The 115,343-nt window shown below is 38.3% G+C and carries 100 protein-coding genes and 9 tRNA genes (2 of these 109 cut by a window edge); 32 read left to right on the forward strand and 77 right to left on the reverse strand.

Annotation, left to right across the window (positions count from 1 at the left end; translation table 11 throughout):
- The 3 genes from rimM to ffh all read right to left on the reverse strand — a co-directional run.
- Positions 1 to 91 carry the 5' end (the start) of a ribosome maturation factor RimM gene (gene rimM, locus MT390_RS08635; protein ID WP_166372562.1) on the reverse strand. It extends 437 nt beyond the left edge of the window, so only the first 91 of its 528 coding nucleotides appear in the window; it begins with the start codon at positions 89 to 91; its stop codon lies off the left edge, out of view.
- A 26-nt stretch (positions 92 to 117) separates the two neighbouring features.
- The gene (gene rpsP, locus MT390_RS08640) at positions 118 to 366 is read right to left on the reverse strand and encodes a 30S ribosomal protein S16 (protein WP_028869134.1); all 249 of its coding nucleotides are present in this window, start codon (positions 364 to 366) and stop codon (positions 118 to 120) included.
- Between the two features lie 211 nt (positions 367 to 577).
- Complete coding sequence (gene ffh, locus MT390_RS08645) at positions 578 to 1,999, reverse strand: signal recognition particle protein (RefSeq protein WP_166372561.1); 1,422 nt, start codon at positions 1,997 to 1,999, stop codon at positions 578 to 580.
- A gap of 147 nt (positions 2,000 to 2,146) precedes the next feature.
- Here ffh and MT390_RS08650 point away from each other — a divergent pair, with 147 nt between their 5' ends.
- On the forward strand, positions 2,147 to 2,935 hold the full coding sequence (locus MT390_RS08650) for a cytochrome C assembly family protein (RefSeq protein ID WP_166372560.1): 789 nt from the start codon (positions 2,147 to 2,149) through the stop codon (positions 2,933 to 2,935).
- Positions 2,936 to 3,210: 275 nt separating this feature from the next.
- On the opposite strand, the gene MT390_RS08655 is transcribed toward MT390_RS08650, so the two are convergent.
- A complete protein-coding gene (locus tag MT390_RS08655) occupies positions 3,211 to 3,957 on the reverse strand; it encodes an endonuclease (protein WP_499440664.1) in 747 nt (248 codons plus the stop codon).
- 341 nt (positions 3,958 to 4,298) lie between these two features.
- On the opposite strand from MT390_RS08655, the gene MT390_RS08660 reads away from it, so the two are divergent.
- Together MT390_RS08660 and focA are read left to right on the forward strand one after the other, a co-directional pair.
- Positions 4,299 to 5,573 (forward strand): HlyC/CorC family transporter, encoded by a 1,275-nt coding sequence (locus tag MT390_RS08660; protein ID WP_166372558.1) that lies wholly within the window; start codon positions 4,299 to 4,301, stop codon positions 5,571 to 5,573.
- 496 nt (positions 5,574 to 6,069) lie between these two features.
- Positions 6,070 to 7,614 (forward strand): formate transporter FocA, encoded by a 1,545-nt coding sequence (focA, locus tag MT390_RS08665; protein WP_499440768.1) that lies wholly within the window; start codon positions 6,070 to 6,072, stop codon positions 7,612 to 7,614.
- 91 nt (positions 7,615 to 7,705) lie between these two features.
- On the opposite strand, the gene MT390_RS08670 is transcribed toward focA, so the two are convergent.
- From MT390_RS08670 to MT390_RS08745, 16 genes are all read right to left on the reverse strand, one after another.
- Positions 7,706 to 8,629 carry a LysR substrate-binding domain-containing protein gene (locus tag MT390_RS08670; RefSeq protein ID WP_499440665.1) on the reverse strand — a complete coding sequence of 308 codons (924 nt, stop codon included), beginning with the start codon at positions 8,627 to 8,629 and terminating at the stop codon, positions 7,706 to 7,708.
- A gap of 131 nt (positions 8,630 to 8,760) precedes the next feature.
- Positions 8,761 to 9,270 carry an S-ribosylhomocysteine lyase gene (luxS, locus tag MT390_RS08675; RefSeq protein WP_166372556.1) on the reverse strand — a complete coding sequence of 170 codons (510 nt, stop codon included), beginning with the start codon at positions 9,268 to 9,270 and terminating at the stop codon, positions 8,761 to 8,763.
- 89 nt (positions 9,271 to 9,359) lie between these two features.
- Positions 9,360 to 9,974, reverse strand: a complete 615-nt coding sequence (locus MT390_RS08680) for a transglycosylase SLT domain-containing protein (RefSeq protein WP_499440667.1) — start codon at positions 9,972 to 9,974, stop codon at positions 9,360 to 9,362.
- A 174-nt stretch (positions 9,975 to 10,148) separates the two neighbouring features.
- Entirely contained in the window at positions 10,149 to 11,729 is a 1,581-nt protein-coding gene (gene gshA / locus MT390_RS08685) for a glutamate--cysteine ligase (RefSeq protein ID WP_499440668.1), read from the reverse strand.
- 150 nt (positions 11,730 to 11,879) lie between these two features.
- Positions 11,880 to 12,293 (reverse strand): YqaA family protein, encoded by a 414-nt coding sequence (locus tag MT390_RS08690; RefSeq protein ID WP_499440670.1) that lies wholly within the window; start codon positions 12,291 to 12,293, stop codon positions 11,880 to 11,882.
- 171 nt (positions 12,294 to 12,464) lie between these two features.
- Complete coding sequence (locus MT390_RS08695; protein ID WP_166372552.1) at positions 12,465 to 13,595, reverse strand: sodium ion-translocating decarboxylase subunit beta; 1,131 nt, start codon at positions 13,593 to 13,595, stop codon at positions 12,465 to 12,467.
- 10 nt (positions 13,596 to 13,605) lie between these two features.
- Positions 13,606 to 15,408: a sodium-extruding oxaloacetate decarboxylase subunit alpha gene (gene oadA / locus MT390_RS08700; RefSeq protein ID WP_499440671.1), complete on the reverse strand. Its 1,803-nt coding sequence runs from the start codon at positions 15,406 to 15,408 to the stop codon at positions 13,606 to 13,608.
- Positions 15,409 to 15,440: 32 nt separating this feature from the next.
- Positions 15,441 to 15,698: an OadG family transporter subunit gene (locus MT390_RS08705; protein WP_166372550.1), complete on the reverse strand. Its 258-nt coding sequence runs from the start codon at positions 15,696 to 15,698 to the stop codon at positions 15,441 to 15,443.
- A gap of 512 nt (positions 15,699 to 16,210) precedes the next feature.
- Positions 16,211 to 16,287, reverse strand: a tRNA-Arg gene (locus MT390_RS08710).
- Between the two features lie 78 nt (positions 16,288 to 16,365).
- Positions 16,366 to 16,442 (reverse strand) — tRNA-Arg (locus MT390_RS08715).
- A gap of 65 nt (positions 16,443 to 16,507) precedes the next feature.
- Positions 16,508 to 16,584 (reverse strand) — tRNA-Arg (locus MT390_RS08720).
- An 18-nt stretch (positions 16,585 to 16,602) separates the two neighbouring features.
- Positions 16,603 to 16,695 (reverse strand) — tRNA-Ser (locus MT390_RS08725).
- A 175-nt stretch (positions 16,696 to 16,870) separates the two neighbouring features.
- Complete coding sequence (gene csrA / locus MT390_RS08730) at positions 16,871 to 17,056, reverse strand: carbon storage regulator CsrA (protein ID WP_166372549.1); 186 nt, start codon at positions 17,054 to 17,056, stop codon at positions 16,871 to 16,873.
- 98 nt (positions 17,057 to 17,154) lie between these two features.
- Complete coding sequence (locus MT390_RS08735; protein WP_499440673.1) at positions 17,155 to 18,387, reverse strand: aspartate kinase; 1,233 nt, start codon at positions 18,385 to 18,387, stop codon at positions 17,155 to 17,157.
- A 41-nt stretch (positions 18,388 to 18,428) separates the two neighbouring features.
- Positions 18,429 to 21,056 carry an alanine--tRNA ligase gene (gene alaS, locus MT390_RS08740; RefSeq protein WP_499440675.1) on the reverse strand — a complete coding sequence of 876 codons (2,628 nt, stop codon included), beginning with the start codon at positions 21,054 to 21,056 and terminating at the stop codon, positions 18,429 to 18,431.
- Between the two features lie 570 nt (positions 21,057 to 21,626).
- Positions 21,627 to 22,469 (reverse strand): 23S rRNA (adenine(2030)-N(6))-methyltransferase RlmJ, encoded by an 843-nt coding sequence (locus MT390_RS08745; protein WP_166372546.1) that lies wholly within the window; start codon positions 22,467 to 22,469, stop codon positions 21,627 to 21,629.
- An 807-nt stretch (positions 22,470 to 23,276) separates the two neighbouring features.
- On the opposite strand from MT390_RS08745, the gene MT390_RS08750 reads away from it, so the two are divergent.
- From MT390_RS08750 to MT390_RS08760, 3 genes are all read left to right on the forward strand, one after another.
- Positions 23,277 to 23,927 carry a single-stranded DNA-binding protein gene (locus MT390_RS08750; RefSeq protein ID WP_499440676.1) on the forward strand — a complete coding sequence of 217 codons (651 nt, stop codon included), beginning with the start codon at positions 23,277 to 23,279 and terminating at the stop codon, positions 23,925 to 23,927.
- Between the two features lie 386 nt (positions 23,928 to 24,313).
- Positions 24,314 to 24,805: a hypothetical protein gene (locus MT390_RS08755; protein ID WP_499440677.1), complete on the forward strand. Its 492-nt coding sequence runs from the start codon at positions 24,314 to 24,316 to the stop codon at positions 24,803 to 24,805.
- 43 nt (positions 24,806 to 24,848) lie between these two features.
- Positions 24,849 to 25,673: a hypothetical protein gene (locus tag MT390_RS08760; protein WP_499440679.1), complete on the forward strand. Its 825-nt coding sequence runs from the start codon at positions 24,849 to 24,851 to the stop codon at positions 25,671 to 25,673.
- 1,245 nt (positions 25,674 to 26,918) lie between these two features.
- Here the strand turns inward: MT390_RS08760 and MT390_RS08765 are convergent.
- Positions 26,919 to 28,070, reverse strand: coding sequence for an iron-containing alcohol dehydrogenase (locus MT390_RS08765; protein WP_499440680.1), 1,152 nt, complete (start codon positions 28,068 to 28,070; stop codon positions 26,919 to 26,921).
- A gap of 327 nt (positions 28,071 to 28,397) precedes the next feature.
- On the opposite strand from MT390_RS08765, the gene ohrR reads away from it, so the two are divergent.
- Positions 28,398 to 28,943: a transcriptional regulator OhrR gene (gene ohrR, locus MT390_RS08770; protein ID WP_499440682.1), complete on the forward strand. Its 546-nt coding sequence runs from the start codon at positions 28,398 to 28,400 to the stop codon at positions 28,941 to 28,943.
- A gap of 271 nt (positions 28,944 to 29,214) precedes the next feature.
- Entirely contained in the window at positions 29,215 to 30,981 is a 1,767-nt protein-coding gene (locus tag MT390_RS08775) for an alkaline phosphatase D family protein (RefSeq protein WP_499440684.1), read from the forward strand.
- 149 nt (positions 30,982 to 31,130) lie between these two features.
- Here the strand turns inward: MT390_RS08775 and tdh are convergent, their stop codons facing one another.
- Together tdh and MT390_RS08785 are read right to left on the reverse strand one after the other, a co-directional pair.
- Complete coding sequence (gene tdh, locus MT390_RS08780; protein ID WP_166372540.1) at positions 31,131 to 32,165, reverse strand: L-threonine 3-dehydrogenase; 1,035 nt, start codon at positions 32,163 to 32,165, stop codon at positions 31,131 to 31,133.
- On the reverse strand, positions 32,155 to 33,360 hold the full coding sequence (locus tag MT390_RS08785) for a glycine C-acetyltransferase (protein WP_166372539.1): 1,206 nt from the start codon (positions 33,358 to 33,360) through the stop codon (positions 32,155 to 32,157). Before MT390_RS08785 ends, tdh begins: the two co-directional genes overlap by 11 nt.
- Before the next feature lie 230 nt (positions 33,361 to 33,590).
- On the opposite strand from MT390_RS08785, the gene MT390_RS08790 reads away from it, so the two are divergent.
- Positions 33,591 to 34,550 (forward strand): LysR family transcriptional regulator, encoded by a 960-nt coding sequence (locus tag MT390_RS08790; RefSeq protein ID WP_499440685.1) that lies wholly within the window; start codon positions 33,591 to 33,593, stop codon positions 34,548 to 34,550.
- 190 nt (positions 34,551 to 34,740) lie between these two features.
- Here the strand turns inward: MT390_RS08790 and MT390_RS08795 are convergent, their stop codons facing one another.
- The 4 genes from MT390_RS08795 to MT390_RS08810 all read right to left on the reverse strand — a co-directional run bounded on the left by MT390_RS08795 (position 34,741) and on the right by MT390_RS08810 (position 39,300).
- A complete protein-coding gene (locus tag MT390_RS08795) occupies positions 34,741 to 36,198 on the reverse strand; it encodes a short-chain fatty acid transporter (RefSeq protein WP_299667927.1) in 1,458 nt (485 codons plus the stop codon).
- A 374-nt stretch (positions 36,199 to 36,572) separates the two neighbouring features.
- Positions 36,573 to 37,748, reverse strand: a complete 1,176-nt coding sequence (locus MT390_RS08800; RefSeq protein WP_499440686.1) for an acetyl-CoA C-acetyltransferase — start codon at positions 37,746 to 37,748, stop codon at positions 36,573 to 36,575.
- A gap of 112 nt (positions 37,749 to 37,860) precedes the next feature.
- A complete protein-coding gene (locus tag MT390_RS08805) occupies positions 37,861 to 38,517 on the reverse strand; it encodes a 3-oxoacid CoA-transferase subunit B (protein ID WP_166372535.1) in 657 nt (218 codons plus the stop codon).
- An 84-nt stretch (positions 38,518 to 38,601) separates the two neighbouring features.
- A complete protein-coding gene (locus MT390_RS08810) occupies positions 38,602 to 39,300 on the reverse strand; it encodes a CoA transferase subunit A (RefSeq protein ID WP_028869166.1) in 699 nt (232 codons plus the stop codon).
- A gap of 102 nt (positions 39,301 to 39,402) precedes the next feature.
- On the opposite strand from MT390_RS08810, the gene MT390_RS08815 reads away from it, so the two are divergent.
- Positions 39,403 to 40,299 carry a LysR family transcriptional regulator gene (locus tag MT390_RS08815; RefSeq protein WP_499440689.1) on the forward strand — a complete coding sequence of 299 codons (897 nt, stop codon included), beginning with the start codon at positions 39,403 to 39,405 and terminating at the stop codon, positions 40,297 to 40,299.
- A 106-nt stretch (positions 40,300 to 40,405) separates the two neighbouring features.
- Here the strand turns inward: MT390_RS08815 and ansA are convergent, their stop codons facing one another.
- Together ansA and MT390_RS08825 are read right to left on the reverse strand one after the other, a co-directional pair.
- A complete protein-coding gene (gene ansA, locus MT390_RS08820) occupies positions 40,406 to 41,425 on the reverse strand; it encodes an asparaginase (protein WP_299667943.1) in 1,020 nt (339 codons plus the stop codon).
- Positions 41,426 to 41,468: 43 nt separating this feature from the next.
- Entirely contained in the window at positions 41,469 to 41,801 is a 333-nt protein-coding gene (locus MT390_RS08825; protein WP_166372531.1) for a TehB family protein, read from the reverse strand.
- 559 nt (positions 41,802 to 42,360) lie between these two features.
- Between MT390_RS08825 and MT390_RS08830 the strand changes: the two genes are divergently transcribed.
- Positions 42,361 to 43,104: a tRNA-uridine aminocarboxypropyltransferase gene (locus MT390_RS08830; protein WP_499440691.1), complete on the forward strand. Its 744-nt coding sequence runs from the start codon at positions 42,361 to 42,363 to the stop codon at positions 43,102 to 43,104.
- A gap of 190 nt (positions 43,105 to 43,294) precedes the next feature.
- On the opposite strand, the gene mobB is transcribed toward MT390_RS08830, so the two are convergent.
- On the reverse strand, positions 43,295 to 43,843 hold the full coding sequence (gene mobB / locus MT390_RS08835; protein ID WP_499440693.1) for a molybdopterin-guanine dinucleotide biosynthesis protein B: 549 nt from the start codon (positions 43,841 to 43,843) through the stop codon (positions 43,295 to 43,297).
- 83 nt (positions 43,844 to 43,926) lie between these two features.
- Between mobB and MT390_RS08840 the strand changes: the two genes are divergently transcribed.
- Positions 43,927 to 44,556, forward strand: coding sequence for a LysE family translocator (locus MT390_RS08840; RefSeq protein WP_499440695.1), 630 nt, complete (start codon positions 43,927 to 43,929; stop codon positions 44,554 to 44,556).
- 192 nt (positions 44,557 to 44,748) lie between these two features.
- Here MT390_RS08840 and MT390_RS08845 read toward each other — a convergent pair whose 3' ends face one another.
- The 7 genes from MT390_RS08845 to MT390_RS08875 form a co-directional block, all read right to left on the reverse strand.
- Positions 44,749 to 45,669, reverse strand: coding sequence for an aldo/keto reductase (locus tag MT390_RS08845; RefSeq protein WP_499440696.1), 921 nt, complete (start codon positions 45,667 to 45,669; stop codon positions 44,749 to 44,751).
- Between the two features lie 410 nt (positions 45,670 to 46,079).
- On the reverse strand, positions 46,080 to 47,030 hold the full coding sequence (locus MT390_RS08850; protein WP_499440698.1) for a porin: 951 nt from the start codon (positions 47,028 to 47,030) through the stop codon (positions 46,080 to 46,082).
- 950 nt (positions 47,031 to 47,980) lie between these two features.
- A tRNA-OTHER gene (locus MT390_RS08855) sits at positions 47,981 to 48,078 on the reverse strand.
- Between the two features lie 415 nt (positions 48,079 to 48,493).
- Positions 48,494 to 48,591, reverse strand: a tRNA-OTHER gene (locus tag MT390_RS08860).
- Positions 48,592 to 48,800: 209 nt separating this feature from the next.
- A tRNA-Pro gene (locus MT390_RS08865) sits at positions 48,801 to 48,877 on the reverse strand.
- A gap of 27 nt (positions 48,878 to 48,904) precedes the next feature.
- Positions 48,905 to 48,980 (reverse strand) — tRNA-His (locus tag MT390_RS08870).
- 43 nt (positions 48,981 to 49,023) lie between these two features.
- Positions 49,024 to 49,100 (reverse strand) — tRNA-Arg (locus MT390_RS08875).
- Between the two features lie 208 nt (positions 49,101 to 49,308).
- Between MT390_RS08875 and rnr the strand changes: the two genes are divergently transcribed.
- Positions 49,309 to 51,852 (forward strand): ribonuclease R, encoded by a 2,544-nt coding sequence (rnr, locus tag MT390_RS08880; protein ID WP_499440700.1) that lies wholly within the window; start codon positions 49,309 to 49,311, stop codon positions 51,850 to 51,852.
- Positions 51,853 to 51,944: 92 nt separating this feature from the next.
- On the forward strand, positions 51,945 to 52,685 hold the full coding sequence (rlmB, locus tag MT390_RS08885; RefSeq protein WP_166372524.1) for a 23S rRNA (guanosine(2251)-2'-O)-methyltransferase RlmB: 741 nt from the start codon (positions 51,945 to 51,947) through the stop codon (positions 52,683 to 52,685).
- 79 nt (positions 52,686 to 52,764) lie between these two features.
- Here rlmB and MT390_RS08890 read toward each other — a convergent pair whose 3' ends face one another.
- Positions 52,765 to 54,027 (reverse strand): DUF481 domain-containing protein, encoded by a 1,263-nt coding sequence (locus tag MT390_RS08890; RefSeq protein WP_499440701.1) that lies wholly within the window; start codon positions 54,025 to 54,027, stop codon positions 52,765 to 52,767.
- Positions 54,028 to 54,338: 311 nt separating this feature from the next.
- Between MT390_RS08890 and rpsF the strand changes: the two genes are divergently transcribed.
- From rpsF to rplI, 4 genes are read left to right on the forward strand one after another with little or no spacing between them, the layout of a single operon-like run.
- Positions 54,339 to 54,746: a 30S ribosomal protein S6 gene (rpsF, locus tag MT390_RS08895; RefSeq protein WP_166372522.1), complete on the forward strand. Its 408-nt coding sequence runs from the start codon at positions 54,339 to 54,341 to the stop codon at positions 54,744 to 54,746.
- An 8-nt stretch (positions 54,747 to 54,754) separates the two neighbouring features.
- A complete protein-coding gene (priB, locus tag MT390_RS08900; protein WP_299667973.1) occupies positions 54,755 to 55,060 on the forward strand; it encodes a primosomal replication protein N in 306 nt (101 codons plus the stop codon).
- Positions 55,061 to 55,069: 9 nt separating this feature from the next.
- Positions 55,070 to 55,297, forward strand: coding sequence for a 30S ribosomal protein S18 (rpsR, locus tag MT390_RS08905; protein ID WP_028869180.1), 228 nt, complete (start codon positions 55,070 to 55,072; stop codon positions 55,295 to 55,297).
- A gap of 16 nt (positions 55,298 to 55,313) precedes the next feature.
- Entirely contained in the window at positions 55,314 to 55,766 is a 453-nt protein-coding gene (gene rplI / locus MT390_RS08910; protein ID WP_028869181.1) for a 50S ribosomal protein L9, read from the forward strand.
- A gap of 187 nt (positions 55,767 to 55,953) precedes the next feature.
- On the opposite strand, the gene MT390_RS08915 is transcribed toward rplI, so the two are convergent.
- From MT390_RS08915 to MT390_RS08930, 4 genes are all read right to left on the reverse strand, one after another.
- Entirely contained in the window at positions 55,954 to 56,628 is a 675-nt protein-coding gene (locus MT390_RS08915) for a response regulator (protein WP_499440703.1), read from the reverse strand.
- Between the two features lie 102 nt (positions 56,629 to 56,730).
- Positions 56,731 to 58,161 carry an ATP-binding protein gene (locus MT390_RS08920; RefSeq protein ID WP_499440705.1) on the reverse strand — a complete coding sequence of 477 codons (1,431 nt, stop codon included), beginning with the start codon at positions 58,159 to 58,161 and terminating at the stop codon, positions 56,731 to 56,733.
- 609 nt (positions 58,162 to 58,770) lie between these two features.
- Positions 58,771 to 59,253, reverse strand: a complete 483-nt coding sequence (locus MT390_RS08925; RefSeq protein ID WP_166372519.1) for a hypothetical protein — start codon at positions 59,251 to 59,253, stop codon at positions 58,771 to 58,773.
- A 14-nt stretch (positions 59,254 to 59,267) separates the two neighbouring features.
- Positions 59,268 to 59,558, reverse strand: a complete 291-nt coding sequence (locus MT390_RS08930) for an EF-hand domain-containing protein (protein WP_299668043.1) — start codon at positions 59,556 to 59,558, stop codon at positions 59,268 to 59,270.
- A 206-nt stretch (positions 59,559 to 59,764) separates the two neighbouring features.
- Here MT390_RS08930 and MT390_RS08935 point away from each other — a divergent pair, with 206 nt between their 5' ends.
- Positions 59,765 to 60,226, forward strand: coding sequence for a free L-methionine (R)-S-oxide reductase MsrC (locus MT390_RS08935; RefSeq protein ID WP_299668045.1), 462 nt, complete (start codon positions 59,765 to 59,767; stop codon positions 60,224 to 60,226).
- A gap of 188 nt (positions 60,227 to 60,414) precedes the next feature.
- Here the strand turns inward: MT390_RS08935 and lysS are convergent, their stop codons facing one another.
- Both lysS and prfB read right to left on the reverse strand, forming a co-directional pair.
- Positions 60,415 to 61,932, reverse strand: a complete 1,518-nt coding sequence (gene lysS, locus MT390_RS08940; protein WP_499440707.1) for a lysine--tRNA ligase — start codon at positions 61,930 to 61,932, stop codon at positions 60,415 to 60,417.
- A 91-nt stretch (positions 61,933 to 62,023) separates the two neighbouring features.
- A protein-coding gene (gene prfB, locus MT390_RS08945) for a peptide chain release factor 2 (protein ID WP_499440709.1) occupies positions 62,024 to 63,122 on the reverse strand; the annotation gives its coding sequence in 2 pieces (ribosomal slippage) (positions 62,024 to 63,046 and positions 63,048 to 63,122; 1,098 coding nt in all).
- 462 nt (positions 63,123 to 63,584) lie between these two features.
- On the opposite strand from prfB, the gene MT390_RS08950 reads away from it, so the two are divergent.
- From MT390_RS08950 to MT390_RS09005, 12 genes are all read left to right on the forward strand, one after another.
- Entirely contained in the window at positions 63,585 to 65,309 is a 1,725-nt protein-coding gene (locus MT390_RS08950; protein ID WP_499440711.1) for an acetolactate synthase 3 large subunit, read from the forward strand.
- A complete protein-coding gene (ilvN, locus tag MT390_RS08955; protein ID WP_166372513.1) occupies positions 65,302 to 65,802 on the forward strand; it encodes an acetolactate synthase small subunit in 501 nt (166 codons plus the stop codon). The genes MT390_RS08950 and ilvN overlap by 8 nt, the downstream gene beginning before the upstream one ends.
- A gap of 78 nt (positions 65,803 to 65,880) precedes the next feature.
- A complete protein-coding gene (locus tag MT390_RS08960; protein ID WP_028869191.1) occupies positions 65,881 to 66,102 on the forward strand; it encodes a hypothetical protein in 222 nt (73 codons plus the stop codon).
- Positions 66,099 to 66,569: a copper chaperone PCu(A)C gene (locus MT390_RS08965; RefSeq protein WP_499440713.1), complete on the forward strand. Its 471-nt coding sequence runs from the start codon at positions 66,099 to 66,101 to the stop codon at positions 66,567 to 66,569. The genes MT390_RS08960 and MT390_RS08965 overlap by 4 nt, the downstream gene beginning before the upstream one ends.
- A 28-nt stretch (positions 66,570 to 66,597) precedes the next feature.
- Complete coding sequence (locus MT390_RS08970; protein ID WP_166372511.1) at positions 66,598 to 67,215, forward strand: TIGR04219 family outer membrane beta-barrel protein; 618 nt, start codon at positions 66,598 to 66,600, stop codon at positions 67,213 to 67,215.
- A 245-nt stretch (positions 67,216 to 67,460) separates the two neighbouring features.
- Positions 67,461 to 68,498, forward strand: coding sequence for an NADPH-dependent curcumin/dihydrocurcumin reductase (gene curA / locus MT390_RS08975; RefSeq protein WP_299668057.1), 1,038 nt, complete (start codon positions 67,461 to 67,463; stop codon positions 68,496 to 68,498).
- A 12-nt stretch (positions 68,499 to 68,510) separates the two neighbouring features.
- Positions 68,511 to 69,137, forward strand: a complete 627-nt coding sequence (locus MT390_RS08980; protein ID WP_499440715.1) for a glutathione S-transferase family protein — start codon at positions 68,511 to 68,513, stop codon at positions 69,135 to 69,137.
- A gap of 398 nt (positions 69,138 to 69,535) precedes the next feature.
- Positions 69,536 to 71,332 carry an assimilatory sulfite reductase (NADPH) flavoprotein subunit gene (locus MT390_RS08985; protein WP_166372377.1) on the forward strand — a complete coding sequence of 599 codons (1,797 nt, stop codon included), beginning with the start codon at positions 69,536 to 69,538 and terminating at the stop codon, positions 71,330 to 71,332.
- Positions 71,332 to 73,023 (forward strand): assimilatory sulfite reductase (NADPH) hemoprotein subunit, encoded by a 1,692-nt coding sequence (gene cysI, locus MT390_RS08990; protein WP_166372378.1) that lies wholly within the window; start codon positions 71,332 to 71,334, stop codon positions 73,021 to 73,023. The genes MT390_RS08985 and cysI overlap by 1 nt, the downstream gene beginning before the upstream one ends.
- On the forward strand, positions 73,016 to 73,780 hold the full coding sequence (locus tag MT390_RS08995) for a phosphoadenylyl-sulfate reductase (RefSeq protein ID WP_499440717.1): 765 nt from the start codon (positions 73,016 to 73,018) through the stop codon (positions 73,778 to 73,780). Before cysI ends, MT390_RS08995 begins: the two co-directional genes overlap by 8 nt.
- Before the next feature lie 118 nt (positions 73,781 to 73,898).
- On the forward strand, positions 73,899 to 74,522 hold the full coding sequence (locus MT390_RS09000) for a tetratricopeptide repeat protein (RefSeq protein ID WP_166372380.1): 624 nt from the start codon (positions 73,899 to 73,901) through the stop codon (positions 74,520 to 74,522).
- A 939-nt stretch (positions 74,523 to 75,461) separates the two neighbouring features.
- Positions 75,462 to 76,064: a CCXG family PEP-CTERM protein gene (locus tag MT390_RS09005; protein WP_166372381.1), complete on the forward strand. Its 603-nt coding sequence runs from the start codon at positions 75,462 to 75,464 to the stop codon at positions 76,062 to 76,064.
- 573 nt (positions 76,065 to 76,637) lie between these two features.
- Here MT390_RS09005 and tuf read toward each other — a convergent pair.
- From tuf to MT390_RS09100, 19 genes are all read right to left on the reverse strand, one after another.
- Positions 76,638 to 77,822, reverse strand: a complete 1,185-nt coding sequence (gene tuf / locus MT390_RS09010; RefSeq protein ID WP_025565705.1) for an elongation factor Tu — start codon at positions 77,820 to 77,822, stop codon at positions 76,638 to 76,640.
- Between the two features lie 74 nt (positions 77,823 to 77,896).
- Positions 77,897 to 79,993, reverse strand: coding sequence for an elongation factor G (gene fusA, locus MT390_RS09015; protein WP_166372382.1), 2,097 nt, complete (start codon positions 79,991 to 79,993; stop codon positions 77,897 to 77,899).
- Positions 79,994 to 80,070: 77 nt separating this feature from the next.
- The gene (rpsG, locus tag MT390_RS09020) at positions 80,071 to 80,541 is read right to left on the reverse strand and encodes a 30S ribosomal protein S7 (protein ID WP_025565708.1); all 471 of its coding nucleotides are present in this window, start codon (positions 80,539 to 80,541) and stop codon (positions 80,071 to 80,073) included.
- A gap of 84 nt (positions 80,542 to 80,625) precedes the next feature.
- Positions 80,626 to 81,000 carry a 30S ribosomal protein S12 gene (gene rpsL / locus MT390_RS09025; RefSeq protein ID WP_028869203.1) on the reverse strand — a complete coding sequence of 125 codons (375 nt, stop codon included), beginning with the start codon at positions 80,998 to 81,000 and terminating at the stop codon, positions 80,626 to 80,628.
- Between the two features lie 204 nt (positions 81,001 to 81,204).
- The gene (gene tusB, locus MT390_RS09030; RefSeq protein WP_499440721.1) at positions 81,205 to 81,495 is read right to left on the reverse strand and encodes a sulfurtransferase complex subunit TusB; all 291 of its coding nucleotides are present in this window, start codon (positions 81,493 to 81,495) and stop codon (positions 81,205 to 81,207) included.
- A complete protein-coding gene (gene tusC, locus MT390_RS09035) occupies positions 81,496 to 81,855 on the reverse strand; it encodes a sulfurtransferase complex subunit TusC (RefSeq protein WP_166372384.1) in 360 nt (119 codons plus the stop codon).
- Positions 81,856 to 81,864: 9 nt separating this feature from the next.
- Positions 81,865 to 82,269 carry a sulfurtransferase complex subunit TusD gene (gene tusD, locus MT390_RS09040; protein WP_299668706.1) on the reverse strand — a complete coding sequence of 135 codons (405 nt, stop codon included), beginning with the start codon at positions 82,267 to 82,269 and terminating at the stop codon, positions 81,865 to 81,867.
- A gap of 8 nt (positions 82,270 to 82,277) precedes the next feature.
- On the reverse strand, positions 82,278 to 82,664 hold the full coding sequence (locus MT390_RS09045; RefSeq protein ID WP_166372386.1) for a RidA family protein: 387 nt from the start codon (positions 82,662 to 82,664) through the stop codon (positions 82,278 to 82,280).
- Between the two features lie 418 nt (positions 82,665 to 83,082).
- Entirely contained in the window at positions 83,083 to 87,303 is a 4,221-nt protein-coding gene (gene rpoC, locus MT390_RS09050; protein ID WP_499440723.1) for a DNA-directed RNA polymerase subunit beta', read from the reverse strand.
- Between the two features lie 75 nt (positions 87,304 to 87,378).
- Entirely contained in the window at positions 87,379 to 91,413 is a 4,035-nt protein-coding gene (gene rpoB, locus MT390_RS09055; protein WP_166372388.1) for a DNA-directed RNA polymerase subunit beta, read from the reverse strand.
- A 320-nt stretch (positions 91,414 to 91,733) separates the two neighbouring features.
- Positions 91,734 to 92,099, reverse strand: coding sequence for a 50S ribosomal protein L7/L12 (gene rplL / locus MT390_RS09060; RefSeq protein WP_028869210.1), 366 nt, complete (start codon positions 92,097 to 92,099; stop codon positions 91,734 to 91,736).
- A gap of 43 nt (positions 92,100 to 92,142) precedes the next feature.
- On the reverse strand, positions 92,143 to 92,646 hold the full coding sequence (gene rplJ, locus MT390_RS09065) for a 50S ribosomal protein L10 (protein ID WP_028869211.1): 504 nt from the start codon (positions 92,644 to 92,646) through the stop codon (positions 92,143 to 92,145).
- A gap of 266 nt (positions 92,647 to 92,912) precedes the next feature.
- Positions 92,913 to 93,617, reverse strand: a complete 705-nt coding sequence (rplA, locus tag MT390_RS09070) for a 50S ribosomal protein L1 (RefSeq protein WP_499440725.1) — start codon at positions 93,615 to 93,617, stop codon at positions 92,913 to 92,915.
- 4 nt (positions 93,618 to 93,621) lie between these two features.
- Positions 93,622 to 94,050, reverse strand: a complete 429-nt coding sequence (rplK, locus tag MT390_RS09075; protein ID WP_028869213.1) for a 50S ribosomal protein L11 — start codon at positions 94,048 to 94,050, stop codon at positions 93,622 to 93,624.
- 297 nt (positions 94,051 to 94,347) lie between these two features.
- On the reverse strand, positions 94,348 to 94,896 hold the full coding sequence (gene nusG / locus MT390_RS09080) for a transcription termination/antitermination protein NusG (RefSeq protein ID WP_028869214.1): 549 nt from the start codon (positions 94,894 to 94,896) through the stop codon (positions 94,348 to 94,350).
- Between the two features lie 9 nt (positions 94,897 to 94,905).
- Positions 94,906 to 95,286 carry a preprotein translocase subunit SecE gene (gene secE, locus MT390_RS09085; RefSeq protein WP_028869215.1) on the reverse strand — a complete coding sequence of 127 codons (381 nt, stop codon included), beginning with the start codon at positions 95,284 to 95,286 and terminating at the stop codon, positions 94,906 to 94,908.
- Between the two features lie 388 nt (positions 95,287 to 95,674).
- Entirely contained in the window at positions 95,675 to 96,142 is a 468-nt protein-coding gene (locus tag MT390_RS09090) for a DUF6691 family protein (protein WP_499440727.1), read from the reverse strand.
- Positions 96,143 to 96,565, reverse strand: coding sequence for a YeeE/YedE family protein (locus tag MT390_RS09095; protein WP_499440728.1), 423 nt, complete (start codon positions 96,563 to 96,565; stop codon positions 96,143 to 96,145).
- A 38-nt stretch (positions 96,566 to 96,603) separates the two neighbouring features.
- Complete coding sequence (locus MT390_RS09100; protein ID WP_499440730.1) at positions 96,604 to 96,897, reverse strand: ArsR/SmtB family transcription factor; 294 nt, start codon at positions 96,895 to 96,897, stop codon at positions 96,604 to 96,606.
- A gap of 231 nt (positions 96,898 to 97,128) precedes the next feature.
- On the opposite strand from MT390_RS09100, the gene MT390_RS09105 reads away from it, so the two are divergent.
- Complete coding sequence (locus tag MT390_RS09105; protein ID WP_499440731.1) at positions 97,129 to 98,832, forward strand: FAD-dependent oxidoreductase; 1,704 nt, start codon at positions 97,129 to 97,131, stop codon at positions 98,830 to 98,832.
- 98 nt (positions 98,833 to 98,930) lie between these two features.
- Here the strand turns inward: MT390_RS09105 and MT390_RS09110 are convergent, their stop codons facing one another.
- The 14 genes from MT390_RS09110 to MT390_RS09175 form a co-directional block, all read right to left on the reverse strand.
- Positions 98,931 to 99,887, reverse strand: coding sequence for a DHH family phosphoesterase (locus MT390_RS09110; protein WP_499440732.1), 957 nt, complete (start codon positions 99,885 to 99,887; stop codon positions 98,931 to 98,933).
- A 12-nt stretch (positions 99,888 to 99,899) separates the two neighbouring features.
- Positions 99,900 to 101,012, reverse strand: coding sequence for a UDP-N-acetylglucosamine--undecaprenyl-phosphate N-acetylglucosaminephosphotransferase (gene wecA / locus MT390_RS09115; protein WP_499440734.1), 1,113 nt, complete (start codon positions 101,010 to 101,012; stop codon positions 99,900 to 99,902).
- Between the two features lie 265 nt (positions 101,013 to 101,277).
- The gene (locus MT390_RS09120; RefSeq protein WP_499440735.1) at positions 101,278 to 101,928 is read right to left on the reverse strand and encodes an ABC transporter ATP-binding protein; all 651 of its coding nucleotides are present in this window, start codon (positions 101,926 to 101,928) and stop codon (positions 101,278 to 101,280) included.
- Positions 101,929 to 102,062: 134 nt separating this feature from the next.
- The gene (locus MT390_RS09125; RefSeq protein ID WP_499440736.1) at positions 102,063 to 102,302 is read right to left on the reverse strand and encodes a hypothetical protein; all 240 of its coding nucleotides are present in this window, start codon (positions 102,300 to 102,302) and stop codon (positions 102,063 to 102,065) included.
- A gap of 1,053 nt (positions 102,303 to 103,355) precedes the next feature.
- Complete coding sequence (locus MT390_RS09130) at positions 103,356 to 104,738, reverse strand: MBL fold metallo-hydrolase (RefSeq protein WP_499440738.1); 1,383 nt, start codon at positions 104,736 to 104,738, stop codon at positions 103,356 to 103,358.
- Between the two features lie 99 nt (positions 104,739 to 104,837).
- Positions 104,838 to 106,619, reverse strand: coding sequence for a glycosyltransferase family 2 protein (locus MT390_RS09135; RefSeq protein ID WP_499440740.1), 1,782 nt, complete (start codon positions 106,617 to 106,619; stop codon positions 104,838 to 104,840).
- Positions 106,609 to 107,940: a hypothetical protein gene (locus MT390_RS09140; protein WP_499440742.1), complete on the reverse strand. Its 1,332-nt coding sequence runs from the start codon at positions 107,938 to 107,940 to the stop codon at positions 106,609 to 106,611. Before MT390_RS09140 ends, MT390_RS09135 begins: the two co-directional genes overlap by 11 nt.
- 192 nt (positions 107,941 to 108,132) lie before the next feature.
- The gene (locus tag MT390_RS09145; RefSeq protein WP_499440743.1) at positions 108,133 to 109,224 is read right to left on the reverse strand and encodes a glycosyltransferase family 61 protein; all 1,092 of its coding nucleotides are present in this window, start codon (positions 109,222 to 109,224) and stop codon (positions 108,133 to 108,135) included.
- Positions 109,154 to 109,771, reverse strand: a complete 618-nt coding sequence (locus MT390_RS09150) for a sulfotransferase family 2 domain-containing protein (RefSeq protein WP_499440744.1) — start codon at positions 109,769 to 109,771, stop codon at positions 109,154 to 109,156. Before MT390_RS09150 ends, MT390_RS09145 begins: the two co-directional genes overlap by 71 nt.
- A 5-nt stretch (positions 109,772 to 109,776) precedes the next feature.
- Positions 109,777 to 110,697, reverse strand: a complete 921-nt coding sequence (locus MT390_RS09155; protein WP_499440746.1) for a hypothetical protein — start codon at positions 110,695 to 110,697, stop codon at positions 109,777 to 109,779.
- A complete protein-coding gene (locus MT390_RS09160; RefSeq protein ID WP_499440747.1) occupies positions 110,697 to 112,841 on the reverse strand; it encodes a glycosyltransferase family 2 protein in 2,145 nt (714 codons plus the stop codon). The genes MT390_RS09155 and MT390_RS09160 overlap by 1 nt, the downstream gene beginning before the upstream one ends.
- Positions 112,842 to 113,121: 280 nt before the next feature.
- Positions 113,122 to 113,742 (reverse strand): hypothetical protein, encoded by a 621-nt coding sequence (locus tag MT390_RS09165; protein ID WP_499440749.1) that lies wholly within the window; start codon positions 113,740 to 113,742, stop codon positions 113,122 to 113,124.
- Positions 113,743 to 113,860: 118 nt separating this feature from the next.
- Positions 113,861 to 114,571 (reverse strand): sulfotransferase family 2 domain-containing protein, encoded by a 711-nt coding sequence (locus MT390_RS09170; RefSeq protein ID WP_499440751.1) that lies wholly within the window; start codon positions 114,569 to 114,571, stop codon positions 113,861 to 113,863.
- A 181-nt stretch (positions 114,572 to 114,752) separates the two neighbouring features.
- Positions 114,753 to 115,343, reverse strand: the 3' portion of a protein-coding gene (locus tag MT390_RS09175; RefSeq protein ID WP_499440753.1) for a transposase. The gene runs 249 nt beyond the window's last position; only the last 591 of its 840 coding nucleotides appear in the window; its start codon lies beyond the right edge, outside the window — the gene reads right to left on this strand; its stop codon occupies positions 114,753 to 114,755.

A 115,343-nucleotide genomic window follows, 5' to 3' on the forward strand; every position in this document is an offset into this window, starting at 1 on the left:
CATCGGTGTAGGAGTGGACTTTTAACCAGCCTTTGATGCCGTAAACTGCACCAAATTTGCCTATTTCTATTGGTTTTGCTTGTTCGCTCACCTAATATCTCCTTCACCTAACTGCAATTAAGCAGCTACAGCGTTATCTTTTACTAATTTAGCTACACGATCACTTAGCTGTGCGCCAAGACCAACCCAATGGTTGATGCGATCTGTATCTAAACGTAATTTTTCTGATTGACCTTGTGCAGTTGGGTTAAAGAAACCAACTTTTTCAAGGAAACGACCGTCACGTGGGCTACGGCTATCAGTTACTACCACTTGGTAGAATGGGCGTTTTTTAGCGCCACCACGAGCTAAACGAATAGTTACCATATCGTCCTCTATATATATTATTAAACGTCGAAAGTCAGTGAATTCTGACCACCTGCTTCTGTAGAAAGCCGCAAAATTATACTCTTATTTAGAAAAAGAACAATCAAAATCACAGTCAGCAATCAATTCAAACGGCTAAAATATAAAAAAGCCCCGTTGAATAAGATTCACCGGGGCTTTAAACAATCCTAACATTGCGCTTAATTATGTTTTACTTTTTACGGAAACCGCCTAAACCAGGTGGCAATCCAGCGCCTCCCATACCCGGCATACCACCGCCCATACCAGGCATCATGCCTTGCATGCTACTCATCATTTTACGCATGCCACCGCCTTTACCGGCCATTTTCTTCATCATTTTTTGCATTTGCGTAAACTGTTTAAGCAGTTTATTAACATCTTGAATTTGCGTACCAGAACCCGCTGCGATACGACGCTTACGGCCCCCTTTAATAATTTCAGGCTTAGCACGCTCTTTTTTAGTCATTGAATTGATGATCGCTTCCATTTGATTGGTTGCTTTATCATTAACTTGATCTTTCATTGCATCAGGAATATTCGACATACCCGGCAATTTATCCATCATACCCATCATGCCGCCCATGCTTTTCATCTGCACTAATTGGTCACGGAAATCTTCTAGGTCAAAACCTTTACCTTTTTGAACTTTTTTCGCTAACTTAGCTGCTTTATCTTTATCAACTTTAGTTTCAAGCTCTTCGATTAATGAAAGAACATCACCCATTCCTAAGATACGAGAAGCAATACGATCTGGATAGAAAGGTTCTAAAGCATCAATTTTTTCACCCATACCGATAAATTTAATCGGTTTACCAGTTATATGACGAATTGAAAGTGCAGCACCACCACGCGCATCACCATCAGCTTTCGTTAAGATAACACCGGTCAACGGCAAGGCTTCATTAAATGCTTGTGCCGTATTTGCCGCATCTTGGCCGGTCATTGCATCTACAACAAACAATGTCTCAATTGGATTAATCGCTGCATGTAGATCTTTAATTTCATCCATCATCTCGCCGTCAACATGCAAACGACCTGCCGTATCGACAATCACAACATCAATGAATTTCTTTTTCGCATGGGAAATAGCAGCATTAGCAATATCGATTGGTTTTTGCGTGATATCACTTGGGAAAAATTCAACATCAACTTCAGCAGCTAAGGTTTCCAACTGTTTGATCGCGGCAGGACGATAAACGTCGGCACTCACAACCAAAACTGATTTCTTTTCTTTGTTTTTTAATAATAATGATAATTTAGCAACAGAGGTGGTCTTACCCGCACCTTGTAAACCTGCCATTAATAATACTGCTGGCGGCTGGGTCGCTAAATTTAAATTTTCGTTGACTTCACCCATTGCCAATTCAAGTTCGTTTTGTACAACTTTGATAAAGGCTTGGCCTGGGTTTAAACTTTTGGCAACTTCTTGCCCAATCGCACGTTTCTTGATTGCTTTAATAAAGTCACGAACAACCGGTAAAGCTACATCGGCTTCTAACAACGCCATACGTACTTCGCGTAATGTGCCTTTAATGTTGTCTTCTGTTAATCGACCTTTACCACTGATACTTTTCAGTGACTTCGACAATCTGTCCGTTAAATTCTCAAACATGTTTATGTCTCATAGCTATAAATAATTAGGATTTTGTGTATTATACGCATTTATGCTTTTTCAAAATAGTATTAACTTCTCATCCATTCAATAAAGCTTATAATGAAGGTTATTAAAAGCCATTTTTATGAGTAAAGGCAGTAATATATGAGTCAACTGGCAACTATCAGTGTTGTATTTTATTTACTAAGTGGCTTACTTGCTAGCCGCCAATTATTTTCACCTCAAGCAAAGTTAAGCTATCAGATTATTACCTTGTCAAGTGTCGCACTATTAAGCCACGCTGCTTGGTTATATGAAAACATCTTTTTAATAAATGGTCAAAATTTGCCTATTTTAAATGTTGTTTCATTGGTGAGTTTTTTAATTGCAGCGCTGTCATTGGCCATCAACAAAAAAATCAATACCGGCGTTCTGTTACCAATCGTGTATGGGTTTAATATTGTCAATTTTATCGCTGTGGTGTATTTACCAAGTCATTACATTACCCACTTGGAAGATAACCCGCAGGTTGGTTCTCATATTATTTTAGCGCTACTCGCTTATGCCATGATGGTCATTGCCAGTTTATTTGCATTGCAATTAGCCTATGTAGATTACCGATTAAAGAAACACAGATCGCCCATCGCAGGTTTGAATTTACCGCCTTTAATGACGCTTGAAAAAAGCTTATTCCAGTTTATTTTAATTGGATTTGTCCTCTTAAGTTGTACATTAGTCACCGGTTTTATGTTTTTAGATGATATGTTTGCAAGTGAAAGTGCACACAAGGCAGTGCTGACTATTGTTGCTTGGGTTATTTATGCAACCTTGCTATGGGGGCATTTCAAGAAAGGATGGCGTGGTCGTTTAGTGATCTATATTACTATTGTTGGCTCTTCAATGTTAACGCTTGCTTACTTTGGCAGTCGCTTTGTAAGAGAAATAATTCTCTGATCCTTTACTCAAAAATGTTCAATTCTAAGTGATACCATCTTGTTATGATAAGCAGTTAAAAAAGATAAACAGTTATCAGCACTAAACAAGATGGTTTATAAAACAGCCATTCCTTTGCTTAAAAGCAAGCCTCTACAACCCCACACCATAATATTAAAACGAGAGTATTAAAACGAGAGTATTAAAACGAGAGTATTAAAACAATTCATAAAACTCATTTCATTTAAACCGTTTCATTAAACAGTGTGTGGTTAACTAAACTTATTTGAGTTGTATTAGTTGAGTCCTGCAGCTTGGCAACTCTGTTGTACTATTTCGTTATTGTTGCCCTGTACTTTTTGAATACGTTTAGCGCGCTCACATTCCCATGCGTTAACTGGGTAGGTTTTATGCCAAGCGGTCATTAATTGACGCTGTTGACGACTCATTTTATAACTAGGATAAATAGTATCCATGTATAAATAAGCACGTGCAATCACACCTCGGCTTTGTACAGGCGGCTCTACTTTACGCTTTTCTATTTTCATTGCGCAGCTACCAAAGCTACTTTGAACATTACCTAACATTACAAAGTTATAATTGCTGCGACTCGCATTAACTGAACCAATCGCAGGATATAGATTGTACATATCAGCTTGCATATATCGGTATTCTGCATTGGTTTTTTCTGCACAACGTCGCCCTTTATAGGCTTTACCTTTACTCGTTATGCATTGTTTATCGCCACTTCGCCATTCAGTAAAATTACGTCCAAAGTTTTCCGCTGGCACAACATGTTCCCACTCAATGCGCTTTGCTCTTTTTTTGTATTTTTTACTTTCAAAGCCGGAGGTAGCAATTACATTTTTTTTGCTATCAAACTCTGCATCGCAATATAAAGTGTGGCGTTCTTGAGGTACTAAATAGATTTCTTTCTCTAATTTCTTTTTAGCACTTGAAAAGGATTGTATTTGTGTATTCTCAGCATAGGAAGGTAATGACAAAAATAGTATAGAGATAAACAGTAAAGGTTTGATAAGCATGCCCTATTATTCAAAAGGCGGCATTATCAATATTATTCAACACGCTGACAAGTGATTAATGTCATAAAATGACCATTATTGAGTTTTAATTGAGCGCATATAGAGTCTCAATAGTTACTTTACAGTTCGCTGTTCAGTAGTAGTTAGCGCTATATAGGCTGGTAAATAGCTAAGTAGGTAATTGAGGATTAGCAGAGCGAGTTTTCAATAATTCACATAATATCGTCAAAATACTTTTTTATAGGGTTTTTTGGAAAATCTACTTTGTTATATTTGCATTTCTTCGATAATATCAAGGCCATCATTTTTAATTTTTTTAAAAGCAACTATCGAGAGCACTCTTGAACGAAATACCCACAAGCGCATTATTTATTAGTTTAGCCGTTTTAATCATCATCTCAGCTTATTTCTCTAGTTCAGAAACCAGCATGATGTCTTTAAACCGTTATCGTTTACGACACTTAGCAGCAGACAAAAACAAAACTGCACTACGTGTTGAAAAACTATTAAACAAACCAGATAAATTGATCGGCTTGATATTAATTGGTAACAACTTAGTTAATATATTGGCTTCTGCGATTGCCACCATTATAGGTCAACGCATGTTTGGTGATGCAGGTATCGCTATTGCGACAGGCGTTCTGACACTAGTAATACTGATTTTTGCAGAGGTTACTCCTAAAACACTCGCGGTTTTATATCCAGAAAAAATTGCTTTCCCTAGCTCGGTCTTATTAGCACCTCTACAAAAAATATTAAGTCCATTAGTTTGGTGTATTAACGGTATTTCTAACGGTTTATTAAGAATATTTGGTATCAGTGTTCATAATCAAAGTGACAATGCGTTATCAAGTGATGAATTACGCTCTGTTGTGCATGAAGCCGGATCAATGATCCCTGAGCATCACCAACAAATGTTATTAAGTATTCTTGAGTTAGAAAAAGTCACTGTCGATGAAATCATGGTGCCACGTAATGAAATCGCTGCTATTGATATCAACCAAGATTGGGATACGATTTTAAAGCAGTTAAAACATCGTACCCATACTATGACCTTGTTATACCGCGACACTATTGATGACTCTATTGGTTTCTTACACGCACGTGACTCACTATTGATCCTGTTAAAAGAAGACTTCACTAAAACCACATTGTTAAGAAGTGTACGCGAGTTGTACTTTATTCCAGAAGGTACACCACTTAATACGCAATTGATTAAGTTCCAACAAAATAAAGAACGTATGGGCTTAGTGGTGGACGAATACGGTGATATTCAAGGGTTAGTGACTCTGGCGGACATTCTAGAAGAGATAGTTGGTGACTTTACCACAACCCGAGAGCCACATAGTTCAGAAGAGATCCACAAACAACAAGATGACAGTTATATTATTGAAGGTAGTTTAGGCATCCGTGACCTAAATAAAGAAATGGGTTGGTCTTTACCTACAGATGGGCCTCGTACTTTAAATGGTTTAATTCTTGAGCATCTTGAAACAATCCCTACCGCCAACATCAGTACACGCATATGCGGTTATCCAATGGAAATCATTGAAGTTGAAAACAATATGGTTAAATTAGTGAAAATTATTCCTCATTTATATAGTGAGGAAAATTAATAACATTAGCTCAATTAATAGCATTAGGTCATCTTGCATAATAATCAGCTAATCTAGCTATTATGACTGATGAAAAATTAGCTACTTTCTATCAAGCAAACCAATCGGTTTGCTTTTTTTTGCTCTAAATTTAGTGTTTAACAGCATTCCTCCTAACAAACTAGCTCTCCACTAAGATAATCATTGCAGATGGTCTGCGCCAACTTGTAATGATTGAAGTAAGTATGTGATCTTAATTTTTTACAACAGCTACTAAGCATCAATGATTGAAGTAAGTAAGTGTTCTTAATTTTTACGACAGCTACTAAGCATCAATCTTTTTGATTCTGAGAATAAAAACTATCAAATATTCTTTAACTGAAAAGGATCGTATTGTTTTTACAACGCATCGATAGCGTTCAATTAATAAGTGTTCAATGAATAGTTGAATTCAAGAGGAGATAAACAATGACAACCACTTCATATCATTTTATTGCAGGAGGCTTAGTGATTGCATATGAACCATGCCATTAACCACTTAAATACGAATACGATCCAAGCAGTAGCCAAGCCACATCCTTTAGCAGATGTCAGTCATTATGGTGTACAAAAAGCCAATAAAAGTAAGCTTCATTCTTTTGGCTTATCGGTGTTTGCGGGTGTTTTTATCGCCATTGCATTTGTTTTTTACGTTACGGTAACGACCGGCAGTGATGCTTCTTCTTGGGGCCTCACACGTTTAGCGGGAGGCACTGCATTTAGTTTAGGCTTAATACTCGTAGTGGTATGTGGAGCAGAATTATTCACTAGTACCGTATTGAGTAGCGTTGCCTGGGCACAGGGTAAATTAAGTACCCTGCAGTTAATCGGTTGCTGGGTACGTGTTTACCTAGGCAACTTTGTTGGGGCGATGCTGATTTTATTACTGATTTTTGGTGCCAAAATGTACCAACTTGACGGTGGACAATGGGGTATTAATGCACTGCATCTTGCACAGCATAAAATCCACCACACCTGGCTACAAGCCTTTTCCTTAGGCGTGCTATGTAACCTATTGGTGTGTTTAGGTATTTGGATGACATTTAGCAGTAAAGATATGTTAACAAAGTCATTCTTACTGATACTACCGGTTGCAATGTTTGTCAGTAGCGGTTTTGAACATAGTATCGCAAACCTATTTATGGTGCCTTTGGGTATTGTTTTACAACATACCGTACCAGCTGAGTATTTAATCTCATTGGGATATAACGCGAATAGTTTTGCTGACCTAACAGTGAGTCATTTTGTACTCAACAATTTAATCCCCGTTACCCTAGGCAATATTGTCGGAGGAGGCGTAATGGTTGGTTTAGGCTATTGGTTAATTTACCAAGATATTCCAGTTCCATTAACAAATGATGTCCCGTTACCAACAGAATCAATAACACCGACATCGATGACTCACAAATCAACATCAGACCTCGCTACGACGACTTATTTACCATCACAAGGAACACCAATTATGAACAATACCTTTTTAACTGACCTAACTGTTGCACAGTTAATGGATACAAAAGCTATCACTTTTTCAGGACAACAAACGGCAACCTCTGCTTTATTAGAGTTATCAGCACAACAAGCGCGTGGAGCAGTCGTTATTAATGAGCAAAAAGAACTACTTGGTTTTGTATCAGAGCAAGATTTATTACGTAACTGGTGGGCAAATGATTTTGAGTTAGATCAGCAGTTAAGTGTCGCTGATGTCATGCAAACTGAAGTATTAAGTGTCACTCCAGAGCAAAGTATTGCGGAGTTAATTGAATTTATGACCGTCGATAAAAGTATCTTATTCCCGGTTAGCGATTCAGGTGTTTTATTATCAAGCCAATACCTAAGTTACCATCAACGCCTTAATAAAGCGGCCGCTAAACGCCCTTCTATCTATCCAGTGATTGATAATGGTATCGTAGTGGGTACGATCACGCGCCAGCATATTACTCAACATTTACTGTTACAGATGCAGTTTCAAGAAAAAGATGTTTCTGATATTCAACAAAACACCACATCACATCAAGCGGCTTGATAAAGACGCATAACTTAAGCTATGTAACTCAAATGGCATAACTTAAAATGACACTGTCGAAGGTTACATAGCAGCTCAATAACAAATAGAATTAATCGGAAAAGTGATTAATTCTATTTTTTTGTATACTACGTACTAAACGCTTAGCTTCTGTAATAACACAATCTTTTAATGGGTTTTGCCCTAAATCATCTAACCAAACAAATGATAAACTACGATGCATATCTAACTCAGGAGTATTCAGTATGACTAGTTCACAACGCTCAACTTCTCTTTTTACATCTAACAGAGGTAAGCAGCCGACATAACTGCCATTTTTCACCAATTCTTTAATAACAGGGACACTTTCATATTCTTTCCACACATCAAGATGGTCAATTAAACCATGTACCGCGCTTTCAAAAATACGTCGCGTACCTGCTCCATGTTCCCTTAAAATCCAGCGGGCTTGCTCTAACTGTGCGAGATTAACTACCTTTGAATGTGCGTAAGGGTGATGGGTGTTAGTAAAAATGACTAAATGATCATCAAAAATAGCTTCTTGCATAACACGACTATCATCATTGCGCCCTTCAATAATACCTAATTCAAATTCATGATTTAATAACCCTCGAATCACCTCTTCACTATTTTCAATGGAGAGTTCTATACGTAGTTCAGGGAAGTCACTATCGATATTACTGATTAGTTTTGGCAATAGGTGTTCAGCGGCGGTTTGGCTTGCACACAATGATAAGGTACCACTGATTAAATGCTGATCTTTTAAGCCTTGATCAATTTGTTGTGCATTTTGGATCAGTTTTCGCGCCTGCGGTCTTAACCATCTCCCCCAGTGGCTTAAGGTTAAACGGTTTCCATGGCGAATGAACAAAGGTCGGTCAAGTAAGTTTTCTAATTGTGCTAAGGACATACTCACTGCAGATTGTGTCATGCATAAGTGTTCCGCGGCACGGCTAACACTTTCATTACTCGCGATCGCGTTAAAAACTTGTAACTGCTTTAAGGTGTACTTCATGAGAGTCCATTAATGACGTTATTGAGCTCTCAATGTAAAGCATCAGTTTTTTTGATACTTGATATAAAACAATTCACTAAAAAATAAAGCAAAAAAAAGGCTGCAAAGCAGCCTTAATAGTTATCTCATATTTACAGTTGTTGTAATTGCTCTGCAGACAATGAAATATCATCATTTTTATTGATACCAACACCCGCATCTATAATTGCTTGCGCAATCTCTTTTGCTTCAGCTAATGAGTGCATTGCATAAGTACCACATTGATATTCATTTAGTTCTGGAATTTGGTTTTGGTTTTCTACATTTAACACATCTTGCATTGCCGCTAACCAAGCTTGACCCACTTGTTGTTCTGTAGGTGCACCGATTAAGCTCATGTAAAACCCTGTACGACATCCCATTGGTGAAATATCGATGATTTCAACTTGATCTCCATTGAGATGATCACGCATAAATCCCGCGTACAGATGCTCTAATGTATGAATGCCTTTTTCAGATAAAATATCTTTATTAGGCGCAGTGAAACGTAAGTCAAATACTGTAATAGTATCCTTACTTGGTGTTTGCATGGTTTTAGCAATACGTACTGCTGGCGCTTTCATAATAGTATGGTCAACGGTAAAACTATCTAATAATGGCATAGGGTGTTTCCTTATTTCTTAATTAATTATCTATTTATTCATTTCAAGGATTGAGTTTGAACGATTGTGTTTAGTATTGCATCTACTAACTAGGCATAAAACAATCGCCATAACCAACTCGAATCCAAATCTTCTTGGCAACCTTTTAACTGTGTTGCATATTTTTTAGCACGTACATCCACTTTACGAGAGACTTTTACTAACCACGCTTTTTTGTTGTAACTCTTGCGTTTGTATCCTGTCCAACCCTCATGATAATTCAAATACTGGCCGTAAGCATCCCACTTCGACACACCGTTTATTTTATGCGTTTTGCTGGTGAACCAGCCCATAAAATCGATAGCATCATCAAAATCATCACGACTAGACCAGTTATTACCCGTTTCCCGTTGGTAGTCACTCCAAGTCATGTCTCTGGCTTGTGCATAACCATAGGCATCACTCGCTCGACCAATGGGTATAAACCAAAAATATTGCATCGGTGGCGCAGCATCATGTTTAAAGCTACTTTCTTGATACATAATAGCAATCGGTACATGAATGGGTGTCCCCCATCGTTCTTGCATTTCTTTGGAAGCACTATACCAGTCTCGATTTTCATAAAAAATATCACAAATATTTTCAGGATTTTTAGGAGGCGGTGTTGCACAGGCGATTAATGTGATAGGAAAAATTAAAGTGATTATTTTTTTAAATAAGTGCATAGCTTTACTTTAAACCTCTCAGTTAACCGCGAATAACGTATCGTTTTCCTATTTTATTGGCGCTAAATGAATAACATTAGAAAACAGATTAATAATAACCTAACACGTTATGCAGAGAAATTTTAACAGCACATACAAAGTACGTGCTGTTAGAGATGACCAGCTATCTGCTGTTTATACTTTTTTAGCGTTAGTAAAGTAATCGCTTAAAAAATCAGGAAAACTCAATGTGTCAGCAGCTTCAATGGCTTCACGCTTTTCAATTGAAGTTTGCTTTTGCTGTGCAAATATCTCCTCAGACCAAATAGAATAAGGTTGATCTTGTAGCTCGACTTTATACTGTTTTGCTAAACTCAATGCTAATGTACCATTATCACCCGTAGAATCTTTAATGCATTTTAAAATACGCGCAGAGCTGGTTTGCTCTGGGTCTTCAAAACGAGGGCTGATATGTTGCATTGCATTTTGATAGCGATTATCAACGCGCTCTTTATCTAATAACGACGCCATTTCAGACAGTTGTTGATTTAACCACTTTCCCCAACCTGCAACATCTTTAGTTTGCTCTGCGATGGTTAAAGTAAGTTCAGGTTCACGACCTCGTGTTACCATTTCATTAAAGTTATCCGCACAGGCTGCGTATTCTTCCTGTGATAACGTTGGTGATTCAACACTTGCACACCAAGTTAAAAATAGATCTAAGAAGTTCACTTGCTCTTCAGTAATACCTAATTTACAAAATGGATTAACATCTAAAGAACGAATTTCAATATACTCAATACCACGTGCTTTTAATGCTTGTGATGGCGTCTCGTTAGCTTTTTGAACACGTTTAGCACGAATAGAGGCATATAATTCGTTCTCTATTTGCAGAACATTATCATTAAGCTGAACATATTCGCCATCTTTGACCGTTCCCATCGCAGTAAACTTAGACTCTTTTTTAGATAACGCTTTACGCACGCTATCAAGGTAAGTGTTTAGGCTGTTATAGCAGATGTTTAAATCTGATTGAGAGCTATTGGTATAACCTAAATCACTCAAACGTAATGACGTTGCATAGGGTAAATAAATCGTTCCTTTACCTGTTGCTTCAAAGGGAAGTTTTGTTTCTTTACCTTGTAGGAATGATTTACAAATAGCAGGTGAAGCACCAAATAAATAAGGAATAACCCAACCATAACGCAGGTAATTTCGAATTAACCCCATATATCCAGCAGATTGAGCTGCTTGACCGGTTAACGGTGAGTCGTGCAATTCACCCCAATTATCCCAAAACGCAGCAGGTAATGAAAAATTATAATGCACGCCAGAAATAATCTGCATCATACTGCCGTAACGGTTTTTAAGACCTTGACGATAAGTCGTTTTCATTCTGCCGATATTAGATGAACCATACTGCGCTAATTGCACATTATCTTCACTCATTACATAACAAGGCATACTCATTGGCCAAAGGTATTGCTCCTTAGGCAAGTTCACAACCACATGATGATGAATATCATTAAGATAGTTAAAAAGTTGATCTACGCTAGTTGCAACTGGCGTAATAAACTCTAACAGACTCTCAGCAAAATCAGTGGTGATAGAAGTATGTGTAAGAGCGCTACCGTAAGCACTAGGGTGCCCCTCTTGAGATAGCTTACCATCCTCGTTTACACGTAACGTTTCGCGTTCAATACCACGACCGAATGCAATGAAGCTCTCAGGATGTTCGCTGAGGAAATTAATACGCTGTTGAAAATTCTTAGCCAAGTGTAAACCCCTAGGTGATTTTTTAGAGCGCTAACTCTACCACCTAAATTAGTTGAACTAAATAAGCATTTAATAGAAACAAGAAAGCAGTACTTAGAACAGCAAACAATTGATGTTTTGTTAAGCGTTTTTACTCCCTAATCAAGGCGCTTATGGAAAGATAAAGAATAAAAACATTAGGAACAAATAACGCAAACTTTTACCAATCGCGATATTAATAAAAGCGGGTCCTCTGGAAAGCTTAAGCCATCCAGCAAATAAGCAGATCACATCACCCACAATAGGTAGCCAACTTAATAATAATGCAATATTTCCCCACTTTTGACAGAACAATAATGTTTTGGGGTATTTTAAAGCCGCCTTTGCCTGTCCAAAATTAATATAATAACCGAGTAAGTATGTGACTACTGCGCCTAAACTATTACCTATGGTTACAGCAAAAAAATATTCCCATTTTAAAGATAACTGTTGCTGCAAGTAATAAATAAACAGCACCTCAGATCCACCTGGAAATAATGTTGAAGAGATAAAACCACTGCTAAACAGCAGCCAATAATCATTCATTTATTTTTCTTAAAGATAGCAAAGATAATTCTCTATTTTGCAGGAAAACACTCAAAAATCCTTCCCCTCTTTTTCCTACCCTTACTTTTTAAGAATAAGTATTGCGAAAGCATATAAAAAAGGCCACTAAAAAGTGGCCTCAATCAATAAGTGAAATTGTTATCAGCTTATCTAACCAACAATCGCTAATAATACACCAGCAGCAACCGCACTCCCTAATACACCAGCCACGTTAGGGCCCATTGCATGCATTAATAAGAAGTTATGTGGATTTGCTTCTAACCCGACTTTGTTAGCAACACGCGCGGCCATCGGTACTGCAGAGACTCCGGCAGCACCAATCAAAGGATTGATGGGACTTTTCGAGAAACGTCCCATTGCTTTAGCCATTAATACACCAGAGGCAGTACCAATCGAGAAAGCAATCGCCCCTAATCCTAAAATACCCAATGTTTCTAAGTTCAAGAACTTATCTGCAGATAGTTTAGAACCAACGCCTAAGCCTAAGAAAATCGTAACAATATTAATCAATTCATTTTGTGCAGTTGAACTTAAACGGTCAACAACACCAGACTCTCGCATCAAATTACCTAAACAGAACATACCAACCAATGGCGTGGCTGCAGGTAAAAATAAGATAGTCATGAATAACACCGCTAACGGAAAGATAATTTTTTCTTTCTTACTAACTGGGCGTAACTGTTCCATTTTAATTTGACGCTCTTCAGGCGTTGTTAAAGCACGCATGATCGGCGGTTGAATAATAGGAACCAATGCCATATATGAGTAAGCAGCAACCGCTATTGCACCAAGTAAGTCAGGTGCAAGTTTAGAGGCTAAGAAAATAGCCGTCGGCCCATCTGCTCCACCTATAATGGCAATCGCAGAAGCATCTGCAAGGGTGAATTCAAAACCAGGTACTAAGTTTAATAAAATAGCGCCAAATAACGTCGCAAAAATACCAAACTGAGCAGCTGCACCTAAAAATAAGGTTTTAGGATTAGCAATCAAGGCACCAAAGTCGGTTAATGCTCCTACCCCCATGAAGATAATTAACGGGAATACACCCGTTTCAATACCAATATGGTAGATGTAATAAAGCATGCCACCTTCATCATTAAAACCTGCATTAGGAATATTCGCTAAAATAGCGCCAAAACCAATCGGTAGTAATAATAAAGGCTCAAACTTACGTGCGATCGCTAAATACAATAGCAAACCACCAACGGCCATCATCACTAATTCAGGCCACTGGAAATTTGCAATTCCCGTATCGGCCCATAGTGTCATTAATCCATTCACGTTATCTTCCTTAACCTATTACAAACAGTGAGTCACCGACATTCACAGCATCGCCTTCTCTGATGTTAACGGCTTGCACTGTACCTGATTTTGGAGCACGAATTTCAGTTTCCATTTTCATCGCTTCCATAATCACCAGTACATCACCTTCGTCGACGTGATCACCCTTGTTTACGAGTACTTTAAAGATATTACCCGCTAAAGGTGCCGGTACATCCTCACCTTCGGCGTCAGCAGTTGGTGCTGCAGCTGACGACGCAACTGTTGTGTTCACCTGTGCAGCATTGGCTTTAACTGGAGAAATACCATCGATACTACCTTCTGGACCAACTTGTACGTTAAATAGTTGTCCATCAACCGAGACCGAGTAAGACTCTGGCGCATTTTTAGCTTTAGCAGGAGTGTTAGCAACTTTCATATCATCAGCACTTGGTACAGGCTCAAATGCATCTGGGTTGTTGCGGTTTTCTAAGAATTTAAGTCCGATTTCAGGGAACAACGCATAAATAAGCGCGTCATCAATCTCATTATCAGCAACTTTAACGCCTTTTTCAGCAGCTAGCTTTTTGAACTCAGCTTCGATCGATGCCATTTCTGGTTTAATATTATCCGCTGGGCGACAAGTAATTGCTGTCGCGCCATCTAATACTTTAGCTTGTAATTCAGCATTAACAGGTGCCGGAGTTGCGCCATATTCACCTTTTAATACACCCGCCGTTTCTTTAGTGATATTTTTATAACGCTCACCCATCAATACATTGATCACTGCTTGTGTACCAACAATTTGAGAAGTAGGCGTTACCAACGGAATTAAACCAAGATCTTCACGAACACAGGTAATTTCTTTTAATACTTCATCCATCTTATCTGCAGCACCTTGCTGTTTAAGTTGGCTTTCCATATTAGTTAACATACCGCCCGGTACTTGTGCTATCAAAATACGTGGATCAACACCTTTCAATTCACCTTCAAATTTCACATATTTTTTACGCACTTCGCGGAAGTAAGCAGAAATATCTTCTAATTTATGTAAGTCCAACCCAGTATCACGCGGCGTTCCCTCTACAATAGAAACTAATGTCTCCGTTGGTGAATGACCGTAGGTCATACTCATTGAAGAGATAGCGCTATCAATAATATCAACACCAGCATCAATAGCTTTTTGTTGAGTCGCTAAACTAAGACCGGTTGTTGCATGACAATGCAAGGCTAATGGGATATTGGTGCAAGCTTTAATTTTTGTGACTAACTCTTCTGCAACATAAGGTTTTAATAGACCCGCCATATCTTTAATACAGATAGAGTGAGCCCCCATGTCTTCAAGACGTTTCGCCATATCAACCCAACCATCAATGGTATGGACTGGACTAGTAGTGTAAGAAAGAGCACCTTGAGCATGAGCACCAACTTCAACGGCAGACTTAATCGCCGTCTCAAAATTACGCACGTCATTCATTGCATCGAAAATACGAAATACGTCTACGCCATTAGTGTGTGCGCGTTCAACAAACTTCTGGACCACATCATCAGCATAATGACGGTAGCCTAATAGGTTTTGACCTCTTAACAGCATTTGTTGTGGTGTATTTGGCATCGCCGCTTTTAAAGCGCGAATACGATCCCAAGGATCTTCACCTAGATAACGAATACATGAATCGAAAGTAGCACCACCCCAAGTCTCTAAAGACCAATAGCCTACTTTATCTAGTTTCTCTGCGATTGGTAACATATCGTCAATACGCATACGTGTTGCAAATAATGATTGGTGTGCATCACGTAAAACAACTTCGGTGATTGCGAGAGGCTTAGACATATTCACTTGCTCCTTTATTGATTCTTTGTCCATTAAACTGTTCGTGCTTTGCGGTATTGTTGCACTGCACTAGTGATTGCAGCGATTACCTGAGGGCTTACTTGTGTTTGACTTGCAGCTTGTGTAGCGACGGGTGCTTTACGCTTAGCTGAAATAACAGGTTTGTCTGCAGGAATATATTTAGCCATTAGATTTATACAAATAAATAATAAACCTAAAAACATATAAACAAATGCCATGCCGAGACCCAATAGCATAAATGCAGTAACTAAAGATCCTGTAATATCCATAAATGTACCCTTTCCTTTTCTAGATACACACTGAAACAGCCATTCAACAGATTAAAAATGAATATTTATTCAAATCTAATAAATATTTAATATGCTGCCAACAGTGGGTATTGAATACTTATCACGATTAAATCCATGTAAATAATAAACATCAACCACCAGAATACTTGATTTAATACGCGTTGAACATATGTATTTTCAGTAAAATAGTGTTTCACAGGGGCTTATTATAGTGGTTTTGGCTAAAAAATGAAAGCAATGGAATTTGACTCAACTTCCATAGTTTGCATTTAACAAAAAATAGTCTAATAAAGATGAAAGCAAGGGAGGTCTAAATCACTATTTAGAAATAAAACAAACTGACTATTTATGCATAATTATGAAGAAAACATGCATTTTTAAAGAAAAAATAAGCATAAAAAAATAAATATAGTCATTTATTATGATTAAATATTCAAATGGACTTGAATTTATAGGGAATAGATAAAATTAAATATGGAAATATAAAGAAATGGTGCGGGTGAAGGGATTCGAACCCCTGACCGCCTGGTTCGTAGCCAGGTACTCTATCCAGCTGAGCTACACCCGCATGGTGCTTAATATTATTGGGAATAATATTAATAAGCTCTAAAAACAAAAAAACTTACTTTCGTAAGCTTGTAAAGAATGGTGCGGGTGAAGGGATTCGAACCCCTGACCGCCTGGTTCGTAGCCAGGTACTCTATCCAGCTGAGCTACACCCGCCGCGATATTCTTTATGTTTTTATTTCAATTCTTAAGCTCACCGTCTTTTCGTGCAAATAGAAAGATGGTGCGGGTGAAGGGATTCGAACCCCTGACCGCCTGGTTCGTAGCCAGGTACTCTATCCAGCTGAGCTACACCCGCTTTAAGAATCTACAAGAATGGCGGTGGAGGAGGGATTCGAACCCTCGAACAGGCTATAAACCCGTTACTCCCTTAGCAGGGGAGCGCCTTCGGCCACTCGGCCACCCCACCGTCGTCTTGTTGGCGCACATATTACTGTCTTCTGAAAACAAGTCAAACCTTTTTAGCATAATAATTTACTGCTTGCTTGGTAATTAAACAAACTGCTTGTTTTTTATCTATTACGGTTGAATTTTAGACATAAAAAAAGAGCAATTAAGCTCTTCTTTAAATAACAATTCACTGTCTACTGTGAACTGGCTGCGTTCTTTTCTGCTTGAATACGCATATAAATCTCTTCACGATGCACTGACACATCTTTTGGCGCATTAACACCGACACGTACTTGGTTACCTTTAACACCTAAAACAGTAACGGTCACGTTGTCACCAATCATAAGAGTTTCGCCTACACGGCGCGTTAAAATTAGCATATCCTGCTCCTAAATTATTTTTATTTCATTTCCGTTAACATGAGTATGGCTCACTAAGCACTAAATTCATCTTTTATTTAGCACTCAGTTCACAATTTCTATTTTTCTTGCTTTGGTTCAGACTCTAGCTCAAATGCTTTATGCAATGCACGTACAGCCAATTCTAAGTACTTACTATCTACTAACACTGAAATTTTAATCTCAGAAGTAGCAATTTGGTGCATGTTAATCCCTTCTTCACCTAAGGTCTCAAACATTTTTTGTGCCACACCAGGGTGATTCCACATACCCACACCCACAATAGACACTTTAGCAATCTCGTTATTACCTTGTACTGAGTCAGCATTCAACTTAGTACAAACAACTTCTAACAATTTAGTTGCTTCAGCATAATCATCACGATGTACAGTAAACGTAAAATCAGTTTTACCATCACCTAATGTATTTTGCACAATCATATCAACGTCGATATTAGCTGCACCAATAGGAGAAAGTATTTGTGCTGCAACAGTCGGTTGATCAGGAACACCTGATAACGTTAGACGCGCTTCGTCACGATTAAATGCGATGCCAGAGATAACAGGAGATTCCATTTTATTTTCCTCATAACTAATTAACGTACCACCACCATCTTTAAAACTAGAAAGTACACGTAGTGGCACGTTGTATTTCCCTGCAAATTCAACAGAACGAATTTGTAACACTTTTGCGCCTAAGCTAGCCATCTCTAACATCTCTTCAAAGGTGATGCTATCAAGACGACGAGCATTAGGCTCAACGCGTGGATCTGTTGTATAAACACCGTCAACGTCGGTGTAGATTTGGCACTCGTCCGCTTTTAATGCAGCAGCAATCGCTACGGCAGACGTATCACTGCCACCACGCCCAAGCGTGGTAATGTCATTATCTTCACTGCGACCTTGAAAGCCAGCGACAACAACAATACGACCTTGCTTTAAGTGTTTTTGTAGATTTTCAGTTTCGACATCTAATATACGTGCTTTAGAATGGCTGCGATCGGTTTTCAATCGAATTTGATCACCGGTCATGGAAACCGCATCAACACCCAAACTATGTAACGCCATCGACAATAATGCGATCGTCGTTTGCTCGCCGGTTGTTAATAACACATCCATTTCACGTGCACTTGGTTTCTCAATAAATTCTTTCGCTAAAGCAATTAAACGATTGGTTTCACCAGACATAGCGGATAAAACAACCACAACATCATGGCCCGCCTCTTTTGTAGCTTTTACTTTGTCAGCCACTGCTTTGATTCGCTCCACAGTGCCAACGGAAGTACCGCCATATTTTTGAACTATTAGTGCCATCTTTATTCCTTGCTATACAGTTGGGTATAGACTCTTAATTATTATAAACGTTCAATTAACCAAGGTTCTACTAGTGCCAGTGCATCTTTTAATGCAGCAGGATTATTTCCTCCAGCCATCGCCATATCAGGGCGACCGCCGCCTTTACCACCAACAGGAATGGCAACAACATTAACCAACTCTCCTGCTTTTACTTTGTTAGTTAAATCTTTAGTCACACCTGCAATCAAACTAACTTTGTCATCACCGACTGTTGTCGCTAACACTACGATGCCTGATTGTAGTTTGTTTTTCATTTCGTCAACACTGTCGCGTAATGTTTTAGGGTCAACACCTTCCATATAAGCAACAACAACTTTAACGCCATTGATATCAATTGCTTGCTCAGTCAGATTTGAACCAGCTTCACTTGCCACTTTAGCTTTAAGTTGCGCTAATTCTTTCTCAAGCACTTTATTACGGTCCAGTGTTTGTAGAATTTTTTCACCTAGAGTGAATGAATCACCTTTGACTAAATCACAGGCTTTGTTGAATTGCTCACGCAGGTTTTGCAATACATTGCCAGCAGCATCACCCGCAGCCGCTTCAATACGACGAACACCTGCAGCAGTTCCTGCTTCAGAAGTAATGATAAATAACCCCATATCGCCCGTACGTTGTACATGCGTACCGCCACATAGTTCAGTAGAGAAATCGCCCATTTGTACAACACGTACCATATCGCCATATTTCTCACCAAATAATGCCATTGCACCTTGGTTCTTAGCTTCTTCGATATCCATCAATTTAGTCACAACTTCATAGTTGTTACGAATTGCTTGGTTAACAATGTATGTCACTTTATTAAGTGCTTCAGCAGATACTGCTTCAAAGTGAGAGAAATCAAAGCGTAATTTATCAGCATCACATAACGACCCTTTTTGAGTCACATGCTCACCTAACGTTTGGCGTAACGCTTCATGTAATAAATGCGTTGCAGAATGGTGTAATGCAATTGATTTACGACGTTTAGCATCGACTTCAGCTTCAACAGACTCATTCGCTTTGATAGAGCCCATACTCACATAACCAATATGTAAGAAAGCATCAGCAGATTTTTTAGTATCAGTTACAACAAAAATACCATTGCTCAACTTAAGCACACCTGCATCACCAACTTGACCGCCTGACTCAGCATAAAATGGTGTTTCAGCTAGTACTATTTGTGCGTTATCACCTTCTACTAAACTATCAACAAACTGACCTTCTTTGATCAAGGCTGTCACGGTAGAAGTGCCTGTTAGCGTTTGGTAACCAATAAACTCAGTTTTGTCTTCAATTTTTAATATGTCGTTATAATCTTTACCGAAGTTATTTGCTGCTTGAGCACGCTTACGTTGCTCAGCCATTGCAGAGTCAAACCCATCTTGGTCGATAGTTAGCTCTCGCTCACGCGCAATATCTGCGGTTAAATCAGCAGGGAAACCATAAGTATCGTAAAGTTTGAAAACAACATCACCAGGAATAATGGATCCCTGTAAAGCATCTAATTCGTTATCTAGAATTTGTAAACCACGCTCTAGTGTTTTACCAAACTGCTCTTCCTCTAAACGTAAGATTTTTTCAACGAACTCTTGTTGCTGACCTAGTTCAGGGTAAGCATCGCCCATCTGTTTAACTAGCTCTTCATAAATACGGTAAAAGAACACTTCTTTTGCACCTAATTTATGACCGTGGCGAACTGCGCGACGAATAATACGACGTAATACATAACCACGTCCTTCGTTAGACGGCATCACACCATCGCAGATCAAGAAACCACATGAACGAATATGGTCGGCAACAACACGTAATGATTTATCTTGTAAATCTTCTGCGCCGGTTACATCCGCTACTTTTTGGATCAAGCCTTGGAATAGATCGATATCATAGTTTGAATGACCGTTTTGAATAATCGCAGAGATACGCTCTAAGCCCATACCCGTATCAATAGATGGATTAGGTAGGTTTTCCATTGTACCGTCAGCACTGCGGTTAAATTGCATGAAAACGATATTCCAGATTTCAATGAAACGGTCGCCATCTTCTTCAGGAGTTCCTGGAGGACCACCCCAAATGTGCTCACCGTGATCGTAGAAGATTTCAGAACATGGACCACAAGGTCCAGTATCGCCCATTGACCAAAAGTTATCAGACTCATATTTTTTATCAGGTGATTTATCACCAATACGAATTATTTTGTCTTCTGGTACACCGATTTTATTCGCCCATAATGAAAATGCTTCATCATCACTTTCATAAACAGTAACAAGTAACTTTTCTTTTGGTATTTTCAAAACGTCAGTTAAGTATTCCCACGCAAAACCAATGGCATCTTCTTTAAAGTAATCACCAAAACTGAAGTTACCCAACATCTCAAAAAAAGTATGGTGACGAGCAGTGTAACCAACGTTATCTAGATCGTTGTGTTTACCACCAGCACGAACACAACGTTGGCTTGACGTTGCGCGAGTATAAGCTCTTTTTTCAGTGCCTAAAAAGGTATCTTTAAATTGATTCATACCTGCATTAGTAAATAACAAAGTAGGGTCATTATCAGGGACGAGAGAACTACTGCTCACGGTTTGATGCCCTTTCTTACCAAAGAAATCCATAAATCCTTGGCGAATATCAGCGGTCGATTTAGTCATGACTTATTCCATGTAAAAGTGTCAATTTAGGTATTCTTAAAAAAGTGAGTCTTTAAGGGCTAAATAGATGAAAAAATAAATGGAGGCTAATATATCATGCTGATGGTGTGGGTGAAAGTAGGGATAAATAGAGTGTTGACAATAATTTAGTCATTAATATACCCGTTCCGAATAAGCAAAACTGCGAACTTGCCGTTTATAGGATTTAGATTATACCTGCACGGCTCTTTTTTCATTAAAGTAAGCTTTAAACAAGCTTATTTATCAGCATCAGAACAATCATTTCTATCAATGTTAATGAAAAGATAAAACATTGCTTTTAATAGGTTTTTAATGAGAAAGATTTGTAGGTTATCGAAGGATTATCTAGCACTATAGAAAAAGAGCCGCTATTTTTTGATGCTATCGCAGGGTGATAGAGGTATCGATGACTCGTTACAGCCTCCGTCCCCCAAATATAGAACTTTATTATAATTATTTACGGCGCAAATAAATGCAGGTAAAAATAACCTTGAATAATTTAATTCAAAGGTCAAAAGTATTGGTTATCCATCGATAACCAATAAGAGCTTACTCAGCGACTAACGTTTCAATTCGGTAAAAACCTTCACCGTTAATACCTAGTGTTTCCGCTAAAAACGGTAAACTATGTTGCATCTCTTTTTGTAACGTCCAAGGTGGATTAATCACAATCATGCCACTAGAGGTCATGCCTCTCTCTTCTTTATCCGCTTCAATCGCCAATTCATAGAGTTGAATATTTTGAATACCTGACGCTTTTAAGGATCTTTCCATTTTTGAAATTAATTGTCGTTTCACTACTGGGTACCATAATGCATAAGTCCCCGTTGCAAAACGACGATGTGCAGCAATTAGCTTTTCAACCACTTCATCATATTCGGTTTTAATCTCATAGGAAGGATCAATTAATACCAAACCACGGCGTTCCTTAGGTGGCATATTAGCAATTAGTCCTTGTAAACCATCGCTATTCGCCATTTTAATGCTGCGATCGCCAGAGAAGTTACCGCGCATATTAGTAAACTCATTCGGATGTAATTCAAATAAGAACATACGGTCTTCATCACGACGCATTTGGTTACAAATCATCGGAGAACCAGGATAAGACAATAACGCCCCTTCCCCATTAAATGCTTTCACTTGATCTAAATAACGTGCCACAGGAACTGGTAAATTAGTTAAGTTCCACAATGCACCGATACCATTATTGAACTCACCGGTTTTTAACGATTGCGCAGAGTCTAATTGATAAGCGCCACAACCAGAGTGTGTATCTAAATAACAAAAAGCTTTGTCTTTTTGTAATAAGTAATCAAGGATAGAAGTTAATACAGTATGCTTTAAAACATCTGCAAAATTCCCAGCATGGTATGAATGGCGATAACTCAGCACAAAAACTCCAAAAAAATAAAAAAATGACTGCCGTAGTATAAAGAGTTTCGCACTCTATTGCGCTAAAAAAGATAGCCGAAAATTAACTACCTATCATTACTCTATTTCGCTCTCTCCTTGTTTTATAAACTAGTATGTTTAAGCAAAAGTTAAGTAAAAAGCAGAAAAACAAACACTTTCATCTGTTTTCAATATTATTAATAACACTCAAGACTACTTGTAATAGCACTCTCTACACAGTCAAATTTTAATGCTTTTAGTTACGTTACTGTTTTTATAAGCTTTAACTTTTTAGAAACGTCTTTAGTAATCTTTCTTCCAATACAAACTTCTTCAGTCAGCAAAGGCAGTGCTATGGGGATCTACAGCACATATCAATTTTCAGGTGAATTTTTCGGTGGTATTATGGGTGGGTTATCCTATAAACTAGCTGCTAGTAGTGGCTTATTTTTATGCTTAACAGGGTTAATGATTGTCTGGTTTATACTGTCTATTGGCATTTGTAACATCCATGACACGAGCAAAATTGGTACTTTTACGTTTGCACTTTTATATTTACATTAGGCATAAAAGATCAACAACAAGCCAATATACTCATTAGCGATTGCTAGCATTAGAGAGCGCGTTAGAAGTTGTTGTTATTGCAAAAGAGCAGATTGTTTATATAGAAGTAAATAGGCTATTTGTATCAAAGCGAATACACAGCGTTTTCAACGACAACAAGCGCAATACATTTTAGGTAATAGTTAAATCACTATTACAATCAAATATTTTACATAAATAAGTCGAAATAGCGGAGCAAAAAACATGTTTAACCGTAGTGTAAACAAAGTAGTCCTAGTAGGTAACCTAGGTAAAGATCCAGAAATGCGTTACACCCAAAATGGTGGCGCAGTGGCAAACTTTTCAATCGCAACCACTGAAAGCTGGAAAAACAAACAAACAGGTGAATACGAAAATAAATCTGAATGGCACAACATTGTTGTATTCGGTAAATTCGGCGAAATGGTCGGCCAGTATCTGAAAAAAGGTGCAAAAGTTTACGTTGAAGGTAAATTACAAACTAACAAGTGGCAAGGTCAAGACGGTCAAGATCGTTACAAGACTGAAATCATTGCTAATGATATCCAAATGTTAGATGCTCGCTCTCAAAACGCAGGTCAAGGTCAGCCATACCAAGGCGGACAGCAGCAACCAGGTGGTTACCAAAACGCACCACAACAACAAGCTGCACCAGCACAATCTTGGGGTAATGCACCACAACAGCCACCAGCACAACAAGCAGCGCCTAGAATGGCACCAGCTTATCAGCCACAACAAGCGCCGCAACCTTCACAACCTGCTCCGCAACAGGCACCTGCTCCACAACGTCCAGCAGCACCACAAGCTCAACCAAAACAAGAGCCTGCAGCGTTTAACGAGCCATCAATGGATTTTGATGACGATATTCCTTTCTAGAATTGAGTTATCTTTTTAAGATGATTTGTTAAATTGTAGAATAGTAAAAACCTAGCACTGCTAGGTTTTTTTATGTCTGTAATTTGAAGTGTTAAATTCACTTGGCTTTATTTGAGTTGATGCTTTTAAATAATCAATATCTCTGACCTGCAGCATTTCCACTATAAATATTGCAACGTCCCACGCTTTTACATGATTAAAAATTTACAAGTGAACTATATCTCTTTTTTTTATCCATTAACCAACGTAATGTAATAATAATATTTTCATCATTAACTCTGTCGAATTTCCACCGTTAAAATGACATTTTTTGAGTTAATAAAACTGTTATGTGCCAGCGCAATTAATATAGTTTTGTATTCCAATAAATTATTTTAGAGGTATAAATGGTCGATCCAACAGAGTGGATATGTAATAAAGAAAGTACTTATTCTAATTTAAGCTCTGATGCGAAAAAAGCTATCGGCGAATTTTTCCTAATATGGAGCTACTTTGAATCGGAAGTTTTGAGCTGTAATGCGAATAGAACTAGCTTTACAAGTTTAGCAAGCACTTTACTAGATTCTGAAAAAATATCAGATATAGGATTAGATGAACTGGTAGTCTATTTTCAAAATCGATATGTCTCTGATGGTGTATTCAATGATAAGTATGATGCTTTAGAACTAGAAAAAAGTCGAAACCCACCTGAAGTAAATGAAATGTTGTTAAATGGAACTAGCCAGCAGGTAACAAAATTAATTGGTTGCTTATTCATTGTATATCGCTTTAGAAATAACCTATTTCATGGTCCTAAATGGCGTTATAAGCTTTCTGAACAGAAAAGTAATATGAATAAAGCTTGCCAGTTTATGATTAAAATTATAGATAACACATAATGTGGACGTTATGTGCCAGAAACTTCCGCAAACGAGAGGATTAATGTTAAATATCTTGTACGAAAACATTCAATGGGTATTTTCTGGTGTGGGGGTACCTATACTGGTTTATTTGCTATTGGGGAAACGTAAGGAAAAGAGTCCCCCTCAAGGAAAAATCAAGGAATATGCTGACATTAGAGCTAAGGGAATTGAGCAAGAGTCCATAGTCGAAGTTCAAGAAGATGACTATCGCACGTCTATAGGTAAGCAACATAAGTGGTTAAGAGAAGACGTTTTAAGTATTAAACTGCGTGATATGGCTTCATTTTACTCTCTCGACACAGTTAGTGAATTAGAAGCTTATGAGCGTGGGATAAAAGAACTTCCTATGGAATTAATTGCAAATATTGAGTCTTTCTTTTTTCTACGAAAAAATGTTTTAGATGGCGAGTCACGTTTTATATTCAAGAGCTTCAATTTAAGTCATGAATCTCTAGAAAACTTATTTGATCAGGGTTTTTCTCCTTCAATAGCTTGCTGTCCGTTAGAACGTCACGATCTGTTTTGTTTTATCGTTATGCATAAAGAAGAAAATGGGTTTATGCGTATCGTTGTTTCTGATTTGGTTGGGTCTTTCGCTTCTAGCGGAGGTGGTAGAATGAACATTCAATACTTAATTAACATATTGATAGACAGAAATATCTCTTGTTATAACCTTCCTATTTTAACAACAACCAAAGAAGACTGGGAGAAGCTCCAAGGTAACACTTATTATGATCCAAAATTATTTCATAGGCTTGGAGCTGCTGATCGTGATTGCATGGATGTGTTCTACAACTGGTATGATGAAACAGTTGAAGTTCATAGAGAAAGAAATGGCACATAATCGGGTAGCCGGAGGTATCTAATCTCCAGTCCCACACCACCCTGCATTCGGCTCCGCACAAGGCAGTTCATCTTATGATGAGTAGTGAATATTAATCCACAAATCCTTTAATGACATCAAACCTTGTCTGGCTAAAAACGCATTACTGATCGCACTATTGATCCCTTTATTTTTCGAACTACGACAAGATCCTTTACCGAGTTAGTTAAGAGTAAGGGTTTTGACCTAACCTTCTTCACCCTTCGTGCCTTCGTGGTTAATCGGCTTTTGACCTACCCCTCTTTCCCCTTCGTGGTTAATCGGCTTTTGACCTACCCCTCTTTCCCCTTCGTGGTTAATCGGCTTTTGATTTTAAAAGATGGCAAACAACCACGAAGCCGCTGCGCTGCACGAAGGACACGAAGAAAACCCACAATGTTAGTTAATAGTAAGGCTTTTGACCTAACCTTCTTCACCCTTCGTGCCTTCGTGGTTAATCGGCTTTTGATTTTAAAAGACAGCAAACAACCACGAAGCCGCTACGCTGCACGAAGGACACGAAGAAAACCCACAATGTTAGTTAATAGCCCCCTGTGTCAGGCTTTTGACCTAACCTTCTTCACCCTTTGTGCCTTCGTGGTTAATCGGCTTTTGATTTGAAAAGACGGCAAGCAACCACGAAGCCGCTGCACTGCACGAAGAACACGAAGAAAACCCACAATATTCATTAATAATACTGTTTTTGACCTAACCTTCTCTCCCCCTCATGCCTTCGTGGTCAATCAGCTTTTGATTTTAAAAAACAGCAAACAACCACGAAGCCGCTACGCTGCACGAGGGATACAAAGAAAACCCACAATATTAGTTAATAGTAAGGCTTTTGACCTAACCTTCTCTCCTCTTCGTGCCTTCGTGGTTAATCGGCTTTTGATTTTAAAATACAGCAAACAACCACGAAGCCGCTACGCTGCACGAAAGACACCAAGAAAAGCTACAATGTCAGTTAATAGTAAAGGTTTGAACCTAACCTTCTCTCACCTTCGTGTCTTCGTGGTTAATCGGCTTTGGATTTTAAAGGCAAGAAAATAAAAAAAAGAAATAGGTTAAGAGTAAACCCAGTCTGACACAGGGGGTAACCTAAAAACAAAAAAACGCATGTCTAATTGCTTAGACATGCGTTTATATCATCTAACATATCGTTAGATAAGTTTGTTCTACTTACAAATTAATAACATTAAGCCATTACTAACTTTGCGATCAAAAAACTTAAAGTGCTGTTTCTAAGATTTGACGAGAACGTGCTAAATCTATTGTGCCGTTTTCACCAAGTTTAGTCATTCCATGCGCTTCTAAACTTGCCATTGCAGTATCAATATCTGCTTTAGTTAAGTCGATTTCAGTTAATGATACAGGTGTTTTCATTGCCGAGAAAAAGGCTTTTGTTTTCTCGATAGCTGCATCAATACGTGCATCATCAGAACCTTCTGTAATATTCCAGATACGCTCTGCGTATTGTAATAATTTTGCTTTTTTCTCTTCACGACATACTTGCATAATAGCAGGTAGAACGATGGTTAAACTACGACCGTGGTCTACACCAAAGTTACCTGTTAATTCGTGACCAATCATGTGTGTTGCCCAATCTTGAGGAACACCTACACCGATTAAACCACTTAATGCTTGAGTCGCAGCCCACATTACATTGGTACGCGCTTCCATATCTTGCAAGTTATCGATCAGCTTTGGACCTTCTTCAACTAACGTTAATAGGATACCTTCTGCAAAACGATCTTGAATTTTTGCATTAACAGGGTACGTTAGGTATTGCTCCATTACGTGAACAAAACCATCAACAACACCATTAGATGTTTGGCGTTCAGAAAGGCTTAACGTAGTTTGTGGATCAAGCACGGCAAACTGAGGGCGTACAAGTGGATTACCAAATGCTAATTTTTCTTTACCACGCGTAACAACCGCTCCTGAATTCGTTTCAGAACCCGTCGCAGGTAGTGTCAAAATACAGCCTAATGGTAATGCGCTTTCAATTTTGCCTTGTTTAGCAAGAATATCCCATGCTTCTTCACCTTCAAAATTCACTGCAGCGGCAATAAATTTAGTACCGTCAACAACAGAACCACCGCCTACCGCTAATAAGAAATCAAACCCTTCAGCACGAACGCGCTCTACGGCTTTCATTAATGTATCGTATTGTGGGTTTGGCTCAATACCTGAGAATTCATCCCAGTTATGGTCAGCCAGCGCAGTAACAACTTGATCATAAACACCGTTACCTTTGATAGAACCGCCGCCATAGGTCACTAATATTTTTTTGTCTTTTGGAATGCTGTTAGTGATCGCTGCAATTTGACCTTGACCAAAATGGATTGCGGTCGTGTTGTGGTAACTAAAATTGTTCATCTATTACTCCTCTAAAACGATTGTTGAACTCAAGTAATAAGTGCAATCGTTTATTAAAAAAATTTTTTTATTGCTGAAACGGAATATTTGAATACATGATATTTGAATATCATCGAATCGACTTTCATAAAAGCCCTATACGCTTCTGCTTTACATTTTGATCAAATATGGAAACAACATGGGCCAAATATTGATCAAATATGGCACATCGAAATAATTATCATTCTAATTAAATTGCGCACAACTTAATTACGCGGCAATTATATCTCGCATTGAAACGATAACGCAAGTATATTGTGCACAATGTAATTATTTAACGGATTGAATATGAGTAACGATAAGGTTGATTTGAAAGTGAGTGAAGGTGAAGAAGTTGGTAATAATTTAGTTGGTAATAGTTCAACTAATGATTGCACAGCTAATAACTGTTCAATAATAGAACCTGGTTCTAACTTAGCCATTGAAAAGCAACTGTGTTTCTCTTTATACAGCACAGCTAATGCCATTGTTCGTGCGTATCGCCCGATGTTAAAAGCGCTAGACTTAACTTATCCTCAGTATCTAGTGATGATTGTGCTTTGGAGCAATAACGGTATCAATGTAAAAGATCTTGGACAGATATTACATTTAGACTCAGGTACCTTAACACCTTTATTAAAGCGCCTTGAAAGTAAACAAGTATTAATGCGAAAACGCGGTGAAGACGATGAACGCGTACGCGAAATATTTTTAACTGAGCAAGGTATCAACTTAAAAAAACAAGCTGAAGCCGTTCCAGAACAGATGTTATGTAAAGCAAAATTACCTCTACAGGAATTACTCGAGTTAAAAAAAGGCTGTGATAGATTGTTTGAAAATTTAACTGAAGAATAATTGATACAGTCACTATAAGTAACTGTCTTATTTTCTAACATCGGAAAGAATTTTTATAATAGATAATCTTTTATATTAGGCACCTTTTTATAATAGGCACTTTTTATCATAAATAACCTTTTATCATAAGCAACCTAAGGTACTCACTTATCTCAGTTTTATCTGTAATGTGAAACAGCAACTAAATGATGAAATAACTAACTATTTTATCATTTAGTTGTCACACACTCACTCTAGACTACTCGTTTTTACATACAGAAGGATAAAGTGAATGAAAGGCTCTATTTCTCGTCGTGACTTCCTCATATTAACAGCAAAAGGTGCAGGTGCAGCCGTTGTATCATACGGTTTAATGGGCTGTGCAACTGATGATGATGACAAGCAAACAAAAAATAGTATTAGCTTCAACCATGGTATTGCCAGTGGTGATCCTTTAACGGATGCCATTATTTTGTGGACACGTATAACACCAAGTAACGATGGTGAGATAACCGTGTCTTGGGAGATAGCTATAGATCAGGCTTTCACTCAATTAGTTAACACCGGTAATACCACCACCAGCGCAGCAAGGGATTATACAATCAAAGTAGATGCTATCGGTCTTTCGGCTAGCACAACTTATTATTATCGTTTCATCAGTAATGGCACAACATCTTCAATTGGTACCACTAAAACCTTACCTGATGGCTCGCCTGACTCCGTTAAATTAGCTGTATTATCCTGTGCAAACTATCCTGCAGGTTTTTTTAACGTTTATAACTTAGCGGCACAACAAGATGATTTAGATGCCATCTTACATCTCGGTGATTATATTTATGAATATGGCCGAGGTGAGTATGGAAGTGATAATGCGGAGACATTAGATCGTCAAGTACTGCCGACAACTGAGATCTTTAGTTTAAGCGATTATCGTACTCGTTACGCTCAATATCATAGCGATCCTGACTTACAACTCTTACACAGTAAAGTACCTTTTATTACCGTTTGGGATGACCATGAAGTAGCAGATGATACCTGGAGTGAAGGAGCTGCAAATCATAATGAGGATGAAGGCAGTTTTGAAGATCGTAAACTTGCAGCGTTACAAGCTTATTTTGAATGGTTACCTATTCGACCTTGGAGTGAAGGTAATTATGCAGAAATTTACCGCCAATTTTCATTTGGTGATCTCGTTGATTTATATATGCTAGATACACGGGTTCTAGCACGAGAAAAACAACTCGATTACGCTGATTATTTCGATGGTAGTGTTTTATTTGATGAAGCAACGTTTAACCAAGATCTCTATGAAACTGAAAGAACTATGCTGGGCGCGGAGCAATTACAATGGCTTAAGGATAGTGTGAGCGTCAACAATGGGCGCTGGCAATTATTAGGTCAACAAGTATTGATGGGTGCAATGAAGTTGCCGGGTGCAGTTGCATTAAATGCGATGAGTACAACTGATTATGCTGAGTTAGGTACATTAGCTTTGTTAGCTGGGCGCATTAAAGCAGGAGATTCTACCATAACCGCAGATGAGCAGACTTACTATGAAGCTAATGCAGATAAACTCACGGCTGATGCACTTAGTTTATTATCTTTTCCAGAACTGCCATATAACTTAGATGCATGGGATGGGTATGCGACAGAAAGAGATAAAATCTTGGCCATCTTTAATGACGCGTCAAAAAATTTAGTTGTGGTGGCGGGCGATACGCATAATGCGTGGGCAAATGAGTTATCTAATAGCGATGATAAAGTTGTTGGTGTGGAGTTTGCAACGGCTTCTATTTCCTCCCCTGGTCTTGAGTATTATTTAAGTATTAGCGACGATGCAATAGAAAGCACAGAGGATGGTTTTGTGTCTTTGATTGAAGGACTTAAATATTCAAATGCTAAAGATAGAGGCTTTTTAACACTCACCTTCACTCAAGAGAAAGTTAAAAGTCAATGGCATTATGTCGACACAATTCTTAGTTCAGAATACACAGAGCTGACTGATCGACGTAAAGTAGCAACGAGTAATGTTGATCAACCAAGTTTAACCTTCTCATAAAATGAGCTTATACCATTCCGATTAATTTTCGGAATGGTATAAATATGCTACCGGCATTGAGTATTCTCGACTAAAAAAAGACAAATACTATAAAGTAAGCACTAAAAGTTAACTGCTAAACTCAGCAAGTTAAATCAGTCACAAAACAGTTATTTTTCCCAATCTAAAATCACTTTACCTGACTTACCTGAACGCATCATATCGAAGCCTTTTTGGAAATCATCAACACTAAAATGATGTGTAATTACAGGCGTTAAATCTAAGCCCGATTGAATAAGACTGGCCATTTTGTACCACGTTTCAAACATCTCTCGACCGTAGATACCTTTAATCACTAAACCTTTAAATATAACCTGATTCCAATCCACTGCCATCTCTGCAGGTGGAATACCTAATAGAGCGACTTTACCGCCATGGTTCATATTTTTTAACATGCTATTAAACGCAGTTGGGTTACCAGACATTTCCAAACCAACATCAAAACCTTCTGTCATACCCAGTTCAGATATTACATCTTCCAGTTTTTCATCTTTGACATTAATAGCACGTGTTACGCCCATTTTTTTTGCAAGATCTAAACGGTATTGATTAACATCAGTGATCACCACATGACGAGCACCAACATGTTTTGCAACAGCGGCAGCCATAATCCCAATGGGCCCAGCACCTGTGATCAAAACATCTTCACCCACTAAATCAAAGGATAACGCGGTATGAACCGCATTGCCAAAGGGGTCAAAAATAGACGCAAGATCGTCAGATATTTGATCAGGGATCTTAAACGCGTTAAACGCAGGCAATACTAAAAATTCAGAAAAAGCCCCTGTTCTGTTAACGCCCACTCCACTTGTATTACGACAAAGATGAGTACGTCCACAACGGCAATTACGGCAATGTCCGCAAGTTATATGCCCTTCTCCAGAAACCCGATCGCCAATATTAAACCCGCGAACCTCTTGCCCCATGCCAACCACTTCACCTACGTATTCGTGACCAACTACAAGCGGAACAGGTATCGTTTTCTGTGCCCATTCATCCCAATTGTAAATATGGATATCTGTGCCACAAATTGCTGTTTTTTTAATGCGGATAAGCAAGTCATTATGGCCAACTTCAGGCTTATCAACTTGTGTCATCCATATCCCTTGTTCAGACTTTAATTTCGCTAACGCTTTAATTTTCATGACCAATTAACTCCATCTCTTGTCCAACTTTAATGAACGCATTAATCGCAGTATCAAGCTGTTCACGCGAATGTGCCGCTGACATTTGTGTACGAATTCGAGCTTTCCCTTTAGGTACAACAGGAAAAGAGAAAGCAACCACGTAAATACCTAATGCTAAAGCGCGCTCAGCAAACTCCGCTGCAACTTTTGCATCACCTAACATAATAGGAATAATGGCATGATCGGCTCCTCCCATAGTGAAACCGGCGGCCTCCATACGTGTACGGAAGTGCGTTGAGTTTTCCCATAGTTTACTGCGAAGATGCCCAGATTCAGCGAGTAAATCCAGCACTCGAATCGATGCAGAAACAATCGCAGGTGCAACCGAGTTAGAAAACAAGTACGGGCGAGATCGCTGACGTAACCAATCGATTACTTCCTTTTTGCCTGAAGTATAACCACCAGAGGCGCCGCCCATGGCTTTACCTAAAGTGCCGGTAATAATATCAATGCGGTCAATTACATCATGGTATTCATGTGTGCCTGCGCCATTTTCGCCCATGAACCCAACTGCGTGAGAATCATCAACCATTACTAGTGCATCATATTTATCAGCTAAGTCACAAATGGCAGGTAAGTTTGCCACTACGCCATCCATTGAGAACACACCATCCGTCACAATCAATGTATGGCGAGCACCTGCTTCTTTAGCGGCAATCAACTGTTGCTCAAGTTCTGTCATATCGTTGTTGGCATAACGAAAACGCATTGCTTTACACAAACGGACACCGTCGATGATCGAAGCATGGTTTAATGCATCTGAAATAATCGCATCTTCTTTATCTAAAATAGTTTCAAATAAACCCGTATTAGCATCAAAGCAAGAGGTATAAAGAATGGTGTCTTCTTTACCTAAAAAAGTAGACAGTTTTTGCTCTAAGACTTTATGCGAATCTTGTGTACCACAAATGAAACGTACCGATGCCATCCCAAAACCATGCTCATCCATCCCCTCTTTCGCCGCTTGAATAAGCGTTTCATGATTAGCTAAACCTAAATAGTTATTAGCACAGAAATTTAACACTTCTTGTCCTGTAGAGATTGAAACAGAAGCTTTTTGCGCAGAGGTAATGATACGTTCAGACTTGTATAATCCTTCATTCTTCACTGTTTCTATTTGTGTTTTGATTTGTGCATAAAATGTAGAAGACATAAACTTTCCTTCTTTAAGTTGTCATTGCTCAAGTATAAGTGCTTAAGTAATTTTTTATTGTGATGGCTTCAGTCGTTAATCTTTTATATGGAATTTTTCATATAGAACATTGCTATAGAAAACGACATATTAATGTTGCTTATAAAAAGTATAATAAAGCCGAATAAATTGATTCTAATTGAAACCGATTACAACTATTAGCCCCTAAAATGGAAAACCATTGATGAATTATGGTCACAAATAAACTGATTGCATTATTACCTGATCTGGCCACATTTATTGTTGTTGTCAATGAAGGAAGCTTTACAACGGCAGCGAAAAAGTTAGGAGTGACACCTTCTGCTTTAAGCAAATTAATCACACGTTTAGAAAGTGCATTATCGGTCAAGTTGTTTGAGCGAACCACGCGCCGCTTATTGATCACCGATGCGGGTAAAAAAATATATCAGCAATCGACTATCATCGTTGAGGCCGCTCAGCAGGCAATCGATATTTCTAGTTTAGAACATACCGTCCCCTCTGGAACGTTAACGGTTGCCGCACCAAAAGCCTTTTTAACGATTGTATTACAGCCACTAGTCACGCCTTTTTTGACCAAATATCCGAAAATTCAACTAAAACTAAGAGCATCAGACGGTGATATCGATATGATAGCGCAAGGGATTGATGTGGTGTTTCGCTTAACCGATAAACCCACTGAAGGGTTGATTATGAAAGAGATTGGCAAAGTTAATTTAAAGCTTTGTGCAAGCCCTGAATATATCAAAAAAAGAGGTTGTCCGACTCACCCACAACAGCTATCAGTGCATGATTGTTTATATTTAGGTGAAACGGCGATCGACCATATTTGGGAGTTCATGAAAAAAGAGGAAAGACATGTAATTGCTGTGTCTGGACGCTATGCCGTCAATCATTCTCAGATGCGTTTAAACGGTGTAAAAAATGGTTTTGGGATTGGTATATTCCCTGACTTTGTGATTAAAAATGCGTTACAAAATAATGAAGTGATTGAGGTACTTGCAGATTGGGAAATCAAAGGAAACTACGCGGGTGTAATAGCAATGCAATATGCCCAAAATAAATATATGCCCTCTCGTTTAAAAGTGTTTACTGAGTTTGTAACAACACACTTAATGAAAGACACCTTTAATGAAGATGATATTAATGGAAACGTTGTTAATACAGAATAAGAAAGCTAAACAAATAAATAATTAAATAATTAAATAGGAATCTAATAGTAGTCTGTTTAATGTTAATGATTAGTTATGCCTACAACACTAAAAGCTAATTTAGTATCGTAGGCATAGATTGCATATTATATATTTAAGTTAATGATTTAATGGTTTAATGAATGATTAGTTTAATGAACAAATGGCTTAATTAAAACACTAATAAACCAAGTGAAATAATAACGCCAGAGCCGAATAACGCCATGATGCAGTATCCCATCACATCTTTAGCCCCTAAGCCTGCAATTGCTAACGCAGGTAATGCCCAAAAAGGTTGGATCATATTCGTCCATGCATCTCCCCAAGCAATGGCCATCGCAGTTTTCGCAGCATCAACACCTAATGCAGCACCTGCTGGCATCATAATAGGTGCTTGAACAGCCCATTGACCACCACCTGATGGTACAAAAAAGTTTACAATCCCAGCACTTAAAAAGGTAAATACAGGGAATGTTGTTTCATTTGAGATTGAAACAAAACCCGCTGAAATAATACCAGCTAACGAATTACCTGAATCACCCACTGCAGTCATCATACCCATGATACCTGCATAGAATGGGAACTGTAATAATATGCCTGAACAGTTTTTAGCGCCTTGTGAAACCGAACTTAATAAACTCTTAGGCGTTCCATGTAGCAAGATTGCAGAGAATAGGAAGGTGAAGTTAACGATATTAAGATTAAGTGCAAAACCATTATTAATAAAATAATAAATAATGTAAGTAAAGCCCATTGCTCCTAGTAACATTGACAACACACGGCTATTTTCCAAACGTTCTGCAGGTGTCATTTTTTCCTGAGAGTCCGTTTCTTGATCGTTTAATGCTTCAGCCTGTAACTCTTTACCTTGAAAGTTTCTACCTTTTGAATCTTTAGCTTGGCCAGTACCTTGCAGTGCAGATTGCTCTTTTAATAATTGTGCATCAATAGTGATAATATCTTTTCCAACGGGATGCATTAAACGATTCAAAATTGGAATAGTAATTAACATCACGGCAAGAATCGTCAAATTCATGGTTGAGAAAATCGTTTCAGATGTTGGAATTGGAGAAGTTACCGCGCCATTCGTCACAGCACTCAAGTTAGTACCACTTGCTAACGCTAATGGGATCGAACCAGATAAGCCCGCATGCCAAAATAAAAAACCACTATAAGCAGAAGCGATTAACAGACGGTAATCCACTCCCCTTACACGAGAAGCAATTTCACGCGCGAAAATAGCACCAACAACTAGGCCAAATCCCCAGTTGATCCAACAGGCAATCGCACTAATAAAGGTCACTAATAAGATGGCTTGATTTGGTGTTTTAGCAATACTAGCTAGTACCGCTAGTTTACTTTTAAAAGCGGGAGCACTGGCCATGGCATGCCCTGTCACAACGACCATCGCCATTTGCATTGAGAAGGTTAATAATTTCCAAAACCCACCAGCCCACGCATCAACAACTTGTATTGGACTTTGCCCTGTACTCGGCATCACCAACACAAAAACCGCTAGAGTTAATACAATCGCAAAAATAAAGGGATCCGGAAGGTAACGTTGAAGTAGAGTCACAAAAAACTTACTGAGTCTTTGTAATACACTGAGTTGTGCTACGTTCGTATTCATAAAATTTCCTTATTATATCGTTGTTGTGATAATTATCTTTTTTCGATAACTATCGGTTTTTTGGTAATCGCCGGTTTTGTGATAATTACCGGTTTCTAAAAATCACCTGTTTTGTAATAGTGAATATGCTCACTATCAATGTTCCTTTAGCAACGATCCATTAACTAAACGCATTAATAAAAACATCATCATGGTCGTTATAGTGTTGGGATATTTTGCTTGATTTAGTAAAAGTTATGCCGTGGTAACCAATGCAATAGTTACCGACAATTGAGTTTAAAACTGATAATTTACAGACCGAAAGATTACTTGCTTGAGGCCTTATTCACATCAATAAAATGCTAGTTAATGCGAATAAAACCACTAGTAAAGGTTTAACGAGATAGCAGCATCGCTACGCCCATTCCGCCACCAATACAAAGTGTGGCTAACCCTTTCTTATGTTCGCTACGCTTCATTTCATGCAATAATGTCACTAAAATACGACAGCCAGATGCACCAATAGGATGCCCTAATGCAATCGCACCACCATTTACATTGACTTTTTTGGTATCAAGCTGAAGCTCTTGATTAACTGTCATCGCTTGCACTGCAAACGCTTCATTAGCTTCAACCACATCTAAATCTGCAACCGTCCACGCAGCTTTTGCTAATGCTTTTTTAGTCGCTTCAATTGGGCCAACGCCCATAACTTCTGGGTCAACGCCGGCACTTGCGGAGGCAACAATAGTGGCCAATACAGGTAAACCTAGCTGTTCTGCTTTTTCTTTAGAGGTAACGATCACCATTGCTGCGCCATCATTAAGCGTCGAAGCATTACCCGCGGTCACGGTGCCATTTTTTGTAAAAGCAGGACGCAACCTAGCTAACCCTTCCGCAGTACTGTTAGGGCGTATCTGCTCATCATGCTCAACAATAATGGAGTCGCCTTTACGCTGAGGAATACTGATTGGCACGATCTCTTCAACAAACTGACCTGCGGTTTGTGCTTGAGCAGCTTTTTGCTGCGAATGCGCAGCAAAGGTATCTTGTTGATCGCGAGAAAATGCCCAACGTTCTGCAATATTTTCAGCTGTTTGTCCCATGTGGTAATCATTAAAAGCATCCCATAAACCATCACTGACCATGGAATCAACTAATGACCAATCCCCCATTTTTTTACCATTACGACTTTGTGGTAAAACATGAGCGGCTTGGCTCATACTTTCTTGACCACCTGCCACTACCATTTGTGCATCACCATTAGCAATCGCTTGTGCGGCTAGTTGAACTGCTTTTAAACCAGAGCCACAGACTTTATTAATGGTCATTGCAGAAACAGCGTGATCAAGGCCTGCGTGAACTGCAGTTTGACGAGCAGGATTTTGTCCACAACCCGCAGTCAATACTTGGCCTAAGATAACTTCATCAATATGTTGCTTGAAGATAGGCTGCTTGATTAACATTGATGCTAATACTTGACGGCCTAATTCGACTGCACTTAATGATGACAAACTACCATTAAAAGAACCAATCGGAGAACGACCCGCAGCAACAATAACAATTTCCATAGTGACCTCTTTACTCGAATAATTACTTAAATCAACTTAGCTATTTACTTAAACATAGCTACTTAGTTATTTAGTTATTTAGTTATTTAGTTAACTAAACATAACGACCTAGTTAAAACACCATTTCAGGAACATGCTCGGGCACGATCAAGCGACCTTGGGTTTTAGCTTTAATTTCTTCAACCGATACACCCGGCGCACGTTCTTTAAGTACAAAGGCATTATTTTCAATCTCTAACCAAGCTAAATCAGTTAATACTTTCTTAATACAACCTTTGCCAGTTAAAGGTAATGAACAAACATCTAATAACTTAGAGTCTCCATTTTTAGAAGCATGTGTCATGGTAACGATGATATTGTCAGCGCCAGCCACTAAATCCATTGCACCACCCATGCCTTTTATTAATTTATTCGGGATCATCCATGAGGCAATGTTGCCACTCACATCCACTTCAAATGCGCCTAATACCGTCAAATCAACATGCCCACCACGGATCATCGCAAATGACTCTGCAGATGAAAAAATAGAACTGCCAGGCACTGCCGTAACTGTTTGTTTACCAGCATTGATCATGTCTGCATCGACGTTTTCAACGCTAGGGAACGCCCCCATTCCTAATAAACCATTTTCCGATTGCAGCATCACTTGCATACCATCGGGTATAAAGTTAGCCACTAAAGTGGGAATGCCTATTCCTAAATTAACGTAATAACCGTCTTGTAATTCACGTGCCACGCGAATTGCCATTTGATCTCGAGAAAGTGCCATAAAATCACCTATAAATATGCATTGAACTAAGCATGTATTGAATTAAGCATGTATTGAATTAAGTATGTATTGAACTAAAAGAAATTATTCGCTGGTAGTACAGTTTTCAATACGTTTTTCGAAGGTACCAACAATAACGCGGTCGACATAAATACCCGGCGTATGAATATGAGCAGGATCAAGCTCCCCCACTTCAACTAGCTCTTCTACTTCAACCACGGTAATTTTTCCTGCAGTTGCCGCCATTGGGTTAAAGTTTTGTGCCGTATGACGATAAATCACATTACCGTAGCGGTCTGCTTTCCAACCTTTTACAATTGCAAAATCGCCCGTGATTGCTTCTTCTAGCAGATATTCACGCCCGTTAAAAAAACGTGTATCTTTACCTTCAGCAACGGGTGTTCCAACACCTGTTGCGGTATAAAATGCGGGAATACCAGCACCACCAGCACGCATTTTTTCAGCTAGAGTTCCCTGTGGAGTTAACTCTACATCCAACTCTCCATTAAGTAGCTGTTTCTCAAACAAAGCGTTTTCACCAACGTACGATGACACCATTTTGCTAACTTGCTTGTCCTCTAACAAAATGCCTAAACCAAAACCATCTACACCGCAGTTATTCGAGACTATGGTCAGATTTTTTGTTTGTAGCCGCTTAATCTCAGCAATCAGGTTTTCAGGAATACCACATAAACCAAAACCACCAGCGATCACCGTCATGCCATCTTTTAAACCACTAAGAGCATCTTCATATGTTGTCACTACTTTGTCGAAACCAGCCATAGATCCACCTTTAAATACAACGTCATTTTAATTTTCACCAGTGTGCCTCATACTCATTAATTAAATAAATTTATTATTTTTATCTATTAATTTGGTTTTGTTATGAATGTAAAACAACTTCGTATTTTTTTAGCCGTTGCACATACCCAAAGTTTTGCCGAAGCAGGCAAGCTTGTACACATGTCACAACCCGCGGTAAGTTTGTCGATTAAGAGCTTAGAAGACTCCTTAGGAGGACGCTTATTTACTCGTACCACAAGGAGTACTTTGTTAACCGCAGAAGGACAAAAACTACTGTCTATGGCTAAATCCTTAGTCGATGCATGGGATAAGGTAGAAAGTGAGCTAAAACAGAGATTTACATTAGACAGAGGTAAAATAGCCGTCGCAGTTATGCCGTCTTTCGCAGCTTCTTTAATGCCCAAAGTATTGATGTATTACCGACAAAAAAACCCTAACATCAGCATCGAAATTCACGATGTATTAACTGATACGGTTGTGGAAATGGTGAGAGCGGGAAATATTGAAATGGGCATCTCCTTTGAGCCAGAAAATACTCAAGATTTAAACTTTCAAGCGTTATTTAATGATCGTTTTATTGCCGTAATGCATCATAATTGTTCGCTCAAAAATGAGAAAGAACTCACATGGAAACAGTTACTTGAATACGATTTTATTACCTTACAAAAACCTTCAAGTGTTCGTCACTTGATAGAAAGTACTTTATCTAAAGAAGGGATGGAGTTGCACGTGGCTTTTGATGCCCACCAATTAGCAACCGTGGGAAAAATGGTCTCACAGGGCTTAGGTGTCGCTGTAGTACCTGCTTTATGCGAAGCACAAATGCGCGAGCAAGGTGCTATTTGCTTGCCTATTTCAGCACCAATAATTTCTCGTCATGTGGGTATCATCACAAAAGCTAAGGTACCACTTTCCATTGCTGCACAGGAAATGATCGATACCTTAATTGAAACATTTAAAAACATCTCCGTTCATTGAGTTGGAGATAGCAGGTTCTTAAACAGCAACTGATTCCCAACTTCATAAACTGCAACTACATAAACTGCGACTGAGTAAGCCGCAACTTAGCGAACGAGGATAATGACTAATTAAATGATGTTAATTCACCACGTAAATCAGTAGTTAATAACTCTTTTACTACTTTGTAGGTTAACTTTTGGCTGAGTAAATAATATAACTTAGCAATCACAGATTCTGTGGTCATATCTAAGCCACTAATAACACCTGCTTCGCTTAAAGCATGGCCGGTTGCGTAACCTTCCATATTGACACTACCCTTTAGACATTGGCTGCAATTAACAATTAAAATACCGCGATCACTGGCCTCTTTTAAAGTATTTAATAATTGCGGGTCTTGCTGTGCATTCCCTACTCCATAGGTTAATAAAACCAACGCTTGTAACGGGCTTTTTAATAGGTTGTCCAACACTTGCCAATCTAACCCGGGGAACAGGTGCAATATTGCAATCGATTGTTGTTCAATCTTGCCAATCGTCAAGCGAGTATTAATCGATTTTTGTTTTTTGCCTGCGACGTTTCTAATCTCAATTCCCGCTTCTAACAGCACGGGGTAGTTAGGCGACACAAATGCGCTAAAACCGTCGGCATGTTGTTTGGTGGTGCGGTTACCTCTAAATAATTGATTATTAAAAAATATGCAGACTTCATTAATAGGATGATGGGCAGCAATATACAAAGAGTTTAATAGGTTTGCTCTAGCATCTGAACGTAATTGTGAAAGGGGTATTTGCGAGCCAGTAATGATCACAGGTTTGCTCAAACTTTCAAAAATAAACGATAATGCAGAGGCCGTATAAGACATAGTATCGGTGCCATGCAAGATAATGAACCCGTCAAAGTCATGGTATTTATCTTGAATATCCGTTGCTAAAACCTGCCATGCCTGCGGTGAAATATCAGCAGAATCAATCAAAGGTTCATATTCATGAATTTCAAATTCAGGCATATCCTGATGATAAAACTCAGGCATATTTTTAATCGTTTCAGATAAATAACCAGCAACGGGAATAAAACCATTTTTAGAAGGTTTCATACCGATAGTGCCACCGGTATAAGCGATATAGATACGTTTTTTTTCAGCCATTAAAATCTCAGTTGTTTATATATAACGATGAGGTAGAAACTAATTAGTTTCGTTCAGATAAGTTTTGCTTCACGATGTCAGAGTCTTTTTGTGCATAAAATTTTACTTCAAACGCTGTGTCATCACTTAAAAACTCTACTTTATGCCAATACTCAGGAGGTGAAATTGCAGATTCTCCAGCAGGAATAATAATCTCTTGCTCTATTAAACCACGTCGTTCACTGAATCCATAAAACTTTAAATGACCGGAAGTAACACATATTTTACCAAACACTCCAGCCTTAGTATTATGTTCAAATAAAAATAGTTTGGGAATATTACTTTTAGTGAATAGAGGCGTACTTTTATAATTTATAAAATCATCGGGTATATTCATAACTGCCTTCCTTTTAAATCACAAAACAAATAGCGACCGTAATATAACCTGCCACTGTAAATTTTACTGTACAGATACTGTTACAGATGTAGGTACTGTATCTGCTTCATAATAAGAATAATAGTGGACATTTTTATGCCCTAACTTAGTAATACACATACTTTTTGTTAACGACCACTTCAAATAACCAACTTTCCATGTCAAATTTTCATTATTTCGAAAATAACACTTAAAACCAGTTTTCTCACAAGTCACCCGATTGCGCGTGAAGATGAAGCAAAGCACCGAGATCGTAATCATGAATTTGCAGACTCTTTTGAAAGTAACGATTTACCATCTCATCAACAATAAAAGAGATGAGAATCACCTTTATATAAGATACCTCTAAAAATCAAAGGGATGCTTTATAACATCCCTTTTTTGTTATTAATCGTTGCTCTCTGGCAGCAGCTTACTTTTTATCAGCTTACTTTGCTGCAAATGCATTCTTTCAGCGAGTTCCCCTTTTTCAATAAGGTTTTTTGCGTATAATCGCAGCCTATCAACAATAGAGCTCATTATGCGAATCCATGCACTTCATTCTTTATACGACCATCGTTTAAGTCAAAGCACACGTCCTTTTCTAGCGCGAGGTGGTAGCATTGCACGCTGTAAACACTGCATGCTACTTCCCTACTTATGTATTTGTTCAATCAAACAAACTGTCAGTAGCCGAAGTGCTTTTTTATTATTGATGTATGATGATGAGATTTTAAAGCCAAGTAATACGGGACGTTTAATCGCAGATCTTATTACGGATACACACGCTTATATCTGGTCTCGTACTGAACCCAATACAAAAATGTTAGCGTTGCTAACAGATCCACAATGGTGCCCTATTGTTATATTTCCTGCCGAATATGCAGCGCAAGAAAGAGTGTTACCCATTGAGTCATCTATTCCCTCTATTCTCAAAGATAAACGACCTTTGTTTATTTTATTGGATGGCACCTGGGCGCAAGCTAAAAAAATGTTTCGTAAAAGCCCATACCTAGATCAGTTTCCAGTGTTATCTTTTGCACCGGAAAAACTATCACAATATATAATGCGTAAAGCGACTAAAGAGTGTCAACTAGCAACGGCTGAAGTCGCCAGTTTGGTATTGGATAGCTTAGGTGAAACAGACAATGCATATCTGCTAACATTATTATTTTCTACCTTTAAAGAAAACTATCTGCTTGGCAAGTCTCGACAGCAGCTACCTGCGCAAAACAGCCAACAACTTTTAATTGCTGCATTTGCCAAGCAACAAGACAAAGCTTAACTCTGTAAAAATTAACATTGTCGAAATTAATATTGGCAAAATTAACATTGTCGAAAATTAACTGACTTAAACCTTTGCTGGTTGTAGGTTTATTTAATCCGATTTTAGGCGCCTAGTTAATTAGTTAATTAGTTAAGGATGCTTTAATAAAACGTAGATTCGAATAATAAGTCCGGTGTTTATACGCTTTTTACTTAGCCGGCTTGTTATTAGCAACCGCAATCACTTCGTTTAAAATAAACGACACTATCCTTTGTAATTGCATAAAGTCGAATAAGGGCAAATCACCTGCATCAATAGGTTGATCGCAAACAATGCCAATGATATTAGCATCTTCTTTATAGAGGAATGGCTTTTGTAGCACGCTACGGTGCAACTCTATTTTAGGAAAAGCTTGGTCACGATAACCTTCCACCAGCACTAAGTCCAAAGCCTGTGTATTTAATAATGCAAGCTGTTCGCTTAGTTGACTATCGTGTGCTTGCTCATGTTCGTGAAAACAAATAGAACGATGTGTGCCAGCTAAAATTACTTGTGAAGCACCCGCTTTACGTAAACGGTAGCTGTCTTTTCCAGGCTTATCCATTTCAATATCATGGTGGCTATGCTTCACTAATGCGACCCGCAAGCCTTGTTCAATTAATAATGGAATAAGTTGTTCTATTAATGTTGTTTTACCTGTTCCACTAAAGGCAGCAAAACCCAACAAAGGTACCGGAAATTGTGTTAAATAAGTCATGATTTAACCTTATGAAAATAATTAAAGACACGTTATCATAATCGATTCATTACTCCCTCAGCAATTAGATTTAAGAGTTAAATATGCCCTACTTTCAAGAATTTATTATGTTAACCATTGTCCACCTTCTAGCAGTCATGAGCCCAGGACCTGATTTTGCGATTGTACTCAGGCAGAGCATAAGTTTTGGTCGCAAAACAGCAATAATAACCAGTTTAGGAATAGGATCTGGTATTTCTATACATGTTTTATATACATTATTGGGAGTAGGTTTATTAATATCTCAATCAGCTTATCTGATGGTCACCGCTAAAATATTAGGGGCCGCTTATATTACTTACCTAGGCATTAATTTATTACGTAGTAAACCTAACCTAGCGCAATCCGCCTCTATTGCCGTGGATAATGACCCTAAGCAGCAAAAAAAAGCATTTATGATTGGTTTTATGACCAATGTATTAAACCCTAAGGCAACACTTTTTTTCCTCGCTATTTTCACTACCATCGTCAGTGCTAATACACCATTAATCGTACAATCTATATACGGATTATGGATCATAATTTCAACTGCAGCATGGTTTTGCTTAGTCTCATTTTTATTTTCACAACAACGTGTTCGTCAGAAATTTTTAAACCATGGTCATTGGTTTGATAGAGTGATGGGTATTATTTTATTAATCTTTGCAGTAAAACTACTCATTGAATTAATATAAATGGTTAAGTGAAGGAAATAAAAAACCAGTGCCATGCAGTTTTTTAATGCTTTAGCACTGGTTTTAACGTTTTTACTCAATTTATAGCCTCAACTTATAACACAACAATTTGCGCATAATACTTAAGCGATAGTCATTAAGGTTCAGAAATTAAGGTGCTGTATTTAAGGTGCTTTAGTTAATAGGCAGAAGCTAAGGCACAGAAAAACCTTTTGAAGCAACCCAGACTCGATACCACTGCTCAGTATTCATTTTTAAAGCTAACGCCGCAACAGCCTCTTTAACTCGTTCGATTTTACCTGAACCTATTAATGCCACAGGGTTTGAAGGATGCTTCAGTACCCAAGCAAAAATAACTTGTGTGATAGACGTTGCACCCAGTTCTTGTGCTAATAGCTCTAAACAAACTCGTAAGCGTTGGGCTTGCTGCGTTTGCGCATTGAAGATAGTACCACCAGCTAAACAAGACCAAGCCATTGGACGCACGCGCTGTTGCTGTAGCTGATCTAAAACTCCATTTTCAATAACATCAAAATTAATGGGATTGATTTCAACCTGATTGGTGATTAAAGGTTCACTCAAACGGGATTGTAATAGTTCAAATTGGGATGTAGTAAAATTAGACACACCAAAGTGTTTCACTTTTCCCGATTGCTTAAGTTCGCTAAAAGCTTCTGCCACTTGATCCGCATCCATCAAAAAGTCAGGACGATGCACTAATAAGGCATCTAACTGTTCAACACCCAAACGTTGTAATGAGTTTTCCGTTGAGCGAATGATCGCAGCTTTACTACTATCATAATGTGAAACTCGATGCTCACCTTCTGCCGCGGCAATACCATTAATGCCAAACTTAGATACAATTTGAATTTGCTCTCGCATCTCAGGCGCTAATGCCAATGCTTCACCAAATAATACTTCGCTATCACCATAAATAGCAGCATTATCCACCGTAGAAATACCTAACTCTACATGTTGCTTTAAAAAGGTTAAACGCTGTTGCGCTGTCATATCCCAAGCGCCTAAACGCCAATACCCTTGAATTAACTTAGAAAATAAAGGTCCCTCTGGTGCCATCAATACCTTGTCAACTAAACTCATAACAATGCTCATAAAAATACTCACCCCATCATTGGCTATAAAATAAAAACAGACACTAGACTATCAGCATCGAGTATAAAATATCCCCCTTCGAATGTATTAATAAAAAGTCACTTGTGTCGATTGTATAGAAGAAAGGTACGAATGATTGATAACAACAAAAGAGAAGTGAAAAGCAACAATCAAGGAAATAAAGTATGGGTGTAGGCAACGGCCTGAAAACAATAATGAAAGTAAATGGGGCTTTATAGAAGTAAAACAAAACTTGGGTTCAGTTATAAGTGAAAGGAAAATGCAGAAATGGTTAAAGAAACAAAAGCACTAAAACGAAAAAACTGCTTACCCAATCAAGTTGAATAAGCAGTTATCTATTTTTATTATGTATTCAGGTATTGAGTCGCCTGATAGACAATAAAGTTAGCTTAGAATGATATAGCCATACCTGCAGCATAACCGATTTCTGAATCATCAGTATCATCACCAGCTACTTCTAAATATGCTTTAACGTTGCTGTTGAAAGAGTAAGCAGCATTTACGAAGTATTTATTAACATCATCAACGCCAGCGCTATCTGTATCAACTAAAGACCAAGCCGCAGAATAAGCCATTTTGTCAACAGTATAAACAGCTGCTAAACCAAAGCTAGTTAAATCAGCAACACCAGAGTCATTATCAGTTGAGCCTGCAGAAGCAGCTAATTCTAAGTCTGTAAATGCGTAACGCACTTCTAAAATAACACTTTCAGAATTATAAGGAACAGCCGCTGCAGGAGGAGTAGTTGTAGCAGCAATTTCTGTATCAGCGTTACCGTAATACACAGTTAAATCAAGACCACCAAAACGTGCACCTAATTTAGCATCAAGAGAGTTAAAGTCATCTGAATTTTGGCCTGTATTAACTAGGTAAGAGATACCACCGTAGTAGTTACCTTTATCTAATGTGTATTTAACAACTTGCTTACCGTCAGTATAACTTTGAGAAGAATTATCGATACCAAACTCGTAATCGTTACCGATACCCTGGTCATCTGCGATAGTAACTTGTTGACCAGCAGTTATAGTACCCCATTGAGCAGAGCTTAAACCAACATAAGCGTCATCAAGTGTTACTGGTTCATCATCTTCACCATCCATTTCAACAACACCAATGGCTGTAACACCGTGACCAATATCGTAACCAGCTTTAAAACCAAAGTCAGCGTCATCAATGTTGATAACTTTGCTGCTATTATCTGCAGTGCCTTTTTTTGCTTGAACTTCAACGTCACCGTAAACTTCAAAAGTTGTGCCGTTTGCATCGTATACTGTTGCACTGTGTGCCGCAGTTGCTGCGAATAAAGAAGTAACTATTGTAGCTAGAATTGTTTTTTTCATTGTCCATCACCTTGTTGCTATTAAATTAAATTTAAATTAATTGAATCCTTGAATTACTTAATTCTGTCTAAATCCGGTGTAATAACATTATGTTGGTTATTTACACACCACAGATGTTTAAGTGCGGAATAAAATTACCACACAAAACTCAAGGCGGAAACAGCAAACGCAGTTAGATGACGAAATGTCACAAATTTAAGCAAATAAAAGAATAATAATTTGACTTAGATCTCAAAAAACAATGAAACTTAAATTGAAAACATAAGAGAAGTGTCCGTTTTTTTGTTATTTTCATGTTAAAAAACAACAAAGCATTAACTTTATTTCTCTGATTTAACGAAATTTAACCTTATTTTTTTTAAAAATTGCAATTTAAAATTGATTAATCCGGTCTACTTATTCCTTTTGTCTAAAAATAATCCTCTAGCAAAGCAGAAAAAACAGAAATATAAGATCTCATTTAAGTTTTTCCTGCTTTTACTTGATTTGTAATTACATTAAATAGACAACAACGTCTCTGATACTGATCCAAGCAATAATTAGCCAATACTGAGTCAACCAACAATCATCCTATGTTCTTTATATTAATAATGAAAAGCTCTTGATAGTGAATAAACATTGATAGTAAAAAAATATTAAATAGGGAATATATAGTTATTTATCAAAATGGCTATAGCAGAAATATTTAGCTTACAGAGTAAGCATATTGTTAAAGCTCCTTATTAAATAGTCAGCGCAACAGCCTTATAGATATAGTAGAGGAACAATCTTAATCACCGAGTATTTGAAATAAAGTAGATCTTCATATCTGTTGGTTAACAGACGGGGGAATAAAGAAACGACAGCTTTGTATCTGAGCAGTCCTTTAAGGTCAAACCAATGCAGGAACCTTATATCCCTAAAATGCAAAAAGCCTGTAACACAATTAAGTATTACAGGCTTTTCTAATGTGGGCGGTGATAGAAGATTCGAACCTATAAACCACCCCCTCTGGTCCAACTCTTTATTCGCTTCGCGACGATGCGCCACCAAGCTGCGCTAATCACCGAGTATTTAGAGGTTCAGAAACGAAAAAATCCTACTTAGCAATAACGCTAAGCAGGATTCTTAAAGGTGGTCGGTGATAGACGGAGCAGCGAAGAAGCGCCAGCTTCATCTATGAGCAATCTTTTCAAGCGACAGCTTTGTGTCTGAGCAGGCCTTTAAGGTCAAACCAATGCAGGAACCTTATATCTCTAAAATGCAAAAATCCCGTAACAAATTAATGTTACGGGATTTTTTAATGTGGTCGGTGATAGATGGAGCAGCGAAGAAGCGTCAGCTTCATCTATGAGCAATCTTTTCAAGCGACAGCTTTGTGTCTGAGCAAGTCTTTAAGATCATGCCAAGGCAAGAAAGTTTTTAAAAGCTCTAGAAAAGAAAAAACCCGCTTAACTCATAGAGCTAAGCGGGTTATTCAAATGTGGTCGGTGATAGAAGATTCGAACCTATAAACCAGCCCCTCTGGTCCAACTCTTTATTCGCTTCGCGACGATGCGCCACCAAGCTGCGCTAATCACCGAGTATTTAGAGGTTCAGAAACGAAAAAATCCTGCTTAGCAACAAAGCTAAGCAGGATTCTAAAATGTGGTCGGTGATAGATGGAGCGAAAAAGCGACAGCTTTGTGTCTGAGCAAGTCTTTAAGATCAAGCCATTGAAAGAATTTTTTTATAAAGCTCTAGAAAGCAAAAGGCCTGTAATACAGTAAAGTATTACAGGCCTTTTTAAGGTGGTCGGTGATAGAGGATTCGAACCTCTGACCCTCTGGTCCCAAACCAGATGCGCTACCAAGCTGCGCTAATCACCGAGATATCTATTTTACATCGAGAAAAGATGGGGCGAATGACGGGGTTTGAACCCGCGACAACCGGAATCACAATCCGGGGCTCTACCAACTGAGCTACATCCGCCACTATAAACTAAAGAACTGTATTAATGTTGCAATCCGAAATATGGCGCACCCGACAGGATTCGAACCTGTGGCCTTTGCCTCCGGAGGGCAACGCTCTATCCAGCTGAGCTACGGGTGCTCACGTCTTTAGCGTGGCGCGGATAATACTGAACACTGTAAAATCTGTCTAGTCTTTTCTGTGTTTTTTTTTATAATATAGGTTTACTTGCTTAATTGATGAACAATTATGCTAAAAAACAAAAAAAACGGGCTTTGCTTTATTAATTCAAAGCTTTTATTCATTTTCAGATATACTTTCATTAATTGCCTTATAAAGAGTTACAACTATGACTTTAGATCCTACTTTAGATCAAGAACCCAAAATTTATGAACATCCTGTCCCTGACCGCGAGTTTATTTTAGCTTTTATCGAAAAACACGGTAAACCGATCACTCGCGATGCATTATTTAATGCTTTCTCTCTCAGCAGTGACGAAGAAGCCGAAGGACTAAGACGTCGCTTAAAAGCGATGGAACGTGATGGACAATTAGTCTGGTGTCGCAATGCAACCTATGGTTTGCCTGACAAACTGAACCTTGCTAAAGGTAAAGTTATTGGCCACAAAGATGGATTTGGTTTCTTAAAAACAGAAGAAGAAGGTAAAGACCTATTTTTACCTAATCACCAAATGCGTTTTTTATTCCACGGCGACACTATATTAGCGCAACCCGTAAAAGTAGATTCACGTGGACGTACTGAAGCGCGTTTTGTACGTTTATTAGAAGCTCGCAAAGAAACGATTGTTGGACGCTACTTTGTTGAAGATGGTGTTTCATCTGTTATTCCAGACGATTCTCGTATTAACCAAGAAATCATTATTCAGAAAGAAAACAATGGCGGTGCTCGCCATGGTCAGATAGTGGTAGTAGAAATTTTACAACGTCCTAAAGCGCGTTTTACTGCAACGGGTAAAATAACAGAAGTGCTTGGCCAAGATATGGAACCGGGCATGGAAGTTGAAATTGCGCTTCGTACGCATGACATTCCGCATGAATGGCCTGAAGGTTTAGATAAAGAGCTGGAACCATTTGGTGAGTTTGTGCCTGAAGAAGCTAAAAAAGGTCGTATAGATCTTCGTGATTTGCCATTAGTGACTATTGATGGTGAAGATGCACGTGACTTTGATGATGCAGTATTCTGTCAAAAAGAACCTGGTGGCTGGCGCTTATGGGTTGCGATTGCCGATGTAAGTTATTACGTTCGCAAAGGGACTATTTTAGATAAAGAAGCGATTAATCGCGGTAACTCTGTTTATTTCCCAGACCAAGTAATTCCGATGTTACCTGAAGTGTTATCTAATGGGTTATGTTCTTTAAACCCTCAGGTTGACCGTTTATGTATGGTTAGTGAAATGGTCATTTCTGAAGCAGGTCATTTAACCGACTATAAATTCTATGAAGCGGTAATGAACTCTCACGCTCGATTTACTTACACTAAAGTCGCGTCGATTTTGAAAGGTGACGAAGCATTATGTGAGCAATACAAACCATTAGTGCCTCACTTACAAGAATTAGAACATCTATATAAAGCCTTTAAAAAAGCACGACATATTCGTGGCGGTATGGAATTTGAAACGTTAGAAGTACGTTTCTTATTTAATGAGGCGCGTAAAATTGATGCGATAGTGCCGTTAGTGCGTAACGATGCGCATAAGATCATCGAAGAATGTATGATCCAAGCAAATGTTGCTTCAGCTCGATTCATCGGCTCTGCTGATGCAGCCGCTTTATTCCGAGTACATGAAACACCTAGCGAAGAAAAACTAGCTAACTTTCGTTCATTCTTAGGTGAATTAGGCTTGAGTTTAGGAGGCGGTGAGAAACCAGCTCCTCGTGACTATGCTGATTTAGCAGAAACCTTTGCTGAACGTGATGATAAAGAGCTATTGCAAACTATGTTGCTGCGCTCAATGAAGCAGGCAGTTTACCAAGATGAAAACTTAGGTCACTTTGGCTTAGCGCTAGAAGAGTACTCACACTTTACTTCACCTATCCGTCGTTACCCTGATTTAATTTTGCACCGAGCAATTAAGTATTTAGTGGCACATCAAGCGAATAACCAATTAAAAGCTAAATGGACTGAAACCGGTGGTTATAACTATCAACATGATGAAGTAAGCCAATTAGGTGAGCATTGTTCAATGACTGAGCGCCGTGCTGATGATGCTACACGTGATGTAGCTGACGCGCTTAAATGTGAATATATGCAAGACCATATAGGCGACACCATGGTTGGTACTATTGCCGCGGTCACTAATTTTGGTTTCTTCGTACGTTTAAATGATATTCACATTGATGGATTAGTACATGTCACAGGTTTAGTGTCTGATTACTACATTTTTGATGCCGGCAAACAAACCTTAAAAGGTGAGCGTACTGGTCGTGTTTACCGCATTGGTGACGTATTAGAAGTTAAAGTACTTTCCGTTAATTTAGACGATAAAAAAATTGATTTTGAATTAGCCGATGAAGCAGTAGCAGGTCAGCGCAAACGTGGTCGTCAACCTGAAGGTAAAAAGTCAGATCGTCCTATCGACAAACGTGCTCGTAATAAATCAGCAAGCCAAGATGATCAGCAATCCAACCAAGCAACGGATGATGAATCAGCTAAGCAGCCTAAAAAAGCGGTGAAGCGAACAGGTAAAAAACTAACAGAAGAAGAGCTTGCAAAGAGAAAGGCTGCCAACAAGCAAAAGAAAAAACCGCAAAGAAAAGTAGCACAAGGCGAAAAGAATACAGCGTCTTCTAAGAAGAAAAAAACAACGGCAGCCAAAAAAAGTCGTCCTGGGCGTGCAGAACGTACACGTAACAAGGCTAAGAAAGCAGAATAATAACAATTCTGCCTAGGTCGCTAATTTACTTATGGTCAATTAGCGACGATAGAACTTATCCCGATTTAGATATTAAAGATTAGAGAAACAACATGAGTAAAAGTGAAATTATTTACGGTATGCATGCCGTTGATGCACTATTAGAAAAACAACCAGAACGTGTTATTGAAATTTACGCTCTCAAAGGACGTGATGACGAACGTTTAAATGATGTACTTAATAAAGCAAAAGAATGGGGTGTCTCAGTACAATTGATGCAACGTAAAGCATTAGATGACAAATCTGATGGAGAGCAGCACCAAGGTATTATGGCACGTGTAAAAGCAATGAAAGTATTAACTGACAATGATTTAGAGCCTATTTTAGCAGCGTTAGATGTTCCTCCTTTTTTATTGATTTTAGATGGTGTAACCGACCCGCACAATCTAGGAGCTTGTTTACGAAGTGCGGAAGCCGCTGGCGTACACGCAGTGATCATACCTAAAGACAACTCTGCAAGCTTAACACCCGTAGTACGTAAAGTAGCCTGTGGCGCAGCAGAATCGATTCCATTAATTCATGTTACTAACCTAGCGCGCGCGATGCGTGGTTTACAAGACAAAGGGATCTGGATTTACGGTACAGCCGGTGAAGCAGAACAAAGCCTCTACGATTGTAAGCTGCAAAGTGGTATGGCGTTAGCGATGGGAGCAGAAGGTAAAGGGCTACGCCGTTTAACCCGCGAACATTGTGATGAACTGATTAAATTACCAATGGCTGGCGCTGTTTCAAGCTTAAATGTATCCGTTGCAACGGGTATTTGTTTGTTTGAAGTGGTACGCCAACGCCTTTAATTAAGAAGTAAAAACGAATAACAATCAGCGCTAGAGAGCCATTGCTCGCTGTTTAGCGCTGATTGACGCTGATTGTTAGTTAGAATGCATATTGAAGATTAAACCCCGTCGAAACCTCTTTATTTTCAGTATCTTCCGGTACGTTTTGATTATATTTATAGTCAACATCGAAGATTAAATATAACTGCTGGTAAATTCTATTCTGAGCTTTAAACTCCACACCATAAACACTATTAGAGTGCCCTACTTCAAACACTCCTTGTAACGACACTTGCAAGCTTTCACTTACGATCCGTTCATAATTCAATCGTGTACGTAATATAAACTCATTGATAGAAACAGCATCTTCATCAGCATTCGGTTGCGCAAATTTATAGCCGGGGCCAAACTCAGTATTAAATTTATGGTTATTTTCATTAAAGAAAATATGCCCGTAACCAACGGTAAAGATATCTTCCTGCTCATAAGATGCAAATTTGCTACGTTTAATATCACTACGTACAAAAACTAAGTTCATTGGGTCTAAATTGTAGTTTCCCTGTAACTGCCAGCGAAGCTTTTGTGCGGTTTCTTCACTATCTTCCGATTCAGACTTAAACTCAATATCACTGTTAATATTGTATTGATCAACTTCGTCATAATCTAAGATTAAACGTCCGCGTAAGTTTTGTGTAATTTGATTATCTTGCTCATATTTAAAACCGAATTCAACAGCACCGGTAAAACGATCCGGTAACTCTATTATCTCTTCATTTGAATCAACAATATCCGTTTTGATACTGTTATTTTCAATCGCAATATCAATGAAGTCTTGGTCCGCAATAGCATTATTTTCTTCGATGCTCCCCTGACCTACCTTTTTATTTTTGAGTAGATCAGGTTGTTGATCGATGGACGTTTTAATACGATTGATCGGCGAACTTAATAAACTGGCATGTTGTAAACGCTCTTTTTTTAATAGTGCCTTAAGTTGCTTTTCTTGTTGCTGGCTTTCTACTAAATATGATTCTTGAATATTAACTTGATTATCTAGCGTCGATATTTTGTCAATCAAACGCTGATTTTCAGCTAATACTTGCTCTAGTTTTTTTTGCTGCAGCTGTTGTTTTAACTTCTCTGCCGCTTGTTGTTGCTCTAACTGCTGTGCTAGTTTGGTCGCCTCTTTTTTTGTCGATAGCGTTGTATTCGCCGAACTATTCGGCTTTGCGCCTGCGACACCAGCATCGCTATTAATGGTTCTGTCGCCCGCATTGCCCAGTGCACCATCAGCTTGAATATTTGTCGCGCCAGCATTCGCACCTATTGTCACTTCAGTAGTAGAAGTGATTGCCTGAGGAGTCATGTATAGCCCAACATTCACACCTAGCACGATAAGGTTAATAATTAAGATATAAAGGAAGGCTGATTTAAGCAAAATTAACTCATTTAAATGATTAGGGAACCGAGGTATTTTAGATTGTTAGTGTATAGATGCAAACAATAAGCAAAAGTTCTCATTAACTTTGTATTTATCTTACTTTTGTTGCTTGCGTAAGTTGTCGCCAAACTGTACAATCTGCCGGCTTAAATCAGCCATCCTTTTTGTTCCTTGCTTCTACTTGGTACGGCTGAGCCAAATTATGAAGCTACTAACCCGTAAGGAGCGATTTTTATATGCGTCATTATGAAATCGTATTTATGGTTCACCCAGATCAGAGTGAACAAGTTAATGGTATGATCGAGCGTTACACTACTTCTATTACAGAAGCAGGTGGTACTGTTCATCGTCTAGAAGATTGGGGTCGTCGTCAACTGGCTTACCCAATTAACAAACTACACAAAGCACACTATGTTCTTATGAATATTGAAGCTGAGCAAACAGTAATCGATGATTTGGAAACTGCTTTCCGTTTCAACGACGCTGTGATCCGCAACATGATCATGCGTACTAAATCTGCTGTAACTGAAGCATCTGTAGTGGCTAAAGCAAAAGAAGAACGTGTTGAACGTGCTCCTCGTGCTCCACGTCCAGATTTTGATGCTGCACCAGCTGCGCCTGCTGCAACAGAAGCAGAAGCATAAGAAACTGAGTGACTGATAACTTTTTGCAACTTACAGGTGTCGTAACTGAAAAGCCGATACATAAAACAAGCCCAAGTGGCATTGAACACTGTAACCTGACGATAGAACATCGCTCAGTGCAAGAAGAAGCTGGATTACCACGCAATACATATTGTTATATGCCTATTGCAACAAGTGGACCATTAGCAAGTCAGTTGAAAAATAAATTATCGAAAGGTATGCAAATTAAAGTAAGTGGTTTTATCACTTATCATCAAAGCAAGAGTAATCTTGGTAAGTTGGTGTTGCATGCTCAGTACATAGAACAAATTTAAGGAACTACCATGGCTCGTTATTTTCGCCGTCGTAAATTCTGTCGATTCACAGCTGAAAAAGTTGTTGAGATTGATTACAAAGACGTTGTTACATTAAAAAATTACATCACTGAAAGTGGTAAAATTGTACCTAGCCGTATTACTGGCACATGTGCAAAATACCAACGCCAACTAGCGCGCGCTATCAAACGTGCACGTTACTTGTCGCTTTTACCTTACACAGATTTACACAAGTAAATAGGAGCTATAGATTATGGAAATTATTCTACAAGATACAGTTGCTAACCTTGGTAAACTTGGCGATAAAGTGAACGTTAAAGCAGGTTACGCACGTAACTTCCTTTTCCCACAGCAAAAAGCTGTTCCAGCAAACAAAGCAAACTTAGAAGCTTTTGAAGCACGTCGTGCTGAATTAGAAGCTAAGCAAGCTGCTAACCTAGCTGCTGCTCAAGCACGTGGTGAAGCTATCTCTGCATTAGAAGCGGTTGTTATCACTTCTAAAGCTGGTGATGCTGGTAAACTATTCGGTTCAATCGGTACGCGTGATATTGCTGATGCAATCACTGCTGCTGGTGTAGCGGTAGCTAAAAGCGAAGTTCGTCTTCCTGAAGGTGCTTTACGTTTAACAGGTTCTTACGAGATCACTGTTACAGTACATTCTGACGTAACTTCAATTGTAAACCTTGAGATTGTTGAAGCTGAGTAATCAGTAACACTATTTTAATGTTTTAAAATACCTGCCTTGAGCAGGTATTTTTTTGTCTAAAATTTACTTAAGGTACTATTGCCTTAAAGTCTAATTGAGTTAAAAGACAACTTACTAAGGCGCTGTTATCTAGGTACTGTTATCTAGGTACTGTTATCTAAGATGCTATTATCTAAGGTACTATTATCTAAGGTACTACCAAACGATAGCCTGCACCATATACTGATTGGATCATATCTTGTCCTTGGCTAATATCTACCAGTTTTTTTCTTAACTTTTTAATGTGACTATCAATGGTGCGATTGTTAACAATACGCTCATCTGAGTACATATTTTGCATTAATTGTTGCCGTGTAAAGATACGACCAGGTTGTTTTACAAGTGGTCTAAGCAACTCGAATTCAACGGAAGTAAGTGCAATATCGGAAGCATTAAAACTGACAACCAAACGTTGTGGATCAAGTTTCAAAACAGCTTCGACATTGTCTAAGGTAAACTGCTGACTTCTTCTTAACACCGCTTTCACCCTAGCCACCACTTCTTTAGGGCTAAATGGCTTACAGATGTAATCATCCGCTCCTAACTCTAAGCCTAACAACCTATCAATTTCGTCCACTTTGGCAGTAACCATTAAAATAGGTACATTAGAAAACTGACGGATCTCGCTGCACAGAGTGATACCATCTTTACCTGGTAACATTATATCCAACAAAATCACTGTCGGTTGATGTGCTTTGACCCAACTCAACACTTCATCACCATGATGAATTTGATGCGGCTGATACTCAGTTAATTTGAAGTAATCAGCCAACAAATTAGCTAGCTTAACTTCATCTTCTACAATCAATATTGAACTCGACACGTTTTAACCTTATTAAGTAAATCATTTTTAGTCAGTGTAAATGTACACTACCGCAGAATGTAAGATGAATTTAACTTGATTAGTATTGTTGCTTTAATATCATTAACTCAAGGGTAATTCGATAATAATAGCTAATCCACCCAGTGCAGATGTTTGTGCACTGATATGCCCTTGATGTGCAGCAACAATATGAGCGCAGATAGACAAACCAAGACCTGATCCTCCTGTTTTTCGATTCCTGGAATCTTCAACTCGATATAAGTATTCAAATAAATGCAACAAATGTTGTTCAGGTACTCCCACACCATTATCTTCTACAATGACTTTCACTAAGGCCGGAGATGCTTGTTGCTCAACAACCAGCGATATTTTTACTTCGCTTGCTTCGGCATACTTAATACAATTATTGATTAAATTTTCAAACAGTTGACATAAACGAGTGCGATCAGCAAAGACCATTGCAACTGGTGTTTCAATATCGACTTGCAACGTAGTGCCAACAGCCGATAAATAACTACTAAATTTATTCACCTCTGAAGCTAGCCATTGGGATAAATCAATATTGCTTTTGCGATAATGCATACCACCGATATCGGCACTTGTTAACTGGTGTAAATCATCAATAAGAGACTGTAAATGTTTTACTTCATCATTCGCTGAACCTATATTTTTTTTATCCAGCGGACGAACGCCATCTAACATCGCTTCTAACTCACCTCTCAGAATAGACACAGGCGTGCGCAATTCGTGTGATATATTGGCTAGCCAACGTTTACGAGCGTCTTCATTTTCATGCAGTGTTAATGCTAACTCATTAAAGTCTCTACTCAATTCACCAAGTTCATCTTTTCTATTTACATCGATATGTTGAATATAATTACCTTGCGTTAATTGATGCATACCAAAAATTATTTTCTTAATCGGCTCAGCAATGTGGCGTGCTAATGGAAAAGTAATTAAGACCACTAAGCCCATGGTCACTAAGGCGATTATCCACAGGTAACTTTTTTGCTGTTGTATGAAATCTAATTCGTAACCATCGATCATTTTATTACGTTGAGGGATCATTAACCAGCCAACATCTTGCTCATTAACTTTGAGTATCAATTTTTTGTAATCAGCCCGCTTAATATAATGCCCAGCAATCAGATTATCCTCATGGTCAAATAAAGCAAAACCTGGCTTTTGCCTTGGGCTAGGAAAATCACTTCTAGACGGAGGCGGCTCACCAAATTCAAGTGGTGGTCGCCGCATTAAGGCTGTACTTTCTATCTCACCATCATTATTTGCAAGGTTCATAATAAGCAAATCACCTAATTTTTTGTGATCACCTTGGATCCCTTTCCAACTGCCCTGTTGTGCATACTCTCGTTCCAGTTCAACGACTAAAGGCTGTAATGCCGCTAGCTGTTTACTGTTAACATACTCAGCGAGACCTTTGCCGATACTCCATTGTATTAACAACATTAAAGCAGCCACAAGTAATAAGCTAAAGCTAAAAAAAACCAGAAAAAGTTTGTTATGAATTTTCATAAGGAAAAATCTCTTATCAACGTGAATAGCGAATACAATACGATCAGATATTAAGCAAATGTTGATCAGTAAAATGGACTATTGTAAGCAACGAGGATGAACAACTATTCAGTAGAATTGTTATCAATTGTAATATTGGGATGAAGCTTATTGGGTCTCTATTTTTATCTATTGGATTATACTCGTTGTCAATCAAGATGCATTGTTCATTATTTAGCGAGAAGGGAAGATAAAGGCTAATATGATCAAAGAATTTATATTGCTTCATACAGGACTTAATAAATATGCTTTAAAATAACGACTAGGAAGCCCAGGGAGGTTAGGGATTAAAGGTTAAATAACAAACGTAAAAAGTGCGATTCATAATTTGAATCCAAGTTCAAATACACAGCGCCACCACAATTTTTTACAGGGTCAGAAAATAACATTCAAATTTATTCTAAAAAACGTTCCGCACAACGCGTACATTAATCGGAACGCTTTAGTCTAGAAAACACTTGCCGTAGCACAATTTAACTTAGAAACATTTATTTTAGAAAGGCTTAGCTTAGAAAGGCTTCACCTATAAAATCTTAACCTAGGAACTTTCGCCTAGAAAAGTAAGGCCAGCTAAGCAGTGGTATCAATCAAAGAATCACCTTCTTCAATGCCGAACTTTTCCATTACCTGTGCATAAACAGAAAATCGTTGTTCTTCACTTAGTTCATCAATGCTTTCTGCCTCACTTGCAGCTACTGTTTCTTCTAATAACTCTTCTAAATAACTGGCCATTGAGCTGATTTCATCTGAACTTTGTGAAGGGGGCGGAGGTGGTGGAGGTGGGCGGTCGCCTTCTACATTGGCTAAGTCACCAATTTCTTGTGCATCAAAACCTAGTTCAGACATAGTTGATTCCATGGCTTTACCTGGTTCAATACCCGCGTCAGAGAATGTCTCTAAAATACTCAAGGCATCAGCAGTGGTTAGGTTATCAGTATCTAACTCAGATAACGTATCTGAAATAAGTGTTAGCTGATCTTCTGTTAAGGCTTTCTCTGAACGAGACGAAGAAGGCATTGTGATTGATGAGCCTGCATTGATTGAACTAATCATATAAAGACTTCCTATTATTGGCGTTGCGGAGGACGAGGAGGCTTATGATCATTAAATTCTTGCTCACTCAGCACACCATTAGCATCAGTATCTATCTCATCAAAAATAGTTTGCGGATCACCATGGGGTAATGTTTGTGCAGAGAATTCATCATAATCAATGTCACTACTATTATCGGTATCAATACTTGAAAAACTAGGACGCTCGCCTTTAGGTCCATTTTGTTGAGAATCCTGCGCGTAAGCTTGAGTGGTCACTCCTACAACCATTGCGAAAGCGATAATTATATGTACACCTTTTTTCATTAAGAAAGTCCTCTATAGTTAGAATTATTTTGTTAGATTAGCAATCGAATGTGCAAAGAATGTGCATAATAGGTGAAAATAGGATTTTTAATTTAAGATAATGGATATTTTTACCTCTCACGCTGGCTGTAAAATGAATTGTGCTTGCGTTAACCATAAAAATATTTATTCTCTACTTAATATAACCACCAACTAAGTAGAGCAAAATGAAAACAATAGAAGACTATCAATTACTTACCAAACAAGCTTTAGCATTAATTGAAGGTGAAACAGATTTAACGGCTAACCTTTCAAATATCAGTGCTTTACTGAACATGAATTTAAACAAGATAAATTGGGTCGGTTTTTACTTGCTGAAAGGCGACCAGCTTGTCTTGGGTCCATTTCAAGGGAATGTTGCTTGTTATCGTATCGATTTGGATAAAGGTGTGTGTGGCAAAGCCTTTCGCACTAATACAACACAACGCATTGCAGATGTGCATGATTTTCCTGGCCATATTGCTTGTGACGCTGCTAGTCAGTCGGAAATTGTTGTGCCTATTAATTGTAATGGAAAAACCGTCGCAGTATTAGATATTGATAGCCCAATAACAGAGCGTTTTAATGAAGTGGATGAAGCGGGTTTAAATCACTTTATTACACAATTAGAAAGTAAGCTAAACTTTTAATTGACCAAAACTTATCCCAGTTTCAAGGTTAAAGGTTAAAGGTTAAAGGTTAAAGGTTAAAGGTTAAAGGTTAAAGGTTAAAGGTTAAAGGTTAAAAGGCAGCACATTTTCTATCGATAAAAAAGCCCCGTGAAAAACGAGGCTTTTATTTAGAAAGCTAACTTCAATAGAAGGTTAACTTAAACTGATTACTTAGCTTGCGGACGCATATGCGGGAATAATAATACGTCACGAATAGTATGGCTATCAGTAAACAACATCACTAAACGGTCGATACCAATACCTTCACCTGCTGTTGGTGGTAAACCATGCTCTAGCGCAGTGATGTAATCTGCATCGTAGAACATTGCTTCATCATCACCAGATTCTTTCTGTGCTACTTGATCCATGAAACGTTGTGCTTGGTCTTGTGAATCATTTAACTCAGAGAAACCATTTGCTAGCTCACGACCACCAACGAAGAACTCAAAACGATCTGTTACGTCTGGGTTATCGTCATTACGACGTGCCAATGGAGATACTTCAGCTGGATAAGCAGTAATGAATGTTGGTTGCATTAGTTTATGCTCAGCAGTCTCTTCAAAGATTTCAGTTAATACTTTACCTTCGCCCCAGCTATCTTTTAGGTGGATATCTAAACGTTTAGCAAGTGCTTGTAAGCCTTCCATGCTATCCAACTCAGAAGCTTCGATACCTTCATTGTATTCAAGAATTGATTCTTTCATGGTTAGACGTACAAAAGGTTTACCAAAATCAAACTCTTCTTCACCATATTTAACAATGCTTGAACCTAATACATTTTCAGTAATAGTACGCAACATATCTTCAGTTAAGTTCATTAGATCAATGTAATCAGCGTAAGCTTGGTAAAACTCAATCATAGTGAATTCTGGGTTATGACGCGTTGAAACACCTTCATTACGGAAGCTACGGTTAATTTCGAATACACGTTCAAAACCACCAACCACTAGACGTTTAAGGTTCAATTCCGGTGCGATACGTAAATACATTGGTAAATCTAATGCATTATGAAATGTTTCAAAAGGTTTAGCCGTTGCGCCACCAGGGATTGCTTGTAACATTGGCGTTTCAACTTCCATGAAGTTACGTTCATTTAGGTAAGTACGTATAGCAGTTACAATTTTATTACGTAAAATAAATGTTTTACGTGATGATTCATTAGCAATTAAATCAAGGTAACGTTGACGGTAACAAGCTTCAGTATCTGATAGGCCATGGAATTTATCAGGTAACGGGCGTAATGCTTTAGTCAAAATGCGAATTTCAGACACTTTAATGCTTAACTCATCTGTTTTAGTTTTAAATAAAACACCTGTTGCACCCACGATATCGCCTAAATCCCATTTTTTGAATTCGGTATTGTAAAAACCTTCAGCTAAATTATCACGTGCAACGTAGACTTGAACTTGACCGCCCATATCTTGAATAGTTGCAAAGCTTGCTTTACCCATAATACGACGCGTCATCATGCGACCGGCAACGCTTACTTCAACGGCTAATTCTTCTAGTTCTTCTTTGCTCTTTTCGTCATAAAGCTTATGCAGTTCATCTGAGATATTTTTACGACGGAAATCATTCGGGAATGCTTGTCCCTTTTCACGCATAGCATCTAATTTTTCTAGGCGTGCGGTTAAAATATCGTTCAACTCTTCTTGTGGTGCTTCTGCTTGGTTTTGCTCTGACATGATAGTTCCTATCGGTTTAGTGTCTTACATAATTTTTTTAAATGTGCCTTATATAACATACGTAATATAAGGCTCATGCTATTTACTATATCTACAATCCAGATTTCAGACTTGCTTCGATAAATTTATTTAAATCACCATCTAATACAACTTGAGTATTACGGTTTTCAACACCAGTGCGTAAATCTTTAATACGAGAATCATCTAATACGTATGAACGAATCTGACTACCCCAGCCAATATCAGACTTACCATCTTCATTGATCTGCTTCTCTGCATTTTGTAATTGTAATTCGTGCTCATATAATTTGGCACGTAATTGTTTCATCGCTTGGTCTTTATTTTTATGTTGTGAACGGTCATTCTGACACTGCACCACTATATTAGTAGGTACATGAGTAATACGAACCGCAGATTCGGTTGTATTAACGTGCTGACCACCCGCCCCAGAAGCACGATATACATCAATACGTAAATCTGCAGGGTTAATCTGAATATCGATATTGTCATCAATTTCAGGATAAATAAATGCCGATGCAAATGAGGTATGGCGTTTGCCCGATGAGTCAAAAGGTGACTTACGCACTAAACGATGCACACCGGTTTCAGTGCGCAACCAGCCATAGGCATATTCTCCACTAAAACGAATAGTAGCACCTTTAATGCCTGCAACATCACCAGGTGTGGCTTCCATTAATTCGGTTTTGTATCCATTAGCTTCGCCCCAACGTAAATACATACGTAATAGCATATTCGCCCAATCTTGAGCTTCTGTACCACCTGAGCCTGATTGAATATCAAGATAACAAGAGCATGCATCTTGTTTGCCCGAAAACATACGTCGAAACTCTAACACTTCAAGTTGCTTTTCAAGGTCATTGGCTTCTTTAATCGCTTCATCAAAGCTGTCTTGGTCGTTTTCTTCTACGGCCATCTCCACCAGCATTGCAATATCTTCAGTACCTTCTGTTAATGCATCAATGGTTTTCACCACTAATTCAAGGCTACTGCGTTCTTTTCCTAATGCTTGTGCATGCTCTGGATCATTCCATACTTCAGAAGATTCTAGTTCACGGCTAACTTCTTCAAGTCGTTCCACTTTTGAATCATAGTCAAAGGTACCCCCTAAGCATTTCAGCACGCTCAGTCAGGTCTTTAAGTTGATTAAGAATAGGGTTTACTTCAAACATTGAGGCTCACTATTGATATATTCGTAAAAAGAGCCGAATTTTAACCAATTATCGATAAAATAAATAGAGAACAATTAAAATTAATAAGCATCTTGCTGCCGAGAATCTACACATCGCCTCGAACTCACTTCAATTGCAGCAAATTGAATTGATTTTTAAACCCTATAAGCACTCAATCAATATCAATCTTGATAAGCCGACACCTTATTATTTAAATATTATGAATAAGTATAAACACGCTTGTTATCGCTCTAAATACGCTAAATGCTTGTTATTAGTATTTAGCGTATTTTCAAAACCCCTAAGAAACTAAAAAAATAGAAAAAAATACAATTTTTTACTTTTATTAGATGCATTTTATTTTCATTAACGTAAAGTTAAAGGCTCATTTAAGCAAGGTTCGCTTCTATCCGATACAGGTAGAAAACGACGCAATTAACCGATTGTATAAGGATACAAATTATGGAAATGCTTTCAGGCGCCGAAATGGTAGTGCGTTCACTACAGGACGAAGGTATAGAACATATCTTTGGCTACCCAGGCGGTTCAGTTTTAGATATTTACGACGCCATCTTCCAATCAGACAAAATTGAACATTATCTAGTTCGTCATGAGCAAGCTGCTGTACACATGGCGGATGCTTATTCACGTTCAACAGGTAAAGTCGGTTGTGTGTTAGTAACTGCAGGCCCAGGCGCGACAAACTGTATTACCGGTATTGCAACAGCTTACATGGATTCAATTCCATTAGTTGTGTTATCAGGTCAAGTACCTACTTTCTGGATTGGCGACGATGCTTTCCAAGAAACCGACATGATCGGTGTTTCTCGTCCAATTGTAAAACATAGCTTTTCATGCCGTACCGCTGAAGAAATCCCAATGGCTATCAAAAAGGCATTTTACATTGCTTCAACGGGTCGACCGGGTCCAGTAGTTATCGAACTGCCAAAAGATGTACAAAATCCACTTAACAAATTCCCTTATGAATATCCTGAAAACATTAGCTTACGTTCATATAACCCAACTTTAAGTGGCCATAAAGGGCAAATAAAACGCGCTGTAGCAGCATTAGTAAATGCTAGAAAACCTGTGTTATATGTGGGTGGTGGTGCCATTATTGCTAATGCATCAAAACAAGTATTAGAACTTGCTGAAAAGTTAAACCTACCGGTAACCAATACCTTGATGGGTTTAGGTGCATTTCCTGGTGAGCATAAACAATTTATCGGCATGTTAGGCATGCACGGTACTTACGAAGCAAACAACTCAATGCATAATGCAGATTTGATTTTTTCTTGTGGTGCTCGCTTTGATGACCGTGTAACTAATAATGTAGATAAATTCTGTCCAAACGCAAAAATCATGCATATTGATATCGACCCAACGTCTATTTCAAAAAATATTCACGCAGACTTACCGATTGTAGGTAGTGTTGAAGTGGTATTGCAGCAGATGTTAGATCTAATCGAAGAAACTCAAGCGACTAATGATAGTGAAAGTATTAATGCTTGGTGGGATCAGATTAATAAGTGGCGCGCTAAAGATTGCCTTGCTTACAAAACATCAGATACACATATCAAACCACAACAAGTGATCCAATGTTTATACAAAGTAACGAAAGGTGATGCCATCGTTACTTCTGACGTTGGTCAACATCAAATGGTTGCAGCGCAATATTATCCGTTTAAAGAACCTCGCCAATGGATTAACTCTGGTGGTGCGGGTACCATGGGCTTCGGCTTACCAGCTGCAATGGGTTGTAAAATAGCCTTCCCAGATCGCCCCGTTGTATGTGTAACAGGTGATGGTTCTATTCAAATGAATATTCAAGAACTATCAACATGTATGCAATACAACATTCCTCTGGTTATTCTACTATTGAACAACCGCTCACTAGGAATGGTAAAACAATGGCAAAAAATGTTCTACGGTGGTCGTCAATCTCATTCTTATATGGATAGTGTGCCTGATTTTGTTAAATTATCTGAAGCCTATAACCATATCGGTATTAAAGTTGATAAAATTGAAGAACTTGAGCCTGCATTAATACGTGCATTTGAATTAAAAGATCGTGTTGTCTTTATTGATGTAGCGATTGATCCAGAAGAACATGTTTATCCGATGCAAATAAAATCTGGCAGTATGGAAGATATGTACCTAAGCAAAACGGAGAAAACTGATGCGTAGAATTATAGCTGTTTTACTAGAGAACGAATCAGGCGCATTGTCTCGTGTTGTTGGTCTTTTTTCACAACGCGCTTATAACATTGAATCATTAACCGTATCACCGACTAACGATAAAACGTTATCTCGTATGACTATCACAACAGATGTTGTTAATCATGCGGAGCTTGAGCAGATGATGAAACAATTACACAAATTAGTTGATGTGTTACGTGTTACTGAATTAACTCAAAGTGCACATGTAGAACGTGAATTGTTATTGGTTAAAGTACGTACTGTCGGTAGCGAAGCACGTGAAGAAGTAAAACGTACTTGTGATATATATCGCGGTCAAATTGTTGATATTACTCAGCATCTTTACACCATACAATTAACTGGTGTAGGTTCAAAATTGGATGCTTTTGTAGCAACAATTTCTGACGCGAGTGAAATTGTGGAAGTAGTTAGATCCGGTGTTTGTGGTATTGCACGTGGTGATAAAGCACTACGAGGATAAGTAACAAAACTGAGATGAACTACTTTATGCAAAGTGCAGATCACTGTACTTTGCATTTTTTATTTATAGGAGAATAAAATGTTCGAACTGCTCGCGCTGTTAATGTCAGCATTTGTGCTTTTTATGTTTGGTGTATCGATACTAAGTTTGATGGTTATAGCGGGCATTATGATTGCTAGCTTTATTGTACTGGGTGCCCTTTCCTTCCTATTAAAATTTGGTATTTGGATTTTACTCGCCTACCTCATCTATTATTATTTCTTTCAATATAAAAACAACAAAGACAAGGACGAACTATGAAACGCTTATTACTGCTCGCTTGCGCCTGTTTATTATCCATCAATAGCTTTGCCAGTGATTTAACAGTTAGCGATCAATATATAAGAGCAACACCCCCACATGCCAAAAATAGTGTCTCTTTTTTAACAATTACTAATCATACCAATACCAATATTAAATTAGTTGGTGCTAGCAGTGATATTGCAAAACGTGTTGAATTACATAATCATATTAAAGAAGATGGCATGATGAAAATGCGCCAAGTTGAAGCGGTGCAAATAACGGCGAATAGCAGCACGTCATTACAACCAGGTGGTTACCATATTATGTTTTTAGGACTAAATAATAATTTAACCGAAGGCCAATCCGTTAAAGTTACACTCTATTTTGATAACGGAAATGAATTAAACATTGATGCTCCCGTTAAAAAAATCAATAGCCATAAAAAACAAGGTTCGACAGAAATGTCACACCAAGCGCATCACTAAAACTTAATATAAAAAGGAAGTTAGATCCATGAAAAAACAGGCTTTAGCCGCTGTTATAGCAGCAACAATCAGTATGCCATCAACGGCTGATTTTTTAGGTGTTTATGCTGGTCTTGATTACGCTAGCAACGAAACAAGTTTTAGTAATTCAAATGGTTCAGAAGATGACAATAACCTGTCTGGTTATGTTGCATTTGAACACTTCATTCCACTAGTACCGAATGTTAAATTAAAATATTCAGATTTAAGCAATAGCGATTTAAATAATAATGATAGTTCAGCAATGAACGCAATTTTATATTATGAAGTGCTAGATAATGACTTAGTTGAAATTGATTTAGGTTTAGCATACACCGATACAGAAAGCTTTAATCATGATGCTTCAATTGCACAAGCTTACGGCGCTGCGAAAGTACATGTACCAGGTGTTAGCATGCATGCTTTTGCTGAAGTAATCGGTGGTTCACTTACAGATGATGATGCGTTAGATGCGCAGATTGGCTTAGCTTATACCTTCAACCCTGATTCTTATTTATTAAACGTCGCTGTGCGTGCCGGTTACCGAGTTCAGGAGTTAGAATTTGATAATGTAGCAGGTACACAAGAAGTTGACGGTTTATTTGCAGGTGTAGAAGTCCACTTCTAACTCATCTAAAAAATATTAAATATAAAGGCCACAAATATTTCTATATTTGTGGCTTTTTTTTGTAAAACAGCTTCTGAAATATTCAATTTTATAAACTTTTTCATATCTGATATAGCTAATTAACATCTGCTTGTATAAAGTAATAATGCTTAAGTTTCATAAAATTTATTACGCTTAATTCAAGCCAAAAACTTAAATTAAGCGTAGTGTGGTCATCTCCAGTTAAATATTCATAAGGAAGACTCATGACAGTTCAATCTCATCAAAATCATCGTATCGTTTTAGCTTCTCGCCCTATTGGCGCTCCTACTCAGAACAACTTTCGCCTTGAAGTAGCCGAGAAACCAACACCTGCACAAGGTGAAGTTCTACTGCGCACTATTTATCTTTCATTAGACCCTTATATGAGAGGCCGAATGAGTGATGCCAAGTCTTATGCTGAGCCTGTCGACATCGATCAAGTCATGGTTGGCGGTACAGTTTGTCAAGTGGAACTATCTAACAACTCAGACTTTGAAGTCGGGGAATGGGTAGTTGCGTACACTGGATGGCAAGAGTATGCAGTATCCGACGGTGAAGGATTACTTAAATTAGGTAAAGAGCCTAGCTCACCATCTTATGCGCTTGGTATTATGGGCATGCCCGGTTTTACTGCATATATGGGCTTATTAGATATTGGCGCACCTAAGTCTGGCGAAACTATTGTTGTTGCCGCTGCAACGGGCCCAGTTGGCGCAACCGTTGGCCAGATTGGTAAAATTAAAGGCTGTCATGTAGTTGGTATTGCAGGTGGTGAAGATAAATGTCGACACGCGGTAGAAGAGCTTGGATTTGACCAATGTATTGACCATAAGGCTGCTGATTTTAAAGAACAATTAGCTAAAGCATGTCATAAAGGTATTGATGTTTATTATGAAAATGTTGGCGGCAAAGTGTTTGATGCCGTATTACCGTTACTAAATACCAGTGCGAGGATCCCTTTATGTGGTTTAGTTTCTCAATACAATGCAACGTCATTACCTGAAGGGCCAGATCGTTTATCACTGCTTATGGGAACCTTGTTAGTTAAACGCATTAAGATGCAGGGATTTATAATTTTTGATGACTATGCACATCGATATGATGAATTTGCAGCCGATATGAGCCAATGGTTAACTGAAGGTAAAATAAAATATAAAGAACAAATAATAGAAGGATTGGATAATACTGTTGATGCCTTCGCTGGTCTACTTGAAGGTAAGAACTTCGGTAAACTAGTTATTAAAGTAAACCAACCTCTATAATGTAGGAATATCATGATTAAATTACACCATTTAAATAAATCACGTTCTAAACGTATTATTTGGTTATTAGAAGAGCTTAATATCAAATATGAGATTGTTCCTTATTTACGCGATAGCGTTACTTTCCTTGCTCCACCAGAGCTTAAATCGATTCATCCATTGGGTAAATCACCGGTAATTGAAGACGATGGTTTGATCATCGCAGAGTCTGGTGCTATCACGGAATACCTAATTGATAAATACGGAGATAAGCAATTCGCCCCAGTGCGAGGTAGCAAAGAATATGTTGAATATTCCCAGTGGTTACACTTTGCTGAAAGCTCTGCAATTTTACCATTATTACTTAAAATGTTTGTTGCAAAAGATGGCTGTAAAACTAATTTCTTAGGAGATTATGCAGATATTGAGACAGCAAAAGTGATTCAGTTTTTTGACCAGTCTTTACAAGGAAAACGCTATTTAGTTTCAGAGCAACTAACTGGAGCAGATATCATTATGTCATTTATAGCTGAGCTAGTACAAAATAATGGTGAACTAGATAAGTATAAAAATATAGCAACTTATTTAGAACAGCTTGCAACACACCCCGCTTTTATACGAGCTAACGAAATAGAATTAAAAGCTGAAGCAAAGGTCTAGTTTTTTACTAATATCAGTTTGTTGATGAAACTTTACTGAATTGATCAAAATACAGCCGTCTATGGGCCCGAGAACAGTTAATTATTTAAGTGGGCAAGTATTGTACTTAGTGCAACTTTAAAACATAGATGGCTGTTGTTTACCTCGAGCCTAATAATATGAAAAATATTTATCTTTTTGTTAAACCTGCATAATAAAAATCAACGATCTGAAAATAAAGTAACTTAGATGATGAAATCAGCTACCTAAATAAATACACGCCCATTATAAATGATAATAATTATTAACCTCAATTTTTAAATGCTATTTAGTTATAAAAGAGTAACTTTTGTTCTTTTGTGCTAATCATAAGCTGGCGTAAACTTCGTTTATCTTAATGTAATAGCGGAAATTACTTCATGGCACTTAACAATTTATCGGCTTTAACATCGCCTTTATCAGAGTCTCAACTGGCTCAATTGCAACAAGCGACAGCAGGCTTAGATGCAGTACAAACTGCATGGGTTAGTGGTTATTTGGCCGGCGTAAGCCAAGGTCCAGTAACATCGGCAGCACTTGCACAAAGCGCAGGTCAAAGTTTAACTATCTTAATCGGTTCACAAACTGGTAACGCTAAAGGCGTCGCACAAGAGTTAGCTGAACAAGCAACAGCTAAAGGTATTCCTAATAAGTTAGTCTCAATGGCTGATTACAAAGTTAAAGCAATCAAAGATGAAAGCCATGTAATTGTTGTTGCAAGTACCAACGGCGAAGGTGAAGCACCTGATGACGCGATTGATCTTCACGCATTTCTAGCGTCTAAAAAAGCCCCTAAGCTAGAAGGTTTAAAATTTGCTGTATTAGGCTTAGGTGACTCAAGCTATGAGTTTTTCTGCCAAACTGGTAAAGATTTTGAACAACGCTTACAAGCGTTAGGTGGCGAAATCATTACTGAACGTTTAGATGCAGATGTAGATTATCAAGAAGTCACACAAGCTTGGTTCGATAAAGCACTAACAGCTGTTGAAGCAACACTTGAAAAAGCCGGCACCTCAACAACCGCAGCGGTTGCAACTGGCACTATCGTGACTGAGAATAAATATAATAAACAAGCGCCTTTCAGTGCAAGTTTATTAACAAGTCAAAAAATTACTGGAACAGAATCCGCTAAAGATGTGCGTCATATTGAAATTGATTTAGCTGGATCTGATTTGCACTACACTGCCGGTGATGCACTGGGTGTGTGGTTTAAAAATGATCAACAAATGGTTGATGAGCTGATTAATAAATTAGGCTTAGATGCAGCTAAAGAAGTGACCTTAGGCGATAAAACGTTATCACTAAAAGATGCTTTAATTGAAGAGTTTGAATTAACGGGTACACATCCGGCTTTTGTAGAAGGTTATGCAACATTAACTGAAAATAAACAATTACTTGAACTAGCCGAAGATAAAAATGCATGCCGTGATTTTGCCAACAACAATCAAATTGTTGATGTGGTGACAGCAGAAGGTAATGAAAATGTGACAGCAGAAAACTTCATTGCTTTATTACGTCGCAGCAGCCCACGTTTATACTCGATAGCTTCTAGCCAAACAGAAGTTGAAGACGAAGTGCACTTAACAGTTGGTGCGGTTGTGTTTGAAAATGAAGCAGGACAGCAACGTGGAGGCAGTGCTTCTACTTTCTTGTCGCACCGTTTACAGGAAGGTGAAGAAGTAAAAGTCTTTATTGAAGACAATCATAACTTCCGTTTGCCTGCAGACCCAGCAACACCGATTATAATGGTGGGTCCAGGTACTGGTATCGCCCCTTTCCGTGCATTTATGCAAGAGCGAGAAGCAAGTGATGCAAGCGGTAAAAACTGGTTATTATTTGGCGACCAAACCTTTAACGAAGATTTCCTATATCAAGTTGAATGGCAATCATATTTAAAATCAGGTTTATTAACTAAATTAGACCTTGCTTTCTCTCGTGATCAAGCACAAAAAATCTATGTACAAGATCGCTTACAAGAAAATGCTAAAGAGGTCTTTGAGTGGTTACAAAATGGTGCTCATTTCTACGTTTGTGGTGATGCAAATCGCATGGCCAAAGATGTACAAAGCACATTAATCGATATTATTAGCAAACAAGGCAAATTAAGCCTTGAAGATGCAGAAGAATATTTAACAGAATTACGCCAAGCAAAACGCTACCAAAGGGATGTTTACTAATGACTCAGAAATTACACGACAACGAACGCATTAAAATTCAAAGTAATTTTCTTCGCGGTAACTTAGTAGAGGGAATCAACGATACAACAACAGGTTCATTCCACCCTGATGAAGTACAGCTGGTTAAATTCCATGGTTTATACCAACAGGATAACCGTGATCGCCGCGCTGAGCGTAAGCAACAAAAACTTGAGCCGCTGTACTCGTTCTTATTACGAGCACGCCTTCCTGGTGGTGTTGTAACGCCTGAGCAATGGTTAGAGATTGACCGTATTGCAGAAGAGTTAACTGATGCAGGTAGTATTCGTATTACTACCCGTCAAACTTTCCAATACCACGGTATTTTTAAACGTAACTTAAAATCAGTATTCCAAGAGCTTAAATTCAAAGCGAATATTGACTCTATCTTTACTGCTGGTGATGTTAACCGTAATACTATTTGTACCTCTAACCCTGAGCAGTCTGAGTTACATACAGAAGTGTATGAGTTATCTAAAAAACTCAGTGAACACTTTTTACCAAAATCAAATGCTTACGCAGAGATTTGGTTAGACGGTGAAAAAGTATTAGATACCGAGGAAGAAGAGCCAATTTATCACAATGTATTCTTACCTCGTAAATTTAAAATTGCAGTGGCATTACCGCCATACAATGATGTTGATATCCATGGTAATGACCTTAACTTCATCGCGATTATTGAAGATAACAAGATCACTGGTTACAACGTAGTGGTTGGTGCGGGTTTAGGTATGACTCACGGCGATAAAACAACATTCCCACGTTTGGGTGATGACTTTGGTTTTATCCCTGTTGATAAAGTGATGGAAGTTGCAGAAGCTGTGGTGACAACACAACGTGACCTTGGTGGTCGTGTTAGTCGTTCACATGCTCGTACTAAATACACATTAGAAACACACGGTATCGAGACCTTCAAACAAGAAGTTGAGAAACGCGCAGGTATCACTTTTGCATCACCAGGTGCTTATGAATTTACAGAGCGCGGCGACCGTATTGGTTGGGTAAAAGGAATTGATAACAAATGGCACTTAACTGTATTCATTGAAAATGGCCGTATTCTAGACTTTGATGGTAAACCATTAAAATCAGGCCTAGTGAAGATTGCTAAAGTACACCAAGGTACTTTCCGCATGACAGCTAACCAAAACTTAGTGATTGCAAGTATTCCGGAATCAGAAAAAGACAACATTGAAAAACTAGCCCGTGAATGTGGTTTGATTGACGATGGAACTAGCGCACAACGTCTTGATTCAATGGCATGTGTTTCATTACCAACCTGCCCGCTAGCGATGGCTGAAGCGGAGCGATACTTACCAGGTTTAACCGATGATGTTGAAGGTTTATTAGCAAAACATAATATTCCTAAAGAACACATTATTTTACGCATTACAGGTTGCCCTAATGGTTGTGGCCGAGCAATGTTGGCTGAAATTGGTTTAGTAGGTAAAGCACCAGGTCGTTATAACCTGCACTTAGGTGGTAATAGAATTGGTACGCGTATTCCTAAAATGTACGCTGAAAATATTGATGAAGAAACAATCGTCAATACATTAGATGAATTAATTGGCCGCTGGGCAATAGAACGTAATCAAGATGAAGATTTTGGTGATTTTGTTATTCGCGCCGGCATTATTTCTGAAGTAGTTGTTGCGGCTAGGGATTTCTATGCCTAACACCTTAGTTCTAGACCATCTATTAACGCTTTCTAAAGCAGAGCAGACCGTTGCTCTTGCTGGGGTAAATACGTTATTAGAAACAATGACAGCATCACAGCGAGTTCAATGGGCTGTCGATAATCTAGAAAGTGAATTTGTTTTATCATCAAGCTTTGGGATCCAAGCAGCCGTGTGTTTACACTTAATCACGACGGTGAAAGCAGATACCCCGATTATTTTGACGGATACAGGATACTTATTTCCTGAGACCTATCAATTTATTGATGATTTAACAAAACAACTTAACTTAAACCTAAAAATTTACAGTGCAGAGCACAGCCCTGCATGGCAAGAAACCCGCTATGGTAAATTATGGGATCAAGGCGTAGATGGTTTAACTAAGTACAATTTGATCAATAAAGTTGAGCCAATGAAACGTGCATTGAAAGAATTAAATGCTAAAACATGGTTCTCTGGTTTACGTCGTTCACAATCATCAAGTCGTGAAGACTTGCCGGTTTTAAGTATTCAAAATAACTGCTTTAAATTTTTACCAATTATCGATTGGAGTAATAAAGAAGTACATTATTACCTAGAAGAGAACGGCTTAAGTTATCACCCACTATGGGAACAAGGTTATGTATCTGTGGGGGATGTACAGACATCACGCCCCCTTGAATTAGGGATGAGTGAAGAAGAAACTCGCTTCTTTGGCTTAAAGCGGGAGTGTGGGTTGCACGAAGACCCTATTGAAGAACAAGGTAGTGGTATTTAACAAAATTTCATCTACTCTTTAAGTTTAAAAAAAGCCTCTCATTTTAATAGAGGCTTTTTTTTACTTAAGAAAACGCACGATCTGCCGATAGCATAATTATCAAGATGAAGGATTTATTATGAAAAAGTTGATACCCACCCTATTAATATTAACGTTATTAAGCAGTGTTAAAGCAAATGCAAATACCTTTGAAACGATACAGCTATACACGCAGGACGAACTCAATGTATTAATTAAGAACAATCAACACTTACAGCGAGTTAAGGCCGATGAGTGCCAATTACTTCAAGATATAAAAGCACATGCGGAAAAAGTGCAAGAACCCTCATATGTGTATTTATGGGGTGATATGTTGGCATGGGGCGTCTGCACAGAGCGAGATGTAGAGTTAGGCATGCACTACATCAAAGAATCCGCACAACAGGGTTTACTAGCGGCTATCGAGCAATTAGGGCGATATTACAATAAAGGTATCTTAGTTACACAAGACAAAGACAGAGCGTTAAGATATTTTCGAGAAGCGGCACTGCAAGGTCATTTAGGCGCGCAAATGAATTACATCACTTTATTAAACCAAGGTTATGGAAGTCCTTATGATTTTGAGGATGCTTATCGTGCTTTATATAATAGCGTTATTGCTAACCCGACAAAAAAGAAACAAGCTAACAGTTTATTAGCAGCCTTAGGAAAAAAGATGCCTGAGTTTGCATTAAAAAAAGCACGTCGTGAATACAACAATTAAGCAATATTTGATAAGATAATCGACTTTCATTAATACAGTTTCTAGTTAATATAGCCTTTAGGTAAGACAACCTCTTATTAACGAAATACAAACAGCCTATACCCACGACCATTCAAATATAATGTTGAGACGAACTTTCAAGAAATACAACAATGCGCCTATTCAGTAATTTGAATAAGGCGCAATCAATCATGTTTAGCGATTAATGACTCGCCTCGTCGACTAAATATAAAATAGACTGATAAGGGATACCACTATGGTGAGATAGCCCTATTTTACAAGTGCGGCTATTACTAAAACCACGAGTACAATGTCCAGGAGCAATAATGTCAAAGCCTGCTTTTTGATCAACGCCTCACTAATATCTGACATTGTAGACTTACTTTATTGCACTATTGTAAGATTTGTATATTAAGGTAAATCGACCGTTTTTTATTCATTTAACCTACGCGACTCGAACTTTGTGGACGATGTGTTTTAAAAGTTGCCACTTTAGGGGCATATTAATAGATAACAGCGAGTATATTAAATTCCTTATATTCTCCATTATTCAGTTTATGAAGTGAATAGTAGCGTTAATGTATTCCCTTCAGAAGTAAGATAATCGATAACAGCTTTAGTTAGTCGAAAATCTTTACATTAAAAATAAATGATGATGAACAATAAAACATATTATTATTAACAAATAGAAACATATATGAAAAACCCCACCTTATCAAGAAAAATTCAACTTAAAATCATATATTTAAAGATATAAAACAGTTTATTTTTACCATTCACAGATATATAGTCGAAATAATTTACATCAATATTCTTCAATATTTAAATAACAATTAAACATATGATTTTAATGACATTATTAAAAATAATTTTATGGTACTGAACTTGCTTATACTTAATTGTAGATACCTATTTGTAAATATAAACAAGGAAGATAATATGAATATAACTAAATTAGTAGTAAGTGCCGTACTTGCTACAACAATGTCACTATCAGCTAACGCTACATTAATGACAATAGAGACTAAAGCCATCACAACAACAATCGACAGTAATGATTTAAATAGCTCATGGGCTGCTGAAACCTCATCAACGCTAACAAACACAGTTAATGCATTTGAACAATATCAAACAGGTCAAAATTCTATTAACCGATTTTCACTAGAATTTACTACTGAAAATGCTGCAACCTGGGGATTCCAAGCTGGTCTAGATGCTCATTATGGAGCGGCTATTTATGTAAATGGAAGTTTAGTTGAAAATAGAACAGATGATTTATGGTGGGCTAATTCATGGTCAAACTCTGACGTTATCACAGCCAGCGCTATCGACATTGTAGCAGGCAATAACCTATTAGAAATATATTGGGCTGAAGCTTGTTGTAATGGTGCTAATTCGATTAGATTTAACGCCGATGGTACAAACTGGGAAACATTAACTACAGCTAACATTACAACGGCAATACCTGAGCCAGCAGCCTTAGCATTACTAGGTTTTGGATTATTAGGCTTTAGCTTACGTCGTAATAAAAAAGCATCATGAAATAACAGGGAGATAAAGTACAATCATCTTCCCAAATACAATCCGGTGCAGCTGTGCATCGGAGCTTCTATCAAAACACTTCTATAATATCTATTTAGCTATATCACAACCTATCAATACAAGCCGCTATCAGCCACATAGCAATAGTAAACGACCCTATGATTACTTGCTTTAGTAAAAGAAGTTATAACTCTTTACAGAAGCTATCAGTATCATAAAACACCTAAGCTCTCTTTTTTGAATATTACTTATCTAAAACGTATAATTATAAATTACGCGATGATAATAGAAACAAAACCAGAGCCTGTTTGTACTTCGATATAATGCCACCTTCACGAATAGCGAAATGCCCAAACCTTAATCCATTTTTCTGAATATTATTTAACTAAAACGTAGCAATGATATTAGGAACAACACCAGTAACAACACCAGCACCTACCTGAACTTGGATTAGCGCCACCTTTACGGGTAGCGAAACGCGCAAACCTTAATCCACTTTTCTACAGGCATAAAAAAAGACAGCCTAAGCTGTCTTTTTTGAATATTATTTAACTAAAAACGTGTAATTATAAATTACGCGATGATAGTAGAAACAACACCAGCACCTACAGTACGGCCACCTTCACGGATAGCGAAACGTAGACCTTCGTCCATAGCGATTGGACCAATTAGTTCAACAACGAACTTAAGGTTGTCACCAGGCATTACCATTTCTACACCTTCAGGAAGCTCAACAGCACCTGTGATGTCAGTTGTACGGAAGTAGAACTGTGGACGGTAACCTTTGAAGAATGGAGTATGACGGCCACCTTCATCTTTACTTAGTACGTATACTTCAGATTCGAACTTAGTATGTGGTTTGATTGAACCAGGTTTAGCTAGAACTTGACCACGTTCAACGTCTTCACGTTTAGTACCACGTAGAAGAACACCAACGTTCTCACCAGCACGACCTTCGTCAAGCAGTTTACGGAACATTTCAACACCAGTACAAGTAGTAGTAACTGTGTCTTTAAGACCAACGATTTCTACAGACTCACCAACTTTGATGATACCGCGCTCAACACGACCAGTAACAACAGTACCACGACCAGCAATTGAGAATACATCTTCAATTGGTAGGATGAATGGTTTGTCAATATCACGCTCTGGAAGAGGGATATAAGTATCTAGTGCATCAGCAAGTTCAAGGATTTTTTCTTCCCATTCAGCTTCGCCTTCAAGAGCTTTAAGCGCTGAACCAAGGATAACTGGTAGGTCATCACCTGGGAAATCATATTCAGAAAGAAGTTCACGAACTTCCATTTCTACTAATTCTAGTAGCTCTTCATCATCAACCATGTCACATTTGTTTAAGAAAACAACTAAGTGTGGAACACCAACTTGACGAGAAAGTAGGATGTGCTCACGAGTTTGTGGCATAGGACCATCTGTTGCAGCAACAACTAAGATACCACCATCCATTTGAGCAGCACCAGTGATCATGTTTTTAACATAATCGGCATGTCCAGGACAGTCTACGTGTGCGTAGTGACGAGTTTCTGTATCGTATTCGATGTGAGAAGTATTGATTGTAATACCGCGCTCACGCTCTTCTGGAGCATTATCGATTGCAGAGAAATCACGAATGTCGCCACCGAATTTCTTAGTTAATACAGCAGAGATTGCAGCTGTTAAAGTAGTTTTACCATGGTCAACGTGGCCAATTGTACCTACGTTTACATGTGGTTTATTACGTTCAAATTTTTCTTTAGACACAGTGTGTACCTTCTTTATCAGTAAATACCTCTCCACATGCCATCACATGGAAAGGCGTTAGTTTAATTTATTTTTTATTTCGCTTCAATAATTGCGTTAGCAATTTTTTTAGGCGCATCGGCATATTCTAAAAATTCCATTGAATAAGATGCACGACCTTGTGTTGCTGAACGTACTGCGGTTGCATAACCGAACATTTCAGACAGCGGTACTTTAGCATGAACGATCTTAACACCACCTGGGCCATCGTCCATTCCTTCAATAATACCACGACGACTATTAAGGTCGCCAACAACAGTGCCCATCCAATCTTCAGGAGTAGTTACTTCCACTTTCATCACGGGTTCAAGTATAGTTGCATCAGCTTTTAATGCACCATCTCTAAAACCCATCATGCCAGCAATTTTAAATGCCATTTCGCTAGAGTCAACCTCATGGTATGTACCATGAAGTAAAGTAACTCGAACGTCAAGCATTGGGTAACCTGCTAACACACCTTGGTTCATTTGTTCTTCACAGCCTTTGCTTACCGCTGGAATGTATTCTTTTGGAATCTCATTACCAGTAATTTGGTTTACAAACTCAAAGCCAGAGCCCGCTGCAAGCGGTTCTAGTTTTAATTGGACATGACCATAATGGCTAGGTCCTTCACCCTGACGAATAAACTTACCTTCGACTTCAACCGTTTTACGGATTGTTTCACGGTATGCTACTTGTGGATTACCCACGTTACAGTTCACAGAAAACTCACGACGCATACGGTCAACAATGATATCAAGGTGAAGTTCACCCATACCAGAGATCAGTATTTGTCCAGACTCTTCATTGGTTTCAACACGAAATGAAGGGTCTTCGGCAGATAGTTTTTCAAGTGCTAGTGTTAGCTTATCTTGGTCAACCTTGGTTTTAGGTTCAACCGCGATCTGAATAACCGGTTCAGGGAAATCCATACGCTCAAGAATAATATTCTGTCCAACAACACAAAGCGTGTCCCCCGTAGTGACGTCTTTAAGACCGATCGCAGCGGCGATATCACCGGCACGAACCTCTTTGACTTCCTTACGTTCGTTAGCATGCATCTGTACGATACGTCCTAAACGCTCTTTTTTGCCTTTAATAGGAATAAATACTTGTTCACCAGACTTAACTACGCCTGAGTACACGCGCATAAAGGTTAACGTTCCCACGAATGGGTCAGTCGCTACTTTAAACGCAAGTGCAGCAAATGGTGCTTCATCTGTCGCAGGACATTCTATCTCTTGGTCATTATGTCCGTTGATAGCTTTAATCGCTTCAACTTCGACCGGAGAAGGTAAATAATCAATAACCGCATCTAACACTGCTTGCACACCTTTATTTTTAAAGGCGCTACCACAGGTCGCTAATACGATTTCATTATTTAACGTACGAATACGTAATCCTGCTTTAACTTCTTCTTCTGAAAGTACACCTTCTTCGAGGTATTTTTCCATCAGTTCATCATTTGCTTCTGCAGCTGTTTCTACTAGTTCCTCGTGCAAAGCTTGCGCGTGCTCTAGTAGGTCAGCAGGAATGTCATAATATTCAAATGTCATTCCTTGATCTGCATCGTTCCAATTAATCGCTTTCATTTTAATGAGGTCGATAACACCGCGAAACTCATCTTCTGTTCCAATATTCAAATGAATAGGAACACAGGTTGCGCCTAAGCGATTTCGAATTTGCTCAAGTACAGATTCAAAATCAGCACCGGTGCGGTCCATCTTGTTAACAAATACAATACGCGGAACGTGGTATTTGTTAGCTTGGCGCCACACAGTTTCTGATTGAGGTTCTACACCTGACGAGCCACAAAATACAACTACAGCACCATCCAATACACGTAAAGAACGTTCAACTTCAATAGTGAAATCTACGTGTCCAGGGGTATCAATGATATTAATGCGGTGTTGCTCATACTGGTTTTGCATGCCCTGCCAGAAAGTAGTAGTCGCAGCGGATGTGATAGTAATACCACGTTCCTGCTCCTGCTCCATCCAGTCCATTGTTGCTGCGCCGTCGTGAACTTCACCAATTCGGTGAGATACGCCAGTGTAGAACAACACACGCTCTGTAGTAGTAGTTTTACCTGCATCGACATGAGCCACAATACCGATATTACGGTAGCGCTCAATAGGAGTTGTACGTGACAATGCAATGTCCTTTTTAAATAAAGCTTTGTGCAAATAGAAACGAAAAAGCACAAGCAAAAGCCTGTGCTAAGAATTTTCTACCAACGGTAGTGAGCAAACGCTTTGTTTGCATCAGCCATACGGTGAACGTCTTCACGTTTCTTAACCGCTGAACCTTTGTTATCTGCTGCATCTACTAGCTCACCAGCTAGACGTAATGCCATTGATTTTTCACCACGCTTACGAGAAGCTTCAACTAACCAACGCATTGCTAACGCATTACGACGAGAAGGACGAACTTCTACAGGAACTTGGTATGTTGAACCACCAACACGACGAGATTTAACTTCGACGCTTGGGCGGATGTTTTCTAATGAAACTTCAAAAAGTTCCATTGGGTCTTTGCCGCTTTTTTCAGCAGCAGTTGCTAATGCACCGTAAACGATTTTTTCAGCAATAGATTTTTTTCCGTCAACCATTACTACGTTAACGAATTTTGTTAGAACTTCTGATCCAAACTTAGGATCTGGTAGTACTTTACGAGTAGCTACGACGCGTCTTCTTGGCATCTTATTATCTCCGTGCGCTTCAGGATTTTACCCAAAACATATTAAAATTAAATAGTGTTTGTTTGGCCTTACTTACGGAAAGTATTAAGATTTAGGCTTTTTAGCACCGTACTTAGAACGACCGTTACGACGTGCAGAAACACCTGAAGTATCAAGTGCACCACGAATTGTATGGTAACGAACACCCGGTAAATCTTTTACACGACCGCCGCGGATCAAGATTACACTATGCTCTTGCAAGTTATGGCCTTCACCACCGATGTACGAAGTTACTTCGAAACCGTTAGTTAGACGTACACGAGCAACTTTACGCATTGCCGAGTTAGGTTTTTTTGGTGTAGTTGTATATACACGAGTACATACACCACGTTTTTGTGGACACGCTTCTAGCGCAGGAACGTTAGTTTTTTGAACTTTGTCCTTACGCGGTTTGCGTACCAATTGTGAAATTGTTGCCATTGTTAAATAGCTCCTAATGTGTGTGTGAAAAATCAAGCCCTAAAGATTAGGGTCGCAAGAGTTTACGCTGAATAGAAAGGCGAGTCAATAAATAGACAATTGTGTTTTTGTTCACAAAACAAGAAAAGTAAGATGAGGTGGTTCGTTATGTTTAATTTAATGATTTAAAAGTGAAATGGGACCATCTACTCTGTAGATGGAGTCTTACCAAGCCAACTGACTTTGACAACGAATACTTAACGCAACAAACTCTGCATAGCTAACAACCTGTCCCATATTTGCTTTTAATCCACGAGCCTGTAAATCGACGTCTAAAACAAACAAACGCTTACTTTGATCTAGCTGTAGTAGCTGTAAGTGCTGATCCGTTGTTGCAGTAACGGCTGAGACTGCATCATTAAGTAATAACAAAAGATCTTTACCACCCAATTGCCTAACACAATCTTTCAGCGCAAAGCTATTAAAAGGAGATCCACTAACAGTGTGTAATATCATCTAAAAACTCATTAATTGGTGTTGTAGCTGAAGATGTTCATTAATTTCTTCTGTATTTAGCAGTGTTGTTTTAATAACTAATTGGTCTACTGAAATGTTTCGCTCAACGAGTGATTGTTGGCAAACATAAACATTTTCTACATCATAAAGTTCAAGCATTTGTAACATCGGCTGAAAATCTTTTTGCAAAATAAGATCTGCTTGATGTTTTGCTAATAATTGATAAACGCCATCACCTATAAAAAATACACTTAAGGATTCGTTAAAAGCAGAAATCGCCAAGGTTAAATCTAATGCCTCACGAGCAGTACTTGAACCATGGGGAGCTTGTCGATTTATGATGCCAATCTTCTTTTCCATGTTCATGCCCTAAAACTGTATCAATCGGTCACAACTAGCAGATAACTCAGCTAATTGACCTAACCCGCTGAGTAAAAAAGGGGGTTTAAGATTGTAATGCTGTAAACCTAATTGTGCAGCCTCTTGCTCATTAACGATACCGCGCCGTAATGATGCCGATACACAAACTTCAAGTGCAAACTTGTATTGAGTCGCTAAAGCAGCCCAGCGATCAGGTATATTAACCTCATCGCTGGCAGGGTTAATTAAATCATTGGCTGTTAGTACACCATCTAAGTAGAAAAAAACACCACATATTTTATGCCCAGCAGCTAATACTGCCTCGCAAAACTGTAAGGCAGATGCGGTATTTTGACTGCTAGCAGGATTACCCGTCACTAACAAAGAAAATTTAACAACCCCTGATTCAGACATACTAAGCCTTAAGCCGTGTACGCAATTGCTTCAACTTCAACCAACACGTCTTTTGGCAAACGAGCTACTTCAACACATGAACGAGCAGGTGCTAATTCAGCAAAGTATTTACCATAAACTTCATTGAAAGCAGCAAAGTCATTCATATCTTTAATGAAACAAGTCGTTTTAACGACAGTTTGTGCTGTTGCACCAGCGGCTTCTAATACTGCCAATAAGTTTTTCATTACTTGTTCAGTTTGCTCTGCAACACCACCTTCTACAATCTCCATTGATTTTGGATCCAATGGGATTTGACCAGAAGTAAAGATCATGTTGCCTAGTTGATTAGCTTGAGAATATGGACCAATTGCTGATGGAGATTGTTCTGTACTAATAATTTTTTTAGTTGTCATTTAATGCTTATCCTAATCAGTTAATTTCGAGCCTGTATATTGAAGTAGAAGCAAAATAAAAACAATGCGAAATGATAAAAAATTAAACTCGTACAAATAAAAGCCCAACAAAAATATTAACCCTTAAAACACCAAAATAACCACGAAGCGCTGCGCTACACGAAGAGCACGAAGGAAAAACGATAAGTTAGTCAAAAAAATCCACACTTCTTATCTGTCATTAAGTGTTTTTGACTTAACCTTCTTTACCCTTCGTGTCTTCGTGGTAAATCGCTTTTGACTTAAAACACCAAAATAACCACGAAGCGCTGCATGAAGAGCACGAAGGAAAGCTATAATCAGCTCAAATTTTAGATATAAAAAAAGGTGCCGAAGCACCTTTTTTTCTAAAGCAAAATTAATTGCTTATATTTGCTACTTATTCACCAAAATCAACGGCGTTTAGTAAGTCAGCTAAGTTTTGCTCAGCTGCTTCAACATCGATAATTGGCTCAGCACTAACAGGTTCAAGCTCTTTCGCTTTAGCTGCGGCACGAGTACGGTGATGTGCAAAACCAGTACCAGCTGGAATCAAGCGACCTACGATTACATTCTCTTTCAAGCCATGTAATTGGTCACATTTACCTGCAACAGCTGCTTCCGTAAGAACACGCGTTGTTTCTTGGAAAGATGCCGCTGAAATAAATGATTCAGTTGCTAGTGATGCTTTAGTAATACCGAGTAACTGGTACTCAAACTTAGCTAAGTTTTTGCCTTCAGCTTCTAAGCGACGGTTTTCAATGATAACGCGTACAACTTCAGCTTGCTCACCCACTAAGAATGGCGTATCGCCAGCATCAGTGATGATACATTTACGTAGCATTTGGTTAACGATAACTTCGATATGCTTATCATTAATTTTTACACCTTGTAAACGGTATACTTCTTGTACTTCGTTTGTGATGTAGTTAGCCACTGGGCTAATACCACGTAGACGAAGGATGTCATGAGGAGACTCAGGACCGTCAGAAATAACCTCACCTTTTTCAATCTTCTCACCTTCGAAGATGTTTAGGTGACGCCATTTAGGGATCATCTCTTCGTAAACATCACCATTTGCTTGAGTGATCACTAGGCGACGCTTACCTTTGGTTTCTTTACCAAATGCTAACGTACCAGATACTTCAGCAAGAATAGCGGCATCTTTAGGTGTACGAGCTTCAAATAAGTCAGCTACGCGAGGTAGACCACCCGTGATATCACGAGTTTTTGAACTTTCTTGAGGGATACGAGCAACCGCATCACCAACTCGTACTTGAGCACCATCTTCAAGGCTAACGATTGCTTTGGCAGGAAGTGCATATTGCGCAGCAACTTCAGTACCAGGAATGAATAAATCATTACCTTTAGCATCAACTAATTTAGCCATTGGACGCATTTCTTTACCTGCACTTGGACGCTGTGCAGGGTCAATAATAACAATACTTGATAAACCAGTTAGTTCATCAGTTTGTTTATTAATAGTAATGCCTTCAATAAAGTCTAAGAACTCAACCGTACCTTCCACTTCCGTAATAATTGGATGTGTATGCGGGTCCCAGTTAGCAATGATTTCGCCAGCAGTGATTACTGCACCATCTTGCTTCTCAAGAACAGCACCATAAGGTAGACGGTGATTCTCTTTAGTACGACCTAATTCATCAATAACGGTTAGCTCAGTTGAACGAGACGTTACAACTACTTTGCCATCAGAGTTAATTACAAACTTAGCGTTATGTAATTTAACTTTACCGGTATTTTTAACTTGGATATTGTTTTCTGATGCAGAACGCGATGCTGCACCACCGATGTGGAACGTACGCATCGTTAACTGTGTACCAGGTTCACCGATAGACTGAGCGGCCATAACACCAACGGCTTCGCCTTGACCAACCATGTGTCCACGAGCCAAATCACGACCGTAACATTGTGCACAAGCACCAAAGTCAGTATTACAAGTAATAACAGAGCGAACCCATACTTGGTCAACCGATGCTTCTTCGATTAAGTCACAGTATTTTTCATCAAGTAATACGTTACGTGCGATTAATACTTCGTTATCTGTACCTGGTTTAATGATGTCACGAGCAACAACACGACCTAGTACACGTTCACGAAGTGGTTCAACAACGTCGCCACCTTGAATTAACGGAGTAACTAACAGACCTTCAGTACTACCACAATCTTCTTCAGTAATAACTAAATCTTGAGCAATATCAACAAGACGACGAGTTAGGTAACCCGAGTTTGCTGTTTTAAGTGCGGTATCGGCTAGACCTTTACGTGCACCATGCGTCGAGATAAAGTACTGAAGTACGTTTAGACCTTCACGGAAGTTAGCTACGATAGGTGTTTCGATGATTGAACCATCTGGTTTAGCCATCAGACCACGCATACCCGCTAGCTGACGAATCTGAGCAGCACTACCACGTGCGCCCGAGTCGGCCATCATATAAACGCTGTTAAACGAATCTTGCTGAACTTCTTCACCTTTCGCTGTTAAGACTGTGTCTTTAGAAAGGTTTTCCATCATCGCTTTAGCCACTTGCTCATTCGCACTTGCCCAAATATCGATAACTTTATTGTAACGCTCACCCGCAGTAACAAGACCAGCTTGGAATTGCTCTTGGATTTCTAGTACTTCAGCTTCAGCTTCTTCAACTAAGCGTTTCTTAGCATCAGGAATAACCATATCGTCGATACCAACAGAAGCACCTGACAATGTTGCGTACTCAAAACCTGTGTACATCAATTGGTCAGCAAAAATAACAGTGTCTTTAATACCTAGTAAACGGTAACAAGCATTTAGCACGTTAGAGATTGCTTTTTTGCCCATGTTCAAATCAACATGCTCGAATGGTAAACCTTCAGGCATGATTAAAGATAAGATGGCACGACCAATCGTCGTTTCAACTAAACCAGTTGTTGATGTACGAGATTTATCTTCTGCAATGTGTACCTGTGTCATACGAACTTTAACAATTGCTTGCAAGTCTACAACACCAGCACGGTATGCTTTTTCAGCTTCTTTTGCATTTTTGAAGTACATGCCTTCGCCACGCGCATTAATGCGAGTACGAGTCATGTAGTACAAACCTAATACAACGTCTTGTGAAGGTACGATAATCGGCTCACCATTTGCAGGTGATAAGATATTATTCGTAGACATCATTAACGTACGAGCTTCAAGCTGTGCTTCAATTGTTAACGGTACGTGTACCGCCATTTGGTCACCATCGAAGTCGGCGTTGTATGCCGCACAAACTAATGGGTGTAATTGAATCGCTTTACCTTCGATTAATACAGGTTCAAATGCTTGGATACCTAGTCTGTGAAGTGTTGGTGCACGGTTAAGTAGCACTGGATGTTCACGGATAACACCTTCTAGGATATCCCAAACTTCACCACCTTCACGGTCAACTAATTTCTTAGCTGCTTTGATAGTAGTAGCAAGACCTAATGCTTCTAACTTACCGTAAACGAATGGTTTGAATAGCTCTAATGCCATCTTCTTCGGAAGACCACATTGATGTAAACGTAGAGTTGGACCCACTGTAATTACAGAACGACCAGAGTAATCAACACGTTTACCTAGTAAGTTTTGACGGAAACGACCTTGCTTACCTTTGATCATATCTGCAAGCGATTTTAGAGGACGTTTGTTCGAACCAGTAATAGCTCGGCCACGACGACCATTATCTAATAACGCATCAACAGACTCTTGTAACATACGTTTTTCGTTACGTACGATGATATCTGGCGCAGCTAGTTCTAAAAGACGTTTTAGGCGGTTATTACGGTTAATAACACGACGGTATAAGTCATTTAAGTCAGACGTTGCAAAACGTCCGCCGTCTAGTGGTACTAGAGGACGTAAATCAGGTGGTAGTACTGGAAGTACTGTTAAGATCATCCACTCTGGTTTGTTTGAAGACTGGTGGAAAGATTCTACCAATTTCAGACGTTTAGTTAATTTCTTACGGCGAGTTTCAGAATTAGTTGTTTCTAACTCTTCACGCATGCCTTTGATCTCGTGTTCTAGATCTAGGTCTTTAAGCAGTGCAAAAACGGCTTCAGCGCCCATCATTGCATCAAACTCATCGCCCCATTGCTCTAGGTTGTCCAAGTACTCTTCTTCAAGAAGAATTTGACCACGTTCAAGATCAGTCATACCTGGTTCAACAACCACGAATGATTCAAAATATAGGATACGTTCGATATCACGTAACGTCATATCAAGCATTAAGCCGATACGAGATGGAAGTGATTTAAGGAACCAAATGTGTGCAACAGGTGATGCTAATTCGATGTGTCCCATACGGTCACGACGAACTTTAGCTTGAGTTACCTCAACACCACATTTTTCACAAATAACACCACGATGTTTTAGGCGCTTGTACTTACCACATAAACATTCGTAATCTTTGATTGGACCAAAGATACGTGCACAGAACAGACCTTCACGTTCAGGTTTGAATGTACGGTAGTTAATGGTTTCAGGTTTTTTAACTTCACCAAAAGACCATGAACGGATCATTTCTGGTGATGCTAAACCGATTTTAATACCATCGAATTCTTTGGTTTTATTTTGTTGCTTTAAAAACTTGAGTAAGTCTTTCACGCTACTCTCCCATAGGAGTTAAAACTAGGCGTCTCAAAAAAACGAGACGCCACATATTTTCAACTAAAACGAATTTTAGTTAGATTCATCTAGCTCGATATTGATGCTTAATGAACGGATCTCTTTCAACAATACGTTGAATGATTCAGGCATGCCTGGTTCCATTCTATGGTCACCGTCTACGATGTTTTTATACATCTTAGTACGACCGTTAACATCATCCGATTTAACTGTCAGCATCTCTTGTAGAGTGTAAGCAGCACCGTAAGCTTCAAGTGCCCATACTTCCATCTCACCAAAACGCTGGCCACCGAACTGAGCTTTACCACCAAGTGGTTGCTGAGTAACCAAGCTGTAAGAACCTGTTGAACGTGCATGCATTTTGTCATCAACTAAGTGATTCAGTTTTAACATGTACATGTAACCAACGGTTACTGGACGTTCAAATGGGATACCCGTACGGCCATCAGTTAATTGTAACTGACCAGACTCAGGTAAATCAGCCATGCGTAACAATTCACGGATTTCACTTTCGTGTGCGCCATCAAATGCTGGAGTCGCAACTGGTAAACCTTTGTATAGGTTTTTAGCAAGACGTAATACAGCTTCATCATCAAAGTCATTTAAGTCAACATGACACGGTGCATCACCGAATGAGTAAAGTTTTTGTACATATTCACGTACTTTGCTGATTTCAACGTCACGCTGATCTTTGATCATACGCTCTAGTTTCTCACCAACACCTTTACACGCTAGACCTAGATGTGTTTCAAGAATCTGACCGATGTTCATTCGAGATGGTACACCCAATGGGTTAAGTACGATATCAACTGGAACACCAAACTCATCGTGAGGCATATCTTCTACAGGTACGATGTTTGAAATAACACCTTTGTTACCGTGACGGCCGGCCATTTTATCACCTGGTTGTAGGCGACGACGTACCGCTAAGTAAACTTTAACAATTTTTTGTACACCCGGTGCTAAATCATCACCTTGTGTAATTTTACGACGTTTAATATCAAACTCTTTATCGTAGTTTGCTTTAATTTCGTCGTGTTGTGCATTGATTTGATCTAAAAGCGTTTGCTTCTCATCATCAGAAAGCACGATATCAAACCACTGAGCCTTAGGCATTTGTAGTAGACGCGCTTCTTCTTGACCAGCAGAAACTAATAGGTTTAATGCTTTTTCGTAAATAGAGCCTTCTAAAAGTTTAAACTTCTCAGTTAAATCTTTCTTCGCCGCTTTTAACTGCATTTCTTCAATTTCTAGTGCACGTTTGTCTTTCTCAACGCCGTCACGAGTAAAGACTTGTACGTCAATTACTGTTGCGTAAGTTGAGTTAGCTACGCGTAAAGAGCTGTCTTTAACATCAGACGCTTTTTCACCGAAGATTGCTCGTAATAGTTTTTCTTCTGGCGTAAGTTGAGTTTCACCTTTAGGTGTTACTTTACCTACTAAGATATCACCTGGTTTAACTTCAGCACCTACATAAACAATACCAGACTCATCTAGTTTACTTAGTGCAGATTCACCAACGTTAGGAATATCGGCCGTGATCTCTTCAGTACCCAATTTAGTTTCACGTGCAATACATGAGAACTCTTGGATATGGATCGTAGTAAAACGATCTTCTTGAGATACACGCTCAGAAATAAGGATTGAATCCTCAAAGTTGTAACCATTCCAAGGCATGAAGGCAATCTTCATGTTTTGACCAAGTGCTAAATCACCCATATCAGTCGATGGACCATCGGCTAATACGTCACCGCGAACAATTGGCTCGCCAGGTTTACACGTTGGTTTTTGGTTAATACATGTATTCTGATTCGAACGCGTGTATTTAGTTAAGTTGTAGATGTCGATACCGGCTTCACCAGCAACTAATTCATCATCAGCAACTTTAACTACGATACGAGATGCATCAACGTAATCAATTGTTCCGCCACGTTTTGCAATAATGGTTACACCAGAATCGATCGCTAGACGACGTTCAATACCTGTACCTACTAATGGCTTATCAGCACGTAGTGTTGGTACAGCTTGACGTTGCATGTTTGCACCCATTAAGGCACGGTTAGCATCATCATGTTCTAAGAACGGGATAAGTGACGCAGCAACAGAAATGATCTGTTGTGGTGACACATCCATGTAATCAATGTCGTTTGGTCCCATGAAGGTAGTTTCACCTTTATGACGACACTGGATCATATCTTCGTTAAGCATGCCATTTTCATCAAGACCGGCAGATGCCTGTGCGATAACAAATGTACCTTCTTCGATAGCTGATAAATATTCAACTTGATCAGAAGGTTTACCATCGATCACTTTACGGTAAGGTGTTTCTAAGAAACCGTAACTGTTAGTACGAGAGAAAGTAGCTAACGAGTTGATAAGACCGATGTTTGGTCCCTCAGGTGTTTCGATAGGACATAAACGACCGTAATGCGTTACGTGTACGTCACGTACTTCAAAGCCAGCACGTTCACGTGTTAAACCACCAGGGCCTAATGCAGAGATACGACGTTTGTGTGTTACTTCTGATAACGGGTTATTTTGATCCATAAACTGAGACAGTTGTGATGAACCAAAGAACTCTTTAACAGCAGCTGAGATAGGTTTTGCATTGATCAGATCTTGCGGCATAGTCGCATCAAGATCGCCCAAAGATAGACGCTCTTTAACAGCACGTTCAACACGTACTAAACCAACACGGAATTGGTTTTCAGCCATTTCACCTACACAACGAATACGACGGTTACCAAGGTGATCGATATCATCAACTTCGCCATTACCGTTACGGATATCGATCAGTGTTTTCATTACACTTAAGATATCTTCGTTAGATAGAATGCCAGGACCTACATCGCCTTCAATATTAACGCGACGATTGAACTTCATACGACCTACTTTAGATAAGTCATAACGTTCTTCTGCAAAGAATAAGTTTTGGAATAAACCTTCTGCAGCATCTTTTGTTGGTGGCTCACCAGGACGCATCATACGGTAAACTTCTACTAACGCTTCTAAACGGTTAGTTGAAGAGTCAACGCGTAATGTATCCGAAATAAATGAACCACAATCTAATTCATTAGTGTAAATTGCTTCGAATTTTTTAATACCAGACTGTGCTAGCTCTGCTAATAATTCAAGCGTAAAGATATCATTTGCGTTAACAATGATTTCACCAGTTTCGCTGCTGATGTAATCTTTCGCTGACACTTTACCTTCTAGATGTTCGAATGGCACTTCAATGTGTTGTACGCCGTCTTTTTCAAGTTGACGAATATGACGAGCAGTAATACGTTTGCCCGATTCAACATAAGTTGTACCTTTACTCACGATGTCAAAGTTAAACTGCTCACCACGTAAACGGTCTGCAATTAATGCCATCGTAATAACACCATCTTTAACAACAAACTGAGTTGTATCAAAGAAGATGTCTAGGATTTGTTCTGTCGTGTACTCAAGTGCACGTAACATGATAGTCGCTGGTAATTTACGACGACGGTCAATACGAACAAATAAGTTGTCTTTCGGGTCAAACTCAAAATCTAACCAAGAACCACGGTAAGGGATAACACGTGCGTTATATAACACTTTACCCGAACTGTGTGTTTTGCCTTTATCATGATCAAAGAAAACACCAGGTGAACGATGTAATTGAGAAACAATAACACGCTCAGTACCATTGATTACAAAGGTACCATTTTCTGTCATGAGTGGCATTTCACCCATGTAAACTTCTTGTTCACGGATATCTTTAACCGTGCCTGCTGGCGCGTCACGATCATAAATAACAAGACGTAGTTTTACACGTAAAGAGGCAGAGTATGTAACTCCGCGGATTTGGCATTCTTTTACATCGAATACAGGTTCACCTAAGCGGTAGCTTACGTATTGTAGCTCCGAAGTGCCTGAGTAACTCGCGATAGGAAAGATGCTGTTAAAAGCAGCTTGTAAACCTACTTCGCCAGTCGGATCGACTTCAATGTATCGTTTGAATGAATCTAGTTGAATCTCCAACAAGTATGGTTTTTCCATTACTTGTGGGCGTTTCCCGAAATCCTTACGAATACGTTTTTTCTCAGTATAAGAGTAACCCATGTGGTTCCTTTGCTCGCTGATTAAATTGGTCATAGTTGTCTTACTTGGTTTGAATCTTGTTGCATGACAACGGCGGCACATTATTTTGGTGTTAATGATGTTTTAAATGTCTATATTGCTTCTGTTTGAGCCTGTTTTTAAGGCGCAGCTTATATCGCTGACTTTATCGTTCGAAACAATATGGCAATAACATCACCTTAAGCGTCCGATGACCGTAAAAAATAATGATAAATCACGGTATCCTATAGCGCAAAAAGGCCGGTGATTAAATAATCACCAGCCAGTGCCATTTTCATGGCTAATAAGTTAGAAAATCTAACTTATTTAAGTTCAGCAGTTGCACCGATTTCAGCAAGCTCTTTCTGGAAAGCTTCAGCTTCGTCTTTCGAGATGCCTTCTTTCAATACAGCAGGGCAAGATTCAACAGCGTCTTTCGCTTCTTTCAGGCCTAGACCTGTGATAGCACGAACAGCTTTGATTGCTTTAACTTTGTTCTCACCGAAAGCAGTAAGTACAAGGTTGAATTCAGTTTGCTCAGCAGCAGCTTCGCCTGCAGCAGCAGGACCTGCAGCAACAGCAGCAGCAGATACACCGAATTTTTCTTCCATTGCTTCGATTAGTTCAACAACTTCCATTACAGATAGTTCTGCAACAGCATCAATGATTTGGTCTTTAGTAAGAGACATGAGTCAATTCCTATATATAGATTATAAAATGGTATTACAGCAATTACGCTGCAGATTCTTCTTTCTGGTCGCGAATTGCAGCCAGAGTACGTACAAGTTTGCCCGCTGCAGCTTCTTTCATAGTAGCCATCAGTTTCGCAATTGCTTCGTCGTAAGTTGGTAATGTCGCTAAACGGTCGATTTGATCGGCTTCAATAAATTCGCCTTCAAATGCTAGCCCTTTAATTTCAAACTTTTCATTAGCTTTAGCAAAGTCTTTTAAAAGACGTGCTGCTGCACCTGGATGTTCGTTTGAAAAAGCAAGGATAGTAGGACCTGTAAACGTATCTGCCAGACATGCATAATCAGTACCTTCAACTGCACGACGTGCTAATGTATTACGAATTACTCGTAAAAATACACCGTTTGCACGTGCTTTTGCACGAAGTTCAGTCATTGCACCTACTGTTACGCCACGTGAATCAGCGACAACAGCAGACAGAGCGCCTTTAGCAGCTTCGTTGACTTCAGCAACAATAGCTTGTTTGTCTTCGAGTCTTAATGCCATTTGGTTTTACTCCTGGATTCCACTAGGTTTTACCCTAGATAAACACCCTCACCTAATGGTGAGGCACTATTTTGGTTTCGGATCCAGTAGAATAATCTTTCTGGGGTCCGGTACCGTCTACGCAGGAAATTAAGTCAAATCAGAGATTTAACACCTGCGGTCTAAGAAGAGACCTAAGGCCCTCCAAAGTAAGGTCGCATATTATACAAACAATATGCCACCTTGTATAGTGACTTGATGATTAATCATCAAATCACTACAAAAAATTACGCTACTACTGTTTCTAGAGTTGCTTGGTCAACTTTAAGACCTGCACCCATAGTTGTAGATAGAGAAACTTTCTTAATGAATTGACCTTTAGCACCTGATGGCTTGCCTTTTTTAAGCGCAATAATCAAAGCTTCTAGGTTTTCTTTAATCTGTTCAGCAGAGAACGTTGCTTTACCTATTGTAGAATGGATAATACCATTCTTGTCGTTACGGTAACGAACCTGACCAGCTTTAGCATTTTTAACTGCATCAGCAACGTTAGGTGTAACTGTACCAACTTTCGGGTTAGGCATTAGGCCACGAGGACCTAAGATTTGACCTAATTGACCAACAACACGCATAGCGTCTGGTGATGCAATTACTACGTCAAAATCCATTTCGCCAGCTTTAACTTTAGCAGCAAGATCGTCCATACCAACGATATCCGCACCAGCAGCTAGAGCAGCTTCTGCGTTAGCGCCTTGTGTGAATACAGCAACACGAACTTCACGACCAGTACCGTGTGGTAATACAGTTGCGCCACGTACGTTTTGATCACTACGACGAGGATCAACACCTAGGTTAACTGCAACATCAATGCTTTCGCTGAATTTAGCTGTAGCGAACTTTTGTAAAAGTGCTACTGCTTCATTGATTTCGTATTCTTTAGTTCCGTCAACTTCTGCACGGATAGCTGTCATGCGTTTAGATAATTTAGCCATTGTATTAACCCTCTACTTCCAGACCCATAGAACGAGCAGAACCCGCAATACAACGTACCATCGCTTCAAGATCGGCACCCGTTAAATCAACTTCTTTCGCTTTAGCGATTTCTTCAAGTTGAGCAACTGTTACTTTACCTACTTTATTTTTGTTAGGTACAGCAGAACCAGATTTGATGCCAGCAGCTTTCTTAAGTAAGTAAGATGCAGGTGGAGTCTTAGTTTCGAACGTAAAAGAACGGTCAGCATATACTGTAATTACTACAGGAACTGGCGCGCCTTTTTCTTGAGCTTCTGTTTTTGCATTGAATGCTTTACAGAATTCCATGATGTTAACACCGTGTTGACCAAGTGCTGGACCAACTGGTGGTGACGGGTTTGCCATACCAGCTGAAACTTGCAGCTTGATATATGCGGTTACTTTCTTAGCCATGATATATTACCTTTTTTTGGGTATAACGCTGAAAAAACTCAGCTTCCCGATGAATACATAAGTGACTGCATTATTGCAGCCTACTCGATCCTATTGAATTTGCCGTGTTAACTAAAGTTCTCACCACAAATAAAATGGGCGGCGAATTATAACTGTAAGCTACCTCATTTCACAAGATCTTTTGGTGTTTTTTTAACCTAATAACAATTACAGATGATTAAAAAAACAAAAAGCCAATAAGAATGACCTTATTGGCTTAGATAAGCATTAACAAATAACTGATTTGTTATAAATTAATTAGCTTTTTTCAACTTGAGAGAATTCAAGTTCAACTGGCGTTGCACGACCAAAGATAGAAACCGATACTTTTAAGCGGCTCTTATCGTAGTCAACTTCTTCAACTGTACCTGAGAAGTCAGCAAATGGACCATCACTAACACGAACCACTTCACCTGCTTCAAACAAAGTACGTGGACGAGGAGTATCGTGAGACTCTTGTAAACGGTTAAGAATATTATCCACTTCTTTTTGAGAGATAGGAGCAGGACGTTCTGCTGTACCACCAATAAAGCCCATTACACGGTCAATGCTTTTTACTAAATGCCAGCTGTCGTCATTCATCGCCATTTCAACTAAAACGTAACCAGGGAAGAACTTACGTTCACTTTTACGTTTTTGTCCAGCACGCATTTCAACAACTTCTTCCGTTGGGACTAAGATTTGTCCAAAGTGCTCTTCCATTTCATTTAAACGGATGTGCTCAACTAATGTTTTTTGTACACGTCCTTCATACCCAGAAAAGGCTTGGACTACATACCATCTCTTTTTTTGAACTTCTTCAGTCATAATAAACCCTTAAATAGAGGTAGTGATAAACGCGATGAGGCGAACGAAAATGCCATCAAGACCCCACAATATCAAACCAACAATGGTTGATACCGCTAAGATGATTAATGTAGTTTGTACTGTTTCTTGGCGAGTTGGCCAAACAACTTTACGCACTTCAAGGCGCGCATCTTTAGCAAAACCAATAAACGTTTTGCCTTTTTCAGTAAATGCAGCAGAAAGAACGGCTAAAGCAGCTAATAATAAAAGTACTGCTACACGTAATACAACATGCGTTTCTTCGCCATATAAATAATTACCAACAATGATTGCTGCTAATAATAAAACGGTGATCGTCCATTTAACCCCATCGAATGAGCTTTTGCTGTTTTCAGAATTTACTGTTGTCATAACGCTTTTTATCCACTGTTAAAATTAATAATACCGACCCTAGCATCAGTTGCTAAGAGGTAAAACAACCACCTATTTAAAGCGATTGTTTAGTAGGTGAAAGACTGCTTTTATATTAAGCATAAGTCGCCACCTAAAAATAAAGCACGTAAGTATAAGGATTTTTCTGTCTTTTGTAACCTGATTATATATAAAAATAACAATTCTTATTGATAAAAGACAATCAAGCTACTTTTCTATTGCACTCTCACCTAACCGTTACCTCTTTCAAACAAAGTATTGAGGTAGTTTATCTTATCATTTGAATCTACGTTTTATATTAAGAAGCTTATGAATAAACATGATTAAGAAACATTAACCTCAAACCTTACACTTAGCATGTCTGTTATTAATGCCCACGCTTAGCAGTAAACAACGAACAGACTCTACCCGCTAAATATCGATTAGCAAGCATCATCCCTAAAAGCATAAAAACAATAAACACCAATATAACAGGATTCATTGAACTCAGGCTAGATACTACAGGCCCAGGACAAAACCCAGCGAGCCCCCAGCCAATGCCAAATAAGCTAGCACCAAGAATTAAAGGCGCATCTACTTTTTTCTTATGGCTTAATTGTAAAGGTTCTCCACTGACAGCTGTTTGACGTTTTTTAATGACACCATGATAGATAGGCGTGAACACTAATAGCGCTCCTCCCATCACAAATGCAAGGCTAGGATCCCATGCGCCCGTTACATTTAAAAAAGCGGTCACTTTATTAGGGTCAACCATTTCAGAAATCACCATGCCAGCGCCAAATAACAAACCCGCTACGGCTGCTACTGCAATACGAAATAAAGATGAATAATGCATTTATATGGCTCCGAATAATTGACGAAAATAAACAACCACTATTGCACTAAGCATAAACACGACAGTAGCAACAATAGAACGCACCGAAAAACGTCCCATACCAACAATTCCATGACCACTAGTACAACCATTACCTAGACGAGTGCCAACACCTACGAGTAGACCCGCTAACGCTATCAGCAGGTAACTATCAGTGCTTACAAGCGGTAAATTGATATCGAAGGGAGCGATAAAAACTGCACTCAAAATCATCGTAATAATAAAAACAGCACGCCAAGCTGTGTCCCCTTTTTTAGGTTGTATCAAACCATTTACAATGCCACTAATACCGGCGACTTTACCACTAAATAACATCAGAATGGCGGCAGATAAACCTAACAACATTCCACCCAATAATGCATGCCAAGGTATTGAAAACGACATATAACTCTCTCAATTAAGTTGATTAAAACCAGTTTTACTTAAACACAAAAAATCCCATGCAAGCTAATGATTAACGCTTTAATACGAGGATCTGATAAGGAATAAAATACCTGCTGCGACTCTTTACGCACTTCAACTAAACCATTTTTGCGTAATACCGATAATTGTTGTGAAAATGCCGACTGACTTAATTCAGAACCAGCTTGTAATTGAGAGACGCCAACCTCCCCTTCTATTAATTGGCACAACACCATGAGGCGCTCTTGGTGAGCCATTGTTTTTAACAACTCAGCGACTTCACCTGCACGTAACGTCATTTCATCGAGTTCCATGAATTTCACCTTCTATAATTTATTTATTATGCAAAGAATACTGACAGCATTGACATTAGTCAATTCTTATTTAGATCCAGCTAAATTAGTTAAAGTTAAATTAGACAAAGCTAATTTAATGGATTATAGTTTTTGCAAATTCAAGCACGGCGAGTGCTTAATAATTAAAGATTAACAATCAAAAAAATCCCACTATCAAATTAATAATGAGCAATACGGAGTAAATTGGATATGACAAAAATTGTAATTATCGGTGGCGTTGCCGGAGGCGCATCAGCAGCAGCACGCGCAAGACGTTTAAGTGAAGATGCAGAAATTATTATGCTTGAGCGAGGTCCATTTATTTCCTTTGCTAATTGTGGATTACCGTACCATGTAGGTGGAGATATCGAAGATCGTAATCAATTATTACTACAAACTCCTGAAAGTTTTTTGGCACGCTTTAACGTTGATGTACGACCATTGTCAGAAGTTATTCGCATTAATCGCAACGAAAAAACAATCACTATTAAAAATGTCAATGATGGTAGTAAATATACTGAAAGCTATGACTTTTTAGTATTAAGTCCAGGGGCCGCTCCGATCGTACCTAATATACCGGGGATTGATAATCCATTAACGCACTCTCTGCGTAATATTCCGGATATGGATAACATCATCAATACCATTAAATACAATAAACCTAAGCACGCGACAGTGGTAGGTGGTGGTTTTATTGGATTAGAGATGATGGAAGCTTTTCATCAATTAGGGATTAAAACCACTCTATTGGAATTAGCAGACCAAGTGATGACACCAGTAGATGAAGAGATGGCAGGATTTGCTCATCAAGTGATCCGCGACCATGGTATCGACTTACGTCTAGGGGTTGCATTACAGGGTGTTGAATATATTAAAAATGATCATATCGCCAATCAAGACATTGGTGAAAGTATCGACAACCAACATTTACAAGGTGAGTTAAACCTCAGTTTAAGTAATGGCGAACAACTCATCACGGACATATTGATTATGGCCATTGGTGTACGGCCTGAAACCAGTTTAGCTAAAGAAGCTGGATTGGATATCGGTTTATTAGGTGGTATTAAAACCAATTTGCAATTACAAACCAGTGATCCTGTTATTTATGCCGTTGGCGATGCCATTGAAGAACAAGACTTTGTAACAGGTAAACCAACAATCGTCCCTTTAGCAGGCCCTGCAAACCGACAAGGACGCATGGCTGCTGATAATATGTTTGGTCGCAATCAAGATTATCAAGGCACTCAGGGTACAGCCATTTGCAAAATATTTGACTTAGCGATCGCTTCAACCGGTCAAAATGAAAAACAACTTAAACAAAAAGGCATCAACTACGAGAAAGTCTTTGTGCACACAGCAAGCCATGCTAGCTACTATCCAGGTGCGGAAATAGTCTCATTTAAAATGTTATTTGATCCACAAACAGGAAAAATTCTAGGAGCCCAAGCCGCAGGTAAGGATGGCATCGACAAACGAATCGACATTATGGCCGTCGCGCAACGAGCAGGCATGACAGTAGAACAACTACAACACCTCGAACTCACTTACGCACCACCATTTGGTAGTGCTAAAGATGTTATCAACCAAGCAGCCTTTGTAGCGTATAACCTTATGCTTGGAGATACTAAAGCAATACATTTTGACGAAGTTGATCACTTAACTGACCAACAAGTGTTATTGGATGTGCGTACTGCAGGAGAACTAGAAGTTTTAGGACAAATTGGGGAGGCTATCAATATTCCAGTCGACGAACTACGTCAACGACTACATGAATTACCAAAAGACAAAGAGATCATCATTTATTGTCAGGTTGGCTTACGTGGCAATGTTGCTTATCGTCAGTTAGTGAATAACGGCTTCAAAGCACGCAACTTAATCGGCGGTTACCGCACTTATAAATTTGCCAAAGCTTAGTAAATTTAACTTATTTCGTATTACCACAATATGATGTGGTAATACGATTTAAAAACAGAACTCCGTCCTGATACCTTAGAAAAGCAAGATATGGTTAATTAAGCGTAATAAGTTTCAACGCTTTTAATGAAATCAGGTAACATTTTTACAGGTAACTGATTGATACCCGCTGCTGCTGCACGCCCGCCACCAGTATCGAATTGACTACAAACGTCACCGGCACCTTGTTTATTTTCTAAGGGAGCACGTAAAGAGACAAGGTAACCGCCCTGCTCATTTTTAGTTAATACCGCAAATGCACGGCTTGGTTGCTGATTCGCTAGTAAGTTCCCATAAACGCCACTAATACGACGAGACCATTTTTCACCCGGCAACTCAAACACACTTAATACTTGGCTACTGTGCATAGCTGGGATAGACAATGCATTTTCTAAATCCGCTTGATAAGCATCTTGTAGCGCATAATAAGGAGATCCCTTATCTTCAAATACATCAAATGGGCTTGGGTATTTAACTAACGCTTCATATAAATCTGCAGGGTCAAAATGTAAATCGGCAACATCAGCACCGTAACCATTATAATTAATTAACGTTCCTAGCTCTTTTAATAAGTCTGCTTGCTCTGTTGTATATCCTGCAGCAGTCGCTAATTGGTCAGCTTTACTAATCATGTTATCGCCATAAGCGGCACAAATAGCCCAATCATGGAACTGCCCTTTTAAATACTCATCAATGATTAACGCTGTGCACATATTTGCATCTAAATCGATTAAAGCGGTCAGCTTATCATGGTTAGGAATATCACCCGAACGATGATGGTCGGCATAAAAAACCGCAGTACCTTGGTCTAATGCAGCCACTAATTCGTTGGTATTCTTTTCCATCGAAATGTCTAAGACTGTTAAAGTATCTTCAGGGTTAATATCAATCGTTTTTAATAGCTGAATATTACGTTTAACCCCTGTTACTAAAGTAGACGTTAATGGGCTTGATAGACGTAATTGTATTAATGAAATAATGCCGTCAGCATCTCCATTAAAAATATCATAATGCATAATATAACCTTCCTATGAAGTGGGCAATTGATGACCAAATAATCGATGAATTAAACCACTGAACTTGTCACTATGGGAGTAAAAATAATAGTAAACAGCGAGTAATAAAATAAGTAAACTAGACATAATCACTTCAGGCACATGCAATATCCTGCCAATAACACCAACACTGGCACTAAAAATAGCAAACGCAGAAAGTAAAATAAGCACCTGTTTATCAGATAAACCCATGTCTTGCAAAAGATGGTGAATATGACCACGATCTGCGTAAAGTGGAGATTTTTTATCTTTTACGCGCCTAATTATATTCGCAATCATATCCAATACGGGTACCGCTATTAACCACAATGCAGTCACTGGTTTAAAAGCTGTTGGTGAATCAGGATCCACAATGGCATCATCAATATGCATTGACTCTTGACTACCCGCAATCAATAAGCAAACAACAGTAAAGCCAATAAAAAAACTACCCGAGTCGCCCATAAATACTTTATAACGGTTGCGCGGTAGCATAGAAAGGTTACACATTAAAAATGGAATTAATGCTGCGATAAAGCAAATACAAGTAGAAGCTAAATATAATTGCCCATTGACGCCAAACAAAACGGCAAGCGCTAAAAAACTAATAATACTCAAACAACCTAATAAACCATCGACACCATCAACCATATTAAAGGCGGAGATCACACCAATCACTACGATAATAGTAAAAATTAACGATGCACTATTTAACACTACCTCACCTAACGAAAATAAGTTACCTAAAGAAGATATTTGGAATTCAGCGAAATAATAAAGAAACGTCGTAATCGCAATCATTAACGACAACCGTAATGAGACCTTTAAATTAATCTTGTCATCAATCATGCCTAACAACATTAAAAAACCACCACAAAGGACGAAGGAAATAACCTCGGGCGTGAATTGTTGATTCATATATAAAACAAAAACAAGCGTACAATAAAGAGCAGGTCCGCCAATAACAGGGATATTACCTTTATGGAGCTTTCGATGATCAGCTTTATCGACTAGTCCAAATTGAATAGCTTTAGGATGGAAAAAATAAAAAAGAAAAGAGGAAACAGCGAAAGACATAAGTGCAGTTACCATCATTGAAATAAACATAACTCACACCTGTATTATTTTTTCACTTATGATTCACTTCTTTGTGAAAGTAGTCATATTGAGAGAGCAAAGATAATACCACCCTAACCTTACACTTTTGAAGTATTTTAAAATATTTCAAAAATAAAAATAAACCTACACCATAGGTTAAAACAGTATTTATAACTAAATAGTTAATGAGTTAGCGCTCATTTAAATGATTATTTTTGCTCAAATCTAACGCGCACGATTAATAAACAGTGCTTTTACTTAGTCACAGCTAACGTTATAGCCCCTCATAAACCTTAAGTGCTTGTTGTAAGTTAGCGTAAAAAGTAAGTTCACCCTGATGTAAAATAATCGCACTATCACAAAACTCTTCAATCTCTTTAAGGTCATGACTAACCATAATAACATTTGCTGTTTTACTTTTATCTAACAGCGCTTGGCGTGCTTTTTTACGAAATTTTTGATCGCCAACAGAGGTTGCTTCATCAATCAAATACACATCAAAATCAATCGCAATACAGCAGCCAAAAGCTAAACGAGAACGCATACCACTAGAATAGTTTTTAACGGGTAAGTCATACTTAATACCTAATTCTGCAAAATGTTTCACTTTTTCTTCATATTCATCTAAATCGGCAACACCATTAACACGACCAATAAACCGTGTATTTTCACGCCCCGTCATTTGAGGGTGAATCCCAGTGGCTAAAGCCACTGGCCAAGAAATGGCTTTATCAGTAATCACTTTGCCTTTATTTGGGTATTCACTACCGGCTAAAATCCTAAATAATGTTGACTTACCTGCGCCATTCGAGCCTAAAATACCAATATTATGCCCTTCAGGAATTTCAAAATTAATATCCTGAAATATATATTGATGCCCTAGATCAGAAGGGTAATATTTGGTTAAATTTTGTAATTTGATCATAGTTTCATACAAAGCATTATTAAAAAATGAACAGTGAGCTTATCTTTATTCACAAAATGGAGCAAGATCCCTCGATAAAACAAATAAATATTTAATTTGAATTAGTTGTAATCGTCCCTTTTGAATTTAAGACATTAACCTTTGAACTTCCAGCCGCAGCCTTTACCCTGCTTGGAAACATACTTTGACTTTGGGGCGCATGCTTCAGCCTGCTTCTTTTGACCTTTTCGCTTTGTGTGATATTTCATTGCTATTCGTTCGCTGCGCTCATCGAGGCTAATAGTAGTATGCGAAACATCTTTAAGGGGCGCTGGCTTCAGCCTGCTTCTTTTGACCTTGTTCTTTTGATTTTTAGGGTTGTTTTCGTTATGCATTGGTTCGCTTTACTCAGCAATACTAATCGTTATATTCGATAACCCGCATACTGGCAGGCTGAAGCCAGCGCCCCGAATATCAAGCTATGCTTGATAGCTATCGCACTATGCTGCGATGAGTGATGGTGTTGCAGTTTTAGCATAACGTAATTGAAGAATAATATCGCAAGTTGCGAAACATCTTTAAGGGCCGCTTGGGCGAATTAGCCGACAGGCTAGAGCAATGAGCGGAAGAGCTCTGCGATTCCTTTTTTCAGCCTGTTTGGAAACATGTTTTGACTTTGGGGCGCTGGCTTCAGCCTGCTTGTTTTGATTTTTTGCTTTATGGTATTTCATTACTATTGGTTCGCTTTACTCAGCAATGCTAATCGTTGTATGCGATAACCCGCATACTGGCAGGCTGAAGCCAGCGCCCCGAATATCAAACTACGCTTGATAGCTATCGCACTATGCTGCGATGAGTGATGGTTTTGATTTTTGGTATAACGTAATTGACAAACAAGATTGTAAGATGTGATACATCTTGTAAGGGCGCTGGGCGAATTAGCCGACAGGCTAGGGCAATGAGCGGAAGAGCTCTGCGATTCCTTTTTTTAGCCTGCTTCTTTTGACCTTGTTCTTTTGATTTTTAGGGTTGTTTTCGTTATGCATTGGTTCGCTTTACTCATCGAGGCTAATCGTTGTATGCGATAACCCGCATACTGGCAGGCTGAAGCCAGCGCCCCGAATATCAAGCTACGCTTGATAGCTATCGCACTATGTTGCGATGAGTGATGGTTTTGATTTTTGGTATAACGTAATTGACGAATAATATCGCAAGTTGCGAAACATCTTTAAGGGCGCATGGGCGAATTAGCCGACAGGCTAGGGTAATGAGCGGAAGAGCTCTGCGATTCCTTTTTTTAGCCTGCCATTTTTTGATGTTAGATTTATGCTTTTAATCTTCGCTATCAAAGTAAAAGTACAAAATAGCAAATGAATAACAACCAACAGAAAACATTTGCAAACTGAAGCTTGCCTCAAGCATAGCCGCTATTATCTATCCTTTACCCTTTACCCTTTACCTATTTCAACAAGCATGCCTTTATCCAGCACTAACAACTTATCTTTCAAACTTTCTTTCGCTTGCTCATCACCATGCACAATAATGACTTTTTCAGGACCTTTACGAATACGTTTAATAAAATTCACTAAATTAGATTGATCGGCATGTGCAGAGTAACCCGAAATCGTATGAACGCCTGCATTAACCGTTAGTTTCTCACCATCAATAAACACATAACCGCCACTTGGTCCATACTGTTGAATCTGACGCCCTAACGTACCACGAGCTTGATAACCCACAAACAACACATCAGCCGTTGGTTCAGTGATAAATCGTTTCAAATAATTAACAACCCGCCCACCACTACACATACCACTCGCAGCAATCACAATCGCAGGTTTACTACGATTTGCTAAATACTCAATCACTTGCATGTGCTCTTGGTGTGTATCAACCGTATACAAACTATCAAAGTTTAAAGGTTGTCTGCCCTGTTTCACACGTCTTTTAGCTTCTGCATCCCATAACGTCTGAAAATGTTGATAATGCTTTGTAAATTTAGCGGCCATCGGCGAATCAACAATCACTTCGATATCAGCCAATTTTTTATATTTAGCACGGCTAACAATCTGCTCTAACTCATAAAGCAACTCCTGAGTACGCCCGATACTAAAAGCAGGAATAATCACCACTCCATTATCACTAATCGCTTTAATTAATATCTTTTCTAAACTCTTAGCACGATCACGTCGTCCTTGATGGTTCTTGTCGCCATAGGTACTTTCAATCACCACAATATCAGCTTTATAAGGGCTTTTAGGGGAAGCTAACAAAGGAGAATAAGTGGCACCGAGATCACCAGAAAAAACAACACGCGTGGCAGGCTGAGCAACAGATTTAACATCAATCTCAATATAAGCAGAACCCAAAATGTGGCCTGCCGGTTGGAATTTTATTTTAGTTTGAACATCCCCCACTAAATCCAATGCAAACCATTGCTTATAAGGCACTGCAATCAGTTGCTTAGTTAAACGCGCTAAACACGCCTTAATAATCGATTGATTACGAGTGACGCCTACCTTAAGCGCATCTTCAATCACCATTGGTAACAAAGCCGCAGTCGCTTCTGTGGCAATAATCGGCCCATTAAATCCTGCGGCTAATAAATAAGGCAAACGTCCAACATGGTCAATATGACAATGCGTCACTAATAAAGCTTGAACCGTACTAATGTCAAACTCGATAGATAACAAATCATCATCACCTCGACCAGACGTTTCCGCACCTTGAAACAAACCACAATCAACCAACACACTATTAGCTGAATCAATCACCAATTGATGGCAAGAACCAGTCACACCATTAACAGCGCCATGATGTAATATTTTCATAAAAGCAACCTTTTAAAAAAAGTATTAAACCACTTTATTCTCTTTTCTTCGGTATTCAAATTACGAAGTCTAAATTGATGTAGAGTTCACAATAAGAATTCAATAACGCGATCGTATAGAAAAATCTTCTGCGTCCCTAGTCAAATGAGGGCTGTAATAGGGATCGTTTTCAATCTCAGGTTTCCAGCGTTCCAGTAGCAACGCTTTTTCTTTATCAAAGCGTTTTATTCTTTCAGGGTTCTCTGCATCATCACCACGTGTTTTTGATTCATAATGGTAAAGCTGTGCATGCGCACAATACACATTATAAAAACCTATGCTTTTAACTTTCAAACAAAAATCAACATCATTGTAGGCAACTTGATAGCTTTCATCTAACCCACCGACCACTAAGTAAGTTTCTTTACGAATGGCTAAACATGCTCCAGTTACTCCTGATACAACTTGATTAAGGTGCAGACGGTTGTAATAACCACCCGAGTCATTAGGAATACAACGATGAGAATGTGCAGCATACCCACCTAAACCCATAACGATGCCAGCATGTTGAATCGTTTGATCGGGGTAAAGTAACTTTGCCCCTACACAACCAACATTTGCTTGCATGGCTAATCCAACAAGTTCTTTAAGCCAAGCACTATTAATCACCTCGGTATCATTGTTTAATAAAACAATAACCTCGCCCGATGCCAACTCAACTGCCCTGTTATTTATTTCTGAATAGTTAAAGGCTTTATCGTGTTTAATTACCGATATATTTTCATGTCGATTAAGTTGAGCTATATAGGCTAAAGCATCCGTTTGTTTAGATTGATTATCCATAATAATAATTTCTAACTCAGCATAATCTGTTTTAGCCAACAAGCTCGAAACGCATGTTTCCAATACACTTTTATGATCTCGGGTTGGTATAATGATTGAAACTTTAGGCCAATTTTTAGGGATGTATTGCACATGATAGAAATTATCTAAATTTCCTTCATTTATTTTTGCATCAATTTCACTGCGCTCAAAGTGCTCAATCAAAGCATGTTGACCCGCTTTAACGGTATAAGGCTTATCACCCGTGTTTGCTGCAGTAGAGCCTTCATGTATACGCCAGTGGTATAATATTTTTGCAATGTGGGCAATTTGATTTGGCTTTAAAATTTCAGAAGCTCTTAATGCTAAATCATAATCTTGCGCACCTTCAAAACCAACGCGACATCCACCTAGCTGTTGCAAAAAATCGCGTTTATAAATAGACAAGTGAGTGATGTAATTATGTGCATGCAACAAATAAGGATTCCAAGCAGATTTAAAATGAGGTGCAACTCGTTTACCATTTTTATTGATAAAGTCTTCATCACTATAGATCCATTCCAGATCTGGTTGTTGAAGTAATAAGCAAGCGACTTCGTTGAGAGCCTGTGGTGCGAGCCGATCGTCGTGATCTAACAATACAACAAAATCACCACTCGATACCTTTACTCCTACATTAGTAGATGCACTAATATGTAAATTAGAGGAATTAGTAATAATCGTTATTTTATCTGAAATTAAACCTAATTGATCAATGTAGTTATTAACAACTGAACATGTAGATGCATCATTCACTAATACTAATTGCCAATTTTGATAGCTTTGTTGTCGCACGGACTCAACACAAGCTTTAAGAAACTTAATCGGAGGGTTATAAATAGGAACAACAATTGAGAAACATTGGCTTTGCTCTGAAAGCACTGGTTGCCATAATGTGGGTTCAATATTTTTAATCCAGCGCTTATAGGGATGATTAAAATAGGGCGATAAAAGTCGATATAAAAAAAGGTAACTTTGGAATACATAAGGTAACGTTTTTAAATAACCTTTTAAACGTGTTGGTAAAAATTTAATTAGCATTTTGTGCCAACTCATTTTTATGTTTTAATTCTTGGGTCGTTAACCATGCACTCAGTTCAGGAAACATTTTCTTGCGCCGATACAAAACAATTTCAGAGCCTTGTAATTTAACTTCTAACTCATCGATTGGTTTGATGCCATAAAGCTTTAAATCGAAATCGAAACCACAAGTCCCAGTAGGATGGATTTTTATTTTTTGCAGATTATCTCGTTTTATTGAGGCATGTAGTTGTAAAAACTTTTCTCCATTAACATAGACTTCAACTTTGGCAGGCGCATCGTAAGAACGAGCTATAGCCCAACCTCTTAATAACCCAGTCTGTAATAAACTTAAATTAATAGCCCCCTTCGGCTCAACAAACAATTGCCCAGGAAGTAACCATTGTTGAAGATGTGTTAGATTTAGTTCAATGCCAGAAACCGGCACCTCATCTCCCTCCGCCTTAACTTGAATATGATCACTGGGTTTAACATCATAATCGAGTAAGTTAATCGAAAAACCACAATGCCCAGTAGGGTGAACCTTCCCTTTAAAGGCGGCATTAAACTCTGAGGCAGAAATCGTTTTCAATGCCTTATCGTTCACATAAACAGTAAGATTAACCTGCTTTTTATTATGCGCACGATAAGCCCAGCCCGTTAGCAGTCCAACTTGCAATTGTTTTTTATCAGCCCAACCAATAACGTTATCAATGCGGCTCACTCTTAAATAGTTTGAGGGATTCGGAGTTATAAAATTAAGCGATTGCTGACACTGAGCTTCAGAAGGTTGTAAATCTGCAAACTCAATTAAAGCAACAACAAACGATTGTTTATGTTTTACCGCTTTTTCTGAGGATACCAATAATGCAGGGTGAGATGATTTATTAAGAAAACGCAGAATTTTTTTATAATCATTAAAAGCAGCATCTAATCCACCGACGACGCCTTGTTTCATCGATATTGTATTGCGGTTAGCAACAGACAATAAGTCTCGAAAAACAAAAATAAAATGAGGGTTACGCAATTTTTTAGCGATACGCGATAAGTCATTTAAGCTCGATGGCCGCTTCCATGCCCACACATCCTGTTTTTCATTATAATCGGTAATCACTTGCTCAAATTTTTCTTTAGATTGTTTTTCAAAGGCGAAACTTAAACGAGTATCCTCAAAAACCGGAGCGCAGGCATTACCCATCGGTACACCTAGGTGTTTTAAAGCCCCGGCAACGATAGACGTACCACCTCGTGCAACTCCCACAACAATAATCGTTTTTTGAAGCTCTTTGTTGCTAGGATGAAGAACAACCATCCCTTTATTTGTTAATGAATCTAATGACATATAATTCTTTTAAGGTAATTTATTATTTATTCAAACATACTTCTAGTTAGAATATTAGTGAGCGTCTTATCCCTATCTCATTACAGATTCTTTATGACTCATAGTTAGAACATTCAATAAATAATTAGTTTGAACTACAAATGAAACAACATAAAAATATTGGATTAGAGTTTTTAAGTCAGATTTTCCAAGTTAATTTACAAACTGATCATCATTTATATCTAACATTTCTTCTCGATGGAGCGCATTAAAATCGGTATCTTCAAATTTAATACCGTGCTCCCTTAAAAATTGAAAAAAACTGTATATATCAGTAAGCCTACTCATACGGTTGTGTGGAACTTTTTTAGAGGATATAAATTTAACCTCATTATAAATATATTGATCAGTGCACTTACGTTTAACAATTTGATCAAATTCACCATAGTCAGGTCGCCTTCTCAATAAAATCATTTTTGATTCTAGTTTAGGAAGTATATCTAAAAGATGAATTGCACTACCTTCTTCCCAAATTATTTCATCAGCAGCAATTAAATGTGCCAATTGGACTTCTAATACGTGTTCTTCAGGTAAAAACTCGATGAAACCATTTTTCTTTAAAATTACTGATAAAAAATCAAAACCTGCAACACGTCCAACACTTTTAAAGTTTCTTCTAGAAACAAATAATTTTTTGGGTAAGCCTTCCGTTTTAAGCTCATTGAATTTAGTTGATTGTTTTAATGCATTATCATAACCAGGAACAGAGAAGTTTTGTCCAATGGTACTACCAGGTTGTGGCAAGATTAAAGTTTCAAATTCTTTAACATCTTTCAAATAAATGATTTTTTCTAAATTTATCTTAAAATATTTTAATATTTGTATTTGTCCTTTAGATATATTTTCATTATCAGGTAATACCACATAGCCATCAAACGATTCAATACAACTAGCATTTCCCCACATACGGTGGCAGCCTTCTGCCAATAAGTGCCCAAAGTGACTGGGTAACGCACCTAGATAAAGATAACGGCCAGGTATTTTTTCAATAGAGCCACAATGCTCGCTTAGGTATTCATTCCTAAGATTATTTTTTAATAGGGAAACTCCCCCTCTTGTTATAGTTAAAAAATCATCACTAAGCCCATAATCCTTATCCACAACACCGTGAATAAATTTCCCATAACCTTTGAAATCATTAATCGCAGGCACTACTACAGCATCGCTAACTTCTTTATAAATCATAGCCGAATTCTTTGTAGTCTTTAGAGTAAAACTTTTTAATACATTTTTGAGTTTTTTCATTAATCAATAACTCTTTTCCATTAGTAAATTGGTTCCTAGTCATTTTTCTACCGATGTTCTTGAACTCAAAATGTAACCCAATTTTCTTTTCAATTTTTAAAATAAAGTTATCATCTAGCCCATCCTCTTGCTTAAAGACATCTACTCCTTTGTAGACAAACTCTATTTGTGGTCTCAGATGATTATCGTAAATATAATTATTATTGCTATAATTTTCTAAGGCTTTTAGAATCCATTCATCTAAAGAGATATTTAAATTTTGACCTCCAATTCTCATATGAGCTTCAGAAATAATGCGTTCAAGAGGTTTTCTTACAACTGTAAAAACATAATCAAACCGATCTAAGTTGAAATTCATGTCCAACATTTGAAAATGCATATGCTGAGGTGAACACTTTCTAACAAAATTTAAATTACCTTCTTTCCCACCATCCAAATATTCAACTTTAAATCCATTTTTTAGAAAAAGATGCTCTATATAACTACCTCCACATTTAGGGATATGAATAAAAAGAATTCTTTTATTATCTTTATAAAATATAGGCATTCTGGTTATCTCATATCAACAATATCATCATACATGGGGATTACATCATCACTTGCCATAATTTTAAGGCTAAAAGGCATTGTATATTGAGATATATCAATAGTAAAACCACAATTTGAATCTTTAGTACCTTGTTTATTTTCTCTAAATTCAGAGGCTTCGATTTCTAATGCAAAAATATTATTAACAAAAACTTTTATTTTTACTTTATCGTTTTTATACAAATGCTGCGCCCAACCGTGTACGAATTTTTTACCAACAGAACCTATATTACCTATAACTTTCGTTGCTCTAGTTTTATCTAAATAGTCTTTTGGATTGGGAGTAATGAATTCAAGAGCTTTATTTTTGTTATTTGAATAGTCTACGATATCTATATTTGATTCAATCAAAGCATTCACAAAGCTTTCCTTGTTCTGCAAAGCCTTTTCTGCAGAAACCAACATCACTGGTCGAGTAGTGTTAGAAACAAAATCAACAATTTGAGCATAATCAGCTAACGCATTCTGTAAACCTTTACCTATATCTGCTTGCATAGAGATACTATTTCTATTTGCAATCGCAAAAATATCTTTGAAAATAAAAATATAAAAAGGATTAGGGATTACTTTTTCAACCTTATCTAAATAGTTCAGTGCAGCAGGTCTTTTCCATGCCCATACGTCGTGATTATTGGAATAATTTTCAACAATACTTTTAGCTAGATTTAAATCATTACTCTCAAAAGCCTCACTAAGAAGAACATCTTCAAAAACGGGAGGATGACTCTTTTCACCTGTAAATATACCCAAATGATGTAATGCACCAGCAACTAAAGAAGTACCACCTCTAGCAGTTCCGATTACCACTATTTGTCTTTTCTCTGTATTGATTTTATCAGCATTAATAAAGGCAAAACCTTTATTCTCCAATTGTTCAATTCCCATTAGTTTATTCCTATTGAGAAATCTTCTCTTGTTAAACTTAAATTTGGGCTATAACAAGGATCAGCTTTTTTATCCGTCTGCCACGTATCTTTCATATAATTCATCTCTTTATTAAATCGTGCTACTTTTTCAGGATTATCTTCCGCACCACGACTGATCGACTCATAATGATATAATTCAGCATAAGGGGTCCATAGGTTACGATACCCTGCAGCTTGTACTTTCAAACAAAAATCAACGTCATTAAATGCAACTTTTAAGTCTTCTTCATTTAAGCCATTTACTTCATTAAAGACTGATTTACGCACTAGCAAACAGGCAGCTGTTACCGCAGACAAGTTTTGCACTAATTTAAGGCGGTAAAAGTATCCAGGATGGTCTCGTGGGAAGTACTTATGAGAATGACCAGCTACACCACCTAAACCATAAATGACGCCTGCATGCTGAATAGTATCATTATCAAAATACAACATAGCCCCAACACAACCCACATCTTCACGTTGAGCATGAGACACCATCTCTGTCAGCCATTCGGGTGTTATTACTTCAACATCATTATTAACCAAGCCAATAATTTCGCCTTTCGCTTGTTTAGCGGCAAAGTTATTAATAGCAGAATAGTTAAACGGATAAGGGTAACGCAGGACGGTTATTTTTTCATGCTGATCAAGTTCTTCAAAGTAGTCTAAAGCAATAGGGTCATTAGAGTTATTATCAATTAATAAAATTTCATAATTTTGATAAGTTGTTTTTTCTAGAATCGAGTCAATTGCTTGCTTTGTAATATCATAGCCATTGTAAGTCGGGATAATAAGCGACACTAAAGGCTCTTCAGCAATTTGCCAATTAACCTTATACATATTTGCACCAGCGCCCTTTTCGACCGTCACCTCTTTATTTAAGGCTTTAAAATGGTCTTGTAAGGCTTTAATGCCTGCATCTGTTGTGTAAGTTTTTTCTTCAGAAGCAAGTGCGGTAGATCCTTCGACCATACGCCAATGGTAAAGTACTTTAGGAATATGAACGATATTGGCTTGGTCGATTTCACGAGAGTAACGCAATAATAAATCAAAATCTTGACTGCCTTCGTATCCTTTACGGAAACCACCAATTTTATTAACGATATCTGTTTTATAAACACCAAGATGAGACACATAATTTTGGCTGTATAAAAGATCTAAATTCCAGTCGGCTTTAAAGTGAGGTCCACTTCGAACACCGTCTTCATCTATTTTATCTTCATCACTGTAAATCAATTCTGTTTTAGGCTGTTGATTAAGCACTTCAACTATATGATATAGCGCATGCACATGTAACTCGTCATCATGATCTAACAAGGCAGACCATTCACCTGTTGCCACTTCTAAAGCACTGTTACTTGCTTCTGAGATATGTCCATTTTGTTCACGGAAAACCACTTTAATACGTTTATCTTTTGCCGTGTATTCTTCTAACACTTCACGAACATCTTTATTTGGCGACTTATCATCTGCTAAGCAAAGTTCCCAATTATCGTAAGATTGCTTGATAACCGATTCAATACATTCTATCAACAACTGCTTTTCAGGATTATATACAGGCACAATAATAGAAATCAGCGGTTTATGCTCAAAGCCTTTAATATTTTGAAGCGCTAAAGAAGCGGTCACTACTTCATGGTTATTAATCCATTCTTGATAAGATTGAGAGCTAGCTGAATTAGATTCACTTCTAAAGTCACAATAAGCGCGATTTTCAGCACAGCCATGATTAACAAAATGAAGTAATAGATTCGCTTCCCACCCTGCTAAATCAGGATTTTGAGCGACATAAGCAGAAGGAGAAAAATAAGGATTAGGTTTACGTCCTTCCGCTTCACCGTGAAGAACATAATGCAATAAAGGGTTAACATTCGATGCTTTAACATCTGCATTTTCATATAAGTAATAAGCGGTAGAAAAATGAGGATGAGGGTTATAAAACTTGTTAGCACCTTCAACAATATAATGATCTAAGGCACTTTTATAAGGAGTGCATTGGCCATAAGTAGTTGTATAATACTCCTCATTAAATAAACCAGATTCATTAATAATATTCAATTGCTTTTGGTCAGCGTTTGTTGGTTTTTGAGCAAGCCCTAAAAAATTCTTTAATTTTGATTTCATGAAGATAAATACCGTTTAGAAGATAAGTTGAGCCCATTAAGATTGTTTTATTTCAAACAAATAAGATGAATAGTGTAATAAAAAGTCACAAAAATAGCATCATTTATATATCTGTAAGCCACTAGTTTTTTTGTCATTTAACATTCAGACCAAAGGAATAAGTATTCGTTCGAGTAAATTATAATACTATAACTTATTTGGCTGCAGATCTTTTAAATCTGAAAAAATACAAAGATTTAGGTAATTAAGAGAAAAATCATTTACTACTGACTGTTACTTTTTAATTTAACTTGTTTTGATACTCAGCTACTTTTTGCTTAATTAAAGGGCCATTAGGTCGCGCTTGATGCGCTAACGTCATTAAAGAAAGCGCTTTTTTAAGGTCTGTTTTTTCTATTTTAAGCGCTTCATCTCGAATAAAATCAACGTCAACATTGTTTTTTAAATCACTCAACTGCACGTTATTAATATCAAGACGAGGTTTAGTTTTAATGTTAAGAAATGAAAAAAGGTGTGATGAAATATTATCTAAGCGATCACTGTCGAGGTGAATGAGATAACCATGTGTTGCCTCAACTAACTCACTCTCACCGATGAGTTCAATATCACCTTGCTGTAGGGCATTAATAATGACATCTTTATTACCGAGTTGCATCGCCGTATTAAACTTTGTTTTTATTTCAAGGGTCGTCTTACGCTTTTTAGTGGGGATAAAAGCAATACCATCATAAGTCACAAACCAACTACGTTTAAGGTCATTGACGTTAAGCTTTATTATCTGCTCCTGAAGTTCACTAAGGTTTTCTTTAGCCAGCGCATAATTCAATGCTTTGCATAACGCTTTATTTTGAAGTTTTTTAGGGATAATTCTCAGCGTTGTCGCAATCAGTGTTTTTTTCATTTAAAAGAGCCTAGTGTAGCTTAACGAATAATGACAAGCCTTTTAAAGCCGTGCATCAGATTGATTAATATTAAGTGGATAGTATTAAAAAATAATACGCGATATAAAGAATCTTACATTAAAACAGCATATCGTTGGCATTGCATTTACTTTTATAGAGTGAAATATCTTCAGCATATAAACGCTTAACTATTTCAACAAGCTCTGGTGTATATAAAGACTGATGGCTCGGGCACTGTGCTTGACGCTTCAATAAAGCTATATCAAAAGCCGCTACCTGACTATAATCGACATCATCAAGTAACTGATACTTATCTGTCCCATGCTCTGTTAATGAACGGGCATCCACAACGGTAAAATCTATTTTGTTTTTTAATGTATTGATTACTTCGTCAAAATGTTCCAGTGCAAAATAATCATCATATTCATCAAACAATAAAAAAGTACTCTGTGGCTTCCAATGTATATTAGCCCCTTTCATTGGAGGTACAGCAAGCGATTTAACAAATTGTTCAAAGGTTAGCTCATCAAGATTAACCTCACGTTTCAATAAATCTCGGTATTGCCAAGCATCCGGTTCTTTAGCGACAAATTTATCCAAAAATACACTCGCTAACCGTCTAAAGGGACAACGTAAAATAACAAACTTATACTTTGCAGTAGCCGCATCTTTTAATGTCGGTTTAAATGTTTGGTTATTTTGGTGTATCCAATTCCCCTGTTCAATACTCGTAATACAACCATTAGCAATCGCAACTGATAAACGCAGTGTAGAACAGCCATTTTTAGGGATAAAACTGTAAATAGCGTTACTATTAAAGATCTGCATTGCATAATTCATACAAAACTGATGTTGCCCGTTTTGGTTTAAATTATTAAAGGAGTTTGCACTAAAATTAAACATATTATTTAATAGCCCGTTATTTAAATTAAAAGCTTCTCATGGAGGTCAAGTCTCACTTCTCATGGGGTCAAGTCTTGTATTTTGCAATATCACAATATCATGGGGGTCAAGTCTTGTATTTTGCAATAATACGACTAATTTGAGAGTAATGTAAGCCAAAATAATCACCAATCTGTTTTTGCGTATAGCCACCAGAGCGATATACATTAAATATTGCTTGGTGCTTATCTATTGCGTTAGATTGGTATTCTTTTAGTGTCAGAGGTGTTGCACTGCGCTGTTTAAGAGGAATTTCAAGTAAATCTCCTTCTCGTTCACTTTGCATTTCTTGATGCTTTGCAACAAAATCATCATCACCGAGGAATATTTGATGCTGTAAATCATTCCATACTGACTTACCCACACCATCTTTAACAAAAACAATATAGGCTCGAATAGCATCTCGCCGATTATTGGCAAATAACTTCAGTAAAGCATCTGTCGATAACCATTCTGGCGAATCAACATTCCCAAGCATACAATGCCAACTAGACCACAACCACTCATCGGGAGAATTAACCATTTTAGCTCTAACTGGATTTAAAACAATATATCGGCATAATTCGAGCAAGTAGACATCTTTATCAACTAAGATTGCCTTGTACCTACCTTGAAATAAATGCCCTACACGACCATGTCTACGGTTCATTGATTGGGT

Origin of the sequence: Vibrio sp. 2-Bac 85 (genome assembly GCF_037546705.1) — a bacterium.
Classification (GTDB): Bacteria; Pseudomonadota; Gammaproteobacteria; order Enterobacterales; family Psychromonadaceae; genus Psychromonas.

Excerpts from the sequence above, each read along its gene's own strand:
- rpoB (WP_166372388.1), bottom strand. The coding sequence starts at position 91,413 with ATGGGTTACTCTTATACTGAGAAAAAACGTATTCGTAAGGATTTCGGG.
- MT390_RS08825 (WP_166372531.1), bottom strand. The coding sequence starts at position 41,801 with ATGAATATACCCGATGATTTTATAAATTATAAAAGTACGCCTCTATTC.
- MT390_RS09130 (WP_499440738.1), bottom strand. The coding sequence starts at position 104,738 with ATGAAAATATTACATCATGGCGCTGTTAATGGTGTGACTGGTTCTTGC.
- MT390_RS08930 (WP_299668043.1), bottom strand. The coding sequence starts at position 59,558 with ATGAAAAAAGGTGTACATATAATTATCGCTTTCGCAATGGTTGTAGGA.
- lysS (WP_499440707.1), bottom strand. The coding sequence starts at position 61,932 with ATGTCAGAGCAAAACCAAGCAGAAGCACCACAAGAAGAGTTGAACGAT.
- rlmB (WP_166372524.1), top strand. The coding sequence starts at position 51,945 with ATGAGTAAAAGTGAAATTATTTACGGTATGCATGCCGTTGATGCACTA.
- MT390_RS08800 (WP_499440686.1), bottom strand. The coding sequence starts at position 37,748 with ATGGAAATTGTTATTGTTGCTGCGGGTCGTTCTCCGATTGGTTCTTTT.
- MT390_RS08750 (WP_499440676.1), top strand. The coding sequence starts at position 23,277 with ATGTTTAACCGTAGTGTAAACAAAGTAGTCCTAGTAGGTAACCTAGGT.
- MT390_RS08805 (WP_166372535.1), bottom strand. The coding sequence starts at position 38,517 with ATGGCACTTTCTCGAGATCAAATGGCAATTCGCGTGGCACGTGAATTA.
- MT390_RS08735 (WP_499440673.1), bottom strand. The coding sequence starts at position 18,387 with ATGGCACTAATAGTTCAAAAATATGGCGGTACTTCCGTTGGCACTGTG.
- MT390_RS08995 (WP_499440717.1), top strand. The coding sequence starts at position 73,016 with ATGCCTAACACCTTAGTTCTAGACCATCTATTAACGCTTTCTAAAGCA.
- oadA (WP_499440671.1), bottom strand. The coding sequence starts at position 15,408 with ATGTCTAAGCCTCTCGCAATCACCGAAGTTGTTTTACGTGATGCACAC.
- rplK (WP_028869213.1), bottom strand. The coding sequence starts at position 94,050 with ATGGCTAAGAAAGTAACCGCATATATCAAGCTGCAAGTTTCAGCTGGT.
- MT390_RS08760 (WP_499440679.1), top strand. The coding sequence starts at position 24,849 with ATGTTAAATATCTTGTACGAAAACATTCAATGGGTATTTTCTGGTGTG.
- MT390_RS08830 (WP_499440691.1), top strand. The coding sequence starts at position 42,361 with ATGCGAATCCATGCACTTCATTCTTTATACGACCATCGTTTAAGTCAA.
- MT390_RS08690 (WP_499440670.1), bottom strand. The coding sequence starts at position 12,293 with ATGAATGATTATTGGCTGCTGTTTAGCAGTGGTTTTATCTCTTCAACA.
- MT390_RS08950 (WP_499440711.1), top strand. The coding sequence starts at position 63,585 with ATGGAAATGCTTTCAGGCGCCGAAATGGTAGTGCGTTCACTACAGGAC.
- MT390_RS08670 (WP_499440665.1), bottom strand. The coding sequence starts at position 8,629 with ATGAAGTACACCTTAAAGCAGTTACAAGTTTTTAACGCGATCGCGAGT.
- MT390_RS09000 (WP_166372380.1), top strand. The coding sequence starts at position 73,899 with ATGAAAAAGTTGATACCCACCCTATTAATATTAACGTTATTAAGCAGT.
- MT390_RS09125 (WP_499440736.1), bottom strand. The coding sequence starts at position 102,302 with ATGCATAACGAAAACAACCCTAAAAATCAAAAGAACAAGGTCAAAAGA.
- alaS (WP_499440675.1), bottom strand. The coding sequence starts at position 21,056 with ATGACTAAATCGACCGCTGATATTCGCCAAGGATTTATGGATTTCTTT.
- rnr (WP_499440700.1), top strand. The coding sequence starts at position 49,309 with ATGACTTTAGATCCTACTTTAGATCAAGAACCCAAAATTTATGAACAT.
- MT390_RS09120 (WP_499440735.1), bottom strand. The coding sequence starts at position 101,928 with ATGATCAAATTACAAAATTTAACCAAATATTACCCTTCTGATCTAGGG.
- MT390_RS08655 (WP_499440664.1), bottom strand. The coding sequence starts at position 3,957 with ATGCTTATCAAACCTTTACTGTTTATCTCTATACTATTTTTGTCATTA.
- rplA (WP_499440725.1), bottom strand. The coding sequence starts at position 93,617 with ATGGCTAAATTATCTAAACGCATGACAGCTATCCGTGCAGAAGTTGAC.
- MT390_RS09100 (WP_499440730.1), bottom strand. The coding sequence starts at position 96,897 with ATGGAACTCGATGAAATGACGTTACGTGCAGGTGAAGTCGCTGAGTTG.
- ilvN (WP_166372513.1), top strand. The coding sequence starts at position 65,302 with ATGCGTAGAATTATAGCTGTTTTACTAGAGAACGAATCAGGCGCATTG.
- rplJ (WP_028869211.1), bottom strand. The coding sequence starts at position 92,646 with ATGGCATTAAGACTCGAAGACAAACAAGCTATTGTTGCTGAAGTCAAC.
- MT390_RS08795 (WP_299667927.1), bottom strand. The coding sequence starts at position 36,198 with ATGAATACGAACGTAGCACAACTCAGTGTATTACAAAGACTCAGTAAG.
- mobB (WP_499440693.1), bottom strand. The coding sequence starts at position 43,843 with ATGACTTATTTAACACAATTTCCGGTACCTTTGTTGGGTTTTGCTGCC.
- MT390_RS08840 (WP_499440695.1), top strand. The coding sequence starts at position 43,927 with ATGCCCTACTTTCAAGAATTTATTATGTTAACCATTGTCCACCTTCTA.
- MT390_RS08925 (WP_166372519.1), bottom strand. The coding sequence starts at position 59,253 with ATGATTAGTTCAATCAATGCAGGCTCATCAATCACAATGCCTTCTTCG.
- tusB (WP_499440721.1), bottom strand. The coding sequence starts at position 81,495 with ATGATATTACACACTGTTAGTGGATCTCCTTTTAATAGCTTTGCGCTG.
- MT390_RS08960 (WP_028869191.1), top strand. The coding sequence starts at position 65,881 with ATGTTCGAACTGCTCGCGCTGTTAATGTCAGCATTTGTGCTTTTTATG.
- MT390_RS09135 (WP_499440740.1), bottom strand. The coding sequence starts at position 106,619 with ATGCTAATTAAATTTTTACCAACACGTTTAAAAGGTTATTTAAAAACG.
- ohrR (WP_499440682.1), top strand. The coding sequence starts at position 28,398 with ATGAGTAACGATAAGGTTGATTTGAAAGTGAGTGAAGGTGAAGAAGTT.
- rplL (WP_028869210.1), bottom strand. The coding sequence starts at position 92,099 with ATGTCTCTTACTAAAGACCAAATCATTGATGCTGTTGCAGAACTATCT.
- MT390_RS09005 (WP_166372381.1), top strand. The coding sequence starts at position 75,462 with ATGAATATAACTAAATTAGTAGTAAGTGCCGTACTTGCTACAACAATG.
- ffh (WP_166372561.1), bottom strand. The coding sequence starts at position 1,999 with ATGTTTGAGAATTTAACGGACAGATTGTCGAAGTCACTGAAAAGTATC.
- MT390_RS08920 (WP_499440705.1), bottom strand. The coding sequence starts at position 58,161 with ATGAAAATTCATAACAAACTTTTTCTGGTTTTTTTTAGCTTTAGCTTA.
- rpsF (WP_166372522.1), top strand. The coding sequence starts at position 54,339 with ATGCGTCATTATGAAATCGTATTTATGGTTCACCCAGATCAGAGTGAA.
- MT390_RS08785 (WP_166372539.1), bottom strand. The coding sequence starts at position 33,360 with ATGTCTTCTACATTTTATGCACAAATCAAAACACAAATAGAAACAGTG.
- MT390_RS09105 (WP_499440731.1), top strand. The coding sequence starts at position 97,129 with ATGACAAAAATTGTAATTATCGGTGGCGTTGCCGGAGGCGCATCAGCA.
- MT390_RS08890 (WP_499440701.1), bottom strand. The coding sequence starts at position 54,027 with ATGACTCCTCAGGCAATCACTTCTACTACTGAAGTGACAATAGGTGCG.
- ansA (WP_299667943.1), bottom strand. The coding sequence starts at position 41,425 with ATGGCTGAAAAAAAACGTATCTATATCGCTTATACCGGTGGCACTATC.
- rplI (WP_028869181.1), top strand. The coding sequence starts at position 55,314 with ATGGAAATTATTCTACAAGATACAGTTGCTAACCTTGGTAAACTTGGC.
- MT390_RS08970 (WP_166372511.1), top strand. The coding sequence starts at position 66,598 with ATGAAAAAACAGGCTTTAGCCGCTGTTATAGCAGCAACAATCAGTATG.
- MT390_RS08775 (WP_499440684.1), top strand. The coding sequence starts at position 29,215 with ATGAAAGGCTCTATTTCTCGTCGTGACTTCCTCATATTAACAGCAAAA.
- MT390_RS09090 (WP_499440727.1), bottom strand. The coding sequence starts at position 96,142 with ATGCATTATTCATCTTTATTTCGTATTGCAGTAGCAGCCGTAGCGGGT.
- tusC (WP_166372384.1), bottom strand. The coding sequence starts at position 81,855 with ATGGAAAAGAAGATTGGCATCATAAATCGACAAGCTCCCCATGGTTCA.
- MT390_RS09155 (WP_499440746.1), bottom strand. The coding sequence starts at position 110,697 with ATGGGAATTGAACAATTGGAGAATAAAGGTTTTGCCTTTATTAATGCT.
- MT390_RS08965 (WP_499440713.1), top strand. The coding sequence starts at position 66,099 with ATGAAACGCTTATTACTGCTCGCTTGCGCCTGTTTATTATCCATCAAT.
- MT390_RS08790 (WP_499440685.1), top strand. The coding sequence starts at position 33,591 with ATGGTCACAAATAAACTGATTGCATTATTACCTGATCTGGCCACATTT.
- MT390_RS09045 (WP_166372386.1), bottom strand. The coding sequence starts at position 82,664 with ATGACAACTAAAAAAATTATTAGTACAGAACAATCTCCATCAGCAATT.
- MT390_RS09165 (WP_499440749.1), bottom strand. The coding sequence starts at position 113,742 with ATGAAAAAAACACTGATTGCGACAACGCTGAGAATTATCCCTAAAAAA.
- MT390_RS08850 (WP_499440698.1), bottom strand. The coding sequence starts at position 47,030 with ATGAAAAAAACAATTCTAGCTACAATAGTTACTTCTTTATTCGCAGCA.
- MT390_RS09140 (WP_499440742.1), bottom strand. The coding sequence starts at position 107,940 with ATGTCATTAGATTCATTAACAAATAAAGGGATGGTTGTTCTTCATCCT.
- rpsP (WP_028869134.1), bottom strand. The coding sequence starts at position 366 with ATGGTAACTATTCGTTTAGCTCGTGGTGGCGCTAAAAAACGCCCATTC.
- MT390_RS08705 (WP_166372550.1), bottom strand. The coding sequence starts at position 15,698 with ATGGATATTACAGGATCTTTAGTTACTGCATTTATGCTATTGGGTCTC.
- MT390_RS09095 (WP_499440728.1), bottom strand. The coding sequence starts at position 96,565 with ATGTCGTTTTCAATACCTTGGCATGCATTATTGGGTGGAATGTTGTTA.
- MT390_RS08765 (WP_499440680.1), bottom strand. The coding sequence starts at position 28,070 with ATGAACAATTTTAGTTACCACAACACGACCGCAATCCATTTTGGTCAA.
- MT390_RS08815 (WP_499440689.1), top strand. The coding sequence starts at position 39,403 with ATGAATGTAAAACAACTTCGTATTTTTTTAGCCGTTGCACATACCCAA.
- rpsR (WP_028869180.1), top strand. The coding sequence starts at position 55,070 with ATGGCTCGTTATTTTCGCCGTCGTAAATTCTGTCGATTCACAGCTGAA.
- tdh (WP_166372540.1), bottom strand. The coding sequence starts at position 32,165 with ATGAAAATTAAAGCGTTAGCGAAATTAAAGTCTGAACAAGGGATATGG.
- MT390_RS08755 (WP_499440677.1), top strand. The coding sequence starts at position 24,314 with ATGGTCGATCCAACAGAGTGGATATGTAATAAAGAAAGTACTTATTCT.
- MT390_RS08845 (WP_499440696.1), bottom strand. The coding sequence starts at position 45,669 with ATGAGCATTGTTATGAGTTTAGTTGACAAGGTATTGATGGCACCAGAG.
- MT390_RS09160 (WP_499440747.1), bottom strand. The coding sequence starts at position 112,841 with ATGAAATCAAAATTAAAGAATTTTTTAGGGCTTGCTCAAAAACCAACA.
- nusG (WP_028869214.1), bottom strand. The coding sequence starts at position 94,896 with ATGACTGAAGAAGTTCAAAAAAAGAGATGGTATGTAGTCCAAGCCTTT.
- luxS (WP_166372556.1), bottom strand. The coding sequence starts at position 9,270 with ATGCCATTATTAGATAGTTTTACCGTTGACCATACTATTATGAAAGCG.
- curA (WP_299668057.1), top strand. The coding sequence starts at position 67,461 with ATGACAGTTCAATCTCATCAAAATCATCGTATCGTTTTAGCTTCTCGC.
- focA (WP_499440768.1), top strand. The coding sequence starts at position 6,070 with ATGAACCATGCCATTAACCACTTAAATACGAATACGATCCAAGCAGTA.
- MT390_RS08980 (WP_499440715.1), top strand. The coding sequence starts at position 68,511 with ATGATTAAATTACACCATTTAAATAAATCACGTTCTAAACGTATTATT.
- secE (WP_028869215.1), bottom strand. The coding sequence starts at position 95,286 with ATGACAACAGTAAATTCTGAAAACAGCAAAAGCTCATTCGATGGGGTT.
- MT390_RS09110 (WP_499440732.1), bottom strand. The coding sequence starts at position 99,887 with ATGCATTATGATATTTTTAATGGAGATGCTGACGGCATTATTTCATTA.
- MT390_RS08680 (WP_499440667.1), bottom strand. The coding sequence starts at position 9,974 with ATGCACTTATTTAAAAAAATAATCACTTTAATTTTTCCTATCACATTA.
- csrA (WP_166372549.1), bottom strand. The coding sequence starts at position 17,056 with ATGCTAATTTTAACGCGCCGTGTAGGCGAAACTCTTATGATTGGTGAC.
- rpsL (WP_028869203.1), bottom strand. The coding sequence starts at position 81,000 with ATGGCAACAATTTCACAATTGGTACGCAAACCGCGTAAGGACAAAGTT.
- MT390_RS09170 (WP_499440751.1), bottom strand. The coding sequence starts at position 114,571 with ATGCAGATCTTTAATAGTAACGCTATTTACAGTTTTATCCCTAAAAAT.
- MT390_RS08650 (WP_166372560.1), top strand. The coding sequence starts at position 2,147 with ATGAGTCAACTGGCAACTATCAGTGTTGTATTTTATTTACTAAGTGGC.
- MT390_RS09145 (WP_499440743.1), bottom strand. The coding sequence starts at position 109,224 with ATGAAAAAACTCAAAAATGTATTAAAAAGTTTTACTCTAAAGACTACA.
- MT390_RS08985 (WP_166372377.1), top strand. The coding sequence starts at position 69,536 with ATGGCACTTAACAATTTATCGGCTTTAACATCGCCTTTATCAGAGTCT.
- MT390_RS09150 (WP_499440744.1), bottom strand. The coding sequence starts at position 109,771 with ATGCCTATATTTTATAAAGATAATAAAAGAATTCTTTTTATTCATATC.
- rpsG (WP_025565708.1), bottom strand. The coding sequence starts at position 80,541 with ATGCCAAGAAGACGCGTCGTAGCTACTCGTAAAGTACTACCAGATCCT.
- MT390_RS08935 (WP_299668045.1), top strand. The coding sequence starts at position 59,765 with ATGAAAACAATAGAAGACTATCAATTACTTACCAAACAAGCTTTAGCA.
- cysI (WP_166372378.1), top strand. The coding sequence starts at position 71,332 with ATGACTCAGAAATTACACGACAACGAACGCATTAAAATTCAAAGTAAT.
- tusD (WP_299668706.1), bottom strand. The coding sequence starts at position 82,269 with ATGTCTGAATCAGGGGTTGTTAAATTTTCTTTGTTAGTGACGGGTAAT.
- MT390_RS08810 (WP_028869166.1), bottom strand. The coding sequence starts at position 39,300 with ATGGCTGGTTTCGACAAAGTAGTGACAACATATGAAGATGCTCTTAGT.
- wecA (WP_499440734.1), bottom strand. The coding sequence starts at position 101,012 with ATGTTTATTTCAATGATGGTAACTGCACTTATGTCTTTCGCTGTTTCC.